Here is a 115,343-nt window from a genome sequence, read left to right as displayed (position 1 = left end):
AGGATCTATTAGGTGTATTGCATTTTAATCTAGGAGGAGCAGCGGATGCCAACGTATACGCGGGATATTAGACAGCTTTTGCAGATGGCTTACTCCTCCAAAGCTTCCGACTTACATATCTCTGTAGGCTCGCCTCCGGTGATACGTATGGATGGAACGCTTCACCCACTTGAGGGTGTACCAGTAACAGCTGATGAAGCTGCAGAAATGGCAGAAGCGCTGCTTGGCAGTGAACGAAACGAAGTGTTTCGGAATGCAGGTGAGGTGGATTTCTCTTATCCGCTGGATGGCGGCGTAAGATTTCGGTTGAATGTCTATCGTCAGCGGGGTGAGATTAGTATTGCTGCCCGAGCCATTCCTGCAGAGATTCCGAGTCTAGAACAACTGTCGATGCCTCCGATTTTGTCCATTTTGTCACTTAAACCACAAGGTTTGATATTAGTTACAGGGCCTACGGGCAGCGGTAAATCCTCTACGTTAGCAGCTATGCTGAATTACATTAACAAGACCGAAAGCAAGCATATTGTGACACTTGAAGATCCTATAGAATTTCTGCATAGTCATGGAACCTGTCTGGTAGATCAACGTGAAGTAGGCAGCGACACAGCTAGCTTTGCGAGCGGACTACGTTCTGCATTACGTCAGGATCCGGATGTTATTCTCGTTGGAGAGATGCGGGATTTGGAGACCATTACAGCAGCAGTTACTGCCGCGGAAACAGGTCATCTTGTGATGGCAACCTTACATACAACAGACGCACCACAGACAATTGATCGAATTATTGACGCTTTTCCGGGTCATCAGCAGGGGCAGATCCGTTCACAGCTAGCCTCAGTATTACTGGCAGTTGTCAGTCAGCGCTTGTTTCCAAGAGCTGGAGGACGGGGGCGGATATGTGCAACAGAGATCTTAGTGAATACACCTGCCGTAGCCAATCTCATTCGTACCGAAAAGACACATCAGATTAAAAATGTGATGCAAACCGGACGCTCGCAAGGCATGCATACGTTGGACATGAGTATCCGTGAGTATTTATCACAGGGATTCATTGAACCAGTAGCAGCTAAGGCGTTTATGACGGAGGTGAGTAGCTGATGCCTCTTTTTGAATATCAAGTAAAGACAACCGCAGGCAAGTCCATTAAAGGAAAGCTAACCGCAACAGATAAACCCACGGCAATGGAGGAGTTACGCAAACGGGGCCTTACGGTATTCTCGCTGATCGAACGCAAAACAACGATTCTATCGATGGATATTTATATCGGTAATCCGGTCAAACCGCTTCATTTCATTATTTATTGTAGGCAGTTTGCCACGCTTATGCGTGCTGGAGTGTCGATTGTAGATGCAACGCGTATTTTGGCGGAGCAGACTGAGAGTAAGCCTCTACGCAAAGCGCTAGTAGATGTTAACTCCAGCCTGATGCGTGGGATATCGTTCTCACAAGCCGTTCAGGATCATAAAAAAATCTTCCCGCAGCTATTCGTCAGCATGATCCGTGCCGGTGAGGAATCAGGTGATATTGAGGGGACGCTCGACAGACTGGCGATGTTTTTTGAGAAGCAGCATTCCACGACGGAGAAAATCAAATCTGCGCTCACTTACCCGATTACCGTCGGGGTGATGGCGATTGGAGCGGTTATATACCTCCTCTGGGCGATTGTTCCACAGTTTGTAACGATGTTCGAATCGATGAATGCAGAGCTTCCGGCGATTACAAAGATGGTATTGGCACTTAGTAAAAGTATTCAAGGTCAATGGTATTTCTGGATACTCGGCGTTCTCCTCCTAGTGATAGCTTTTCAGATTACAAAACGAACAGAAAAGGGTGCCTACGCACTTGATTATGCCAAGCTGAAGATTCCAGTGTTCGGTAAATTGAATCAAAAAGGCTCGATTGCTCAGTTTACGCGTACTTTTTCATCTCTATATGCCAGCTCAGTTCCGATCCTGCAATCCTTGGTGATTGTAGAAGAGGTAGCAGGAAATAAGGTCATTGGGGGATTTATCCGTAGTGCCGGAGATTCGTTGCGACAAGGAAACCCACTATCTGAACCGTTGAAAAAAGCCTGGGTCTTCCCGCCGCTAGTTACACAGATGATTGCGATTGGTGAAGAGACGGGGGCACTCGATACGATGTTATCTAAGGTTGCTGACTTCTATGAGATGGACGTAGAAAATACCGTTGATCGTCTGAAGTCACTGCTTGAACCATTACTGATTGCTTTTCTAGCAGGTGTTGTAGGTGTGATTGTGGCCGCCATTATGCTGCCGATGTTCAGTCTGTACGGCAATATGTGAACCTTGTGGTTCCTTGAAGATATTGAGAGGGGTGACGCCCAAGGAATCGGGGCAGGGTCGCTGATCTTTGCTAGCGCTAGACAAGGAAGGACGAGCATTGTAGCGGGATTCACGGAAATAAAAGATATAGGCTGTACCATCACATACCACTTAGAGGGGGAAATAAAATGTTAGCACAAGCCATTAAGAGAAGATTGAGCAAAGAGGAAAATCAAAAGGGGTTTACGCTGATCGAGTTGCTGGCGGTTATCGTTATTTTGGGGATTATTGCGGTTATTGCGATACCTTTGATTGGGAATGTAATTTCTAATGCTAAGGCTGACTCTGATGTTGCGACTGCTCGTCAAGTCTATGATGCGGCGAGATTATATGTTATTGGGGAAAAAGAGGGAGTTTTTGAGACTGCAGGAGGAGTGGATGTTGCGAAAATTATAAGTGAAGGCTATTTAGATAAAATTTATCTTCCTAGTACAAAAGTGGAGATAACTTCCGGGACTGTTAATTTTAATGGTAGTGGTCAATTAGCTGATACTGCTGCTGACGCTAATGATGCCGTTACTTTAAATGCAAGTAAATTTAGCGCTAAAAGTGTATTAACCTCCAAGAAATAGATTCTGAGTTTGCTGAATAGAAAGTTCAATGTTAAAACATATCAAGAGTGAAGCACCTCTCGAAAATTGTTCAAGGTAGAACTACTTGGATATTAAGCAATTATTCAAATTAGGAATCGGACTTCCCGATTCCTTTTTTAAAATCCAGAAGCTAACAGAGGAAATCCATGACGATATTCATCGCAAGTTACATCACATTACTGGGCCTGATTCTAGGCTCCTTCTATAATGTAGTGGCACTACGGGTGCCAGCTAAGGAATCCTTGCTTAATCCACCGTCACATTGCCCGAACTGCAATACGCGGCTAAAGGGGCGGGATTTGTTTCCGGTGATAAGCTACATGCTGTCAGGTGGCAAGTGTCGTTATTGCGGTACAAGGGTGTCGCCTTTATACCCGCTAGGAGAAGCGGCAACTGGTTTGCTTTTTCTATGGGTGTACTTACAATTTGGTCTGACGGGGAAGGGAATCCTCGGGTTCGTGTTTGTGAGTTTAGCGGTTATTGTGACGGTTGCGGATTTGAAGTACATGCTGATTCCGAACAAGGTATTGCTATTCTTTTTGCCGATCCTGCTCATTCTTGTATTGCTCTTTCCAGAGGGGCCGTTATGGCATCACTTGCTGGGAGCTTTACTTGGGGGAGGGGTTCTTATCCCCTTTGTTCTGTTAGGTGGAATGGGAGCTGGAGATGTGAAGTTATTTGCGCTGCTGGGCTTGGTGATTGGATTTCCGAATGTTATTTTGACTTTTCTGATGTCTTGTCTGCTTGGGAGCGTGGTCGGAGGACTGCTAATGCTGCTCGGAATCATCAAACGCAAACAACCGGTTCCCTTTGGTCCGTGGTTAGCAATAGGTGCTTTAATTAGTTACGGATATGGTTCACACATCATTAGCGCGTATCTCTCGCTCATCGGATAGGAGGACATCGACATATGCTTGGATTAGGCCCTAAAGTGGCCGGGCTTTCAATTGAAGCTACCGGAATCCGTTATATTAGTTTTAAGAATAAACAGTCATGGGAAGTCCGCAAAAAACGGTATCTCCCGCTCCTTCCAGGCATGATCATAGAGAATCAAGTTGCGGATAGCGAGGCGCTTTATGACCGGGTCAGGCAGTGGGTGAGGAAGGAAGGGTTAAGGGGCAGCAAGGTTTCCTTGTCGATTCCACCTTCGCAGATCATCATCCGCAAAATGAGTATCCCAAGTACCAACGATAAGCAGGTAGAGCAACTCGTAAAGCTGGAAGTGGAGACGGGACTGCATTTGCCTTTTGAAAATCCTGTTTACGACTATGTGACGCTCGAGGTAGATGAGGAGCATAGCCATTTGCTCGTATTTGCCGCTCCACGGAAATCGATACAGGATTATGTAGAGATTTTGGAGCGTGCGGGTCTGCGAATAAGCAGTGTTGAAATTTCGGCAACCGCCTTGGCGCGAAGTATAGCAACTGGACATGGGGAAAGCTTTGCGGAAACGATGTTGATTAATCTAGAGCCATCCGTCATGGACGTTTATATGTTTAGAGACGGGAATCCGGTATTCATTCGTACGATTAACTTGCTTGATCTGCATAAAGGTAGAAATGTTGCGGCATTGGAATTTATGGCAGACAGTGAAGTTTTGGCAGAAACAGCAGTTGCTGTGGAAGAGCAATTATCACCGGAACAAATGGTGGAGATCACTGCGGAAATTTCGCGGATGCTCAGCTTCTACCAATACAGCTTGCACGATGGCTCGACTCGTATCAAAAACTTAGTTATAACAGGTGTCCCATCCATTCGTAAACAGCTAGATCTAGAGCTTCAGCAGTCGCTGGCAGAACTCGACATTACACCGATAAGCCTAGACCAGATGGGTAAAGATGCTGTATCTGATCTTGAGCTAAATAATTACCGAGTAGCAGCAGGGACAGCTCTAAAAAGCATCATCAGCGTGGACACGATTGACCTACTGCCAAGAGAAGATCGGGAGACGTTATTATTCCCCTATGTGACCATGGGTCTTGTGGCGATCTGGCTAGTGGGAACGATTGGGACGGGGATTTATTTTTCGGCTAATAAGGGTCAAATCTCTAATGGTAAAGAGGAGCTGCAAGGCTTGCAGGATCGCAGTTTAATGCTACAGGTAGAGCTTGGGAAGCTTAAAAACAGTGGACCTGGGCAGTTAGATCGGAAGACGGCAATCGCAGAGATTCAGAACAATAAGGTAATTGCTGTTCCTATTCTAGATGAAGTAGTCGCAGGGCTGCCGCAGGGTGCTTTTATCCGTGACATTAACTACACCTACCGGACATCAATTGACCTGACTGTAAATGTACCTACTATGGTAGATGCCTCTAACTATTTAAGACAGCTGTGTCAGATGTCCTTCACGGTGGATGCTTCTATTTCGAAGCTGACCGAAGGGACTGTGGATCAGAGTGCGGGGCCAACGAATGCAGCCACTTCCTTAAATATGTATACAGCCATTTATAAAGTAAACTTATTAGCAAATAATCAACAGACAAATGGAACGGATGAAAGCCAAGAGGAGGTGAACAGCGATGGAACAGTTCAATAAGTATCGCTCTCCAATCGTACTGGGTGTATTGATTTTGTTCTTGATGCTGTTTGCCTTTTATATGCTGGGTGTTCAACCGACAAATAAAGAAATATCTGCACAGAACGCCGAGATCAGACAGCTGGAAAAAGAAGCAGAGATTCTTCAAACTAAAATTAATGAACTAAAAAGCAGCGCTACTTCTTTAGATTCCGAACAACAGGAACTTCTGGCAGCACTCCCGAAAGGCGATGACAGCGAAGGCTTGATTGATGATCTACGAGCGGTTGGGATGTCCTCACAGGCACGCTTAAAGGATGTCAGCTTTATTTTGGATGAGGCTAATCCGATTCAGCAAATGACTGGTTCGGCTGAAGTGCTGTTCCCGACGGTCAAACAAGTTAAAATGACTGCTGTAGTAGAGGGCACCTACACAAGCATACGGCAGTGGATGGATGAGCTACAAATACTGGCCCGTATTGTGAATGTAGACTCGTTTAATTTCCAGCAATCCTATGAAGAGCGATCTAAGGATAGTCCTGAAAGTATCTTGACGGCTAACGTAGCTTTCACAGCTTATTATGAGGTTGCTACTCCATCTTCGAATTAGATCTCTAACCGTTGTAATAAGACTATTTCACGACTCCACTTTTCCTGTAAATCAGGAGGGTGGATTTTTTTCGTTACTATAAAATATAAATGCGTTTTCATTCCTCTGTTTATTGGGTATTTTAGCTTGCGGGGTGCATAAGCTGGAACAGTGGCTATCGCCTGTATTTTTCAAAATATAAAAAGTATAAGTTTCACGCGTTACATTATCTTTATATTTCTCGCATAAACGCTTACCGTCCTTTAAGGACGCCGAAGGCGTTTTAGCTTGGATAACAAAGGAGGAATTCTGAATGAACAAAAAGTGGATGATTGGTTCGTTGGCCCTTTCCATAGGCCTTATCTCAGCAAGTGGGGGAGCTATGGCAGCTTCGCCGTCAGCAGGAAGTACGGCAATCAAGAAGGTGGCTGTGTCTGCGCCTGGGAAAGAGGGCCCTGCTACCATCAATAATTTGACGGTGAAAAGTATCATACCGCTGGTAGTCCATGCAAGAGCTCTTTATTTCTATAGTAATCGAGGCGGAAACATCTTCCCGATAGAAACCTTCACGTATAAAGCGCAGGAGTACCGTTATCTTTCCAGTGACATTGGCACAAAGACGAAGCTGATGAATTACATAAAAAAAGCCTACACTCACAATGCAGCGGCATATTATGTGCAGACTCAATTTTTGGAGTATAACGGAAGAATGTCGCAGGTTAATGCAGATGTGGGCAATTTATTGATGTATGAAAAAGCCACCGCCCGCATGCTCTCTAAAACTGCGACCACCGCTGAATTTGAACTGACCGTTCCTTATCCAGGTGCGCAGGAAAGCAGTGAGTCAGTGTATGTGAAGCTGAAGAAAGTGGAGGGATACTGGAGAATTGACACGTCACCGGATATTCTTTTCTGAGGAAAGGGGAAGGTATTAGAGGAAGATGATGGTAGGGGCTATGAACTAACTGCGCTTCAGGTCAGAGATATAAACAACACCTGCGAATTTGCCTTTACGGGTAATGATGACACAGTCATTCTTCATAGGATCTGGGCGGCTCATAGCAGTAGCTAATACGGATTCAAGTGGTGTGGAGATATCAAAAATGAGTGGCGTTTTGTTCATGAGCTTCATGGCAGGTTCTTTGTAGAACAGATCTACTCCTGATCTTCCTGTGGCTTTTAAAAAGAAACGGTCGCACATTAACAATCCAAGCGGTTCATTCGTGGCGTTACAGACGACGATGCATTTGGATTCTGGGTGCTGGAACATTACGCGAAGGGCTTCTCTGCAAGTACGTGAGGCAAAAATAGCAGGTGCACTGCGGACAATATTAGAGAGATCATTTACAAGAGCTGTTGACATGGTGTTCATCCTTTCTGATTATAGATCTATTTCTAATGTACCCTCGAATCGTAAATTTTAAAGGCGAGAAAGGTCATCTACAGGTAAAATAGATGAACAAGCAAAAACGGTCAGAACCTCACGAGGTCTGACCGTATTTTTGTAGGTAATCTATTCACTTCGAACGCCATCCTCTACCAACTGCTTTCTAGGTGCTTCTGGAATAACAGATTTGCTTACGCCTCCACGATTGATGGCGATTAACCGTTTTTGTGCGTAATACACGTCACGGGATAATTTCTTTACCTCAGTGGATTTACCGTCAACAATCCGGGTGCTGTAAGTCTCAACAACATATCCGGTTTTCCCATTTTGTATAACGCGTGAGCCTCCACGGGGGAGGGAAGGGTCGTTTACGTACTTGTCGACTGGAGGCAGCACCTCTACGATTTGTGAGTGGACCTTATATGTAACATTTTTCGGAAAAGTACCGAAGAGCTTGATCGATAGTGATCGACCTTGCACAGCAGCTTTAATGACTAGATATTTGCCAGTCGTATTGCGAAAACGGAAGTTGATATAGCCTTCAGCAAAGGTGGCATCCTGGCCTTTGGGTAGATAGTTGACCGGCAAGGAGTGATTGCGGCGCTCCACAATCTCCAGTCCGGTGCGCAAAGCGGCATTGTACAGCGTACTGGAAACTTGGCAGATTCCGCCGCCGACGCCGGCTTGTAGCTTACCGTTCACAATGACTGGTGCTTCGCGGAAGCCGTATTCTATTTTTGCTTTTTCAATAGCTTTGCCATAGTCAAAAACGGCTCCAGGTGGGAGCACGGTTCCGTTCACAGCTTTGGCTGCTGATTCGACGTTGTAGATTCGTCCAGGTCCGCTTGCTCCGAGAGAGGTGCTGAATTGCATGATTTTTCGCTCAATACCTTGCTCCTTTAAAGCGTTTAGAGTGATGTCCGGTTGTAATATGGTTAATGGAACTTCCAAAGTAATTCCCTTCTCTTGCAGCGAGAGTAGTCGACTAAAACGAGTGGGGGCAGCGGCCCATAGTGAGGTCACCATTCCTGTCCAGTCTACCTCAAGGGAAGTCTTCTCGGACGTATACACTACACGATCATCCCCGGTAATTCGCCGCGTAGCATCTACTGGATCACCGAAGGATTCTCTCTCCCAAGCGGGACTTAGGATGGTCTGTAATTGAGCAATATCCAGATGGGCTTCAAGACTCCAATTCTGGGGGAAGTTGTAGCGGGCTTTTACACGATCCCATAGCCTCCCTTCCGTAAGATCTTGTAGACCTTGCTCAAAAGCAGCGGCTTCATAGGTCATTCCAGCTTGTTTAAGCTTGAGGGTAAGCTCAGAATTCCCTTCGACCTGCAACACAAGGGGGATAGATTCAAGGGCCTGTAGCTTTTTCTCCAGTTCGGAACGTACCTCTGGGATATTCAACCCGCCCACCTCCCATCCGGCAAGGGTTGTACCTTTTGGGAGCGTGTTTTTATGGCCATATAGTTGAAGTCCCCCATAGATTAATGAGCCGATAAGAATGAGTGCAATGACTATTATGAGGGTAAGATGGATTTTTTTCATGAATAATCTCCTTCCTGGATGGCTTCTGCAAGCGGCACAGTAGGTGCTTTTTATATGTATATGTACAGACATTACAAAACTTTCGAATAGTGGGGCAGTTACGGGGTACTCAATCGGTTACAGATTTGTTACAATAGATACATTGCGGAAATATTGAAGTTTATGGAAACTTAAGCTGTACCCTGTCGATTAACACAAGTGGAAAATGTCATAATTGGGAAGTGAGAAAATGATTGAAATGCAAGATGTATGGAAGACGTACCCTAACGGAACTCACGCACTGCAAGGAGTTTCAGTAAAAATTGACCGCAATGAATTTGTGTATGTTGTCGGTCCATCCGGCGCGGGTAAATCTACTTTTATGAAATTGATTTATAGAGAAGAAGTGCCAACTAAAGGTCAAATTTCTGTGGGAGGCTTTAACATAGGGAAGCTTAAACAACGTAAAATCCCATATGTGCGCCGTAATATCGGCGTTGTGTTTCAAGACTTTCGGTTATTACCAAGGATGACAGCGTATGAGAATATTGCTTTTGCCATGGAAGTTATTGAAGCACCGAAGAAGGTCATCAAGAAACGTGTGAATGAAGTTCTCGATCTGGTTGGACTCAAAAATAAAGCAAATCGTGAGCCCTCACAGCTCTCAGGTGGAGAACAGCAGCGTATTGCAATTGCTCGGGCTATTGTTAATAACCCATCTGTTATTATTGCGGACGAGCCTACAGGTAACTTGGACCCTGAGACTTCATGGGGCATTATGCAGCTGCTGGATGAAATTAATTTTCGTGGAACAACAATTGTAATGGCTACCCATAATAGAGATATCGTGAATAAAATGCGCAAGCGGGTGCTTGCGATTGAGAACGGAAACATTGTGAGAGACCAGGCGAGAGGGGAATATGGCTATGAGTTTTAAGACCTTCTTGCGACACTTGCGGGAAGGCTTCAAAAGCGTATTCCGTAATGGCTGGATGTCGATTGCTTCGATCACTTCCATCGTCGTCTCTCTTTTTGTCCTAGGTGTATTTATTCTTCTTGTTCTTAATGTGAATGCTGTAGCGGATGAGGCAGACAGTCAGGTACAGATTAATGTTCATTTGGCACTAAATGTAGATCAGAAGTTGCGTGAGACTTTGCAGACTGAAATTGGCAATATGCCGGAGGTCAGCAAGATTACGTTCATCTCCAAGGATCAAGGACTTAAAGATCTCCGTGCAGATATGGGTGAGGACGCGGCTGAGCTTCTGGAAGGGTTCGATGAAGACAATAACCCTCTCCCAGATACGCTTAAGGTAGAAGTTGTCGAACCTACTACAGTATCATTTGTGGCTGAGAAGATTGAAGCACTCAACAAGACACATACTGATCAGCCCATTTACAAAGTGAAATATGGCAAGGGCTCAATAGAAACCTTGTTCAAAATAACACGCGCTGTACGAAACATTGGTTTTATTTTTGTAGCAGGTCTGGGGCTCATGTCTATGTTCCTCATCTCTAATACGATTCGGGTTACGATACTTGCTCGTCGTAAGGAGATTGGCATTATGAAGCTCGTAGGCGCGACAAATTATTTTATTCGCTGGCCTTTCTTTATAGAAGGGGCATTGATCGGTCTGATCGGATCGCTCATTACCTCCGTTGTCTTGTATTTGGGTTACAGCACTTTGGAATCGACCGTACAGGGAGATCCTATGCTCCAATTGCAGCTAATTCCGTTCGATAATATTTGGATGCTGGTCGTCGGTGTACTAGTTGGACTAGGCGTGCTGATCGGCGTCTGGGGAAGTACGGTTTCTATTCGTAGGTTCTTGAAAGTTTAATATTAAAAAGTGAAGGATGGGGAGTGCAAGTTGAAGAAGATTGCTGCCGGACTAGCCGTAATGTTACTAGCTGTCACTATATTCCAGCCCTCTGATGGATATGCCAAAAAAACAAGTGTTGCCGAAATCGATAAGCAGCTAAAGCAGCTGCAAAAAGAGGTGCAGGAAGCTAAGGCGCAGCAGGAGAAAGCGGCGTCCCAAACGCAGGAAGCACAGCATTATAAGAATAAGACGAATCTCAATCTGCAGTATGTCTTACAGCAAGTGGATCAAGTTAAGGGCAAAATGACCGAAATCTCTACCCAAATTTCCGATACAGAACAATCTCTGAATGTTACGGCAACGGAATTGGATAAAGCAGAAGCACGAGTCGCCTCTAGAGAGGAAGTCTTAGGATCCCGTGTTCGATTAATGTATACCGATGGAGCGGTTTCTTACTTGGATGTTTTGCTCTCCTCGACAAGCTTCGCTGATTTTCTAGATCGCGCGGATTCACTTAAGATGATTGTGGATCAGGACCAGGAGCTGTTAGTTCAACATAAGTTGGACAAGCAGACGGTGATAGAGAAGAAACAAGAGCTTGAAGGGCAATATGCCCAAGCCAAGCAGCTGTATACTTCTTTGGAACAACAGAGAAGTCTGCTGAAGGAGAAAGAAGCTGAGAAACAGGAGCTTATCGCATTCTATGATAAGCAAATTCAAGAAAGTGATGATTTAAGTGAAGAGCAGAATGAAAAGCTAGTCAAACTGGCAAGCGAACGCTCTGCGCTGGAAACGCAAAAGGATAAGATTAAGGCGGAGGAAGCTGCTCGCAGAGCAGCAGCGGCTAAGGCGGAAGCGGCTCGTAGAGCTGCGGCGGCTGCCAAGAAGGCTGCAGCTGCAGCTGCAGCTAGTAAGGGAAGCAGTAGTTCTAGCTCTAGCTCTAGTGATACGGGATATTCAGGTGGAGATGGGCCGTTTCTACTTCCTGTAGGATCCGCAAGAATCTCATCCCCTTATGGACCACGGACACATCCAATCACGGGTGAGAAGGGGAAAGTACACACCGGCGTCGATTTTGCGGTTCCACAAGGAACCAATATTCATGCGGCGGATTCCGGAACGGTTATCTTGGCTGAATGGTGGAGCGGTTACGGATATTGTGTAATTATTGATCATGGAGGCGGAGTTTGGACGCTCTACGGACATATACGTAAAGGCGGTCTTAGAGTTAGTGCCGGGGATAAAGTCAATCGCGGAGATGTGGTTGCTGAATCTGGTTCCACAGGTAATTCAACGGGTCCCCACCTTCACTTCGAAGTACGGATTGACGGTAAGATTGTAAATCCTATGCCTTATCTCTAATTTTTAACGAACTTATAACTCATATTATTTGATTGTACGGCATATACTGGAAGAGATACCGTACCTTTCAGGACGGACTTAGGATGTTGTTTACAAGATGGACAAGAAGGGACGGTGGGAACATCATGTTAAAAAAAAGCACCGCGGCGTTTATGATTATCGCCGCCCTGCTATGCGGTAGTTTAGTAACCTTGGGCGTGACGGGTTATACTCATGTCTTTGGACAAGCTGCAGGACAAGGATTAGCCTCTGCGTTGCAGGTTGCAGGTCTACAGCAGAAGGAATCCCAGAAGCTTGGGACTGCGCTCAGTTTGATTGAGAGCAATTACTACGAGACGGTAGATCGGGAGAAGCTGATAGATGGTGCTGTCAACGGTATGATGGAAGCGCTAGGCGATCCCTATTCCAACTATATGGGTAAAGAAACTGCTGAGAAATTTGAAGAGAGCATTGAGGGTTCCTTTTCAGGTATCGGTGCAGAAGTCTCTTCGGATAACGGTAAGGTAGTCGTGGTCTCCCCAATCAAGGGTTCACCTGCTGAAAAAGCAGGAATTCAGGCTAAGGATGTCATTTTGTCCGTTAACGGAGAATCGCTAGAAGGCATGGATCTAAATGCTGCTGTTGCGAAGATACGCGGTCCTAAAGGCAGTAAGGCTACTTTGAAAATACAACGTTCCGGTTCTGTAGAGCCTCTGGAGTTCGCTCTTACTCGGGATGATGTGAAGCTTGAGACGGTATACTCAACTATGGAAAAAGACGGTGTAGGCGTAATCGAGGTCACTCAGTTCTCCCTAAATACTGCAGAACGATTCAAGGAAGAACTTGGGAAGCTAGAGAAGCAAGGCATGAAGGGACTGGTCATTGACGTCCGTAATGATCCAGGTGGTGTCCTTCCGATTGTGATTGAAATGGCTGAAGAGTTCGTTCCAGCTGGCAAAAACATAGTTCAAATTGAGTACAAAGATAAAAAACGCGAAGTTAGTACCTCCAAGGGATCAAGTAAGGCTTATCCAGTGGTAGTGCTAATGAATAAAGGTAGTGCGAGCGCCTCGGAAATATTGGCGGGAGCCTTGCAGCAGTCCGCAGGAGCCAAGCTAATTGGTGATAATTCATTTGGTAAAGGCACGGTGCAGACGAGCTTTGATAAACAGCTTGGAGACGGCAGCTTGCTGAAGGTTACCATTGCGAAATGGCTTACACCGGATGGCACATGGATTCACGGCAAAGGAATTAAACCAGATATTGCGGTAGCGCAGCCGGATTACTTCTCAGTGGCTCCGATTAACAAAAGCGTGACGCTGCAATATAACATGAACAACAGTGATGTGAAGAGTGCACAGACGATGCTGGATGGCTTAGGTTACAAGCCTGGTCGCAAAGATGGCTATTTCGATACTGGCACCAAGAATGCAGTGAAGAAATTCCAGAGTGAAGCGAAACTTCAAGTCACAGGCATGATTGATGCCAAGACTGCGGAGGCGTTGGAGGTGGCACTGATCAAAGTGATCCAAGACCCTGCCAACGACAACCAACGGAATAGAGGGATTGCTGAGATTCAGAAGGAAATTAAGGCGGCAGCGTCGAAAAAGTAAGAAGGCTGAATTCAGCCTTCTTTTTTTCTAGATATATTTAATCTTTCAAGGGTATAGCGCACACGGTGTAGCTCAAAGCTGATGATGGTTGACTAATTAGTAAGGATAACCGCCGAATAAACCTGCAATAATACATTTTTTTTATAGTACGAGAATGGCCGAAACAATAATTCCTGCGAATCTGCAGCAATACTTGCTCAATGAGGAGCTTTTGAGCTATAAGTGAGGTTATTCCTGTACATTTGCAGTATTCGCGCTTAATGAAGAGGATATCTGTTCAAAATGCTGCACTTTTACAGGCTTTCTCTGATCTAGCCAAAGTGAAAGGTATGAATGAATAAGAGGGATGAACAATTTCATTCTGGTATGTGAACAGGGGTTCATGAAAGTTTTTTTGTAGAGTAGGAAGGAGTGTGACGAACAGTTTGAATGTGATTCAGGAATGGTTAGGAAGCTTGGGCACTGCGTTCTTACACTTATTGATCCAGCCATATTACTATATTGCTATTATATTTATTGCGTTGTATTACCGTCGGCAGGTGGCATTAGAGCGTAAGCTAATTCATGTGAAGTTACATAGCTGGGGTCAAGAAACGTGGCGAACGGTGTGGAGCGGGCTGGTAATGGGACTAGTGGTTTCTATTGCAGCCATATTGTTAGGGGTATCCTTATCAGGTACAGCTGTGGCCTGCATTTGGGTAGTTAGTATTCTGTTGTCGCTATTGCGTGTGCGGTATTTGTGCTTCGCTTATTCTATAGGTCTGCTAGGCGTGATTCAATTTGTACTGTCTTTCTTTCCGGATGCCTTACATAGCGGAACGGTCGGGAATATTACGACAGCCATACGGGAGATGGATATTCCCGCTTTGCTAGTTCTAGCTGCGCTATTGCACATGGCAGAGGCACTGCTGGCCCGCTGGCAAGGGGCGAAGCTTGCGACGCCCCTTTTCTTGAAGGGCAAGCGCGGCATGGTTGTCGGCGGCTATCAGCTGCAGGCTTTCTGGCCGCTGCCGTTGTTCCTGCTGATCCCTTCGGGCGCAGGAACGGATCTGCCATGGCAGCCGCTGCTGGGCGGCGGGCTTGGCATTGTCTCTCTGCCCGTCATCATCGGCTTCAGCGAGATGACGCAGGGCATGCTGCCCGGGCGCAAGGCGGCCCGCACTTCAGGACGGCTGCTGATGTACAGCATCGTCCTGCTCGGCTTAAGCCTGCTTGCCGCTTGGTGGAGCCCGCTGACCCTGCTCGCGGCGCTCGCAGCGATGGTGCTGCACGAAGGGTTAAGCTGGTACAGCGCTCTGGAAGAGCGCAGCATCAGCCCCATCTTCGTGCATCCACCGCGCGGCCGCAAGGTGCTGGCCGTGCTGCCGGGCAGTCCCGGACAGGAGCTGGGCATTCTGCCCGGCGAGATTTTACTGAAGGTCAACGGGGTCCTGTTGACCGATGCCGCGCAGCTACATGAGGCGCTGCGCATGAATCCAGCGTTCTGCAAGCTGGAGGTGCAGAACCGTGAAGGGGAGAGCAAATACCTTCAGAGCCCGATCTACGACGGGGACCATCATCAGCTCGGCATCATTCTGGTACCGGAGACAGATGGAGCGGTTACTGCGGAGGCGAAGCCTTCCAGCATCTTCAGCATCATCGCGATGAAGACAGGTACTCGCAGCCGGCATCTTCCGAACGGCCGACTCAAACGGAACAAAGCTACTGAAGCCAAGAAGGAATCAGCGGAAGGATAACTAAAGTCAAGCCCGGACTCTGGAAATAGAGTCCGGGCTTTTTTGTAGAACTTCTATCCACGCCCACCCTTCAAATAGAAAATAGCAATTTGCGTCCGATCTCGCAGCTCTAATTTACTTAGAATATCCGTTATGTAATTTTTGACCGTACCCTCGCTAAGAAACAGCTGTCCGGCGATTTCTTTGTTGGTATGTCCCTGAGCGATGGAGGCGACAACGGCCAATTCCATTTTGGTCAGTCCGAAAGATTCCAGTGGCTGTACCTGTGGAGATTCTGGACGGGCCGCGGGCTGTAGAAAGGTGGCTAGTTTGCGCGCGATATCAGGGTGAATCAGCATGTTGCCTTCATTAACTGTTTTGACACCTTGTATGATACGGTCAGGCGGTATGTTTTTGAGCAAATATCCACTGGCTCCGTTCCGCAGCGCCTCAATGATATACTCATCGTCATCGAAGGTAGTTAGCATCAGTATCGAAACCTGAGGAAAAGCCTGCTTAATTTTTTCTGTCCCTTCAACACCACCGCAGCCTGGCATCCGAATATCCATCAGAATCACATCCGCCATATTTCCCGCTTGGAGCAAATTCAAGGCCTCATTTCCGTCACTGGCAGCTCCGATCACTTCAATATCGGGGTCCATCCCTATCAGTACTTGTAGACTTTGACGAATAAAAGGATCGTCATCTACAATCATCACCTTAATCATTAGCGTAGCTCCTTCTTCATAATATAGATTTCTTTTTTGCTTCAAGTCCTACGTTGCCTATACAATCTCTCCCTGCTTATAAATGGGCAACCGCGTAACAATGGTGAATTGAGGCTCCTGCCGCCATTCCAAGGTTCCGCCGATCAGATGTGTTCGTTCGAACATTCCTTTCATCCCGACCCCTCCACTTTCCGGCAGTTTGGTTAGTTTATTGCCTTCGGGAAGCGTCCCGTTGTTGCTGACCTCCATCGTAACTCCAGTATCACTAAAGTCGACTTTAATCGAAATCGCAGTTGCATTTCCGTGACGTAGGGCATTGGTTATGGCTTCTCGGGCGTTCTTATACAAGATCACCTGAATACTAGGATATAGCGGGTAAGGTATCCCGTGCACTTGGTATGAGGTCTCGATTCCCGTATCGCGGCCGATCTCTTCTAGCAGACGGTCTAACGCATAAGCTCCCTCTAATTGTGGCGTATAGTTGATACGCTTCACTGCAGAGCGCATATCATCCATGCTGGCTGACAATTGATCTCGAATGAGCTCCATCATCTGCATTCCGCTTTCAGGGGAGGTGGGTAAGGTGAGTAGCGCGGCTTCCATCATCATTTTAATGCGGATGAGGCGGTGGCCGATATCATCATGGAGCTGGCGGGAGATACGAACCCGTTCTTTGGACTGGGCTGCATCTTCTATTTGGGCGTTAAACTCCAGCAGTCGGTTGCGGGCTTCATCCAGCTCGAAATGCTTTTTTCGCAGCTCATCGTAAAGATTGAGGGTGTTCTCACGGCCCCGACCCGCCCTCTGTAGCAATTCGTTGAGATAGGCGATGAGCAGAAAAGTAATATTGATGAATGTGATTATAAGCTTTGGAGAATCCCAGAGCGCTATGTTCAAGGTAATCAGATGCACAACCGTAAACACGAGAGGTACTGCTTGGGGCTGAAGTCTAGAATAATAAAGTAATGCTGAAATGGCCGGGAAAATCATTATGCTGCCGTACTGGTAACATAACCAGGCAGTGAACAGTATTTCCACAATGCTTATTAAGGCATGAAAGGAACGGGGTAGCTTTGGCACCATGACCACAAGGAATAGAAGCATCAGAATATGCAGCGTGAAGATTCCATAGTCGGCATATGGGTAGATGTAAATGCTAATACAAGCAGGAATTATGATGAGTAGGTATCGCAATAGGGTCAGTTCTCTAGTCACACCTAAGACATCCTTTATAGAGTTTCTTCTAATCTTAGCATATTCGCCTACTTCTTCAGGAGATGACTTAAGTCACCTTCAAAAGATGACCTTTCGTACCTCCGTGGTTAATCCCTTTAAGCTAAAATTGTAAATATAGAAGCGCAAAGACAGGAGCGATGAAAAGATGGCAATCGCCGTATTAACCGATGTGGTGAAACGATATGAAGGTAAATTAACAGTAGATCATGTGAACATGACGATAGAAGAAGGAGAAATCTTTGGCTTGCTAGGCCCGAACGGAGCGGGTAAAAGTACAACGATCAGTATGATCTGCGGCTTGCTTAAGATTGACGGGGGAGACATTGTTATCGACGGTCTGCCCGTTTCCTCGAAATCACTTGAGGTGAAGAAAAGAATTGGTTTGGTTCCACAGGAATTAGCCTTATACGACACGATGACAGCGGCGGATAACGTTACCTTTTTCGGAAGATTGTATGGTTTGCGTGGCAAGCTCTTGAAGGAACGGGTAGATGAGGCTCTTGCGTTCACAGGCCTTAGCGATCGTGCTAAAGAGAAACCCTCAACCTTTTCCGGAGGGATGAAAAGACGTCTGAATATTGCCTGTGCTATTATGCATCGTCCCAAGCTGATTATTATGGATGAACCTACGGTGGGGATTGATCCGCAATCTCGTAATCATATTCTTGAATCGGTTAAGGAGCTCAATCGACTCGGTTCAACGATTATTTATACCAGTCACTATATGGAGGAGGTTGCGGCCATTTGCGATCGAGTAGCCATTATGGATAAAGGGCATATCATTGCTTGCGGCACGGAAAAAGAACTGCGAGAACGCGTTGCCAAGGAAGAAAAAATCGTCATTAAAGCTGCTAATATCACACCGGAGCTTGTTCAGGAGCTGACGCTTCACCCTAGAATTAGACGCGTAGAAGCAAAGGATGAAGTAGTCGAGCTGTATCTGCCTTCTTCACAAGGGGAGCTACAGGACATCCTTTTTATTTTTGCCAAGCATAAGGGGATTATCGGCTCGCTAAATATTGAAGAACCTGATCTGGAGACGTTGTTTCTAAGCTTGACCGGAAGGACCTTAAGAGATTAAAGGGGGGATTATTCTGATGAATACTTGGACGATTATGATCTATGAGCTGCGAAGACTATTTAGCTCACGTTCTATGATATTAAATATGTTTTTGTTGCCCCTGTTATTGATCTTTCTCTTAGGTGCTTCGCTCTCCGGTGTCGTTGGTGACAAAGGCTCCACTACTATTGATGTTGTGCGAGTGGCTGTTGTTAATCTTTCTGGCGAGGGCTATGAGAGCTCGGCGATGATGGATAGCTTTTTGAAGTCAACAGAGCTTAAGGATATCATTACTCCGGTTATGGTGGATAGTCGAGAGGCGGCAGAAAGCGGTCTGCGAACAGGAAAATATGGTTATGCGGTTGTTGTTCCTCCAGGCTTTGATAGTAAGGTACAGAGCGGTGAAGCCGCACAGCTGGAATTTATACTGGGCCAAAAAAGTACAGATAACAGGGTGGCAGGGACGGTCTTCGATAATTTTCTGAGGAATCTTAATTATAAACAGTCTGTGGCGATGACACTGGGTCCAGAAGCTTTGAATGTTATGGCACCTAGTTCCACCAGTAATGAGCCTTCCGTAAAGCTTGGAGAACTGAGCGAGGGAGGATATTCATATACTTCTTCCCAGTTCTATGCGGTATCCATGATGCTGATGTTTTTGCTGTATAGCGGCTTGACGGTATGTACTTCTCTTTTTAATGAAAAAGAAAATCATACCCTTTTCCGGATAAATTCAATGCCAGTCAAAGGCTCAGAACTGTTTATTGGCAAAATGCTTGGTGTGGGTGTTGTAAGTATAGTACAGTGCGCAGCGATTATTATTCTGACGAATGTGCTGTTCGGTGTGAATTGGGGAAATCGCCCGGGCTTGTTACTCCTATTTTGCCTGCTGATGATAGTGGCTTCAATGACCTTATCTATCGTTATTTCTATGTTCAGCAAGACTGGAGCAAGCGCAAGAAGTGTGGTTACGGTACTCACTGTAAGCATGACCTTCATTAGCGGGGGAATGGCACCACTTCCAGAATCGTGGGTGAACTCTATAGGGGCGTTTACGATTAATCATTGGGCAATGCAGGCTATTCTGAAAATGATGTTACATGCCGATGTATCGCAAATCATGCCGAATTTGGGAGTGTTATCGCTGATCTGCCTAGTGTTGTTCAGTGCAGCGGCTATTTCGTACCGGAAGGTGGGTTATCATGGATAAAATCTTAACGATTGCCTGGAACATGGTGAAACGAACCATTGGTACTAGGAAGGGGGTGCTCATCTATATTCTGCTTCCTTGTATTGTACTTGCAGGTATTGTTTCCGTTACTGGAACGATGGGAGAGAACCCAGCTGTTGTGCTGTATTCGAATATGGATAACGGGGCAGCAGGTAAGCATTTGCTCACTGAACTAAAGAATTCCGGAGAATATAAATTTGTAGAAAAGACTGACGAGACTGCTTTAAGAGAAGGCGTAGTCGATCAGAATGGAGAAGCGGGGATTCTAATTCCAGCAGGCTTCACTTCGGCACTACTTGCTGGAGAAGAACCACAAATTAGTGTGTATGAGCTGAAGACGAATGAAACTTCCGTTATGATTAAATTAAAAGCGAGCACAATTGCTGATGAAATGAGGAGTACGGCCGCGATCATAGGGGCAGTTAATAACGGATCTAAGGACGTTGACGCACAGTTTACTACGGTTATGCAAAGAGCGGAACAGCACAGTATTGGCAGCATTCGAACTGATTATAATCTATATCCTCGGGAGGGATTGGGAGTCGTTACGGGCTTAACGCTAATGTTTCTCATGAGCCTGGTCACGAGCTCTGTGTCTCTGATTATGGATGATCGGAAAGGCCGGACGATGATGCGAATGTTCAGTGCTCCGGTTCGTTCTTACGAGATTGCTATTGGTAATTTTCTGGGTAGCTTCATGGTCGGACTGATTCAGATCGTCGTAGTGCTCGCCTTAGGTCGCTGGGTGCTGCACTATGATTATGAAGTTCCAATCTATCTCTATTTCCTTGTTCTTGCGGCATTTATGCTGGTGTCTATGGGGATCGCGAGTACAGTGGCAGGATTAATTCGTAATCCTAATAATGCTGGTATGCTGAATTCCCTTATTATCACACCGACTTGTATGCTTGGCGGCTGCTTTTGGCCTTTATCCATTATGCCGGACTATATGCAGAAGGCGGCTAACTTTGTTCCGCAAAAATGGGCCATCCAAGCGGTCGACATCGCTGCAACCGGTGGGGGCTGGAATGAGTTGTGGTTACCCTTTGCCATCTTAGGTCTTATGGCTGCTGTGCTACTGGCGATTGGTTCTGCCATTCTCCGCCCAAGTGAAGCTGGAATTAATGCTTAGAAAGCATAAGGCTAGATATTCATAGCTTGGGCTGTTACCTTCAGGTACAATAATAGGTATCAAATGTATTTGATTCTTATTATGTACAATAGAGGACATTTCTAGGAGGATGAACAGATGAGCAGCAATAAATTGGCTTGGACATGGCGGGTGAAGGAAGAATGTCTGGAAGAGTATGTAGCGATGCATTTAAATCCTTGGCCAGAAGTTTTGGAGGAGCACAGTAAGGCTGGTATTTCTAACTACTCCATCTTTCAGAATGGTAATCAATTTTTTTATTGCTTTGAATGTGAGGATACAGAAGCGGCTTTCGATTACATTGCTAAAAGTGACGCCTGCAACCGATGGAATGCCATTACTTCAAAGATGGTTGAAGGGTCATTTGATTTCAATGATGAGGTGCCAATGTTGCCTTTACGTGAAGTGTTCTATCTAAAATAGTGAAGCTGATTCTTTATTAACTAAAATTTGCATAAGGTAAAATATCGGCGTATCTTGTTTACAGTCTTTTATATTACGGTTATAATATATTTAATATTGTTTAATTGAATAATTTTTTGTTTTTTGGAGGAGCCTGTCAACAAGGGCTCCTCTTTGTCTTTTTTTGGCTTGGAGATGTCCCTGGTTGGCAGTTCTTATATACAACAAGGGAGTGGATGAAACATGGAGTTTGTTCTATATCTTATGCTGATTATACTATTCACCAAGCTAGCTGGTGATTTATCTGTACGACTGGGACAACCGTCGGTACTGGGTAAGTTAATTGTCGGTATTATACTAGGTCCTGCGGTACTGGGTTGGATTCAAAATGGAGAGTTTATTCATTATTTTTCGGAGATCGGTGTTCTATTGTTAATGTTTATAGCAGGGCTTGAGACTGATCTGGATCAACTGCGCAAGAACTGGAAGTCAGCTTTCGCAGTAGCCGTCGGAGGTATTATTTTACCTTTTCTAGGTGGATTCGCCATCGGAGAAATGTTTGGTTTTGCTTATCATAATGCTATGTTTATGGGTGTCATTCTTAGTGCAACTTCAGTCAGCATATCGGTTCAGGTACTGAAGGATATGAATAAGTTGAATACACGTGAAGGTTCTACCATTCTGGGAGCCGCTGTAGTCGATGATATTCTGGTTGTTATTTTGCTCGCTGTATTAATGAGCTTTTTCGGCACAGGAGAATCAGTGTCCATTGGTCTTTTAATTACGAAAAAAGTGTTGTTCTTCGCTGTAGCGCTTGTTGTGGGTTGGTTCGTTGTGCCGCGGGTTATGAAATGGATGGCTCCGTTAAAGGTGACAGAGGCTGTTATTGCAGCGGCGCTAATGATTTGCTTTGCGTTCGCGTATTTTGCTGAAATTATGGGGATGGCAGGCATCATCGGTGCTTTTGCAGCTGGGATTGCTATTTCACAAACCTCCTTTAAGCACACTGTGGAATCTAAGCTTGAGCCTATTGCCTATTCGATTTTTGTTCCGGTCTTCTTTGTCAGTATCGGACTTAATGTTTCCTTTGAAGGGGTTGGCAGTCAACTAGGATTCGTCCTGTTGTTGACGGTGATTGCCATTCTGACCAAGTTGTTCGGCGGTGGTCTGGGTGCGCGTCTTACAGGTTTTAATAACCATTCGTCGCTTATTATTGGTTCAGGGATGATTTCGCGGGGTGAGGTTGCATTGATCATCGCGGCAACAGGTCTGCAAAGCGGATTGTTGCAGCAGCAGTACTTTACTTCGGTCATTATTGTTGTCATTGTAACAACACTTGTAACACCACCACTCTTAAAATATATGTTCCGCGATCCAGTGCGCGCTAAACAAAAATAATAATCATAGCAAAAGGGTGTCTCGAAAGCCATTTTAAATGGCTTTTGGGGTGCTCTTTTTTTGTTTGCTCTAATTCCCTATCCTTCGGAAGGAGAAAGCCCCCCGTCTTAAGACTGAGTATAAAACCAGCCGTAGGGCTGTTTTGACTTCGACCAAAAATGTCTAAACTAAATCTCGGGATGGAAAATAATACATAATGGGGCAGTCATAAGAGGAGTACCAGAAATATACGGGGTGGAAGGGGAAACGATAATGAAATGGTTAACCAAATGGTCGTTCGGTAACAAGGCGGCGGTAGGGCTTTTAGTGGTAATGGCGCTTGTAGTGGGAGGGCTGAGCTACACTTCGCTACCGATGGAATTTATGCCAGAGGCAGATAATCCGCAAGTGACTGTAACGGTGCTCGGTCCGGGTCAGGATGCCCATGCGATGGAGACGAAGGTTACGAAGCCGATTGAGGCTGGGGCCGCATTTGTTAAGGGAAAGAAAGAAATACTGTCCACTTCCGGAGACGGATACGCACAGGTGAATATTTTTTATGACTCAAAAACAAATATGAAGGATGCTGCTGGGGAGGTGCAAAAGGTTGTAGATTCGTTGCAGTTCCCTGAAGGGGTGATGGCTCCTTTTGTACTTCAACTGAATACTTCCATGATTCCCGTGTCACAGGTCACCCTTTCGTTTGACGAAGGTCTGACTAAAGAAAACCTTAAGCTTGCGGAAGAAACGATCATTCCAGAGATGCAACAAGCAGAAGGTGTAGCCAACGTCGCCTTATATGGGAAAGTAACTCCGCAAGTGCGGGTGAAGCTAGATCCAAAATTAATGGCTGAGAAAGGAATTACGACACCTCAGGTACTAGGGTTACTTCAGGGACGTAATGTATCGGCATCCCTTGGGGAGCAGACGATTGGTGGTCAGACAGGTAACGTTAATGTGGTTTCTACAATTGATAGTATCGATACTCTAAAAAAGCTACCCGTATCCTCGGGTGTTAAGCTACAGGATATTGCTGTCATCGAATTGAAGGAAGATCAAGAGAGTGTTAGCCGCTCGAATGGGAAAGATGTTCTTTTCGCCATAGTAACCAAAGAAGCTAATGCGAATGCAGTAAGTGTCGGAGATCATATACAGGATACCGTAGCACATATTAACAAAACCATTCCAAATGCAGAGGCAGCGGTCGTATTCAGCACATCAGATATGGTGGTTACCTCGGTGAATAGTATGATGCGTGAAGTATTGCTCGGCGCGCTGTTCGCGACGATCGTAATTTTACTGTTTCTACGCAACCTGCGGGCAACACTGATTACGGCGGTTTCTATTCCGCTTTCACTAGCGGTTACCTTATATCTGCTTGATATATCCGGCATAAGTCTGAATATTATCACACTCGGAGGTGTGGCCGTTGCGGTCGGTCGCTTGGTTGATGATAGTATCGTAGTGATTGAGAACATTTACCGTAGGCTGCAAAAAGAACCCTTCTCCCGTGAAATGATTATAAGCGCAACTGGGGAAGTGGCTAGAGCGATTACTTCATCTACGATTGCAACGGTAGCGGTATTTCTGCCGATGGGTCTTCTGCGTGGTAGTTTACAGGCGTTCCTACTTCCGTTTGCCTTAACGGTCACGTATTCACTGTTAACTTCACTCGTTGTAGCTTTGACGGTGGTTCCGCTGTTAAGCTCATGGCTGCTGAGAAGAACTTCAATGAAAGAACACGAGCCGTCTAAATGGTTCACTCGATTCCTCGATTGGAATTTGCGCCGGAAATGGATTACTTTATCGCTAGGTCTTCTCCTTCTGATTGGCTCTATCGCTGCTTATGTGACTATGCCAAAAGGTGCGCTTGATGCTTCAGATGCCAGCTATGTCTCTGTTCAGTTGAATTATCCTAAGGATGTTCCTGTCAAAGAGATTTTAGAAAAAGGAAAGCAGTTAGAGCAAGATTTGATGAAACAGCCTGAAGCGGAAACGGTGATCATGCAATCAGGGAACAGTGCAGATGCGGCCCAGTGGGGGTCCGTCAGCTCGGAGACCTTAGTGGACTATACCGTTGTGATGAAAAAAGGTGCGGATGCGCAAGGCTTCATCGATCATGTCCGTGATGTGAAGGATTCCTACGCTGGGGCAACACTTGTTGCTAATCAAATGAGTATGATGGGTTCAAGCTCCACTAGCGAATATATTGATATCGTGGGTGATAATCTTACAGATATTACTGCTGTTGCAGCAGAAGTTACGAATAAGTTGAAGACTGTGGAGGGGATTCAGAAGGTCAGTAGTAATATGGAGGATACCAAACCTGTCTTTACATTTAAGGTAGATCCAGCACAGACCAATGCACAAGAAATTACCATGCAATTGTCGGCTATGCTGAATCCGATCCCTATGGGGCAAATCGAACTGGACGGTACACCTGCAGGAGTAGTGTTACATCCTATGGCTGAGCCTAAGACAGAGCAAGATTTAAAGGCAATGACGCTCATGACTGCTGAAGGTCCAAAGCCGTTGTCACAACTAGCAACCTATGAGGTTCGGAATGAACCAGCACTGTTGTTCCATAAAGATGGGAAGCCATATGCGAGAATTACAGCGGAAGTGGATCCGAAGAAGGTGTCTGAAATCGGAGCGGATATTAAAAAGCAAACCGATAGTCTTACCCTTCCAAAGGGTGTGACTCTATTTGCAGGCGGAGCCTCGGTTGATCAGTCAGAGGATTTCGCTGACCTTGGTATGACAGCGCTGATCTCCATCGGGTTGGTGTATCTGATCATGGTCCTCACCTTCAAAACCCTTCGTGCTCCGCTGGCAATCATGTTCTCCTTGCCTTTGGCTGCGATTGGGGCGATTGTTGGACTGATCGTATCCGGCGTAACACCTGATTTCACTGCCCTGTTCGGGGCTCTGATGCTAATTGGTATCGTCGTCACGAATGCGATTGTGCTTATCGACCGTATTAAGCAGAATGAAACGCATATGGGTATTCGCGAAGCCATTCTGGAAGCGGCCGGAACACGGATGCGCCCGATTCTGATGACGGCTATTGCTACCATTTGCGCCATGACTCCACTGCTGTTCGGCCATGCCGAGATGGGCAGCATCGTCTCGCAAAGCTTGGCGATTGTGGTCATCGGTGGCTTGACCGCGGCAACGCTGCTTACGCTAGTTGTGGTTCCAGCGATTTACGAGCTGTTCTACTTCCGTAAATCGGCTAAGGAGCGCAAAGGCGTGGGGACAGTAGAAACTCCGACGCATGGTGCGTAATATCAAAAACTTATAGTGATAAACAACTAAAAAAGGCCCTTCTCAGACATTTTTAATGATGCTGGGAAGGGCCTTATTTTTTAGAAAATGAGAATTTACTTGCGTATTTGGACAATGCGAGAGATCAAAGTTTTGATTTTATAAATAATGATTTTCACAACGATACCATAATTAATATGAAAGGGATGATAGAGAATATTCTATGGGACGAAGACAAGGCGGATAACATAAATAATGCGAGGAGCAAATAGGGAAGGGACAATAAATATTTTCTGTGGAATACATTATGGACAAATTCAAATTTCACAAGGAATACATTCCTTTCTAAGGGAAAACGCTACCCTCGAAATTAGGATATCATAACTCCAGATTTTTGCGAAGGAGCAGGCCGAGTAGATCATAGTGTTGATTTTTATTCGCATACAAAAAAGCTGGCCGACGATAACTGATATCGTGGCCTGCTTTTTTAATACTACTCATTAGCTGTTAACCGCAAGAACAATTCAATACCGGCTTACGTGCAGCCTGTGTCTCATCCAATCGGCTAATTTCTGTGGTATGAGGTGCGTTGATTACGATTTCTGGTGTCTCCTGCGCTTCTTTTACGATCTGGATCATCGTATTAATGAAGCCATCCAGTGTTTCTTTACTTTCGGTTTCCGTCGGTTCGATCATCATGCATTCCTCTACAGTCAGAGGGAAGTACACGGTTGGCGGATGGTAGCCGAAGTCGAGTAATCGTTTAGCAACGTCTAAGGTGCGTACACCATACTGCTTGAGGTTTTTGCCGGACATTACGAATTCATGTTTACATACGCCCGGATATGGGATTTCAAAATACGGCGCCAGACGGTGCATCATATAGTTCGCATTCAGCACGGCATTTTCGGATACCTCACGCAGTCCGTCTGGACCATAGGTGCGGATATAGGCGTAGGCACGAACGAGAATACCAAAGTTGCCGTAAAAAGCTTTCACGCGTCCAATCGATTCAGGTCCGCCGAAGTCGAGTGAGAAGCTGCTATCTTCGTTTTTCACCACAGTTGGTTGTGGTAGGAACGGAATCAAGATGGATTTTACGCCGACAGGTCCGGCTCCAGGGCCACCACCGCCGTGCGGGGTGCTCATTGTCTTATGCAAGTTCAGATGCACAACGTCAAAGCCCATGTCACCAGGGCGGGTAATGCCCATAATGGCATTGGAATTGGCTCCATCGTAATAGAGTAAGCCGCCTGCTTCGTGCACGATCTCAGCAATCTCGACGATTTGGGTCTCGAACAAGCCGAGTGTGCTTGGGTTAGTCAGCATCAGTGCGGCTGTGTCACTGCCAACAGCTGCTTTGAGTGCTTCAAGATCAACCATCCCTTTATCTGTGGAAGGGATCGTGATCGTTTCAAGTCCTGCTGCTGAAGCACTAGCAGGATTGGTGCCGTGTGAGGAATCCGGCACGATAACCTTCGTGCGGGTCTCGCCGCGGCTTTCATGGTAGGCGCGGATCATCATGAGACCAGTCCATTCACCATGAGCACCTGCGGCAGGCTGTAAAGATACAGCATCCATGCCGGTTAGTGCAGACAAGTCATTTTGCAGGGTATACATTAATTCCAGTGCGCCTTGAATGCTTTCTTCTGGCTGGTAAGGGTGGATCTTAGCTAGGCCTACGATGCGGGCAACATCTTCGTTAATCTTCGGATTGTATTTCATCGTGCATGAACCGAGTGGATAGAAGCCGTTATCTACCCCAAAGTTGCGACGTGACAAGGAAGTGTAGTGGCGAATGACATCCACTTCCGATACTTCTGGAAGCACGACGGGTTCGCTACGGAGTAATCCTGATGGAATCAGAGATTCTAAGCTTTCTTCCTGCGGCACATCGCACAGTGGCAAAGAATAGGCCGAACGGCCGGGACGGCTTAATTCAAAAATTAGACTTTGCTCCGGTTTCATAAACAGCCCTCCAGTGCGCTAGCGAATTGGTCGATTTCGTTTTTGCTTCTTTTTTCCGTAACGGCTACTAGCATATGTCCAGCAAGTTCAGGATAATCACGGCCCAGATCATAACCGCCTAAATAACCTTCCTTCAGCAGCTTCGAATTAATTGCACTTACGCTGCTTCCTTTCGGAAGCTTCACGACAAACTCGTTAAAGAATGGGGAGGAGAAGGTGAGTTCAGCACCTGTTAGTTCGCTTAGTTTATTAGCGGCGTAATGGCTTTTACGAATGTTCAGCTCGCCTACTTCACGCATCCCTTCTTTACCCATTACGGACAGGTAGACGGATGCGCAGAGTGCGAGCAGCGCCTGATTGGAGCAGATATTCGATGTCGCTTTTTCACGACGGATATGCTGTTCACGAGCTTGGAGTGTCAGAACGAAGCCGCGTTTACCGTTACGGTCAACAGTTTGACCAACGATACGACCTGGCATGCGGCGCATTAAATGCTCTGCTACAGCGAAGAATCCACAGGTTGGACCTCCGAGGGAAGCGGGAATACCGAGTGGCTGAGCGTCACCGACTACGATGTCGGCTCCGAGCTTACCTGGTGTTTCTAGTACGCCAAGAGCGATCGGATTTGCACTGACGACGAACAACCCTTTAACAGCATGGATCAGTGGCTCAACGGAGCTAAGATCTTCGATGCTGCCAAAGAAGTTAGGCGATTGCATCAGTACTGCAGCCGTATCAACATCAATGGCCTCAGCAAGCTTAGCCTGATCGGTAACACCGTCTCTATAGTCAATCTCCACTACCTCAAGACCCCAAGCATTAGCCGATGTGCGTAACACTTGGCGCGCTTCAGGATGAACGGTGCGGGAGACAATTAATTTTTTGCGTTTGGTGGCACCAGCTGCGAGGACTGCTGCTTCGGATAATGCGGTTGCGCCATCATACATACTGGCATTGGCAACTTTCATACCGGTTAGTTCGCAAATGTAGGATTGGAATTCGAAGATCGCTTGCAGTTCGCCTTGGCTGATCTCTGGTTGGTAAGGAGTATAAGCAGTGTAGAATTCCGAACGGGAAATGACATGGTTGATCACCACGGGGATGTGATGGTCGTATAATCCGGCGCCGAGGAAGCTGGCGTGCGAATCGAAGTCAGCATTTCGGTCAGCGAGACCTTTCATGTGACGTAGCAGGGCGTACTCATCGAGCGGTTCAGACATCGGCATAGTGCCTTGATAACGGACGGCTTCAGGGATATCGGAGAACAGCTCATCTATGGACTGAATCCCGACGGTTTCCATCATCTCTACGCGGTCCTGTGCTGTCATGGGCAGATAACGGTGCTTCATTAAGGTTTCACTCCTTGGCTTTTTTAAAATATAAGAAAGTACAATTTTCACGTTATACTTTATCCTTTTATTTCTCGCTTAAAAGTTCACCGTCCTAATATGGACGCTAAAGGCGTTTATACTTGTAAAAAGGGGCCTTAATCACGACAGCTTTAAGCTGCTTGCCACGTATCTCTACGAAAACCTCTGTGCCTATTTCACTGTAAGCTGTATCAAGCAAAGCTAATCCCAGGTTGCGTTTCAGCGTTGGAGATTGGGTTCCGGTTGTGACCTCTCCAATTTTGATGCCGTCCGCATAGACAGGGTAATGGGAGCGTGGAATGCCTCGATCAATCATTTCTAGACCGACAAGACGGCGGGGGAGACCCGCTTCTTTTTGCTGTATCAACGCATCGCGTCCGATGAAATCCGCTTTGTCCAGCTTCACGAAGAACTGTACTCCAGCTTCAAGAGGCGTGATGTCAGCCGACAGCTCCTGACCGTACAGTGGCAATTTTGCCTCGAAACGAAGTGTATCCCGTGCGCCCAGTCCAGCAGGTGTTAATCCGTGAGGAGAGCCTGCTGCGAGAAGGCCGTTCCATAACGTTGCTGCCCCATCCAGCGGAGCGTAAATTTCGAAGCCATCTTCACCGGTATAACCCGTACGGGAGATCAGTACTTCTACACCGCAGACGGTTGCGCGTTCGATGAAGTGGAAAGGCTTGAGCGTTGAGATTGGTGCATCAGTAACTTCTGCGAGTATGGTCTCTGCCAGCGGACCTTGCAATGCGAGCAAAAGCGTCTCGTCAGAGACATTAGTGAGTGTGACTTCACCGAATTCAGAGGTCAGATGTTCTTGCAGCCACTGGAAGTCCTTATCGATGTTGGAGGCATTTACGACGAGCATATAACGGCCTTCACTTAGTCGATACACGAGTAAATCGTCGACCACCCCGCCGTTTGGATAACAGAGCAGCGTATATTGTGCCGCACCATCGGTAAGGCGGCTGACATCGTTGGTCGTCATTTTTTGTAAAAAGGCTTCAGCGCCGCTTCCGATCACCATGAATTCACCCATATGCGATACATCGAACAGTCCAGCCTGCTGGCGAACAGCCTCATGCTCCTTCACGATACCTGTAAACTGTACTGGCAGCTCCCAGCCGCCAAAATCAATGCACCTGGACTCCGCATATGCGGAATAGAGATCATAAAAAGGCGTTCTTTTCAAAGCATCCATGTCGTCACTCCCCTAGTCTGATTACATACGAAAAAAAGGACAGGCAGAAGCAATCATGCATAAATGCACTAATCGCTTTCTGCTCTGTCCTTTGTACCTGAGAGTTACCCTGCGTAACTAACATGCAAGTTTCCCCGTTGGTGACCTGACGCACTCAGCCTCGCGTCTGATGCTCTCCAGAGGTACGTCCGACAAAGGTCCTTTTGCCTGAGAGATTCACCCCTGTTAGGGCTTACTCCTTCGGCGCCGTCTTCAAGTGAGACAGTCTCTCCCTATGCCATCATCCGCAACTGTATTTGTTTCAAATATAAGAAAGTATATGTTTCACATTATACATTATCCTTATATTTCTTCGAGAAACGGTTATCGTCTATAAAAAGACGACATCGTCGTTTCTTCTTGTATGTCTCCATTAAACGGGTATAGGAGGGCGCTGTCAACAAGAAAAAGTCAAAAAAACGACAAATTTATTTTACTTTTAGTAATATTGACATTATGCTCCGCGATCACTTAGGCTATAACTAAATTTAGAATTCCAATTTGGAAATGAGGCGGCTTGAAATGAGTGAAGTTTTAGATAACCTTCTTTACAGCGAAGAGCATGAGTGGGCACAGCAAGTGGAAGGACGCGTAGTACGTGTTGGGATTACGGATCATGCTCAGCATTTGTTAGGCGATATCGTATTTGTGGAATTTCCTGAAGTGGGTTCGGCCATTTCAGCTGGCGACAGCGTAGGCAGTATCGAATCCGTTAAGACCGTATCGGAACTCTATTCACCCGTCTCAGGGACGGTTACCAAGATTAATGACGGATTAGAAGCTAGTCCGGAGCTGATTAATGATAAGCCGTATGGTGAAGGTTGGATTTTTGAAATTGAAGTGGACGGAGAGTACGCTGATGCTGTAAAAGGTCTGCTAGATGCAGCTGGATATCGTGCATTGGTAGGGGAGTAATTCTAATTTTTTTCTGAATATTAATTTCACCGAATGTGATATTTATAGCAGCAAGTTTCCGTTTTTGGGGACTTGCTGTTTGGTGTTTTTATATAGATAGTGGTGGTGATTTTTGAGTTAAATCCTGGGACTCTTTAGAATTATGGGATTTTATTTAAAAGCGAATCTACTGATTGTGGAATTAGGGAAAACCTCCCTTATTTTAGACGAATATAGCGTGACACAAAGGGTTTTAGGGAATTCCTCCCTAAAATTTCGGTGAAAAGCGCTATTTCTGACTAAATAGGGTATTAATCAGGGAGGAATTCCCTAATTCTGCGCCTGGACAAGGGAATAGGCAGATAATCAGGGAGTATTTCCGTAATAAATAGTGGCGAGCCCATTTTGGTATGTTGATAAGCAGATTCGCTCCCGCACAGGCCTAGCTACTGTAACTAGCTCTGAGTAAAACATTTTTTAGGCACCCTCTTGAAGCTGCCGCATCACAATGATCTCTACACGGCGGTTCTTTTGCTGACCTTCTGCCGTTGTATTATCCGCGGTAGGCTGGGTATCAGCATAACCTGCATATTGAAAATTGTCGGGATTCAATCCTTCCCGATCTAAGAAAAAGCGCAGTACAGACAGCGCACGAGCACCAGACAGTTCCCAGTTGTCGTTATAGTGAGAAGCCGAAGATACTGGCGTATTATCGGTATGTCCTTCAATGCTGATCTTTGCGCCGATATCGCTGAATAAGCCAGATAACTGCTGAAGAGCAGGCAGGGCTGGAGACTTCAGGTCTGCCTTACCTATATCGAAGAGAAAACGATCACTGAGGGTGATTTCTATCCCCTGTGGTTTGTCGGCAACAAAAATTTGTTCTCCGAGATTATTTTCCTCTACATAGTTCGTGATCACACCCATTAATTCAGCAAGTTTAGCCTCTTGTTCTCGAAAAGCAAGTTCACGTGCCGAAGGTGTTTCGTTCTCCGTTTGTTCAGCAGATCCATCATTCGGTCTCGCAGTTGCAGCTGCATTCCCATTCCCGTCTGTACTTTCCGGTTTGTTCTCAGTTGATTTCCCAGCATCTAAAATGCCGTTCCCACCCTCAAGGACAGTGCTGCCAGATTTGAAGGTCTCGGATAACGAGCCTGTCACGATGTTATATTTGTCAGTATCCAGGCTGCTCATCGCATACAATATAACGAAAAAAATAAGTAAAAGTGTAATTAGATCAGCATAAGTAATCATCCAACGGTCGCGGCTTTCCCGAGTCTCTACACGCCGCTTGCGCCGGTCTCTTTGTCTCATAGAAGACCTCTAGTTTCCGCACGGTCATTCGTGTCCGTGTCTGAGATGAATGAGTTCAGTTTTTTACGCACCAGCAAGGGGTGATCCCCGTTCTGCAAAGAAAGAATGCCGACGAGCAGCATTTCCATACTATGTAGCTGGCTCTGACTGCGGGATTTGATTTTGGAAGCGATGGGTAAAAATATTAAATTAGCGATGGCAACACCGTACAATGTTGCGGTAAATGCCACTGCGATAGATGTGCCCAGATTTGACGGATCTGTAAGGTTGCCAAGTACACGGATGAGCCCCATCACCGTCCCGATAATTCCCATCGTTGGTGCATATCCACCTGCAGCTTCAAAAATCTTAGCATAATTCTCATGCTTCAATTCTTTAGCATCCATTTCTAATTCAAGGATCTGTCTTACCTGCTCAGGATCAGTGCCGTCGACAATAAGAAGTAGACCTTCACGTGTAAAAGGGTCCGGATGTTCTTCAGCTTGTTTTTCTAACATTAGAACGCCGCCGCGACGGGCCACGGTTGCCATTGCAATAAGTTCTTCTGCTTTTTCTACATCACGATCAGGGTTGCTACCGAAAGCCATGCGTAATGCTGTTGGAATGGAGCGCAGCTTAGATGCCGGGAAACTGATCATAACGGCGGCAAACGTACCCCCGAACACAATCAAAGCTGCATTAAGCTGCAGCAGTCCTGAGAGGCTTCCGCCTTCCCAGAGATAGCCGCCGATTAACGCAGCCAGTCCAGCCAATAGGCCGATTATTGAGGTAATATCCATGCTTCAAGCTCCTAACATTTCTATGTATTATGGTTTGCAACGATCTAGGCAACACTGTATAATGAACGGGAACACATATTCTTATCTTCCATATTTTTTAATTATAAGAAAGTATAAGTTTCACGTTATACTTTAATCCTTATAATTCTCGCACAACAGCTTAACGTCTTTTAGAGACGCCAAAGGCGTTTTAGCTTGCCATCGTATGGAGAGAGAACATTCAGACAACAATTATAATATATTAATCTAGTTTAGACGATAGAGGGGAGACGGGCAAATGAGTGATATTGTCGTCAGTACAAAGACTTTTGAATTGGAGTCCGAGTATACACCCCAGGGCGATCAGCCTCATGCCATAGAGGAATTACTACAAGGCATCCGGCAGGGCAAGAAGCACCAGACGCTGCTGGGCGCGACGGGTACGGGGAAGACGTTTACCGTTGCACAAGTTATTTCCAAATTAAACCGCCCGACGTTAGTTATTGCGCACAACAAGACTTTGGCTGCCCAACTGGCGAGTGAGTTTAAGGAGTTTTTTCCGCATAATTCGGTAGACTATTTCGTCAGCTACTACGACTATTACCAACCAGAGGCGTATATTCCCTCCTCCGATACTTATATCGAGAAAGACTCCAGTATTAATGAAGAGATTGATAAATTGCGCCACTCCGCAACGAGCTCCTTGTTCGAACGGCGTGACGTTATTATTGTGGCGAGTGTGTCTTGTATTTACGGCCTCGGTTCGCCGATGGAATACGGAAGCTTGCTTTTGTCATTGCGGGTAGGGATGGAGAAGCCTCGAAATGAGATTTTGAGCAGGCTAGTGGATATCCAGTACCAGCGTAATGATATCAATTTTGTACGCGGAACCTTCCGTGTACGTGGTGATGTGGTTGAGATTTTCCCGGCATCTCAGGGTGAGCATGCCATTCGGGTCGAATTGTTCGGTGACGAAATTGAACGAATCACTGAGATTGATGTACTGACGGGTGAACTGATCGGGGAGCGCGATCATGTCGCTATTTTTCCGGCGTCTCACTTTGTTACCAAGGAAGAAACGATGCGAGTGGCACTGGTTAACATTGAAAAAGAGCTGGAAGACCGCTTAACGGTTCTTCGTGACGCAGGTAAGCTTCTTGAAGCTCAGCGTCTGGAACAGCGGACACGTTATGATATTGAGATGATGAAAGAAGTGGGCTTCTGCTCTGGGATTGAGAACTATTCCGGTCCGCTCACCTTCCGTGAACCAGGGGCAACTCCGTATACATTAATGGATTATTTTCCAGATGATATGTTGATCATTATTGATGAGTCCCATGTAACACTTCCACAGATTCGGGCGATGTATAATGGTGACCGGGCGCGTAAGACGGTACTGGTAGAGCATGGTTTCCGTTTGCCGTCTGCGCTGGATAACCGTCCACTCCAGTTCGAGGAATTCGAAGAAAAAGTGAAGCAGATCGTATATGTTTCAGCGACACCAGGACCCTATGAAATGGAGCACTGCGACACCATGGTGCAGCAGATTATCCGGCCTACAGGTCTTTTGGATCCGATCATTGAGGTTCGTCCTACAGAGGGACAAATCGATGACTTGATTAGTGAAATTCGTGATCGGGTGGAACGAGACGAACGCGTACTCGTCACAACGTTGACGAAGAAGATGTCAGAGGATCTGACGGATTACTTTAAGGAAATTGGGATTAAGGTTCGTTATATGCACTCTGATATCAAAACGCTGGAGCGGATGGCGATCTTACGTGATCTTCGACTTGGTACATTCCATGTTTTGGTAGGGATTAACCTGCTAAGAGAAGGTCTCGACCTCCCGGAAGTATCGCTGGTCGCTATTCTCGATGCGGATAAAGAGGGCTTCCTTCGTTCCGAACGCTCCCTAATTCAGACGATTGGTCGTGCGGCCCGTAACTCCGAGGGTCGTGTAATCATGTACGGTGATCGAATCACTGATTCGATGGAGAAGGCGATGAGCGAAACGTCGCGTCGTCGCGCCATCCAGATCGCCCATAATGAGAAGCACGGCATTACCCCAACCACCATTAATAAAAAGGTGCGTGACATCATCGAGGCAACGAAGGTTGCCGAGTCCAAAGCGGATTACCTCACGGGTGTTGGTGGCAAGATGAATAAGAAAGAGAAACAAAGCCTGATCCAGCGTCTGGAAGCCGAGATGAAGGACGCTGCGAAGAACCTGCAATTCGAACGCGCGGCAGAGCTGCGTGACGCATTGTTGGAGCTCCGGGCCGAGTAATAAACCTTAAATGCATCACCGATATTTAAAATAAGTAATTGAACGGTGCTGTCCTGGCCGTTCTTTTTGAATAAATAGAAAACAGCTTTGATATTTGATTCATTAAGGAGAGGTTCCGTTGGCGAACGATAATATTGTAATTAAAGGCGCGAGGGCGCACAATCTCAAAAACATCGATGTGACGATTCCACGTGACCGTTTCGTCGTGCTGACGGGGCTGAGCGGCTCGGGTAAGTCTTCGCTTGCATTTGATACGATTTATGCTGAAGGACAGCGGCGTTATGTTGAATCCTTGTCAGCTTATGCTCGTCAGTTCTTGGGGCAAATGGAGAAGCCGGATGTGGATTCGATAGACGGATTATCTCCGGCAATCTCTATTGATCAAAAGACAACAAGTCGCAACCCGCGCTCCACAGTTGGTACGGTTACTGAGATCTATGACTATCTCCGGTTGCTTTTTGCTCGAATCGGTCACCCTCATTGTCCAGAGCATGGAATTGAGATTACTTCCCAGACCGTTGAACAAATGGTAGACCGGATTATGCAGTATCCAGAGAAGACTCGTTTGCAAATCCTAGCGCCTATTATTTCAGGACGTAAAGGTGAACACAAAGGACTCTTCACAGATATTTCTAAGCAAGGGTTCGTACGTGTGCGTGTGGACGGTGAGCTAAGAGATCTGTCTGAGGATATTGAACTTGAGAAGAATAAAAAACACACCATAGAAGTTGTTGTAGACCGGATCGTCGTTAAAGACGATGTGGAGACCCGGCTGACGGATTCACTGGAGACGGCACTTAAACTTTCGGGCGGTAAAATCCTTGTGGATATCATCGGTCAGGAAGAGCTTCTGTTCAGCTCTAATTTTGCTTGTCCGATTTGTGGTTTCAGTATTGAAGAGCTGGCACCACGTATGTTCTCCTTCAACAGTCCGTTTGGAGCCTGCACAGAGTGCGATGGACTTGGAATGAAGATGGTGGTCGATCCAGATCTGCTTATTCCTGATGCTGAGAAATCCATTGAAGAAGGTGCTTTTTTAGCTTGGACTGGAAGTACTTCTAATTACTATCCGCAATTTCTGAAGTCCGTGTGTGAGCATTTTAATATTCCGCAGAACGTTCCAGTGAGCAGTTTAACACCTGATCATATGAATAAACTACTGCATGGTACAGGTAGCGAGAAGGTTCGCTTCAAATATGAGAATGATTTTGGACAAAAGAAAGATGCGATGGTTGCTTTTGAAGGGATTATTCCGAATCTGGAGCGTCGTTACCGGGAGACCGCATCTGACGGTATTCGTGAATTTATCGAAGGATTTATGAGTGCTAAGCCTTGTCATGTCTGTAAGGGCAAACGTCTGAAGAAAGAAATTTTGGCGGTGACGATCAACGAGCAAAATATTTCGGATATTACCGATCTCTCGATTGGTGACTGTCAGCATTGGTTTGAAGAAATAAAGTTAAGTGAGAAAGAGACAGCTATCGCCAATCTCATTCTTAAGGAAATCTGCAATCGTCTGGGATTCCTAGTGAATGTCGGACTGGACTATTTGACACTTAGCCGCGCAGCAGGCTCGCTATCTGGTGGTGAAGCACAGCGTATCCGGTTGGCCACTCAGATCGGTTCCAGTTTGATGGGTGTACTGTACATTCTGGATGAGCCAAGTATTGGTCTGCATCAACGGGATAATGATCGCCTGATCTCTACGCTTGCTCATATGCGTGACCTAGGCAATACGTTGATTGTTGTAGAGCATGACGAAGATACGATGATGGCAGCGGACTATATTATTGATATCGGACCGGGTGCGGGTATTCATGGTGGACAAGTTATGGCGCAAGGAACACCGGAAGAGATTATGAAAGATCCGAATTCTTTAACCGGTGAATATTTAAGCGGTCGTAAGTTTATTCCAGTTACCGCTAAGCGTCGTGCTACCGATGATCGTTGGATAGAAATCCGTGGCGCTAAAGAGAATAACCTGAAAAATGTGAATGTGAAGATTCCATTGGGTGTATTTACGGCGGTGACTGGTGTGTCGGGCTCCGGTAAATCTTCACTTATTAACGAAATTCTATACAAGAGCTTGGCACGGCAGCTGAATAAGGCTGTGAAGGTTCGTCCGGGTCAGCACAAAGAAATTCGCGGCTTGGAAAATCTCGATAAGGTTATTGAAATCGATCAATCGCCAATTGGGCGTACACCACGCTCTAACCCAGCAACCTATACTGGCGTATTTGACGACATTCGTGATCTGTTCTCGAAGACGAATGAGGCAAAGGTACGGGGGTTCCAAAAGGGACGCTTTAGCTTTAACGTAAAAGGCGGACGCTGCGAAGCTTGCCGTGGGGACGGAATTATCAAGATTGAGATGCACTTCTTGCCTGACGTATACGTTCCTTGCGAGGTATGTAAAGGTAAACGTTATAACCGGGAAACACTAGAAGTGAAATATAAAGGGAAAAACATTTCCGACGTGCTGGAGATGACTGTAGAGGATGCTACAGAGTTCTTCGTGAATATTCCGCGTATTCATCGTAAAATGCAAACGCTGATGGATGTGGGTCTTGGCTATATTAAGATTGGGCAGCCAGGTACAACATTATCCGGTGGTGAGGCGCAGCGCGTGAAGTTGGCTTCTGAACTATACCGTCGTAGTACCGGTAAGACACTCTATATTTTGGATGAGCCTACAACAGGTCTGCATGTTGATGACATTGGTCGTTTACTAGAAGTATTGCACCGCTTGGTGGATTCCGGAGAATCGGTTCTTGTCATTGAGCATAATCTGGACGTTATTAAGACTGCGGATTATATCATCGATATGGGACCAGAAGGCGGCAGTGGCGGCGGAACTGTACTGGCAACAGGAACACCAGAGAAGATCATTACTGTTACGGAGTCTTACACAGGTAAGTATCTGAAGCCAGTTCTGATTCGTGATACGGAGCGTACTGAAGCGCTTATGCTTGAGACGGCGGAAACTACCTAAGTTATAAATAGCTGGATAGTATAACTACTAAATAATAAAGGTCGCGGCAATTTGCCGTGGCCTTTATTATTTATTGTCCAAAATTATTATTTTGGGAAAACAATTGATCGGTACAATTGCTGGTAGTCACCTGTAAATTATAGAAATTATCCGTTCTGATGTGAGTTTTCTAGTAAACGTTATATGACTCCTATAAAAAGAAAACTAAATAATAGACGGGATAGGCATATGTAGGGCATGTCCGTCGTAAGATTTAATGAGGAACATGCTGTTGCTGTAAGTATACTTAATGGGTAATAGAACAACTGTAGGCTCGATGGTTCCTTGAAAAATAAATAACTAATTGTAATATACATTTTGTTCTATTAAAAGCTTCAGCTACTAGATTGAGGAAGCAGCCTTAGAACTAAAATCAAACCGATAATCGGCTAATTTGAAGGGGCTTAATCCATAACTGATACTTCATTTCATCACCTTCAAAAAATAGAGCATTACTCGTTAGGTTTGTATCGCTTTCGCCGGAAAGCACCAAACGTCAATGAACAAAATCATTGATTTATCCGATTTTGCAGCAATAAAATATTTTTTTTGTGACAAATACATAATTTTTCTACAAAACCTATTGCATCGTCCAAATGGTAGCGATAACATAGAAGAGGATATGGGGAATACTGGATCTTGCTTGACAACATTTTTGAGGAGGTAAGGTAATGCTACTTGCAGAAGTTGCCGCGCAAGGACCGTCTAAATTTCATACCTTTGATGTTTTTATGATTTTATTCACCATCCTAATTTTGGTCGGAGTCATTCGGTTGCTGAGAGCTCCGCAGAAGAACAAGTTCGCCATTGGTTTCGGAGCGGTTAGTTTGCTGGTTTTTATAATCTCTGACTATGCCATGGTGATGCATTGGTTAAGTTAACGAAAGAACTAAACTGAAAAGCTTTGCACCAAAAGACTCCTTTAACGCCGTGGGCGCATTGAAGGCGTCTTTTTTCAAATTATATATTGTAAAATCTATCCATGTGCAGAGAGGGTCTGGTGAAGGTCGATGAGGATTGTGGAGAAACTGGTGAAGAAAGGATTGGGCCTGCTGCTGTGTGGTGTGTTGCTGTCAGGAGTATGGAGTGAATCGGTTTATGCGTTTGGTAGTGCGGCAAAGACGGTTAGCGCGGCGACCACAACCCAGAGAGACAAAATCAAAAATTCAACAGCAGCGGAAGACCTCGTACCAGGGATTATTAAAAGTATCACCCCCTCCGTAGTGGGCATTATCGGCAAAGACGATAGTGGGGGGACTAGCGGACCGGATGATCGATACAATCTGACGCATGGTTCTGGCATTATTGTGAAATCGAATGGATGGATTGTAACCAATGCACATGTCATCAAAGATCTGCAGAATGCCTTGGTAGTGACGTCGGACTCCAAAACCTACAGCATTAAAGAAACATATCTAGATGAAGTTAGTGATCTGGCCCTGATCAAAATCAATGCAACCTCCCTTAAACCTGCAAAGTTTATTCCATCGACCGGCAAAACCGTTGTTGGTGAGAAGGTAGTGGCCGTCGGAACACCGATTAGCTTTTCTCTAAGGAATTCAGCGACCGTAGGGGTTATAAGTGGCCTTAACCGTGAAGTAGCTGCGGCTTATCGTCTGATCCAAAGTGACACAGCGATTAATCCCGGGAATAGCGGGGGGCCGCTAGTGAATATGAAGGGCGAAGTGCTGGGAATAAACAGCCTGAAATACTCAGCGGTGGGCGTGGAGAATATGGGCTTCTCAATACCGTCGGATACCGTGCAGTATATTATGAACCAGCTTTTTAAGTACGGTGAAGTAAAACACCCGAGTCTTGGATTGGAGTTAGAGCCGAGTTGGTCCTCGATTGTGGGCTTGCCAACGCTTGATCCCCTGACTGTAACCAAAGTGATTTCTGCTGAAGCACGCAAGGCGGGTGTTGCCGAAGACGACGTCTTGTACAGCATTGACGGCCACCGTGTGGTCTCACTAGTTGAGATTAATGAATTGTTTAAAAGCTATTCTCCAGGTACAACGGTACGACTGGTTATGCAAAGTGATGGGGATATCGTCATCCGTAAGCTGGTGCTCACTCAGGGTGATCCCCTATTAAGTGAAGAGGGTGCAGGAGCAGATGGAGACGAGCATACGGAAGAGTGATCAGAAAACTCGAGAGGGGGACGGAAAATGGGCTTTAAAGTTTTAAAACAAGGATTGTGTGCGATGCTGGCCTTATTATTGCTATTTTCTATATTACCGATACCAACCGCACGGGCAGCAGAAACAGACAAGCTGCAGCTGAGTCTTAAAGTTGGCAGTACTTCTGCTACGGTGAATGGCAAGAAGGTGACTATCGAGCGGCCTTATATGGAGAACGGAACGGTTATGGTACCGCTCGGGGTTTTTAAAAAGACATTTGGCAGCACGGTTTCCTTAGAAGGAAATGATGTAGTGAAAGTAACGTACGGCTCTCATACAGGGTTAATGACGATTGGTAGTATTAGTGCCTGGAAGGATGCGACTAAAGTTAAACTCACCTCCGCGCCTCGGATGGTTTCAGGTGTGTTGATGGTGCCGCTGCGTTTTGTGGCGAGTGTACTGGGTGCAACCCTCTCCCAGGGTAACGGTGGTGAGCTGATCATTACCTTAGCTCCTGCTGACAATGAAGGCGATGTGCCAGTGGATACTGGTATTGATAGCGATGTGGGGAAGACGCAAATTGGGAACAGCTATTATCGATGGACACTAAATTATCCGTCTGGACTGATTGCTGGAAATAGCGGTGGTGATGAGAGTGTGGCTACCTTCTCCAGTGCGGACAATCTTTATTATTTGGAGATTCATGCAAGTGATCAGGCAGTTGCTGTTGATGCAGATGGGCTATTAGAACAACTAGTCCGGGAAGTCGAGTTAGGCAGTGAACTGATATTAGACCGGGAGTCGTTCCCGAAAGCCTCTGTACCCTATGCACGATTGGTCAGTAAAGATTCTAGCGGAGCACTCTGGGAAAACAGGCTGATCTATGCTGAAGGTAGACTTTACGAGATTTATTTGACGGATGAGAAAGCCACTAATTATAAGGATTTAGCCAAATATGCGGGGTTACTGAGCTCTTTTCGGCCCTCTTTTGACACTAAGGATAACAAAATCCGTGATCTCTCTACCGTAAAGAATGGCTTAAGTGAAGCCTATAATGAGGACTATGGTATCTCACTACAGGTTCCTGCCGCTTGGACTAAGGATGACCAGCATTTTTATTATGAAAGCAAACATGGAAGTCATTTGAGTGTGGCGATTACATCGGCACCTGCTGGTTCTACACTAGAGAGCTGGGCTGAAGAGTTGAAGACAAAAACGCAGGAGAACTTTGTAGCGGACGCTTATGTTTTTAAGGATAGCATGAAGTCTGAAATCTCCGGCGTACCTGCGCAAATAAGTGAGACACAGCTGAATTTCGGCAACGGTTGGGCGACAGAATATCAGGCAATCGTGCTCAAGAATGGGTACCGTTACTATTTTGAATATGTGACACCTCCTGGACAAGAAGACGATAAGACCAAATTCAATGCTATTATATCCTCCATTGATATTGATTTTGATCTGTTGAAGGAGAACTTCGGGCGACTCGCTAGCGATGACTATAAGACAATCAAGAATAAAACGATAACCAAAGTATCTAAAAGATACGGCTATGCCATCGACATTCCACGTTTATGGACACCCGATCAAGATGTATTCGAGACACAGTTGGTAGAGTATCGGTTCATCGGAGGACGTTTCCAGATTAACTCGAAACCTGAAAGCTCAGTCGATTATGCGGTGAATATGCTCAAAGATTCTTATCAGAATAAAAATAATGATCCTAAAGGTCCTCGCATTGAAAGTATAGTGGAGTCTACCTTTGCTGGTGTTCCTGCTACGATCCTTACTGTGCATCAAATCAAGAATGGTGTTCCTGTCCGCAGTAAGCACGTTGTTTTTGGTAAAAATGAGGTGGTCTATACGATTACTGTTACGCTGAATGATGCCAATGCTACTGCAGAACAGCAAGCTTTGTTGGATAAAACGCTGCAGTCGTTTCGGTTTACAGGGAATGAGTAGTTTAGAGGTGTTTGGAGTTCATGACTAACTAATAGTAGAGTGTAATTCAATTAGATGAGAACGTCCTTGTAGCCAAAATGGTGTGGGGCGTTCTTTTCTTTATATAAATGTTGGTAAACACATGGCGCTGAGATGTGATATTTGATACAATTATCAAGTTAATCAACTAGAAATGACCCGCCACATGGCGGTTTGGGAGGATATAAATGAAAGAGCAACAAATACGCAGAGAAGACGTGGAGCTATTGGCACCTGCAGGTGACTGGGACTGCATGCGTGCGGCGGTAGCAAACGGAGCGGATGCTATCTTTTTTGGCGTAGAGAAGTTTAATGCACGGGCGAGAGCGAATAACTTTCGCATGGACGAGCTGACGGAAATTATGGCGTTTTTGCATAGCTATGGTGTGAAGGGTTTCCTGACCTTTAATATACTGGTTTTTGAAAATGAATTGTCTGATGCGAAAGAACTGATTGATGCTTGTGTAGATGCTGGCGTGGACGCAGTGATTGTACAGGATTTAGGTTTGGTCAAAATGATTCGTGAAATCTCACCAGACTTCCCGATTCATGGATCGACACAGATGACGATTACTTCCCCGGAGGCGGTTGAGTTCACTAAGCCTTTCAGTTTGGAGCGTGTGGTACTCGGTCGTGAGAACAATCTGAAGCAAATTAAGACGATTGGGGAGCAAGCCCGTCTGCCGATGGAAGTATTCGTACACGGAGCCCTATGTGTCTCTTATTCGGGCCAATGTCTGACTTCGGAAATGTGGGGTGGACGTTCCGCCAACCGTGGAGAATGTGCCCAAGCATGCCGTCTGCCTTATGATCTGATGGTAGATGGAGAAGTTAAACCAATGGGTGATGTGACTTATTTGCTCTCCCCTAAGGATTTGGCAGCTATTGATCTTATGCCTGAGCTGATCGAGGCGGGTGTAACTTCTTTCAAAATCGAAGGGCGCCTCAAGAGCCCGGAATACGTTGCGAATGTAGTTAGTAAGTACCGTAAGGCAATTGATCGGTATTTTGATGGCGATATGTCCAAACCATCGAAGGAAGAAGTTCGTGAACTGCAACAAAGCTTCTCCCGCGGCTTCACGCATGGTTTCCTAGATGGAACGAACAATAAAAAGCTCGTAGACGGCACTTTCCCGAAAAGCCGTGGTGTATATCTCGGAACGGTTGAACAAATTCTTCGTGATGGAGTTGTCTGCCGTATTCATGCACCTCTTAAGCGGGGAGACGGAATCGTGTTTGATGCAGGGGATCCGACGAAAAAAGAAGAAGGCGGACGCGTTTACGACCTTCGTCGTAAAGGTGTGAAGCTCGAAGGTGAAGCCGGAGAAGGCTGGATCATCGACATCGTAGCCGGTCGTAATGATGTGGATCTGCGTCGTCTAAATGTCGGTGACCGCATTTGGAAGACAAATGACCCTGCGTTAGACAAGGCGCTGCGCCAGACTTATGAGACTGAGAAGCCGTACCGGGTATTCCCGGTACATGTGCGAGTGCAGGGCTGCGTCGGCGAGAAGCTGACCACCTGGTGGACGGACGTTCAGAAGAACGTTACCGTCCGTGTAGACTCGGAGCTCGCGCTGGAAACAGCGCAAAAGCGTCCGATGGATGCCGCGCTGCTGGAAGAACAATTCGGCCGCCTGGGCGGAACCGTGTTCCAGCTTGACGCGCTAGAGTCGCATCTGCAAGGCGACGTGATCGTCCCTATGCGCGAGCTGAACAGCATCCGCCGCCAAGCGGTGGAGCTGCTTGCGGGCGAGCGCCCGAAACCGCCCGTGTACGTGAAACGGGCGATCGAGGTCTATGGCGACGCTACCCGCAGGGACGTCGCTCCGCAGCGCGCTGGTGAAGCGGAGCTCACCGCGCTGTGCCGCAGCCTGCCGCAGGTGCAGGCTGCGCTCGAGGCCGGCGTGAGAAACATCTACGCCGACTTCGAGTTTATCAAGCAGTTCCCGGCAGCGGTAGATGCTGTACGGGCTGCAGGGGCCAGCATCGCGCTGGCCACGCCGCGCATTCATATGCCGGGCGAGAATGGCTACCACGCCAATATCCTGCGCTTGCAGCCTGATGCCGTGTTAGTTCGCAACACAGGCGCGCTGTATTATTACCTGCGCCGCCGCCAGGAACAACCGGATGCTGTGCATCCTCGCTTGATTGGCGATTTCTCACTGAATATCGCCAATCATAAGGCAGTGGATCTGTTCCTTGAGGCAGGCTGTGACTTGGTAACACCATCCTATGACTTGAACATTCAACAGATGGTCGATCTACTTGAGCACAGCGACACTTCTCGTATGGAGATTGTAATCCATCAGCATTTGCCGATGTTCCACACAGAGCACTGTGTATACTGTACCTTCATGAGTGAAGGCACAGACTTTACGAACTGTGGCCGTCCATGTGAAGAGCATCGCGCTTCCCTGCAAGACCGTATTGGAATGTCTCACCCAGTTCGTGTGGATGAAGGCTGCCGCAATACCGTCTATAATGCAGTTGAGCAGTCCGGTGCGGAGTATTTGAACAATTTCCGTGATCTAGGTGTATCCTCGTACCGTGTGGAGTTCCTGGAAGAGACACCAGAGCAAGTGGCTGAGGTAATTAGCCTCTATAGCCGCGCACTGCGTGGTGAGATCTCTGGTACGCAGGTATGGAAGAGCTTGAAGGCTACCAACCAGCTCGGGGTTACACGGGGGCAATTGGTTAACGCGAAGTAATAAAGGTTAAAGAAATAGGGCTAGGTGACTACCAGTAGATACTGGTGTTGCTTGGCCCTTTTTTGTAGATACCCTCTCGTCCTCTTTGTTACTTGCATATACTAGATAATATATAGGTGAGAGTTAGCAAAGGGGGGGATCTTGTAAAAGACTTATATAATTTCTCCCTCTCCGATTTGATTGGAATAGATATACAAATATAACAAACACTCTGACATTAATCTGTTATAACTGCTATAATTAAAGAAAATATGCCATTTTACTATACAGAGTATTTAAGATGGAAGAGTAACCGACAGAAGGAGTTAATGTGATGAAGATCCGTAAAGCCATTATCCCCGCTGCAGGTCTTGGTACCCGTTTTTTGCCTGCAACTAAAGCAATGCCTAAAGAAATGCTACCGATAGTAGATAAACCGACGATCCAATATATTGTCGAAGAAGCAGTTGCTTCGGGAATCGAGGATATTATTATCGTGACGGGGAAAGGGAAACGTGCGATTGAAGACCATTTCGACAACTCTTTTGAACTAGAGTTTAACTTAGCAGAAAAGCAGAAGTGGGAACTTCTTGAATCCGTTCGCAAATCCTCCGAAATGGCTGATATCCATTACATTCGCCAAAAAGAACCAAGAGGTCTTGGACATGCGATTTGGTGTGCACGTAAATTCATTGGAAATGAGCCGTTTGCTGTTCTGCTAGGTGATGATATCGTTGAAGCGGATAAACCGTGCCTCAAACAGATGATAGATGTTTATGATGAATATAAATCTTCAATTGTAGGCGTTCAACCCGTTCCATGGGAAGAAGTATCGCGTTATGGTGTTGTAGACGCTTCGCCTTTGGCAGAACGTGTCTATAAGGCAAATCGTCTAGTAGAGAAGCCTAAGAGAGAAGAAGCCCCCTCAAATCTAGCGATTTTGGGACGATATATCTTAACTCCACGTATCTTCGATATGCTTGGCGAGCAGCAGGTAGGTGTAGGTGGAGAGATTCAGCTTACGGATGCCATCTCCCGATTAAGTGAAGTGGAGCGGATTATTGCTTATGACTTTGAAGGTAAACGTCATGACGTTGGTGAGAAGATGGGCTTCATTCAGACCACCATTCATTATGCACTTCAGCATGAAGAGCTTAAAGATGATTTACTTCGTTATATGAAAGAGCTTATAGATAGCGAAGTTGCTAAGGCAGGGATTTAAATAGAACTCATATCATTGAAAAAAGCGTGCCGCTGTAATTACAGCGGCACGCTTTTTTGATTTCTTTCTGTTTTAGAATTGTGAATTTGCGATGGCCTCGATTTGTGCTGCTTCCGCAGGATCAGCTGCGATCAGCGAATCGTATATCTGCTGATCCTCGCCACCAGTTTTCGTCAGTGTAGCGAGGTACCAACGAGCAACCTCACGATTGGTTGCATCTGCGAACTCTTGGCTTAAGGCCGGTTTCAAGATGGAGATTGCTTTTTGCATCTGTCCAGACATATAGTGCATTTTTGCTATCTTCAGTGTCACATCCGGAGTAAATGTTTTCGAAGGATCATTATCCGCAAGTACCTGATTATAGGCCAAAAGCCCAACGACAAAGCCCGCTTTCATGTTTTCTATTCTATCTGGATTATCTTGTTGTGCATAAGCTGCCTGCCCCAAATCAAATGAACGGCTGATTAGTGAATTGTACCAATTTATATCCCACGGAGTTTCACCGTTCATTATATCCGTGTAATTAGGATCGGAATTAAGCTTCAGAGTTGTCTTGGCTGCATCCTCTTGTCCGGATAAAAGTTGCATTTTGCCAACGTTTAAAGCGATAGTTGGCGTTACTGAGAAAGGACGTCCTTGCAGTTGTTCTGGTGGAAGAGTCTTCAGATGTTCTATTCCAGAAAGAACGTGATTGTATGCTTCTTGAGCTTCATTGAAATACGCTTGTTTCTTTGTCTCATCCTTTTGGTTAAGGGCTTGCTGACCTAATGCAAAGGAACGGCTGATGAGAGTATCATACCAGTTGATATCCCAGTTGAACTTATCAGCATTGTCACGGTAAACACCGTAAGCAAGATCACTTTGGCCTTTTAGGTCATAATAGCTTACTAATTGAGCTAGAATATTTTTATTGTATGGCTCATCTTTTAGTGCGCGAGTCAGTACGTTATAAGCCTCATTTAGAAATTGCTCATCTTGGTTCTGACTAAAAACCTGTTGATCTAAAGAGGATAGGTACAAGACTGATTCTGGATGACCTGGACGTGTTTTTAAAGCCTCAGTTAATGGTTTTTTAATTTCTTCGTAAGAAGTACTAACCCCGAGTAGATTTTTACCCTTTATGGCAGCATTACTAGAACCGATATAGCTAATCGAGAGGAATAACAAGAATACAGTGCCTACCGTAAGTACAGTGGAATATCCAAGCCGCAAACCAGGTTTATTCCAACTTTTACGTAGCTGTTTGCTATCCATGACAACTGCCATGCCAGCCAGTCCAAGGAAGACGAGAATTCCCATAAAGGCATAACTCATATTGAAATCTAGTAGACTGTGAACAAGAATGGATAGAGCAATAATTAGATAAAAGAAACCATTCTCAAAATCATTTTTATCCCGTTTCACATACCCACGAATGTATTTATAGAAAATATACAAAATGAATCCCATAAATACGATGAAACCAAGGATCCCAACCTCAATCAAGTATTGTAAAAAGAAGTTATGCACTTGGCGGCTGGTGTAAGGGTTGTTTTGATAATGCTCATATAGTGAGGACCAGCCACCACCACCAGCACCAAGGATCGGATAGTCTTTAACTACCTTCAAGGCATCTTTATAAAAAGTAATCCGCTCAAGTACACTATGTTGCTGGAAGTTGATGTTCTCAAGACGAGTTGCCATATTGCTAGGTAAGATATTTTTTGCGCTTGTACCTATTAGTAGGAAAGCTACAATTCCGACGAGTGCAACAAAACCAAGCGGAATCCATAGACCTGTCAGTTTACGCGAAGACCAATTGCTGAGCTTCTTCTCTAGCCAAGGAGCGACAAACCTTTGAATGACCCAAGATACTACAGCTACAGCCAGTGAAGCTCCAAGCAGATAACTCCAGCCTTTCAAGGCGCCGGAAGAAGTGAACTCCTTGTTTAACTCTAATCCTAGGTTAGTTACTGGAGTCGTAATGAGCAACGAAGCAATGCCGGCGATCCCAAGGTGCAGAATCCAGAGGATTTGCTGTGCAGGTTTTAGGAATAACAGCAGTAGTATAAATACTACAGGTAGCAGGACTAAGCCCCCACGGGATAATGTTAATAGGATCGATACAATGATAGGAACTAGCATAAAGCTATGCGTCAACGTTCCATACCATTTTTTAGAGCGAATAAGCACGAATATTGCTACAAAGAGAAAAGCCATTAAGAATGCAGCGTATGTATTCGCATACTGAAAGATCGAAGTGAGACGAAGTCCATTAGAGTCAGTCATAACTGCATCTAAATAAATATCGTTACGTACAGTGTTTGAGAACCAGCCCACAAGAGCGCCGGCTAATTTACTGCTGCCTAGCCAATTTAAGAGTCCAAAACCCACTATGAAATATGCAATTGCCAATATAGCATTTTGAATGACAACATTTACTTGCTTTTGCTTCATGAGATAAAAGGCTATAATGAAGACTGCAACATACATGCTCTGAATAAACAGCATATTCATCGCCGTATAATGCGAAACTGCAACAAACAATGATAAAGCGTAGGTCAGAGGAAGTAATATAGAAGCTGAAGCTATTAAGTCTCTCTGTTCATCTAATTTGAATTTTTTGTAGTATAAGCCAAGGCAGACTAGCAGCAAAAGGCTACTAAGTAGTGCTGATACATAGATTGGCTTCTCGAAGTCTAATTGTTGTCCGTTAAATAATCCCACTTGAAATGGGGCCCAACACAAAAATAAAATAAAAGCAACAACCAAGGCCCATATCGGACTTGCTATCTTTTCAACATTTCTCGACTGAGCGGCGTTTTTACCGTATACTGGTTTCGACACGTTATAATCTCCTTTTCCTGTAGGTACGACAATATTTTAGCATAAATGAAAGAGGACTAAAAATAAAATAATGAGTTTTTGATTTGAGTACAAATAATATTGATGCTCAATTTAGAGTTTTAAATATTGTATTGATCATTTTGGGAGGTTAGATGTTAATGAAAATTGCTGTTACTGGTGGAGCTGGATTTATAGGCTCTAATATTGTGGATGAATTGATCCTATTGGGACATCAAGTTTTAATTGTAGATAATTTGTATACCGGGAAAATGGATAATATTAACGAGTCGGCTGAGTTTGCTATGTTAGACATAAACTCGCCAAAGTTAGTCGATGTATTTGTTGAATTCCAACCAGAGATTGTTATTCATCATGCTGCACAGGTAAGCGTGAGTAAATCCTTAGTTGATCCTTTATTAGACCAGGAGCTAAACATCAGAGGCACTTTAAATCTACTACAAAGTTGTTTGAGTTCCAAAGTTAGAAAAATTATATATGCTTCTTCAGCCGCTGTATACGGTACTCCGAAGTATTTACCAATAAACGAAGATCATAGTACAATACCTACATCATTCTATGGCATTTCTAAATATGTCCCAGAGTCATACATTAAGATATTCTCGGACTTATACGGTCTTGATTATACTATTCTAAGGTATGCCAACGTATATGGCCCAAGACAAGATCATTTAGGAGAAGGCGGAGTTATTTCGATTTTCATGAATAATGTTTTGGATAATAAAATATTGAATATTTTTGGAGATGGGCTTCAAACTAGGGATTTCGTATTTGTAAAGGATGTAGTGTCTGCGAACATAGCTGCCCTTAATAATGGGAGTGAAAAGGTAGTGAATATTGGAACTAATAATAGAGTGTCCCTAAAAGATTTGGTGAAGATTATTTCAAAAGTTACACAGAAGGGTGTCGAATACAAGAGTTTAGATCCCAAACCCGGTGATATTAAAGATAGTTGTCTAGATAATATTAAGGCGTTTGAAGAGCTTCGATGGTTACCGGAATATTCACTTGAAAGAGGATTGAAATTGACTTTTGACTTCTATGAATCGTCAAAAAGAAATAATGAACTTGAGGAGGCTCGCTAGGTGAAGGTATTTAGCACTCCTATTCAAAATTTCATGAAATATAGATATTTACTTATTCAATTAGTTAGCAGAGATTTTAAAGTTAAGTATAAACGGTCCTTACTTGGTGTGGTTTGGTCATTGTTGAACCCACTTATGACAATGTTAATATTAACAATGGTATTCTCTACGCTATTCAAATCAAACATTCCTAATTTTCCGGTATATTTCTTATGCGGTTCTGTTATGTTTAATTTTTTTTCCGAGTCTACTAATTTAGCACTTGGTTCAGTATATTCTAATGCTTCTCTTATCAAAAAAGTGTATTTTCCGAAATACATGTTTCCATTCTCTAAGAATATTTTCAGCCTTATAAATCTTTTTACATCTTTCCTAGCAGTAGTTATTGTTATGATCGCTACGCAGGCAGGTTTTCATATCACAATGCTGTTATCTTTTATTCCAATAATCTATTTATTTATTTTTAGTTTAGGTATCAGTCTGATATTATCATGTGCAGCGGTGTTTTTTAGAGATTTAGCACATCTATATGGAATTTTTATTACCGCATTGAATTTTTTGACGCCTGTATTTTATCCTATTGATATTTTACCAGAACGTATTCGTCCTTTGGTTGAATTAAATCCACTTACTCAAGCAATACAAATGTTTCGCCAGTTGATTTTATATAGTGAAGTGCCGAGCATGCACCAACATATGGTTCTTATAGCGACTTCTGTAGTTACCTTTCTTATTGGTGTGTACATTTTTTATAAAAAACAAGATAAATTTATTATGTATATATAGAGGGAGACGAATATGGAGAATATAGCCGTCTCAATAGAGGACGTATCAATTCGTTTTAACATGCAAGTTGAGAAGATAGATAATTTAAAAGAGTATTTTGTGAAAATGCTAAAAGGCAAAGTGAATTATAAAGAATTTTGGGCGCTGAATGATATCTCTTTTCAAATTAAGAAAGGAGAGGTTTTTGGTTTAGTCGGTCTTAACGGGGCTGGTAAAAGTACACTGCTCAAAGTGATAGCAGGAGTATTAAAGCCTACAAAAGGTAAAGTTTCTGTTAATGGTTCGATTGTACCATTAATTGAGCTGGGTGCAGGATTTGATATGGAGCTGAGTGCCAGAGAAAATATTTACTTGAATGGCGCTATATTGGGCTATAACAAAAAATTTATAGCAGAAAAGTTTGAGGAAATCGTAGACTTTGCTGAAACCAGAGAGTTTTTAGATGTACCACTTAAGAACTACTCATCAGGGATGCTAGCTAGAATCGCTTTTGCTATTTCAACAGTAGTTGAACCGGAAATTCTAATTGTTGATGAAATTCTTGCAGTAGGAGACTATAAGTTTCAAGAAAAGTGCATGACAAGAATTCAGCAAATGCTAACGAACGGGGTTACGGTTATTTTTGTTTCTCACAGTACATTTCAAGTTGAGCAATTATGCAGTCGAATTGCTTATCTTGAAAAAGGAAGAATTGTTGAAGTTGGTCCTACTGCAGAGGTGTTAGAAAAGTATCTGAAATAAGAGGGTGGATCATGTGAAATTTATAGAAAGACTTGAATTTGGAGAGAAAACTGAATATAGCGCCTTGGAGTCTTCAATACATCTGGGAAGGTACTTAATTGCGAAACAGTACTGTCAAGGCAAACGGGTTTTAGATATAGCTTGCGGCGAGGGCTATGGCTCATTTGCCATGGCTGAAAAATGGGGCGCTAAAGAGGTTCATGGAGTTGATATCTCGCAAGAAGCGATAAATAATGCTAAAGAAAATTTTAGTCATAAGAACATACATTTCAATACAATAAATGCTGAAGAAGATAATGATTTTTTTGAAGAAGGCTATTTTGACCTCATTGTCTCCTTTGAAACGATTGAACACTTAGCAAATCCTATTTTATATCTTGAGAATCTGAAAAGATGGCTTAAAAAGGATGGTATCATCCTGATTTCTTGTCCGAATGATAATTGGTATTACAGCGAACCAGGGAAATCCAATCCTTTTCATGAAAAGAAGTACTCCTTTTCTGAGTTTTGTGAACTGTGTGAAGGCGTACTAGGAGCTTCCCGAAATTATATGTTTGGTATGCCTGTTAGTGGATTTGCAAATATTAGCTTTAAAGATTCGCTAATTGAAAATAACAGAGAACATAGTATGGATACAATGCTCTCTTATAAGGATGCTGAAACGATTAATCTACCATCCTTTCATAAAATTGATCAAACTAACGTTAGCTATTTTATAGGGATATGGGGACCGCCCGAAATTGGGGTTGTAAACACTTCTGCATACTACGGTACCTCAATGGACGAAGCGAGAGTGGTATCTTATTCGGATTATTTACACTCTGATGAAAAAATAACAACTTACCGGGCAGAAGTTCATGAACTATCCTCTCAGATTAGTAAATTAAATGCAGAACTTGAACAGTTGAAAAAAAATGAGATAAAGAATCTTGAAGATGAGTTAACCAACTACAGACGTCAAAATAAAAAGCTTTCTATTGCTGTTAAAGGTACAAACAGAGAAAATGAATTTCTTAGAAAAAATTTGACTGAAGCTCAAAAGTGGAATCAAAATAATGAGAATAGCCAAAAAGTTCGGGAATTGGAAGCGGAGTTACAGTCCTTATTTAACTCCAAAAGTTGGAAAATAACAGCTCCCTTACGTAGTTTTTTTAATAGGATGAGGTAGTGGGGGGATTAAATGTCGTACTTAAACTACGGTGTGCAGAAAACTTCTTATTATTATACAGAACACGGTGACTTATTAGAAAGTGATAATTATGTTTTGTACGGAAGTAATATTGGTTTTAATGGAGAAAATCTTACTATAACATTTCTTTCTCTTAACCGCTCAGAACTTTCAATCCGTTTGCTGGAATCTATTGAGAGTCACCTTGTTGGTTTCAAAGGAGAGGTCTTAATAATTGATAACGGATCCCAAGAATCTGAATTAATTAAAATAGAAGCATTTTGTGCGAAATGTTCGTTTAAATCAAAAATTGTGAGATTGGGAGATAATTACGGGGTAGCAGGTGGCAGAAATCAAACAATGAATCATGTCAATACTGAATGGGTTCTTTGTTTGGATAATGATATATATTTTCTGAACAATCCGCTTACTCAAATATGTAAAGAAATCTCCCTTTTGGGTTGCCACTTCATGAATATACCTTTACTTGATCCCGATCAAAAACGTGTTTTTGCTTTGGGTGGTCATTTGTATGTGGATTCAACCAATGGAGAGATAAATGTAGGCGGAGGCTCTTGTTATAAACAAGACAACTATGAAGAGTTTGAACATAACTTACAAGAACCTTTTTTATCTAACTTCCTATTCGGAGGAGCCTCCCTTTTAAAGAAGGAAACCTTCTTAAAATTGGGTGGTTACGATGATAAAATGTTTATTGGATTTGAAGATACTGATTTATCGATAAGGATTTTCAGAGAAGGATATAAAATAGGAAACACCTGTGTGTTATCTTTGGTTCATGATCATCCTAAGCCTGTTGAACAAACAGATATCGAATATGAAAAAAGAAGGTTCTCAGTCAATATTATTCAACAATCAGCTAGGCATTTGGAAGAAAAGTATGGTTATAAAATATGGGATACGAATTTGGTCAAATGGCTGGAAGAAAAGAATAAGGGTTTAGGACAGAAGATTCCACTGTCTACAAGTACTGAAAGTGTAATAAACCCCTTACCAAAAATCGCTTTAATTACTGATGTTGATTACTGGGCTTTTGGTAACATAGCCAGACAGATTGAAAAGAATCTAGGAGACCGATATGAGATAAAATTGATTAGTTTTGAGGATTGTAACTGGGATCCTGTTAAGCTTCTGTTCCGTGCTGCTGATTGTGACATCCTTCACTTCTTCTGGAGAGAAATGATTTCTATTATCTCTGATGAAAATAGGTTCGTTGAATATCTAAATCCATTGAATATTTCAGCTGCGCAGTTTTTGGATCAATATTTATACAAAAAAATATTATCTACCAGTGTATATGATCATCTTTTTTTAGCATCAGAGGAGATTGAGGAAAGAGAAAAATTGTTTAATACTTTCAATTACTATGTATCATCAGAAAAACTAGATAAAATCTATCGAAAAATTTCTATTTATCAAAATCCCATCTCTATCATAGAAGATGGAATTGATGAAAAATTCTTTTATCCGAAAAATCTTAATCGTTTTAATATGAAGAAGCGCCCTCTTATTATTGGTTGGGTAGGCAATAGCAAATGGGCAGCAGTAGAAATGGATTTTAAAGGGTTTGTTACAATTGTGAAACCTGTAGTAGAAGAGTTGAAAAATGAGGGTTACTTAATTGAATCGCTTTATTGTGACAGAGTAGATGGTTTTGTTCCTCATGAGCAAATGGTTCACTACTATGAGAAGATAGATGTGTTAGTTTGTATGTCTCTAATTGAAGGTACTCCTAATCCTGTTTTAGAGGCTATGGCTTGTGGGGTTCCTGTAATTTCAACTGACGTTGGCATAGTACCACAGGTTTTTGGAGCTAAACAACAGCAGTATATTATTAAACGCACAAAAGAGGCTCTAAAAGAAACGATAATTTTATTGGAACAAAACCGAAAAAAACTTCTTGAGTTATCGGGCGAAAATCTTAATTCTATTGAACAGTGGTATTGGTCAAAGCAATGCATGAAATTTGATGCTTACTTCAGTGAACTACTTTCAAAAAAATAAATAATATGGGTGAAAAGTGTGAATATATGGATTCTTACGAGTGAATATCCTCCTGATTACGGCGGGGGAATAGGGATGTATGTTAATCAAGCAGCAGTTATGATGGCGAGAGGTGGCCATGAGGTTACCATATTAGTAAGAGACCCTCACAAAAGTACGGTTACTTATGAAGAGCCTAACCTAAGGATTGTACGTTTCCAACATATGCAAGGAGAATATTATAACCACCTTGGATATTGGACAGCACTTTCATATCAATATGCAGACGAGGTAGCATCTCTGCTAAGGTCTGATGGGAAGAAACCAGATGTGATAGAGGTTCAAGATTACAATGGTATTGGATATTACTTACTGATGAGAAAGTGGCAGTTCGATTCAGACATATCTGGGATTCCTGTTACTCTCCACTTGCATACGCCCACGTTTGAATTGGATAAAGTAAATCAAGCTCCTAGATATAAATTTCCTAATTATTGGATTGGGCACATGGAGAAGTTTTGCATGAAGGCTGCAGATGCATTATTGAGTCCAAGCCAGTTCTTAGCAGATCAAATTCAGAGTGTCGCTCCGGAAAATCCTATTCAAGTTATAAACTTACCATACTATTTAGAGGAATATGACAACAAGGAATATGTTAGGAACTATGAATCGGACACACTGTTATATTTCGGAAGAGCTGAATATAGAAAAGGTATCCAACAGATGATTAGTGGTGCTGAAAAGCTCTGGCTGAAAGGACACTTATTTAAGCTTAAAATTATTGGTGGTGATACTTATTTTCATCCACGAGGAATGAAACTAGGCGAATTCTTGAAGGATAAATATAGTCGTTGGATAAATGAAGGAAGGCTGATTTTCAAAGATGCTGTTCCGCCGGCTGATTTAAATCCTGAAATCTTAGATGCTAAAGCTGTAATTATTCCTTCTCTATATGAAAATTTCCCATATACATGTTTAACATCAATGTGGTTAGGCGCTCCTATGTTAGTTTCTAAATCAGGGGGCCAAGCAGAGATGGTTGGGGATGATGGGATTGCCGGACTAATATTTGATTGGGGCATAGAAGGTGATTTTGAAAATAAGCTATTGCAAATGATCAGTTCAACCAAAGAAGAATTGAAAACAATGAGTATCGGAGCGCATGAGAGAATCCGTAATTTATGTAATATTGATAAGAATCTGAATTTACGTGTTGATTTTTTTCGTAATATTATTGAAAAAACGGAGAAGGCTTCTAAAACTATGTTTCCTTCGCTTCTAGATATAAGTCCTAAAACTGCAAATAGATCGTTATCAATACCTTATGAAAAAGGTAAACTTTCTATAATAATACCCTATTATAACTTGGGATTGCATATTGAAGAGACAATGCAAAGTGCATTGGAAACAGATTACGATAATTTTGAAATAATTATTATTAACGATGGTTCTAATGATCCTCTTAGTATTAATGCTTTAGAAAAATATAGGGATAATGGATCGAAAATAAGAGTTTTAGATATAAATAATAAGGGATTAGCAAATGCAAGAAATGTTGGAGCAGAGAATGCAAATGGTGAATATATTGCTTTTCTTGATGCAGATGATCTTATAGAACCTAGTTTTTATCCTAAGGCAATTAAGATTTTAAATGAATATACAAATGTATCATTTGTATATTCATGGCTGCAATATTTCGGGAATTCCAGCAATATATGGCCTACATTCAATACTGAATTCCCGTACTTATTGGCATCAAATATGCTATCGGCTTTTGTTGTGGTTCGTAAGCAAGATTTCATAGAATATGGACTTAACAAAAGTGAAATGGAATATGGTATGGAAGATTATGAAGGCTGGATTTCTATGTGTGCGAATGGTTGTTTGGGCGTAAGTATTCCTGAACCACTCGTGAAGTATAGAGTTAGAACCAATTCCATGTCTCGTCAATTCAATCGTGATATGATTATTTATCTCCGTGAACGAATGGCTAGTATGAATAGTCTTGTATATGAAAAATATGGTGCGGAGTTATTTAAACTAGTTGATGCAAATGGACCTGGATATTTGTGGGACAATCCAACTATGACTTATCCAACGATAGGTTATGGAGCTAATAATAGTGATGATTTTAGTGATCTCAACGCTCAGAAGTACGAACTAATGAGACTTGCTAGTTCTAAATGGGGCTCTCGACTTATTAAGTTAGCATTTAAGTTGAAACTAAATAAGTTTTTTAAATAATACACTCTAGGGGACTAATAAATGAATATTGCGATTTTAATTCCTTGTTACAACGAGGAACTAACGATTAGTAAAGTGATTACAGATTTCAGACGGGAATTACCTGAGGCAAAAATATATGTATATGATAATAATTCTAAAGATAAAACTATCGAAATCGCTAAGTTACATGATGTAACTATAGTAAAAGAATCTCGGCAAGGCAAAGGAAATGTTGTTAGGTCGATGTTTTTGGATATAGATGCTGATTATTATATTATGGTTGATGGAGATGACACATATCCAGCTGAGTTTGTTCATGCGCTTCTGAAGCCTCTTGTAAATAGAGAAGCAGATATGGTAATAGGTGATAGACTGTCTAATGGTACTTATTCAGAGGAGAATAAAAGACTTCTTCATGGATTCGGTAATAACCTTGTTAAAAGGATAATAAACACTTTATATAAAAGTAAAATAAGTGATATTATGACAGGTTACAGAGCTTTTAATAAGTTTTTTGTTAAGTCTTTTCCAGTAATGAGTCCCGGCTTTGAAATTGAAACGGAATTAAGCATTCATTCATTAGATAAGCGTTTTTTAATAAAAGAAGTGCCTATTGAGTATAGAGATAGACCGCCAGGAAGTGTGTCAAAATTAAATACTCTTTCGGATGGATTTAAAGTAGTGAAAACCATTTTTACCCTTTTTAAAGATTATAAACCATTGATTTTTTTCAATATGTGGGCTTTGATTTTCTTGGTATTTGGTCTAGTAGTAGGTGTACCAGTAGTTATTGAATTTTTTTACACAAACTATGTTACAAAAGTGCCTTCTGCAGTCCTTGCTGTAGGTTTTATTCTCTTATCTATTATGAGTCTCTCATGTGGTCTAATATTAGATACTGTTGTTTCAAATTCAAGAAAACAGTATGAACTTCAGCTACACCAGATTAAAAGATATATTGGGAGTCATGAATCTCATGAAATCTAAAACGAACAGGTATATAATTATTTTTGCTATATCGTTGATATCTGGGGTAGGATTTATATCTTATCTGTCACCCAATAATTCAATATACAAGACAGGTCTTATTACTATTTTAATGGGCATGATTTTTTTGTCATATTGTTCTATTTTTAATGGGTTTTCTTTTAAACCTTATGCACACTTATCTAGAAAAGGGAAAACAATGGCTTTTGTTTTCAATATTTTTTTTAGTTCAGTTCTTTTTTTTAGTCTTCAAGGTTCCAGGTTGACCTTGCACAATGGTTCAATTATAGGAAAAGGCTTAGTTAGTCTGGCAGCATTTTTATCCTTAAATGCAGTTACTCTATTCCTGATTGCCTGTATCATTAATTTGAAATCAGATTCAGTAAATGAAAAAGTTGCAAAAATCAAGATTCTTATCTATGCTCTTCCGCCATGTCTTGTGTTTTCTTTGTATTTTATTGCCTATTATCCTGCAGCAATGACTCCTGATTCTTTAGACCAGTGGTCTCAGACCATTACACATAATTTTAATGATTGGCATCCTGTAGCCCATACTTGGTTTATAATGTTAACCACATCTCTTTGGAATTCTCCAGCAGCCTTTGTTATTACACAAATTTCTATTCTCTCACTTATTATTGGGTATATGTGTTATTCATTTGAAAAGGCTGGAGTTAATAAACTGGCTATTTATGTAATTTTAGCTTTTATGTCCTTAATACCTGTCAATGGAATATATTCCATTACCATATGGAAGGACGTATTATATAGTTCGCTTTTATGCTTGTTTACGATAATACTGTTTAATATAATAAACACTGGGGGGGAATGGTTCTATAACAAAATAAATATAGCATTATTCGTAATTTCTTCACTGGGTTTGAGCTTGTTCAGACATAATGGAGTTCTGGTTTTTTCTATTACCATTATATTATTTTTGATGATTTTCAGAAAACGTTTATTCAGATTATATATATATTCCGGGGTAGTTATTGTTTTTTACATAATAATTACGGGACCTATCTACAATCATTATAATGTAACCGCCTCTGATCCAAACGAAGCTTTGGCCATACCAACACAGCAAGTAGCAAGTGTTATTGCGTTGGAAGGTGAAATGAATGAGAAGCAAATAGCCTTTTTTAATTCGATTTTTCCTATTGATTTATGGAAATCTAATTATAACCCATATTCAGTTGATCCTCTTAAGTTTAATCAAGAATTTGATAAAGAATTCCTGAATAATAATAAAAAAGAGTTTTTTAGTAATTGGTTTTCTTTGGTTGTTAATAATCCTAAAATTGTTATCAAAAGTTATTTGAAGCAAACATCTGTTATTTGGCAAGTTAATCAATTTGATGACGGGGTTGTCACTTTATTTGCTACAAGCATCTATCCTAAAGAGTCTGGAGAGCAAATGGGATTATCCAATAGAGTTATCAATAAAGCAGTTACCTCCAATATTACAAAGGTGTTAGATCAAACTTGGAGAAAGCCTACTCTCGTTATGTGGAGGCCTGCTATCTATATTTTCTTAACAATACTACTAGGTTTCACCCTTATATTAAGAGGTGAATGGCGTAAATCATTAATAACGATACCTATTTTTCTAAATACTGCGATGTTACTTGTTGCTTTACCAGCACAGGACTTTAGGTATTTATATGCGAATTTACTAGTAATGTGCGTTGTAATTCTATGTTCGCTAACTAAAGAAAATAAGATTGCTTGGAGGATATAGTTTCATAAAATGAAAAAAAAGACAACTAAAACCGGAATCATATTAATGATTTTATCTGCATTAATTACTTCAGTTGGTCAAGCAAGTTGGAAGTATTCTGATGGAGAAAACTTTATCTTTTTAGTCATGGGTCTTGGACTTTATGTAATTGGGGCGGTATTAATGATCCTAGCTTTAAGGTATGGTGAACTGTCTATCTTACATCCTTTGTTGAGTTTTGGGTATGTATTTTCTGTATTCATCGGGGTATTTGTATTAAATGAAACTCTTAGCATCACCCATACTATAGGAATAATAATTATTGCTGTGGGTGCGGTTTTAGTAGGTGGTGGTAAGAGTGACTGATTTTTTTATGATTCTAGGTATGACCCTCCTAGGAGCAATGGGTGGACTTTTTTTTAAGCGCTCTTCGAGATATTCAATTGGAATAAACAAATTATTTATAACCAATCTTTTTATAGGAGGATGTTTCTATCTATTAGGAGCATTATTAAATATAATAATTCTAAAGAAACTACCCTATATGATCGTCTACCCATTAACATCTGTAACATATATTTGGACGATGATGATTTCCAAGTTTTTTTTAAACGAACAAATATCCCGTGAAAGAATTATGGGGGTAATTCTTATAATTTTGGGGGCTATACTTCTTGTTATATAGCGGATTAATCAAACTAAACAATAACAGTTGTTTAAACGAATAGGAGGAAAAAGTTGAAAGGCATAATCCTAGCCGGAGGCACAGGCTCACGCCTTTACCCTCTAACTAAAGTGACCAACAAACATCTCCTCCCTGTAGGCAAGTATCCAATGATATTTCACGCAATCTATAAGCTCAAACAGGCCGGTATTCGGGATATTTTAATTGTTACTGGTAAAGAACATATGGGTGATGTGGTTAACTTGCTGGGAAGTGGAAGTACGATGCATGTTTCATTTACCTATAAGGTCCAAGATGAGGCTGGTGGCATCGCTCAGGCACTGGGGCTGGCAGAACAGTTTGTGGGCTCCGATCAATGTGTAGTTATTCTTGGTGATAATGTATTTGATGAGGACATTTCGCAATACGTGGAGAACTTTGAAACACAGATTGTGGGTGCGAAAATTTTGATTCAAAAAGTTTCTGATCCGCAGAGATTTGGTGTGCCAGAACTGCAAGACGATAGGATTATTTCCATTGAAGAGAAACCTCAAATTCCTAAGAGCAGTTTTGCGGTGACCGGCATATACATGTTCGATAGTAAAGTCTTCGAGATTATTAAGAAGCTTACTCCTTCAAATCGAGGAGAACTTGAAATAACAGATGTAAATAATGCATATATTAAAAGAAATGAACTGACGTATGATGTTCTAGGCGGTTGGTGGACTGATGCGGGTACGCATTCGTCACTAGCCAGAGCCAATGAATTGGCCAGGAATATTATGTTTGATGAAGAATTTGGAAAATTAAAACTATAGAAACGAGGAGGAGATCCAAAATGAATGTCACTCCTTTGAAGTTACAAGGCGCAAGCCTACTAGAACCGGTTGTCCATGGCGACAACCGGGGTTTTTTTATGGAAAGCTATAACGAAGAAATCATGCATAAACTCGGCGTTAACTATCAGTTTATCCAAGATAACCAATCCCTCTCCGCAGAGGTTGGGGTATTACGTGGCTTGCATTACCAACTGAATCCCAAAGCTCAAACGAAATTGATCCGTGTTCTAACTGGAGCTATTTACGATGTTATCGTCGATATCCGTCGTAATTCACCAACATTTGGTCAGTGGGTTGGCGTAATTCTTAGCGAATATAACAAACGCCAACTGCTTGTACCTAAAGGTTTCGCGCATGGCTTCTGCACGTTGGTCCCTAATACCCAAGTGTTATACAAGGTGGACGAATATTATTCCCCTGAGAATGATCGCGGCATATTATGGAATGATCCAGCGTTAGGTATTGATTGGCCGACTTCTAGTCCGATATTATCGGATAAAGATCAACGTCATCCTGTACTGATGGACGCGGAACTTAACTTCGAATTATAAACATAACATTTCATTGAACAAAAGGTGGTCTATAAATGAAACTCCTAATCACCGGCGGAGCCGGCTTTATCGGCAGCAACTTTGTATTATACATGCTGCAACAACATCCTGATTATCAAATCGTTAACGTAGACGCGTTGACGTATGCAGGTAATTTGGAGAATTTGAAATCAATTGAAAATCATCCGAACCACAAGTTCGTAAAAGCAGACATTACAGATGTACAGGCAATGGGTGCTTTGCTTAGCCAAGGTGTTGATGTAGTAGTAAATTTCGCGGCTGAATCGCATGTGGATCGGAGTATTTTGGAGCCGGAAGTGTTTGTGAAGACGAACGTGCTTGGAACACAAGTACTTTTGGATGCGGCGAAAAAATATAGCGTTACTAAATTCGTTCAGGTTTCTACGGATGAGGTATACGGATCACTTGGAGCAACCGGTTTGTTTACTGAAGAAACTCCTTTGACTCCGAACAGTCCATATTCGGCAAGTAAAGCTGGTGGCGACTTGCTTGTACGTGCATACCATGAGACATTCGGACTGCCAGTGAACATTACCCGCTGCTCGAACAATTATGGCCCGTACCAATTCCCTGAGAAGCTTATTCCGCTTATGATCTCCCGCGCACTTGCGGATCAAGCGTTGCCTGTATATGGCGATGGGATGAATATCCGTGACTGGTTGTATGTTGAGGATCACTGCAGCGCGATTGATTTGGTTATCCACAAAGGCGTGAACGGTGAAGTATACAACATTGGTGGCAATAACGAACGTACAAATGTTCATATCGTGAACACAGTATTGCAGGAACTTGGCAAACCTGATTCACTGATTACTTATGTTCAAGACCGTCCGGGTCATGATCGACGCTATGGAATTGATCCTACCAAGATTATGAACGAACTGGGTTGGAAGCCGAAACATACGTTTGAAACAGGTATTAAAGAAACCATCCAATGGTATCTCAATAACCGCGAATGGTGGACTCGCATTCAATCTGGGGAATACCGGAAGTACACTGAATTACAATATGGCGATCGTTTGGGAGAATCTCTATAATGGCTCAACTGAAGGTACTTGTTACAGGTGCGGCCGGACAATTGGGTCAGGATGTTGTTTTACTACTCCAGCATCATGGTCACCAAGTGATGGGCTGCGACCGTCAAGAGATGGATATCACCGATCTGGATCAGTGTATCCGGGTTATTGGTGAGTATGGACCGGATGCTGTCATTCATTGTGCTGCGCATACAGCAGTAGATGCGGCAGAAAGTGACATCGATGCAGCTTATTTAATTAATGCAATGGGCAGTCGAAATGTAGCGCTAGCTTCTGAAAAAGCTGGAGCTAAGCTGGTGTACATTAGTACGGATTACGTATTTGATGGTTTGGGAGTACAGCCTTACCATGAGTATGATAATACAGACCCTAAGAGTATATATGGTAAATCGAAACGTGCGGGTGAAGTGTTAGTTCAATCCCTTTCCTCTAAGTATTTCATCGTACGCACATCATGGGTATATGGTAAATACGGGAATAACTTTGTCAAAACAATGCTAAATCTTGGTCAAGAAAAGCCAATGCTTCAAGTAGTCGATGACCAAAAGGGTTCGCCTACCTATACAGTTGATTTAGCTCATTTCTTGCTTGAGCTTATCCAAACTGAGAAGTATGGTGTATACCATGCGTCAAATAGCGACTCATGTACTTGGTTTGAATTTACACAGGCGATCTTTGCAGAGGCTGAGGATATTTTGGGTTTGAAATTCACCGCAAAGCTTGAACCTTGTGCTACGGAACAGTTCCCAAGACCTGCACCGCGTCCTCGGAATTCGGTGATGGAGCATTTGTCGATACGTACGAATGGATTTGAGGATATTCGACCTTGGCGTGAGGGCCTGAGAGATTTCCTCTTAGAGCTAAAAGAATAAGATAGTAGCAATTGAAACTCCCAAATCGTTTATAACGATACGGGAGTTTTTTGTATTCTTTCGTTATAATAAGAAGGGAGTGTGTAGTTAACAAGAAATTACAAAGTCGAGGATACTCATGAATAACAAAACAGTAAGTGTACATATCGTCACCTACAACAGTGCTGACGACATCATAGATTGTATAGAGGCAGTAATGGCACAGGATTATTTGGTCAAAAAAATTGTCGTAGTGGACAACGCTTCAACTGATGGTTCGGCGGATAAGGTCAGAACGTTCTATCACCAGTTTAACTCGGACTCACCCGCTGCATTCTTGGTGGGGCATGAAGCTATGTACTCCGCAAGGGAGATAAAGCAATATCCAACAATTGACCTTCTGGAGAATGAGCTTAACACAGGCTTCGCCCCAGCCCACAACCAGGCCATTTCGGCCACGAATACAGATTACGTGCTCGTCCTTAACCCTGACCTTACGCTGGCTCCAGACTATATCTCCAGACTAATCACACAGATGGAGAATAATCCACAGATCGGCAGCGCCACAGGCAAGCTTTTGCTGAAGGCGGATCATGGGCTGGTAGACAGCACAGGTCTCCGAATGAACAGAGCACGCCGTGCATTTGATCGCGGTGCGGGTGAGCCAGCTGACCAATGGACGCAATCGGGTCCTGTATTCGGTGTATCTGGAGCGGCTGCGATGTATTCTCGACGGATGATCAACGACATAAGTGTTGATGGCGAGTTTTTTGATGCAGACTTTTTTGCCTATAAGGAAGATGTGGATGTGGCTTGGAGGGCGGAGATATTCGGCTGGCAGGGATATTATGATGCTGAGGCGATCGGGTATCACGAACGTGGCTGGAAAACGTCTGGTCGTAACACTAAGCCGTTGTTCATCCGACGAATATCTTACATTAACCGCTACAAAATGATCTACAAGAATGAACCGACTCGAACTATGCTGAAGACAATCTTCATTTCTCTCCCCTATGAAATTGCAGCTCATGGTTATATGCTTCTGAGAGAGCCACAGTTAATTACAGCGTGGAAGTCCTTTTTTACTCAGCTCCCTGCGTTAAAAAAGAAGCGGGAGTATATACAAGCCGCGATAAAAGAGAGAAAGAAACACGAAAGCTAAACCGCATCTGGAAAAACCTCCCTGAAACGTCACCTCCTCTCAGGGAGGTTTTATGTTATAATTATTGTCGGTAGATTACTATATTTGTCAGGAGCGTTACGCAGTGAATGTAGATGTAAGTATACTTATTGTTAATTACAACACGTGTCGCCTGACGATGGATTGTCTCAGGTCGGTGTATGACTCTGCAACGAACTATTCCTATGAGATTATTTTAATAGACAACAATTCCAATGATGATTCGGTAGAGAAGATTAGTAGAGAGTTTCCAGGTGTAATGTTGATCGCAAATAACGACAATGTCGGTTTTGCCTGTGCTAATAATCAGGGGATGGAAGCTTCATCCGGACGGTATGTGCTGCTGCTAAATTCAGATACGGTGGTACGTAAGGATACGCTAGAGACGATGATCTCCTTTATGGATAGTCGGCCTGATGTAGGAGCGTCAGGTTGCAAGATTATTTTACCGGATGGCTCGCTAGATAAAGCTTGCAAGCGGGGGTTTCCTACACCGTCTGCTTCGTTCTATTATGCTTTTGGATTTAGTAAGCTATTTCCGGATCGTCCGAGGTTTAACGGTTACCAGTTAGGTTATCTGGACCCTGATCTTGATTACCCGATAGATTGTCTGGTTGGTGCGTTTATGCTGCTGCGGCGGGAGACGATTAACCAGGTGGGTGGATTGGATGAAGAGTTTTTCATGTACGGTGAGGATTTAGATTGGTGTTATCGTATTAAAGAGGCTGGTTGGGAGATTTATTATTATCCGAAGACTTCTATCGTGCATCTTAAAGGCGGCAGCGCCAGACGCAGACCGTTTAAGATCGTCTATGAATTCCACCGGGCAATGATTTTATTTCATCGTAAGCATTATAGTAAGAAGTACAACAGTATGATAAATGGAACAGTATATGCCGGCGTAGGTGTGAAGTTCGCGCTTTCGCTTTTGCGGAATGCCTTAACTTCTCCTAGGACAGTCCCATCACCTGCTCAGAGTCTTAAATCCGTTAATGAAACAGATGCACGTAACGAAAAGAATACTGAGGTGAATTTATGATTCGGCGTAATCAAAAATTTTTGACACAGCTCTATATGGTGGCTGACTTTCTTGTCATCCAGCTGTCCTTCCTTATAGCCTGGTGGCTAAAGTTTAGAAGTGGTTGGATGGAGTATGAAAACCCGTTGCCTGTAGAGTCGTACGCTTACTGGAGTATGATTTATGGCGGAATTGCAGTGCTAATCGGTATACTGCTGTCGCTGTATTTGCCGAAGCGTAAGAAACGGTTTGTCGATGAGTTCATTAAGATTTTCCAAGTTCATATTATGGGCATTTTCATCCTGCTCGGTCTGATGTTTTTCGTGAAAGAAATAAATATCTCCCGAACATATCTAGCTCTTTACATGGGATTGAACATTCTTTCCATTATGCTGTACCGTTATGTGTTGAAGAAAATGCTTAAATCTTTACGTGAAAAAGGTCTCAACCGCCAGTTCGTACTCATTATAGGCGCAGGTACACTAGGCAAAAGATTCTATAACAATCTGGAGCAATACCCCGAGCTCGGGTACGAAGCGATTGGTTTCCTGGATGACTATCATACATGGGATGGAATTGAGGAACAACGATATAAACCGATTCTTGGAACAGTTGACCAGTTGTCTGGAATGCTAGAGATGCTGCCTGTGGATGAGGTTATACTTGCGCTGCCACTTGATGCGCATTCGAAGTATCCTTCAATTATTGCGGCCTGTGAAAAAGCAGGTGTACGCACATTGATTATCCCTGACTTTTTCGACTACTTACCAGCCCGCCCTTACTTTGATAACTTTGCAGGCATGCCAATGATTAATGTTCGTGATATTCCACTAGATATGACGGGTAATAAGATGGCAAAACGATTGTTTGATATTGTGTTCTCCTTGTTCGCAATTATTATGATCTCTCCTGTAATGCTCATCGTAGCCCTTGGTGTCCGACTGACCTCTCCGGGACCAATTATATTCCGGCAGGAACGTGTAGGTCTGAACCGTCGTAATTTTATGATGTATAAGTTCCGCTCCATGAAGATGCAGCAGGATGGTGAAGAGGATACAGGCTGGAGTACGCGGGAAGATCCTCGTAGAACCAGATTTGGGACCTTTATCCGTAAGACAAGTCTAGATGAGCTTCCGCAATTTTTTAATGTGTTACTGGGTCATATGAGTGTGGTTGGACCTAGACCAGAACGACCATTTTATGTGGAACAGTTTCGTGATGAAATTCCAAAGTATATGGTTAAGCACCATGTACGACCTGGAATTACAGGTTGGGCTCAGAGTAACGGACTCCGCGGTGACACTTCCATTGAGGAGCGGATCAATCACGATATTTTCTACATCGAGAACTGGTCTTTACTGTTTGACATTCGAATTATTTTCAAAACGATTCGCAACGGCTTCGTCAACAAAAATGCTTATTGATTCCTGCACCTATTTTGGATTTATTAAACTTTTATACGATCCCCGTTTCTACCTATGGTAGAGCGGGGTATTGTTTATCTATTGTTTTATAATCTAAACTTCGCAAAGGAAACTATCAACTATGGATAAGAAAAAGATTGTTGCTACTGTAATTGTAATTGGAGCTCTTATCATGTTACTTGTAATCGCTTTTAGTAATGAAGATGAACAGCCTGCAAGCGGCTTTGAAGCTCACAAGGTCATAGCACATGCCATGGGTGGCATTAACGGTCATACGTACACCAATGCTTTTGAAGCATTTGTTGCTAATTATGCACAGGGAACTCGCGTATTTGAAGTAGACTTGTTATTATCGGCTGATGATCAGCTAGTAGGTAGGCATGAGTGGTCAGGCAACATGAGTAAGCTTTTAGGTCAGTTGGATGTTCTTCCTGCTAATAAACAAGGGGTAGTACTAGATTATAAGGAATTCATGGACAGCCCAATCCTGAATATATACTCCCCGATCGATGTCGAGAAGTTGCTTGATCTGATGCAGCATTATCCAGATGCTTATATCGTGACCGATACGAAAGAAATCAAACCCGAACTTATAAATAAACAATTTACATTGTTGGTAGAAGCGGCGCAGCGCCGGGATCCAGCCATATTAGATCGGATTGTTCCACAAATATATAATCAGTCGATGCTTGATGAGATCAATAAGGTGTATTCTTTTCCAGAATTGCTTTACACTCTGTACCAATCCAAGGATACGGATGAACAAGTTATTGAGTTTGTTAATAAAACAGGTGTGGATATTACCATGCCAGTTGGCCGAGCCACCAAGAGCTTTGTTAAAAAGCTGAAGAAGGCTGGCGCTCGTGTATATGTTCATACAGTAAATGAAGAAGCTGAAATTAGGGAACTGGCCCGTATGGGCGTGGATGGTTTTTACACTGATTTTGTACCCGAAGAGGATTTGATTAACATCTCAGGTGTACGTTGAAATCTTAGACTACTTTTTACCATTAAAAAATACGAAAAAATGTTCGCATTTTTGTTCGCTTTAAATTGACACACCTGCTGTGCTGGCATAGACTAGATCTATATCTTTTGCGGCGGCAGGAGTGTATTTGTCTTGCCCAAATGACAATTAAGGATGATTCTCATGAAATCAGTGCAGCAAATGATCAAACCTTGGCGGCATGTATTTAAGCTAGACCCTGACCGGATGATTTCGGATGAGGATTTGGAGGCCGTTTGCTTATCTGGCACGGATGCCATACTGATAGGGGGCTCAACAGGAGTAACCTATGAGAATACAGTGGATCTCCTAGCAAGAGTAAAACAGTTTGAGTTACCTTGTGCACTTGAGGTATCCGAACTTGAAGCTGCTGTTCCCGGATTTGATCTTTATATGATCCCTATGGTGCTTAATACGCCCGATCCAGCTTGGATTGTAGGCCATCATCGCCGAGCTATTGAACGCTATGGATTTATGATTCCATGGGATTCGCTTCTAACGGAAGGTTATATTGTGCTGAATAGTGACTCTTCAGTTGCACGGATTACAGGGGCTGAGACGGCCATTGATGCTGAAGAAGCGGCTGCTTATGCTCAGGTTGCGGACAGGCTGATGTCACTGCCGATTGTTTATCTTGAATACAGCGGTAGGTTCGGGGATATGGAGACTGTGCGGACAGTACGCGAAATGGTGGATCACGCCCAACTTTTTTATGGTGGGGGCATTACTTGTGAGGCGGAAGCCGAGCAGGCAGCAGCTCTATGTGATACAGTAGTGGTCGGCAATATTATTTATAGTGATGTACAGCAGGCACTGCTAACAGTTGCGGCTGTGAAGAAGACTCAACAAGAACAGTTCAATTAGTGGTTAGTTTTAGGACTACTTATGATTTTTCAATCAAAAATTAGAGATAGACTTGACGTGCGGACAAAGCGGAGGGTCGGAGGGATTCTGGAGAAACGCCAGTGTTCGCCTTTAAAGATCTATTTCAACCGATAATCTTTTTATTGGAATCAAGAAATTGGGCTTTAACAGCGATCGTAAGAACCCTCCGAACCCGTAGTGGCTTGTTCTCGAACGGTTAATCGCTAATTTTGGATTTTAGCTCTTAATGATTTGTAATTTCATTTTTAGAAAGGAGCATGTTACACATGCAACTTATTAGCATACAAGACGCAGTAAGTCGACTGAATCCTCCACAAAGACAGGCTGTCGAAACTACTGAAGGACCACTTTTGATTATGGCTGGTGCGGGCAGTGGGAAGACGAGAGTGTTGACTCATAGAATTGCCTGGCTGATTGCCAATCGAAAGGCGCCGCCTTGGGCGATTTTGGCGATTACGTTTACGAATAAAGCCGCGCGGGAAATGCAGGAACGTGTATCTAAGCTTGTCGGACCTGAGGGAAGAGATATCTGGGTATCCACCTTTCACTCTATGTGTGTTCGGATTTTGCGGAAGGATATCGAGCGGATTGGTTTTACCTCCAACTTTTCCATTCTGGACTCTACAGATCAGTTATCCGTAATACGTAACTGTATGAAGGAACTGAATATTGATACGAAGAAATTCGAACCAAAAGCTGTGCAGGCTATCATTAGCGCATCCAAGAATGAGCTGATCACTCCGGCGCAGTATGAGCAGAAGGTTGGCGATTATTTTGAAGGCTTAGTTGCAAAGGTATATAAGATGTATCAAAGACGTCTAAGAAGCAATAACTCGCTTGATTTTGATGATTTGATTATGAAGACCATCGAACTGTTTAAGGAAGTTCCCGAGGTCCTTGATTTCTACCAAAAGAAATTCAAATACATCCACGTGGATGAGTATCAGGATACGAACAGAGCGCAGTATATGTTGTGCCGTATGCTCGCTGATAGCCACCACCGGATTTGCGTGGTAGGGGATAGTGACCAGTCCATTTATCGCTGGCGCGGAGCGGATATTACGAACATTCTTAATTTTGAAGAGGACTATCCAGAAGCGAAGACCATTCTTCTAGAGCAGAACTACCGTTCAACTGCTAATATCCTGAATGCAGCCAATGGTGTGATCGCACTCAATAGTGGACGTAAGCCGAAGAAACTGTGGACCGATTCCGAGGAAGGCGCCAAAATTAAGGTGTACCGGGCGGACTCCGAGCATGATGAAGGTTACTTTGTAACCGGAGAAATCAGCAAAAATGTGAAACAGGGTCAAGCCTACCAGAATCATGCGATACTGTATCGTACGAATGCCCAGTCACGGGTAATCGAGGAAATTCTAATTAAATCTGATATTCCGTATCAAATCGTAGGTGGGATTAAGTTCTATGATCGTAAAGAAATCAAAGATCTGCTCGCTTATTTACGCCTGTTGTCTAACCCTGATGATGATATCAGCCTGACGCGTATTATTAATGTACCTAAGCGGGGATTAGGGGATACAACGGTTGGTAAGCTGGCAGCTGCGGCTGGTGAGCGTGGTGTTTCTATTTTCCGCGTACTGCAAACTGTAGATGATTTGGGCTTTGCCGGACGGACGCGGAATATGCTAGTAGAGTTCTACGATATGATTGAAGCTCTGCACCGTATGGTGGAGTTCTTGTCCGTAACAGAACTGACGGAAAAAATACTGGAGATGTCGCAGTACCGTTTGGAGCTGCAAAATGAAAACACTCTCGAATCTCGCTCGCGACTAGAGAATATCGATGAGTTCTTGTCCGTGACGATGGAGTTTGAAAAGAATAACGAGGACAAGTCGCTTGTCTCCTTCCTCACGGATCTTGCACTTATCGCAGATATTGATAGTGTGAATGATGATGAAGAGGACCGTAGTGACGCTGTAGTTCTGATGACGATGCACAGTGCCAAAGGTCTGGAGTTCCCAACGGTATTTATCGTAGGGATGGAAGAAGGCGTGTTCCCGCACAGCCGAGCCTTCCAAGACAACGATGAGCTCGAAGAGGAACGCCGGCTTGCTTATGTAGGGATCACCCGCGCCGAGAAACAATTGTTTCTCTCTTGCGCGCGGATGCGTACGCTCTTTGGGCGGACGACGGCGAATCAGCCGTCCCGCTTCATTGAAGAGATTCCGGAGGAGTTGAAAGAAGATACCGCGAAGACGCAGGACCGCTTTCAACGCGGAGGCTCAGAGGTAGGCGGTGCTTACGGCGGACGCGGCTTCAGTGGCGGCAGTCGTGGGAACTTCGGCGGCCGAAGTGGAGTTGCTGGTGCGGCGCCGATTGGCAGCGGAAGCACAGCGTCCGCAGCGACAAGCAAGAGCAGCGTGACCGTAACCTCCGGAGGCGCACAGCGCGCTACTGGAGCAGGGGCTGCGGCTGCTGGCGATTACAAAGCGGGTGATAAAGTTTCGCACGGCAAATGGGGCACTGGCACCGTTGTAGCTGTAAAGGGCACCGGGAATGATACGGAGCTGCAGATTGCTTTTCCGGCACCAGTAGGTGTAAAACGACTGCTTGCAGGGTTTGCGCCGATTACCAGGGTGGAATAATAGTAGGAAACGATTAACGAACGGATATTTAGAACACGCTAACCATTAGGAAACTTATTGACGGAGGGATGTACCTGCATGGATGCTATGCATGTGATGGAAGAGCTTGTTGCGGAGTTAAATAATTATAATTACCACTATTATACGCTGGATGCTCCGCTAGTCAGCGATAAGGAATACGATGTTTTATACGACAAGCTTGTAGCACTGGAGGCTGAGAGTGGCTTCGTACTACCGGATTCACCTACACAACGTGTAGGTGGAGAGCTGCTTAAGGGCTTCACGCCGCATCGGCATCTGGCTCCGCTTTGGAGTCTCGATAAAGCGCAGAATATTGAACAGCTGCGGAGCTGGAATACGCGGGTACTTCGCTTAGTGAATGAGTACAATCTTAAGAACCCAGGCAACCCTCTACCTGATCCTTGTTATGCAGTAGAACTGAAGTTTGATGGCTTGACGCTGAATCTAACCTATCGGAATGGTGTTCTCGAACAGGCATCGACGCGTGGTAATGGTGTCATTGGGGAAGGAATACTTGCACAGGTGAAGACCATCAAGTCTGTTCCATTAACGATTCCTTTTAAAGAAGGTGTTATTGAGGTTCAGGGTGAAGGGATTATGAATCTGTCTGTGCTCGCTGATTATAATACCCGGGCTGCAGAGCCGCTTAAGAATGCACGTAATGCGGCGGCAGGTGCACTGCGCAATCTAAACCCGAAGACTACTGCAGAACGTCGTTTGAATGCATATTTCTATAATGTAGGTTTTGGAGAAGGTGTAGAGTTCGCCGATCATCAGGAGATGATGGATTTTCTACGGAATAACAAATTCAAAGTAAATCCTTATCTGACTTACTGTAATGATTTCGATGATGTGACTGAGCAGCTTGCTGGAATCGAGGAGAGTCGTTCAAGTCTTGATTACCTCATTGATGGAGCGGTGATCAAGTTGACGGATTTCCGTATTCGTGAAGTTCTTGGTTACACTGACAAGTTCCCTCGCTGGGCAGTGGCTTATAAATTTGAAGCTGAAGAAACAACGACCGTGCTTGAGTCTGTTAGCTGGAATGTAGGACGTACAGGTAAAGTGACTCCTTTAGCTCGTGTTGAAGCCGTAGAGCTTGCTGGAGTTACCGTACAGAATTGCACATTAAATAATGTGGGCGATATTGAGCGCAAAAACTTGAAATTCGCCTTAGGCTCACGAGTGTTTATTCGGCGTTCTAATGATGTTATCCCGGAAATTCTCGGCAAGGTAACGGAAGAGAATGACGGAGGAGAAATTATTTTCCCTGAGGATTGCCCGGCTTGTGGATTTCCGCTAGAAATGCGCGGTGCGCATCTTTTCTGTAATAATAAGCTGAACTGTAGACCGCAAATTATTAGTCGGATCACCCATTTCGCTTCACGAGATGCGATGGATATTGAGACGTTTAGTGAGAAGACGGCAGGTCAGCTCTACGACGAGCTTAATGTTCATGATTCTGCGGATCTGTATGAATTGTCCTTTGAGCAGCTTGTACAGCTGAACCGTTTCGGGGAGAAAAAAGCACAGAATTTGCTGCAAGCGTTAGAGGATAGCAAAGGTCGCGATCTCGCCTCATTCCTCTTTGCGTTAGGAATCCCTAACACAGGTAAAGCAACAACTAAGATGCTGGCTGATCATTTCCGCGATCTGGATGCTGTGATGCAGGCTAAAGCGGAAGAACTTGCCGAGTTGCCAGACATTGGCGGGATTGTCGCCGAGAGTATTGTTAACTTCTTCGCAGATCCTATAGTTGTGGCGAATGTTGCTCGGTTGCGCGCGCTTGGGGTTGAAGCAAAAGCTCCTGAGGCCGCACGCCCTGTTAGCACGGATTCCTTCTTTAGCGGAAAAACGGTAGTGTTGACCGGTTCATTACAAAAGCTTACACGTGACGAAGCCGCCGAACGTCTGGAAGCACTCGGAGCGAAGGTGTCTGGAAGTGTATCTAAGAAGACGGATTTGGTTATTGCCGGCGAGAAGGCAGGTAGTAAACTGGCCAAAGCACAGCAGCTGGGCATTCAGGTCATCGAGGATGAGGATGAGCTGATTCGACTGCTGGAGATGTAAGCATATTTTTACTAAATTCTAAAAGGGTACCAGTTCCATTTCGTTTAAGTACGAGTGGAGCGGGTACCCTTTTTTTGCGTAACCTACTTATTGTCGTTCGATTTTAAGTACATGTTTCTATTTTCGAGGAAAAACGTTCAATGGATCTGCTAATATAGAAGCTAAAGATAATTATTACTATATTTGAAAGGAACCCCCTCCTGTGAAGAGAGAAACGATATTGTTAGTAGATGATGAGAAGGAAATTGTAGAGCTGTTATCGATATACCTCTGTAATGAGGGCTATCGCCTGCTTAAAGCTTATGATGGGATGGAGGCACTGGCGTGTCTGCAGAAGGAAGAAGTAGATCTGATTATTCTTGATGTCATGATGCCTAAGATGGATGGATTAGCTGCATGTATGAAGATCCGTGAAGAGCGGAAGATGCCAATTATCATCCTTTCAGCCAAAAATACGGATATGGACAAAATCTCAGGACTTAGCATAGGAGCGGACGACTACGTTGGCAAGCCGTTTAATCCTTTGGAGATTGTGGCACGAGTTAAGTCACAGCTGCGTCGTTATCACGCTTTCAATAAAGATAGTAATAGCCTAGGGAATGACAGCAAACTGAGCTTTGAAGATTTAACTATAGATACGTCTAAGCATGAGGTACATATAGACCAGCAGAAGATTAAGCTGACCCCCCGGGAATTTTCTATTTTAGAACTTTTGGCAAGGCACCAAGGTCAAGTGCTCAGCTTAGAGCAGATATACGATAAGGTGTGGAACGAACCATTTTTAGATGGGGGTAATACTGTTATGGTACATATTCGTAACCTCCGCGATAAAATCGAAGTGGATTCGAAGCGCCCCCGTTATATACAAACCGTCTGGGGAGTTGGCTATAAATTAGATGGACCTTCCTGAAAGGATTAGGTGAGGCTTCTTGAATTCAAAATATATAACTACGATTCGTTGGAAGTTTATATACGCCTTTTTGCTTAGTGTGCTTTCCGGTGGATTACTGCTGTTTGCAGGTTACCAGCTCGTTAATTTCATGATCTATCTGAATCCAGTGTCAGAGTCGGCTCCCTATTCACGTATCTTACGCTGGATCATTAATCATATTGGCTCTATGCCACTGCTGACCGCAGCTGGTATTATCAGCTTTTTGCTGTTCTTTTTTATCTATACTCGTAAAATAGTACTGTATCTGGAGGAGATTACCAAAGGAATTCGGGAAATCACAAGCTCCGGGATGTCGCACCGAATTGAAGTCAGAACCACGGACGAGCTGGGAGTGCTGGCTGAGAATATTAATGAAATGGCTGAACGTTTGCAGCACTCTGTGGAAGAGGAACGTAAAGCTGTGAATGCAAAAAATGACTTGATCACGGGTGTCTCCCACGATTTACGAACCCCCCTTACCTCTGTCTTCGGTTTTCTGGAATATATCGAGCAAGATCGATGCCAGGAAGAAGTAGAAATACGATATTACGTGAGCATAGCCTACAACAAATCCCTTGTGCTGCGTAAACTGATCGACGATCTTTTTGAATATACACGCGTAAATAGTGGGGAATACCCTCTGGTTATGGAGCGATTAGATTTAAAAGCATTTATACGGCAGCTAGCGGAGGAGTCAGTTCCCGAACTAACAAAGGCTGAAATGACCTATGAGATCGATGACCAAGCTGGTGAGTTGTGGATAGAGGCTTCCCCTAAAGAATTAGTTCGTGCTTATGAAAATTTGATTACGAACGCGATCCGTTACGGTAGAAGCGGCGGGAAAGTGGAGATTGGTTTCAGTAAAAGGGGAAATGAAGCGGTTGTCCGCATTAGCAATTTTGGAGAGATGATTGCAGAGAGCGATATCCCGTTTATTTTTGAACGATTCTATCGAGCAGAGAAGTCTCGTTCACAGCATACAGGCGGTTCAGGCCTAGGTCTTGCCATTTCCAAAAGTATCGTCGAACGCCACGATGGCGTTATTTATGTAGAAAGCTCCCCGCTTCGGACGGATTTTATCACCTATTTCCCATTCTTCATAGAATCTTAAGAAAACTCTTGGCGGGTTCTTAAGATTTGGAAGATATCCTTGTGAGCACAAGGAGGGAATGACTATGCACAAACTTCGGACGGTTCGCATCCATTATCTTTATATTTTTATAGGGAGTGCTCTTTTGAGTGCTGCCTTTCTTTTTGCTGTCCAGCGGGCTGTTGCTTTGCTGTATTCTCATTATTCGGGGAAGTCAGGCGTCTTTTTTGTTCGTCTTATCCATTGGACCATTAATCATATTGGAACAATCCCTAGCGTCATAATTCTATTTGTTCTATTCTTCAGTGGGTTGTTTATTCTCCGTTCACAGAAAATTGCCGATGATTTGCACACGGTACTGATTGGAAGCTCAGAGTTAGCAGACAAGGGAGTAACAAAAGAAATCAAGGTTCTCTCTGGAGGAGAATTAGGCCAAATCGCCGCTAACCTGAATCGCATGCAAAGAATTGAAGTTCCGAATAGAGGCGTAGCAACAGAAACGATGCAGGACACACCAGCTGTAGCTTTATTGATAAGAACTCGGGCAATTCTCCGTGCTCTCCGTGAGGTAGAGGAGGCTGACAACACGGATGATGGGATGGAAGCCCAAGCACTTCTTGAAGCAGCGAGTGTTGAAGCCCGTAGTATGGAGCGGTTCTTAGAGAACCTGATTATAGAATCATGAATGCCGTTACCGAAAAAAAACAAAGTGTAGCCCATTCAGGCAAGGATGGCAGATGGATCGTGCGTACCCGGATACTCCGTCTGGGATATTTATTATTTGATGGGAGTATCATTGGAATAATAATAGCGCTCGTGGGTTTGCTTTACGTATTTCAATACGGCGGGCAAGTGGTTAAACAGCAAGAGGATAAACTTCAGCTGCCGGAATCGAGCATCATTAAGACCTCGGACGGGACGACATTACGAATGATCCCTTTACCGGGCTCGGGGTATAGACATTCAGCGGAGCTGGAGGAAATGCCTGCATTATTGATAAATACGTTTTTAGCGGTGGAGGACCGACGCTTTTATAGCCACCAGGGATTAGATTATAAAGGGATTTCTCGCGCTTTTCTAAATAATATTGTGGATATGGATCTCTCTGAGGGCGGGAGTAGTATTACTCAGCAGCTAGCTCGCAATCTTTATTTGAACAGGAACAAGAATGTCATACGTAAGCTAAACGAAGCATCCATTGCTCTTGCATTGGAGAGGCAGTTATCAAAACGAGAGATTTTAGGGCTTTACCTCAATCAGATTTACATGGGGCGTGGACAATATGGAGTAAAGGCAGCTGCGGAGCGTTACTTCGGCGTATCCAATTTGAAAAAACTAGAAATATGGCAAATCGCCACCTTGGCGGGAATCCCTAAAGGACCGTCTATTTATAATCCGGTAGACAATAGTACATTATCCAAAACAAGAAGGAATCTCGTTCTACAGATTATGTTAGATCAAGGACTGATTACTAAAGAACAAATGCTTGAGGCCAGAGATAAAAAGTATCAACCTCCCGCTGCGAACAAAGTAGAAGTCATTGGTGTGCATTATGTGGACGCTACGCTTAAGGAAGCGGCTCAGATCACTGGGAAGTCTGTGGAGGAGCTTCGAACGGGTGGCTATACTATCGTTACAGGGTTGAACATTAAAGCACAGCAGGCGCTAGAGCAGGCTTTTCTAAAGGGTTCTTCTTTCCCGCCTGACGGAAAAGATCAGCAGGTAGAAGCAGCTATGACCATAATGGATCATCGTACAGGTGAAGTGGTGGCACTAATTGGTGGGCGTGAACAAAATGAGGGGAGCTTGAACAGAGCTACAATTGATGCGCGGCAGCCAGGCTCCAGCTTCAAGCCGATCATTGATTATGGACCCGCGCTAGAGAGCGGGAAGTTTAGCCCGAATAGCATACTTTCTGATCGCAAATACGCTTATGGAAACTATGTACCTGAGAATTTGAACGGTGTGTATCAAGGTCAAATCACAATGAGTAGAGCGCTGCAAAAATCCGTGAATGCGCCAGCTGTTTGGCTTTTGAAGCAGGTTGGAATCTCTTCTGCACAGCAATTTGCAGCCAAATTAGGAATTGTACTGACAGAGGAGGATAACCATTTATCAATAGCTTTAGGAGGGCTTCATAATGGGGTATCTCCACTTAAAATGACACAAGCCTATGGTGTCTTTGCTAATGGAGGTAAATTCAATGAGGCTCATATGGTACGAACGATAATGGATTCAAAAGGGGAGGTTGTGTATTCACATCTCTCCGAATCACGGCAGGTAATATCGCAACGAACCGCAGAGGCAATGACGATGATGCTACGTAATGTTGTCAATGAAGGAACGGGCAAAAAAGCGCAAATGAACAGGCCTGTAGCGGGGAAAACCGGAACAACCCAATTGGATCTGCCAGGCGTAAGCAAGAAAGCTAACCGGGATTTGTGGTTTGTTGGTTATACTTCGGAATGGACAGCTGCAGTGTGGATGGGGTTTGATCGTACAAATAAGGATAATTATATGACAGAGGGCAGCGGGAAGGCTGCCGCTCTATTTTCTACAGTCATGAGTAAGGCGTTAAGTGGTTACTGATGTTACTGATGTTTATTGAGCGGCCCATTCTTCTAGTTTCTCGTCTCTAGGAAGCAGGAGAGCAAGGAAACCCAAAAGAGGTAGGAATCCACAAGCTATAAACACTTTTGAAATTCCAATGCTGTCAATCAGATTGCCGAGTACCAAGGAGCCAATTCCTCCGAGCCCAAAAGCAAGACCAGTGATTAACCCTGAAACTGTTCCGATATTGCCTGGATAAAGCATCTGAGCATAGATTACAGTAACAGAGAAGCTGGACAAAAGGATGAAGCCGCCAATCAGCAGGAGTATAGCTGCCCACATTTGGTTCAAGAAGGGTAGAGCCAGTGCGAAGGGCACTGTTCCGACCATAGAGAGAAGAATGAGATTACGCCGTCCGAAGCGGTCTGCCAGTGGGCCTCCAAAGAATGTACCGACAGCTCCAGCTGCCAGATACATAAAAATATAGATTTGGGCCTTATCAAGCGTCATTTGATATTTGTCCATTAAATAGAAAGCGTAGTAACTACCGATAGAAGCGCCGTACCAAGATCTAACAAAGACTAGGAAAACGAGGATGATTGTTGCCGTTCGAATACTTTTGCGTCGGGCAGGATCGATTGCACGAGCTGTTGATTTTTTATGAAACGTATATCCCGCATCCAGCATCTCTCGATACCAGCGAGCGACATAGGTCTGTACGGCAATTCCGGCAGCCGCAACGATAGTGAAGCCAAGAGCGCCGATCTGCCCAAAGGGAATGAATATCCATTTCGTGAGCATTGGTCCTAAAGATTGTCCGGCATTGCCGCCGACTTGAAAAATAGATTGCGAAAGACCTTTCCGCTGACCGGCAGCCATATGAGCAACACGCATGCCTTCGGGATGAAAGGTAGCAGATCCGAAACCGATCAGCATGACGGAAAACAATACAAGAATATAGTTGCTGGCATAAGCCAATAAAAGTACGCCTAGAAATGTGCTGCACATACCCAGTGGTAACAATATAGGACGAGGCTTACGATCAGCCGCATACCCAATGACTGGTTGGATAACGGAGGACGTCATGTTTAAGGCAAAGGAGATCCACCCAATCTGAGCGAAGGAGAGCATCAAGTTATCTTTGAGAATAGGAAAGATTGCAGGGATGACTGCCTGAATAGAATCGTTAAATAAATGAACAAAGCTGACAGCCAGCAAAATCTTATAGATTGTTGCTTGCTGCAGATTACGCTGCTCCTTGTCCTTGGTGTTTGTTTGGGTCGCAGCACTAGATGGATTTTTTTTCATTTAGACTCCTCTCATACGTATTATTAGAAGTTAATATATGGGATTACGATAAATTCTATTTAGCCATAAATTAAGGATTATTGGAAACAATTTGTGTTGGTTTGTGCTAGTTTGAAAGTATTTATTCGTAGATTATTTTTATTTCAAAAAAAGCTTGCAAACATAAGAACAGCATGGTATATTATCTCTTGTGCTTATGACGCATCGAACAAATGAAACACAAACGATGAAAAAATAAGTTGACAAGAAATATGACAACATGATATACTCTAATTCCTGTGCAAGAGACAGTCGATGTCGAAATGCTGGGAGCAAGTTCTTTGAAAACTGAACAAATGGAACGCGTTAATTTTTAAAAGATTCATTTAATGAATCGTCAGTTTCAAAATGAGCATATCGCTCTTTTCAATACTAATTGGAGAGTTTGATCCTGGCTCAGGACGAACGCTGGCGGCGTGCCTAATACATGCAAGTCGAGCGGAGTTATTTTGAAAGCTTGCTTTCAAAATAACTTAGCGGCGGACGGGTGAGTAACACGTAGGCAACCTGCCCCTTAGACTGGGATAACTACCGGAAACGGTAGCTAATACCGGATAATTTCTTTTTTCTCCTGAAGGAAGAATGAAAGACGGAGCAATCTGTCACTGAGGGATGGGCCTGCGGCGCATTAGCTAGTTGGTGGGGTAACGGCCCACCAAGGCGACGATGCGTAGCCGACCTGAGAGGGTGAACGGCCACACTGGGACTGAGACACGGCCCAGACTCCTACGGGAGGCAGCAGTAGGGAATCTTCCGCAATGGACGAAAGTCTGACGGAGCAACGCCGCGTGAGTGATGAAGGTTTTCGGATCGTAAAGCTCTGTTGCCAGGGAAGAACGTCCGGTAGAGTAACTGCTATCGGAGTGACGGTACCTGAGAAGAAAGCCCCGGCTAACTACGTGCCAGCAGCCGCGGTAATACGTAGGGGGCAAGCGTTGTCCGGAATTATTGGGCGTAAAGCGCGCGCAGGCGGTCATTTAAGTCTGGTGTTTAAACCTTGGGCTCAACCTGAGGTCGCACTGGAAACTGGGTGACTTGAGTACAGAAGAGGAAAGTGGAATTCCACGTGTAGCGGTGAAATGCGTAGATATGTGGAGGAACACCAGTGGCGAAGGCGACTTTCTGGGCTGTAACTGACGCTGAGGCGCGAAAGCGTGGGGAGCAAACAGGATTAGATACCCTGGTAGTCCACGCCGTAAACGATGAGTGCTAGGTGTTAGGGGTTTCGATACCCTTGGTGCCGAAGTTAACACAGTAAGCACTCCGCCTGGGGAGTACGGTCGCAAGACTGAAACTCAAAGGAATTGACGGGGACCCGCACAAGCAGTGGAGTATGTGGTTTAATTCGAAGCAACGCGAAGAACCTTACCAGGTCTTGACATCCCTCTGAATCCACTAGAGATAGTGGCGGCCTTCGGGACAGAGGAGACAGGTGGTGCATGGTTGTCGTCAGCTCGTGTCGTGAGATGTTGGGTTAAGTCCCGCAACGAGCGCAACCCTTAACTTTAGTTGCCAGCAGGTTAAGCTGGGCACTCTAGAGTGACTGCCGGTGACAAACCGGAGGAAGGTGGGGATGACGTCAAATCATCATGCCCCTTATGACCTGGGCTACACACGTACTACAATGGCCGGTACAACGGGAAGCGAAACCGCGAGGTGAAGCCAATCCCATCAAAGCCGGTCTCAGTTCGGATTGCAGGCTGCAACTCGCCTGCATGAAGTCGGAATTGCTAGTAATCGCGGATCAGCATGCCGCGGTGAATACGTTCCCGGGTCTTGTACACACCGCCCGTCACACCACGAGAGTTTACAACACCCGAAGTCGGTGGGGTAACCCGCAAGGGAGCCAGCCGCCGAAGGTGGGGTAGATGATTGGGGTGAAGTCGTAACAAGGTAGCCGTATCGGAAGGTGCGGCTGGATCACCTCCTTTCTATGGAGAATCGTCTTCTGCAATGAAGACATTCAAATCGGAAGTTAAACTTCCAAATCTCAGGTTTAGGCCTGTTACTCACTCGTTGCTCAGTTTTGAGAGTTTAAGCTCTCAGTAAGACTTGATCCTTGAAAACTGGATACCGAAACGAATTTGCGTTTTAGAACATCTTTTAGCAACTTGTGCAAACAAGTAAATGTTATTAGTGAGATGATTCCAAAGAGAATGTCATTGTATGATATTTTCCTGCGGAAAAATCAAGGTTAAGCTAATAAGAGCACACGGAGGATGCCTAGGCGCCAGGAGCCGACGAAGGACGTGGCGAACAACGAAACTGCCTCGGGGAGCTGTAAGCAAGCTTTGATCCGGGGGTGTCCGAATGGGGAAACCCAGCTGTGGTAATTCGCAGTTACTCATCTCTGAACACATAGGAGATGTAGAGGCAGACCAGGGGAACTGAAACATCTAAGTACCCTGAGGAAGAGAAAACAATAGTGATTCCGTCAGTAGCGGCGAGCGAACGCGGAACAGCCTAAACCTAAGAGCTTGCTCTTAGGGGTTGTGGGACGTCTCACATGGAGTTACAAAGGAATATGGTAGGCGAAGAGGTCTGGAAAGGCCCGCGATAGAGGTAAAAGCCCTGTAACCTAAACTGTGTTCTCTCCGAGACGGATCCCGAGTAGTGCGGGGCACGTGAAACCCCGTATGAATCCAGCAGGACCATCTGCTAAGGCTAAATACTACCTGGCGACCGATAGTGAAACAGTACCGTGAGGGAAAGGTGAAAAGCACCCCGGAAGGGGAGTGAAATAGAACCTGAAACCGTGTGCTTACAAAAAGTCAGAGCCCTATTAATGGGTGATGGCGTGCCTTTTGTAGAATGAACCGGCGAGTTACGTTTAACATGCAAGGTTAAGTCGAGAAGACGGAGCCGCAGCGAAAGCGAGTCTGAATAGGGCGAATGAGTATGTGGACGTAGACCCGAAACCGTGTGATCTACCCCTGTCCAGGGTGAAGGTGCGGTAACACGCACTGGAGGCCCGAACCCACGCATGTTGAAAAATGCGGGGATGAGGTGGGGGTAGCGGAGAAATTCCAATCGAACTCGGAGATAGCTGGTTCTCCCCGAAATAGCTTTAGGGCTAGCCTCGGTATAAGAGTAGTGGAGGTAGAGCACTGATTGGGTGCGGGGTCCGCAAGGATTACCAAGCTCAGTCAAACTCCGAATGCCATATACTTATTGCCGGGAGTCAGACAGTGAGTGCTAAGATCCATTGTCAAAAGGGAAACAGCCCAGACCATCAGCTAAGGTCCCCAAGTGTGTGTTAAGTGGGAAAGGATGTGGAGTTGCACAGACAACCAGGATGTTGGCTTAGAAGCAGCCACCATTGAAAGAGTGCGTAATAGCTCACTGGTCGAGTGACTCTGCGCCGAAAATGTAACGGGGCTAAACACACCACCGAAGCTATGGCTAGATACGTATGTATCTGGGGTAGGGGAGCGTTGTATGTGGGTTGAAGGTGTACCGTAAGGAGCGCTGGACAGCATACAAGTGAGAATGCCGGTATGAGTAACGAAAAGATCAGTGAGAATCTGATCCGCCGAAAGCCCAAGGTTTCCTGAGGAAGGCTCGTCCGCTCAGGGTAAGTCGGGACCTAAGGCGAGGCCGAAAGGCGTAGTCGAAGGACAACAGTTTGAAATTACTGTACCACCGTAATCCGCTATGAGCGATGGGGTGACGCAGGAGGGTAGTGACGCGGACTGATGGATATGTCCGTCTAAGCAGTGAGGCTGATGTGTAGGCAAATCCGCACATCATTAAGGCTGGGCTGTGATGGGGAGCGAAAATTACAGTAGCGAAGGTCATGATCTCACACTGCCAAGAAAAGCCTCTAGCCAGGAGAAGGTGCCCGTACCGCAAACCGACACAGGTAGGCGAGAAGAGAATTCTAAGGCGCGCGGAAGAACTCTCGTTAAGGAACTCGGCAAAATGACCCCGTAACTTCGGGAGAAGGGGTGCCCCGGTAGTGTGAATAGCACGAGGGGGCCGCAGTGAAAAGGCCCAAGCGACTGTTTAGCAAAAACACAGGTCTGTGCGAAGCCGCAAGGCGAAGTATACGGGCTGACGCCTGCCCGGTGCTGGAAGGTTAAGGGGAGTGGTTAGGGGTAACCCGAAGCTATGAACCGAAGCCCCAGTAAACGGCGGCCGTAACTATAACGGTCCTAAGGTAGCGAAATTCCTTGTCAGGTAAATTCTGACCCGCACGAATGGCGTAACGACTTGGGCGCTGTCTCAACGAGAGATCCGGTGAAATTTTAATACCTGTGAAGATGCAGGTTACCCGCGACAAGACGGAAAGACCCCATGGAGCTTTACTGCAGCTTGATATTGAATTTGGGTACGATCTGTACAGGATAGGTGGGAGCCGTAGAAATCGGAGCGCAAGCTTCGGTGGAGGCGCCGTTGGGATACCACCCTGATCGTATCTAGGTTCTAACCTAGTACCCTAATCGGGTACGGGGACCGTGTCAGGCGGGCAGTTTGACTGGGGCGGTCGCCTCCTAAAGAGTAACGGAGGCGTTCCAAGGTTCCCTCAGAATGGTTGGAAATCATTCGAAGAGTGCAAAGGCATAAGGGAGCTTGACTGCGAGACCTACAAGTCGAGCAGGGACGAAAGTCGGACTTAGTGATCCGGTGGTACCGCATGGAAGGGCCATCGCTCAACGGATAAAAGCTACCCTGGGGATAACAGGCTTATCTCCCCCAAGAGTCCACATCGACGGGGAGGTTTGGCACCTCGATGTCGGCTCATCGCATCCTGGGGCTGAAGTAGGTCCCAAGGGTTGGGCTGTTCGCCCATTAAAGCGGTACGCGAGCTGGGTTCAGAACGTCGTGAGACAGTTCGGTCCCTATCTGTCGTGGGCGCAGGAAATTTGAGAGGAGCTGTCCTTAGTACGAGAGGACCGGGATGGACGTACCGCTGGTGCACCAGTTGTTTCGCCAGAAGCATGGCTGGGTAGCTACGTACGGACGGGATAAGCGCTGAAAGCATCTAAGCGTGAAGCCCCCCTCAAGATGAGATTTCCCAATTAGTAAGACCCCTTGAAGACGACGAGGTAGATAGGTTGGAGGTGGAAGTGCAGTAATGCATGGAGCTGACCAATACTAATCGGTCGAGGGCTTATCCTATACTTAGAACGCAAATTCAATTCGGATTCAGTTTTCAGGCATCAAGCCTGTAACACGCTAAGAAATTCATTCTCACTTCTGGTGATGAACGAAATTTCACGCGGCAGCGTCTGTTTCACAGACGCATGTTTGGTGGCGATAGCGGAGGGGTTCCACGCGTACCCATCCCGAACACGACCGTTAAGCCCTCCAGCGCCGATGGTACTTGGACCGAAGGGTCCTGGGAGAGTAGGACGTTGCCAAGCACAATTAGACCACTGTTGAGTAATCGACAGTGGCTTTTTTGCGTTTATTATATACTGTGGAAAACTTGTGGATAAACTTTTGGATTTGCAGAAAAGTTACGCACATGTGGATAGATGATTGAAAGAGAAATAATCCCTAAATAGTGTGGATTAAATACATATTTATATGGATCTGTCAACAGAAAACCTAAGTAGTACACGGGTTGCTGTGGATATAACCGGGATTATGTGGATAGAGCTATTGATAAGTGGATAACTATTTTAACTTGGATGTGACAAGATTTCAAGACTATTTTTAAAACTGCATAGAGCTGTGGATAACTAAAAATAAAGTTATAAATAATGCAATAGATTAGCGCACAATTGACGCTCTTGTTATACTTATCCTAAAAGTAATTTTATAAAGGATGAGGTGAGTTTGTGGTAATAAGACAGTTACGTTCAGAAGAATTCGATGCAAGCATGAACTTGTCAGAATATGCTTTTCAGTACAAGCTTCCTAGTGAAAAAAGGGCAAGTGCTAAAGAAAGATTTAAGGCTGAACAGGTATGGGGTGCTTTTGAGGACGGAACATTGGAAGCTAAATTGACGATTATACCTTTCCAAGTCTACATACAGGGCAGAGTGGTACCTATGGGTGGTATAGCAGGAGTGGCTACATGGCCAGAGAACCGCAGACAAGGACATGTGGCAAATCTATTGTCTCATGCGCTGCATACGATGAATGAGGCAGGTCAAACGCTCTCTTTTCTACACCCGTTCTTGATTCCGTTTTATCGTAAATTTGGCTGGGAGGTTTATTGTGAATATAAGAAATACTCTATTCCAGTAGCGAAGTTTCCCAAAAAGGTCGAAGTTGAGGGCAAGGTTAAACGGGATATAAAAGATATCGAAGTATTAGATAGCCTATACAATCGATTCGCTGTCAGATATAACGGGACACTTAAGCGCGATTTGGACTGGTGGGAGAACTCTGTTCTAGATGATGAAGGAAAGAGTGCAGTATTTTACTCCAAGAGTGGTGAACCAGAGGGATATGTGCTGTATAAGGTAGAGAACAGAGAACTGGTTATTGATGAATTTGTTTTTTTGAATGAACAAGCTCGGCAGGGGCTGTGGACATTTCTTGCGAACCATGATTCGATGGTGACCGGTGCATCCTTAAAGCTAGTGCCTTCGGATGACATGTTACCTTTCTTGCTGCCAGATCCACGTATAGGACAAGAGAATTATCCTTATTTTATGGGGCGGATTGTTAATGCCAAGTCATTCATTGAAACTTACGCCTTCAGAGGAAATAGTAGTCAAAAGAAGCAGCTAATATATATCGAAGATAAGTATGCACCTTGGAATGATGGGTTATGGGCATGGAATATCTCTAATGAGGGCTCGGCTACTTTGATACGAGTGGAAGGGGAACGGGCGGAAGCAGACTTGAGCTGTGATATAGGCATTTTGACGGCCTTGATGCTTGGATACAAACGACCAACAGAGATGGCTCGTTATGGAAGTGTCTCTGGCCACGCAGCAGCACTGGAATGGTTTGAAGAAATTATTCCACAAGCACAGACAGCTTTATTTGATCATTTTTAAAAATATAAGAAAGTATAAGTTTCACGCTATACATTATCCTTATATTTCTCGCATAAACGCTTATCGTCCTAATAAGGACAACGAAGACGTTTATACTTGACAAAAATTAGGCTCTCCCCTTCGAAAGAAGTTGGGAGAGTTCTTTATTTCCGAATACATTCGCTGAAAAAAGTGAAAAATAAGAGAATCCACTTGGAATTAGCACAGAATATGTTATAATATTAAAAAGTCAAAGAAAGTCAAAGTCAACGAAGCATAATGACAGCGATCCGATCCTCTGAACACGTGGGATTATCCACAAATGTTTAAGTTCAATTAAAGACCATTGTCATTATGAATGCAAGTTGCAATCGGTATTATAAAGATTTAAGCACTGGAGGATGAGTGATGCGCAATATCTCTGATATTATCGAACAATATCTGAAGAATATTTTGCATGAAAGTCCCGAAGGTACGGTGGAAATCCAGCGAAATGACCTGGCGGACCAGTTCTCATGCGTACCGTCACAGATCAATTATGTCATCAGTACACGCTTTACTCTGGAAAAAGGTTATGTGGTGGAAAGTAAGCGTGGTGGCGGGGGATATATTCGTATTCAACGTTTTGAATTACCACCAACCGTGGCACTGCATGCCCATTTAAACCATACTATAGGTGGCGGGATTGATCAGAACGCTGCTGAAGGGCTGATTTATCAGCTGGAGGAAGCTGGTTTTCTAAGTAAGCGTGAAGCGTGCCTTATGCGCGCTGCTGTTTCTCGGGAATGCCTAACGGTTAAGATTCCATACCGGGATGAGATTCGTGCCAAGATTATGAAGGCGATGTTAATCTCTTTGTTAGGCAAATAATTGTCAACCATAAGGGAGGGGCTTTCGCTTATGCAATGCCAGGAATGTGGCGTCAAGCCGGCAACACTCCACTTCACTAAGATCGTGAATGGAGAGAAGACGGAGTTTCATATCTGCGAGAGCTGTGCACGGGAGAAGGGTGAACTCATTCCCGGAACGGCTGGAGGATTCTCCATCCACAGTCTGCTCTCAGGTCTGCTTGATCTTGAAGGTGCCGGCAAGGAGAAGTCGGCTGCAACGAAGACAACGCAGAGTCTGCAATGTGAGAATTGTGGGATGACGTACTCCCAGTTTAGTAAATTAGGCCGTTTTGGCTGTAGCTCCTGTTATGAATATTTTAACAGCGCACTGGACCCGCTTTTTAAGCGAGTGCACGGCAGTACTTCACATGTAGGTAAGATTCCGAAACGTGCAGGAGCTCAGATTGTGTTTAGACGCCAAATTGATGAACTCAAGCAGGAATTACAGCAAAGTATTACACAAGAAGAATTCGAGAAAGCAGCGGAGCTGCGAGATCAGATTCGTAAACTTGAAAAAGAAATAGCACAAGAGTAAAGTCTTTGATATATAGGGGGGATATGACATGTCAAGTCTCCGATTTACTGAACAAGCGCTTAGTGATTGGATGCGTTCTGGAGGTAGTCATTCTGAGATTGTAATTAGCAGTCGTATGCGTATTGCCCGTAATCTAGAGCATCTTCCGTTCCCAATGCTGGCTTCCTTAGAGCAATCGGAAGAAGTATTAGAGCTACTGGCTCCTGTGTTTCATGAGGAAGCAGCTGCAGATTTCGGATCTTTTCAACTCCTAAAGCTTGATGAAGTGAATGAACTGGACAAAAAGGTACTGGTTGAGAAGCATCTAATCAGTCCTAACTTGGCTAATGATTCGCGCAGTGCGGCTGTCTTATTAAATGAAGATGAGTCGGTCAGCATCATGATTAACGAAGAGGACCATCTGCGAATCCAGTGTCTGTTTCCTGGTCTTCAGGTTAGAGAAGCATGGGATCGTGCGACGGCGATCGATGATATATTCGAGGCAGCTGTCAATTACGCTTTTGATGATAAAAGAGGATATTTGACTAGTTGTCCCACCAATGTTGGTACTGGGCTTCGTGCCTCGGTAATGCTGCATCTACCAGCGCTTGTAATGACTCATCAGATCAATCGCATATTGTCTGCAGTGAACCAAGTGGGATTGACTGTAAGAGGAATTTACGGTGAGGGTAGCGAAGCAGTAGGGAACATCTTTCAAATTTCTAATCAGATCACTCTCGGTCAAACGGAAAGTGAAATTATAGAGAACCTTCACAGTGTAGTTACCCAGATTATTGAGCATGAGCGAAATGCACGTGAACGGTTGCTTGTTGATTCCGCCTTGAGAATAACAGACCGAGTGAAGCGTTCTTACGGAATTTTATGTTATGCAGCTCTTATGGAGCTTAAAGAATCTGCTCAACGCCTATCTGATGTGAGACTTGGGGTTGACCTTGGTATTCTGGAAGGTCTTTCGATTTCAGTGCTTAATGAACTTAACGTTAAGACACAGCCAGGATTTCTGCAAAAGATGTTCGGCGATGAGCTGAACGCTACTGAACGAGATATGTATCGGGCAAAACTGCTCCGAGAAACACTGGGAACACAACATTAATATAGATATTTATTATTCATGGAGGTGCAGGAGATATGATGTTTGGAAGATTTACGGAACGCGCACAAAAAGTGCTAGCGCTGGCGCAGGAAGAAGCTGTTCGTTTAGGACACAACAATATTGGTACAGAACATATTTTGCTCGGACTTATTCGTGAAGGAGACGGCATTGCTGCTAAGGCATTAATAGCTTTAGGGCTAGGTCTTGAAAAAATCCAGGACGAAGTGGAGACACTGATTGGCAGAGGTCAAGAACAGCCTACGAACATTGCTTATACTCCTCGCGCTAAAAAAGTGATTGAGCTGTCGATGGACGAAGCCCGCAAATTGGGTCATACGTATGTTGGCACTGAGCATATTTTGCTTGGACTTATCCGTGAAGGGGAAGGTGTCGCGGCTCGTGTGCTTAATAACCTCGGCATCAGCTTGAACAAAGCTCGTCAACAAGTTCTTCAGCTCCTAGGAAGCAGCGAGGCTGCCTCTAGTCATAGCGGGACTCCGGCTAACGTCAGCACACCGACCCTAGATGGTCTTGCGCGCGATTTGACCGCCTATGCTAAGGAGGGCAATCTAGATCCAGTTATCGGCCGTAGTAAAGAAATTGAACGTGTTATTCAGGTACTGAGTCGCCGGACTAAGAATAACCCGGTACTGATCGGTGAACCTGGTGTTGGTAAAACAGCTATCGCTGAAGGACTTGCACAAAAGATTATCAATAATGAAATCCCAGAAACACTTCGCGACAAACGCGTCATGACGCTCGACATGGGCTCAGTAGTGGCTGGAACAAAATATCGCGGTGAGTTTGAAGACCGCCTCAAGAAAATTATGGATGAGATTCGCCAAGCAGGTAATATCGTGCTCTTTATCGATGAGCTTCATACGCTGATCGGTGCTGGTGGCGCGGAAGGTGCGATTGACGCATCTAACATTCTGAAGCCGGCTTTAGCCCGTGGAGAACTTCAGTGCATTGGTGCGACTACGCTTGACGAATATCGTAAATATATTGAAAAAGATGCTGCGTTGGAGCGTCGTTTCCAACCGATTACGGTGGATCAGCCATCTCCAGAAGAAGCGGTCCAAATTCTGTTCGGACTTCGCGATCGTTATGAAGCGCATCACCGTGTGAAGATTACGGATGAAGCTATAGTGGAAGCAGTGAAGTTGTCCGATCGTTACATCCCGGATCGTTTCCTGCCAGATAAAGCGATTGACCTTATCGATGAAGCAGGATCTAAAGTAAGGCTTCACTCTTACACCATCCCGCCAAATCTGAAGGAACTTGAAATGCGCTTGGATGATATCCGTAAGGAGAAGGATTCCGCAGTACAGAGTCAAGAGTTTGAAAAAGCGGCGGCCTTGCGTGATACAGAGCAAAAAATCCGTGAAGAGCTTGATACGACTAAGAATCAATGGAAAGAAAAACAGGGTCGCACGGATTCAGAGGTTACACCTGAAGACATCGCACAGGTTGTAGCTAGCTGGACGGGTATACCTGTAAGCAAGCTGAAGGAAGAGGAGACCGACCGTCTACTTAACATGGAGGCTTTACTGCATGAACGAGTGATCGGTCAGGACGAAGCTGTTAAGGCAGTTAGCCGGGCACTACGCCGTGCGCGTGCGGGTCTTAAAGATCCGAAACGTCCAATGGGTTCCTTTATCTTCCTCGGTCCTACTGGTGTAGGTAAAACTGAGTTGGCTCGTGCATTGGCTGAAGCCATGTTCGGCGATGAGAATGCGGTCATTCGTATTGATATGTCGGAATACATGGAGAAGCACTCCACGTCCCGCTTAGTCGGAGCCCCTCCTGGATATGTTGGCTATGAAGAAGGTGGCCAATTAACCGAGAAGGTACGCCGGAAACCTTATTCTGTAGTGCTGCTTGATGAAATTGAAAAAGCGCACCCAGAAGTATTCAACATTCTGCTGCAAGTTCTTGAAGATGGTCGTTTAACTGACTCTAAAGGACGGGTAGTCGATTTCCGTAATACATTAATTATTCTGACTTCTAACGTAGGCGCACAAGCGATCAAGAAGAATTCGACACTTGGATTCACAGCTGTGCAAGATGCTGGAGCAGAATACGGTAATATGAAGGGCAAGGTTATGGAAGAGCTTAAGAAGAGCTTCCGTCCTGAGTTCTTGAACCGGATTGACGAAATCATCGTCTTCCATTCCCTCGATGAGAAGCATATTGCTGAAATCGTTACGTTGATGTCTGATGAGCTGCGCAAGCGGCTGCGTGAATATGATGTTGATTTCGTACTCACGGATGCGGCGAAGGCTTTCCTGGCTAAGGAAGGTTACGACCCAGCCTTTGGTGCACGTCCATTGCGTCGTGCGATTCAGAAGCATATTGAAGACCGTCTTTCCGAGGAATTGTTGAGAGGAAATATCCAAAAGGGTGATTCGCTCAACATTGATGAAGTTGGCGGAGAACTTGTAGTGAATAAAGTGGATGCTCCTGTAGCTCCATTGCTTGAAAAAGAAGTAGAATCCGAATAAAAAAAACGGAATAAAAAAAGCTTCCGCTCCTCAGTTTATAGAGGGGCGGAAGCTTTTTTAATATAAATTTATCACTTTAAAATATACATTTAGTACAAATTCCGAATGACCTTTCGTTAAAGGGGCAGAAATGGTAAACTTTCATTAGAAGAAAATATCCGCAATTTAAAAGTTCGGACCGTAAGGAGAACAAATGGCTAAACCAAAAACTAAATTTTTTTGCACCGATTGTGGATACGAATCGCCAAAATGGTTCGGAAAATGTCCCGGGTGCCAAGCTTGGAACTCCATGGTGGAGGAAACGGAAAGCGTAGTCAAAACACAGGGAATGAATGCCCCTATTTTTCATAGTAAAGAAAAGGCACAATCGATCATAAGTATAGAAAGTGACAAGGAACCGCGCATACTGACAGGTATAGGTGAGCTTAACCGTGTTCTCGGTGGGGGGATCGTGCCAGGATCGCTGGTACTAGTAGGGGGAGACCCAGGAATCGGTAAATCTACGCTCTTATTACAGACGTCGCATGCTCTGACAACTCAGGGATTGCGAGTGCTGTATATTTCGGGCGAAGAATCGGTAAGGCAAACTAAACTACGTGCGGATCGCCTCGGTGCGTTGTCAGCTGAGCTATATGTACTATGTGAGACGAATATGGAAAGCATAGAAGAAGCGATTGAACAAATTCAGCCGCAATTTCTTGTTATCGATTCGATTCAGACTGTATTTATGCCAGAAGTAACTAGTGCGCCAGGCAGTGTGACCCAGGTTCGGGAATGTACGACAAGATTTATGCGTATCGCTAAGATTCGGGGAATTGCTACAGTTCTCGTTGGGCATGTCACCAAGGAAGGCGCTATTGCAGGCCCACGGATGCTTGAACATATGGTGGATTGTGTGCTGTATTTTGAGGGAGAGCGGCATCATACGTATAGACTCCTGCGGGCTGTAAAGAACCGCTTCGGTTCAACGAATGAAATCGGCATTTTCGAAATGGGTGAAGTGGGTCTAACAGAAGTAGAAAATCCATCGGAGCTCTTCTTATCGGAGCGTCCACTCGGCGTAGCCGGATCTACAGTCGTGGCTAGTATGGAAGGGACTAGACCGGTGCTTGTTGAGCTTCAGGCTCTTATCGCTGCCACTCATTTCCCCTCCCCACGCCGGGTGTGCACAGGTATGGATCACCAGCGGATGGCACTCATTATCGCTGTACTTGAGAAGCGGATGGGCATGTTCCTGCAAAATCAGGATGCATACCTTAATGTTGCTGGAGGAGTGAAGCTGGATGAACCGGCGATTGATTTAGCAGTAGCTGTTAGTATCGCTTCCAGCTTTCGTGATATTTCAACAAAACCTTACGATGTTTTCTTCGGTGAAGTAGGACTTACAGGTGAAGTAAGAGGTGTTTCACGCGCGGAAATGCGTGTGAAGGAGGCCGCGAAGCTAGGCTTCCGGCGGGTGATCATGCCAGAGAAAAGTTTGAAAGGCTGGAAGCACCCGCAAGATATCCAGATTATTGGCGTCAGTACCGTAGCAGATGCACTATCGGTCGCGTTAGATTAGGGGGCACAGGGATTATGAAAGAATATAACCAATTAGAGAATATGAATGATCTGCTCAGACTGGCGGCACCGGGGACACCCTTTCGGGAAGGTCTTGAGAATGTGCTGCGCGCTAAGACGGGAGCACTAATCGTCGTTGGGTATAGTCCTGAGGTGATGGAGGTAGTGGATGGAGGATTCTCCATTAACTGCGATTTTTCGCCCAATTATTTATATGAGCTCGCCAAAATGGACGGTGCCATTATTCTTAGTGAGGATTTGAAACGAATTTTGTATGCAAATACACAGCTAATTCCGGATTCGTCCATCTCTTCAATCGAGACAGGCATTCGTCACCGGACCGCCGAGCGCGTAGCGAAGCAAACAGGTAAACTGGTTGTTTCTATTTCACAGCGCCGCAATATTATTACCCTGTATCAAGGTTCCATTCGGTATGCGTTAAAAGAAATCGGAGCTATTTTGGCTAAAGCTAATCAAGCGATTCAGACCCTCGAAAAGTACAAAGCGGTTCTTACACAAGGACTGACGAATTTGTCTGCTTCGGAGTATGAGGGAATCGTCACCGTAGCTGAAGTGGTCGGAGTGATTCAGCGGGTAGAGATGGTTCTACGCATAAAAATGGAGATCAAACGATATATAAATGAACTAGGCAATGAAGGACGCTTAATCAGCATGCAGATGGAAGAACTGGTTGGAAATACAGAGGAAGAAGCATGGCTCCTATACAGAGACTATGCTAAGGAAGAGCAAGAAGATAAAATTCGTGAAATTATTGCCGGTCTCAAACGTATTAGTGATGATGACCTAATGGATGACAACCATATTGCTCGATTGCTGGGCTACTCTTCTACGGCAATTTCTTCCGAAGAGGTGGTTACTCCGCGTGGATATCGTCTGCTCAACAAGATTCCGCGGCTTCCAAATGTGATCATTCATAATCTGGTGGAGCGGTTTGAAATGCTGCCTAATTTGATGTCTGCAAGCATAGCTGAACTGGATGAAGTGGACGGAATTGGTGAGGTGCGGGCTCGTAATATTCAGGATGGGCTCAAACGTTTACAGAAGCAAGTTCTTATTGACAGGCAAATGTAAATAACATACAATCACGTAATATTGGAGCTGTTTAAGGCCAATGTGAGAAAATTGAGGTGAAGAAATGATACAAAAATCAATTCCGAGTCTTTTTACCATAGGTAACTTGATGCTCGGAATGTTTGGTATCATGATGGCGTTTGACGGTAAAGTTAGCATGGCCGCTATCATGGTTATTATTGCTATGCTGTTAGACGGATTAGATGGCCGGGTTGCTCGCGCACTTAAATGTGAGAGTGAATTTGGTAAGGAATTGGACTCTTTGTCTGATGTAGTTTCTTTTGGAGTAGCACCGGCTGTTATTATGTACGTCTCAAGCCTGCATGATTTAAATTCTGCATTAGCCTGGACAGTAACTGCAATTTTCCCGGTGTTTGGTGCATTGCGCCTAGCTCGCTTTAATGTTCATCCAGGGGTTCCTGGTTATTTCATCGGATTGCCAATTCCTGCTGCTGGTGGTGTACTTGCCACATTAGCTCTTTTTAATAAAGATGTTTCTGCTCCATTTATGATCGTGGCTACATTGCTCTTATCATATTTGATGGTCAGCACTGTTAAATATCCTAATTTTAAGAAGGTTGGATTACCTAAAAAAGTGGTTGTCGGAGCGCCAGTAGTCATTGTTGTTGCCGTGGCTGTTGCTGTTGTGTTCCCTGAACAAATTGCTAAGCTAATCTTCGTCTTACTTGGGATTTACGCGTTATATGGTTTTAAACAAAACATCGATCGATTGACAGCCAGACGCCGTCACCGTCGTAGAAGACGTTCTGAAGATAAAGTGTATCACTCGAAGAACGGTTAAAGCAGTCTTGTAGTAAGGTTGAACTAATATAATTATAGCTAGAGGCTTTGTCGTCCTTAGGGGATGGCAAAGCCTTTTTGCAATTCCAGCGCTACCCCAAGTTTATCGTCTTGAAAATTGGAACATACTGGTGAGGTATAGATCATTCAAGGATGAATAAAAAGGAGGTGCGTTAGGTTATGTGGAAAAAAGTGATATTGTCTTTTGCTTTAATATGTGGTGCTTGGTCTGGTTTTTCGCTATACCATGCGCTTGAAAGAGGATTCCCCAAGGGGATGGAAAAGCTGAGTGAAAGTTTACCTGTAGAGGGAAGCATTTTATTTACGGTGCTGGGTGCCATTATTTTTTTGTTTGCGGGGTCTTTATGCGCGGAATGGGGAGGTTCAAAACTGCGGGAGGCGGTTCTGTACTGTTCGCGTATACCAATGAATGAATTGGCTGCAGGTGCAGCTGGGCTTACAGGAGGGCTTTTGCTATCTCTTCTGTTATATCCTGCTATGATTTGGCTTGGAAAAGCTGGGCAGTTGCTGCAGGTACCCGTTACGTTAGCTTTTGGATATATGGGGCTGCGGATCGGTCTGGAGAAAAAAGAGGAACTAGCTGCACTTTGGACAACTGGACGCTGGGGGCAAGCGGCTGAACCGGAAGGTCGTGGCCTGGAGGAGCATAAAATCCTCGATACGAGCGTTATTATTGATGGGCGGATCGCCGACATTTGCAAAACTGGATTTATTGAGGGAACGATTGTCATACCGGAATTCGTACTTGAGGAGCTCCAGCATATCGCAGATTCTTCCGATCTACTGAAACGTAATCGCGGACGGCGGGGACTTGATATTCTCAATAAAATCCAAAAAGAGCTCGATGTGAAGGTATTAATCTACGAGGGAGATTTTGAAGAAATCTCTGAGGTGGATAGTAAGCTGGTGAAGTTAGCGAAGGTACTGCGAGGTAAAGTAGTTACCAATGACTTTAACTTGAATAAGGTTTGCGAATTACAAGGAGTCTCAGTCCTGAATATTAATGATCTTGCGAATGCCGTGAAGCCCGTAGTGTTGCCTGGTGAGGAAATCGTAGTTCAGGTCATTAAGGATGGCAAAGAGCATGGACAAGGCGTAGCCTATTTAGACGATGGAACAATGATCGTTGTGGAAGGCGGACGGGAATATATCGGAACTACGATGGAGGTTCTCGTCACGAGTGTGCTTCAAACTTCAGCTGGACGGATGATATTTGCGAAGCCAAAGCTCTTGGAAAAAGCACAATAAGCGTAGATAAAGTACACGGCAAATGTCCTATGGGTTGGAAATGCCCGCCAAACACGTTATGATGGGAATATACGTGAAAGACAGGAGCCAGAGTAATGTCAAACAGTGTGGGCGTCGTCATTGTGGCGGCAGGCAGAGGAACGCGAATGGGGACTGTAGAGAGCAAACAATATCTGTTACTGCAGGGGAAACCAATCATCGTTCATACGCTGGAAGTATTTCAGCAGCACGAATTGATTTCTGAAATCGTGCTCGTAACCGGTAAGGAAGATATTGAGCGCTGCCGGGAATGGATACAGCTCTATAAGCTGGACAAGGTTAAGGCTATAGTACCTGGTGGATCTGAGCGTCAGCATTCCGTACATAAAGGATTGTTGAAACTTACGACACAGTGGGTAATGGTACATGATGGTGTTCGTCCGTTTGTGCAGCCGAAAGAAATTGAGGCATGTTATGAGCGAGCGAAGCAGATCGGTGCTTCAGTTCTTGCTGTACCAGTCAAAGATACGATCAAACAGGTAGATAACGAAGGCAAAGTACTGTCTACGCCGGATCGGCGAAGTCTGTGGGCGATTCAAACCCCGCAGACTTTTCGTCTTTCTGAATTGCTGGATGCCTATGCGACCGCGGAGCGGGATGCATTTCTAGGTACTGATGATTCCAGCTTGGCAGAGCGTGCTGGTATTCCGGTTTCTGTGGTAGAGGGAAGCTACAGAAATATTAAGATTACGACGCCAGATGATTTGGATTTTGCAGAATTCACAGAAAGAAACAGGGGAGAGGGACAATCATGATCGCTGTAGGACAAGGGTTTGATGTACATCAACTGGTTGAGGGAAGGCCTTGTATTATTGGAGGCGTTACGATTCCTTATGAAAAAGGATTAGTAGGACATTCCGATGCCGATGTGCTGCTGCACGCAGTAAGTGACGCGATTCTAGGCGCACTAGGACTTGGTGATATTGGCAGACATTTTCCGGACACAGATCCAGCGTTTAAGGACGCGGATAGCTTGAAATTATTAGAACAAGTGTGGGCACTTGCTAGCGAGCGAGGTTATAAGCTTGGAAATATCGATTCAACGATTATTGCCCAAAAACCAAAGATGGCGCCATACATTCCACAAATGACGGAGATTATCGCTCGTGCGCTTCACGCGGACCCGTCCAAAGTGAACGTTAAAGCTACGACTACTGAACAGCTTGGTTTTGCCGGTCGTGGTGAAGGAATTGCCGCACAATCTATTGTCTGTCTACTCCAAGATGTGATATCATCTTGAGATGGTCTAAGTAGCAAATCTAAGTTTTAACCATATGAAGCGGAGGGAATATAATGACGGATCAAGTCCGGGTGCGTTACGCACCGAGCCCTACGGGACATTTACATATAGGTAACGCCAGAACGGCGCTGTTTAACTATCTGTTCGCCCGTAATAAAGGCGGTAAATTCATTATCAGAATTGAAGATACAGACGTGAAGCGCAATGTCGCAGGTGGCGAAGAGAGCCAGCTTAAGTATTTGAAATGGCTAGGCATGGATTGGGATGAGAGTGTTGATGTTGGTGGAGAGTACGGACCTTACCGCCAGACTGAACGTCTTGACCTATATCGTGTATATTGGCAGGATTTGCTGGATAAAGGTTTGGCTTACCGCTGCTACTGCACAGAGGAAGAACTGGAAGCAGAACGTGAAGAACAGACTGCACGTGGAGAAACCCCTCGTTATTCCGGCAAACACCGTGATTTGACGGAAGAACAACGCCTTGCCTTTGAAGCTGAGGGACGAGTAGCTAGCATTCGCTTCCGTGTACCAGAAGATCGTACGTACACGTTCGATGATATCGTAAAAGGTACTATTTCTTTTGATACGAAAGAAATGGGTGATTTTGTTATCGTGAAGAAGGACGGAATTCCGACCTATAACTTTGCGGTAGCTGTTGATGATTATTTGATGGCTATCACCCATGTACTACGTGGGGAAGATCATATTTCCAACACACCACGGCAGCTTATGATCTATGAGGCTCTTGGTTGGAAACCCCCAATATTTGGTCATATGACACTGATTGTCGGTGACAACCATAAGAAGCTTAGCAAGCGGGATCAATCTGTAATTACATTTATTGAGCAATATGATGAATTGGGTTACTTGCCTGAGGCTTTGGTTAACTTCATTTCTCTACTGGGCTGGTCACCAGAGGGAGAAGAGGAGATCTTCAGTAAAGAAGAACTTATTTCTATTTTTGATGCGGACCGTTTGTCCAAAAGTCCGGCTGTATTCGATAAGCACAAGCTGGCGCATCTAAATAATCACTATATTAAGCATGCTGATCCTAAACGGATCTCGGCATTAGCGATTCCACATCTGCAAAAAGCGGGGAAAATACCGGCTGAGCTGAATGATGAGCAGCAGGCATGGGCAGAAAGCCTTGTAGCACTGTATCAAGAGCAGATGACCTCTGCCTCTGATATCGTAGAGCTATCTGAACTATTCTTCCGCAGCCATCTCGAGTTAGAAACAGAAGCGGCGCAGGTTCTGGCGGAAAGCCAAGTGCCTGAAGTCTTGTCTGCTTTCCTAGCTAAGGTTGAAGCTTGTCAGGATTTCAGTGCTAGTAATATGGCTGTACTGATCAAGGAAGTGCAGAAAGAAACAGGGCACAAAGGCAAAGCGCTCTTTATGCCGATACGTGTGGCTTTGACTGGACAAACGCACGGACGTGATCTTAATATAACGATTGCTTTGCTCGGCCAAAACCGTGTCATCGAACGTTTGAAATCACAAATTAAAGGAGCTTAAGGTAGTATTACTTATCATTAAGCCTCTTGTCAGTCCCTTATCTTTTACGCTAAGATAGAACCATATGATAATAGCTGTGATCAGGAGAAGTACGTCCATAAAGGCAATTGCCAGAGAGAATAACCGAGAAAGGGATACCCTTTCGGGCTGGGAGTTATTCATTTGTCCGGGGCAGAACATGCGCCTGTGAGCTGCACGGTTGAACGATCCTAAAGGCTCGTTAGATCGCGCCGGGTACATCGCCGTTAATGATGCCAAGTGGAACGAAGGAACTCTGCCGATGGTAACAACAGCAGTCTGTTTGATTCGTTCAAGCAGAGTGGAACCGCGGTTAAACGTCTCTGCAGCTTTATGCTGCAGGGGCTTTTTTTGTTTCAGGGTATCTTTTCTAATATAACAAACCAAGCAAACACCCACAGCATATGTATGATAAGAATGATGGATTGGAGACAATACCTTCCTTGTGTACCTGTAAACAGGAGATGGGGGAGTCAAGAAGAGAGGAACCGTGATGTTTAAGCATATTAAGTCGGACATTCGGGCGGTATTTGATAACGATCCCGCTGCCCGCAGCTGGTTCGAGGTTGTCTTCACATATGCAGGGTTGCACGCCATTTGGGGTCACCGGATTGCCCATTCTTTTTTCAAACGCCGCTGGTATACAATGGCCCGTATGGTCTCACAGTTTAGTAGATTTATGACCGGTGTTGAAATCCATCCCGGAGCTGTCATCGGAGATAGGCTGTTTATCGACCATGGTATGGGGATTGTTATTGGGGAAACCTGTGAAATCGGTGATGATGTTATTATCTATCAAGGTGTTACACTCGGGGGGACAGGGAAAGAAAAAGGTAAGCGCCATCCCACAGTTGGCAACAATGTAGTTATTGGTTCTGGTGCGAAGGTATTAGGATCGTTTCGTATCGGCGACAATTCAAATATAGGTTCGAATGCGGTTGTGCTGCGTGAAGTTCCAAATAACAGTACAGTAGTAGGAAATCCGGGCCGTGTAGTAAAACGTAACGGTGAACGTGTATCCGATCGCTTGGATCATACCAAGATGCCAGACCCGCTTGTAGATTCACTTCGCTTTCTGCAAAAAGAGATCGAAGAGATCAGAGAGAAGCTTGGCGAAGAAGATAAGCAAAAGACCGCGCAGCGACTAGTCGAAACTCAGCAGTACATTGGTGATTACGAAATTTAAGCATATCCGGTACTTAAGGAATCGGGACAACAGAAAGGGTTGGAATAGGATGGCTTTACAAATTTACAACACAATGACACGCAGCAAGGAGCAGTTTGTGCCCCAAGAGTCGGGCAAAGTGAAAATGTATGTATGTGGTCCAACCGTTTATGGATATATGCATATCGGAAATGCTAGACCTATTATTGTCTTTGATATGGTCCGGAATTATTTGGAGCAACTCGGCAATGAGGTACGGTATGTTACGAACTTCACAGATGTAGATGATAAACTGATACGCAAAGCAGAAGAAATGAACACTTCAGTAGCAGAGGTTGCTGAGATTTTTATTAATGCTTATCGTGAGGATCTTGAAGGGCTTGGAGTAAAACCGGCAACATTGAATCCGCGGGTAACAGAAAGCATGGAGCTGATCATCGAATTCATTAAAGAGCTCGAGGAAAAAGGGTATGCCTACGAGAGTGGTGGCGATGTATACTACCGTACTTCCAAATTTGAAGACTATGGTAAGCTGTCCCGTCAGAATCTAGATGAATTACAGTTTGGTATTCGCGTGGAGGTAGACTCACGGAAAGAGAAACCTGAGGACTTTGTGCTGTGGAAAGCAGCAAAACCAGGTGAAGTGTACTGGCAGAGCCCATGGGGAAATGGACGCCCAGGCTGGCATATTGAATGCTCGGCCATGGCAAGAGAGTTCTTGGGGGATACGATGGACATCCACGGGGGTGGACAAGATTTGCAGTTCCCGCACCATGAATGCGAATGCGCTCAGACAGAAGCTCTGACGGGTAAGCCACTCTCTAATTACTGGATGCATAATGGATTTATTAACATCGGTGATGAAAAAATGTCGAAATCATTGGGTAACGGTTGGCTTGTGAAAGATATCCGTGGGCAATTTAAAGCTGGAACTATTCGTTATTTCATGCTATCGACCCATTATCGTAATCCGTTGAACTTCTCGGTGGATTCGATGACTTCAGCTGAAAAGAGCGTAGAACGTATCTCACTTGCAGAAAGTAACGTTAAGCATCGTCTTGAACTTGCTGCTGAAGGTGCTCAGGGTGAGGTCAGCTTAGAGATTAATGATAAGTTATCTGCTATTGTGGCCAATTTTCATGCTAGAATGCAGGATGACTTTAATACCCCTGATGCGATTACCGCTATGTTTGATTGGGTGAGTCTTGCAAACCATACCCTTGCGAATAGTGAAGCAGCCCCTGCTGATTTTGCTGCGTTGCTACAAGCTTTTGGGGAAATGAATGCTGTGCTGCGTTTGACACCTGAGCATGAGGAAGAAGAGATCGCGAGTGAAGAAGTTGAACGATTAATCGCGGAGCGGGTTGAAGCGCGTAAGAATAAGAATTGGAGCCGGTCCGATGAGATTCGTGATGAATTAGGTCGCTTGGGCATATTGCTTGAGGATACTCCGCAAGGAATGCGGTGGCGGCGAAAATGAGTGAGGAACGCAAGTTTCAGAACGGGTGGTTTCCTTACGAGCCTTCCAAACCTGCGCGACTCCTCTCGCCAATTGTGCTTGCCTATGTAGGAGATGCCATTTACGAAGTGTCAGTTCGCCAGTATTTAGTATCTCTTCCGAATTTGCGTCCAAACCATTTGCATCGCTCTGCTACAGGTCTTGTATCCGCTAAGGCGCAGAGTGCAATTCTTGGATTTTTGGAGCCAAGTCTCACAGAAGAGGAAAAAGATGTCGCCCGTCAGGGGAGAAATGCTAAATCGGGAAGTATTCCTAAGAATGCAGATGTGCTTGAATACCGTCATGCTACTGCTTTTGAGTGTCTGATAGGTTACTTATACTACACAGGTCAACAGGAGAGAATACAAGAAATTGTGAACAGTGGCATACAGTTTATGTTGAAACAGCCGTGATAAGGCTTTTGCGAAATAGAGAATAGGAGAAGTGAACATGGAAGAAGATTTGAAGACAGAAGAGGAAATATTGGCTGGGAAGCATTCAGTGCTTGAGGCGCTTCGCGCGGGTCGTACATTAAATAAAATATGGATTGCAGAAACGGCTCAGAAGCATCTGACCGCACCAATCGTCGCTGAAGCACGTAAAGCGGGGATTGTCATTCAGCATGTGGACAAGCGTAAGCTGGATCAACTTGCTCCTGGAGTTCAACATCAGGGGGTAGTTGCTCAAGCCGCACCTTTTGCTTATGTCGAGGTAGATGATCTGCTGGCTGCAGCTGAAGCCAAAGGAGAGCCTGCATTCTTGATTTTGCTGGATGAGATTGAAGATCCTCATAACCTGGGGTCCATTCTGCGGACAGCAGATTGTACTGGAGTGCATGGAGTAATCGTACCTAAACGTCGTTCGGCTCAGATTACTGCTACCGTCTCCAAAACATCGGCGGGTGCCGTGGAATATGTTCCGGTTGCGCGGGTCACTAACCTAGGTCAGACCATTGATCGTCTGAAAGAGCAGGGAGTCTGGGTAGTAGGTACGGATGTGGATACAGATCAGAATCTGTTTGGATCCAATATTTTCACAGGACCGGTAGCTGTTGTAATCGGTAATGAGAATAAAGGAATGGGACGCCTGATTCGTGAAAAATGTGATGTATTACTTAAGCTGCCGATGGCCGGAAAGATCAATTCATTAAATGCCTCTGTCGCCGCAGGAGTCATTATGTATGAAGTGGTACGCCTTCGGCAACAGCAGGGATAACTATGGCCGACTGGCGCGATGTGCTGCTTGTGGACGGGTACAATATGATCGGTGGCTGGCCGGAACTAGCGGCACTGTCCCAGATTGGTATGCAGGAAGCACGCGACCGCTTGATGGATTTGCTGGCTGATTACCAGGCTTACTCAGGACGACGAGTTATTGCTGTGTTTGATGCATATCGTGTTCCAGGATTGGGTCGGTCATTTGTCCAGGGCAAAGTCCAGGTGTTTTTCACCAAGGAAAAAGAAACCGCAGATGAATGCATTGAGCGATTGGTTGGAGAATTTAGCAACCGACGTCGACAGATCTATGTTGCAACAAGTGACTTTGTGGAGCAACATATTATTTTCGCCCAAGGTGCACTGCGGATTTCTGCAAGAGAATTGCACCTAGAAATTGAAGAGAACCAGAAACAAGTGAAAAAAGCTATCGAACCGGGAAGTATCAGTTCTACACGTCATTCTTTGGAAGACAAACTGCCTCCTGATGTGCGGAGTAAACTGGAAAATTGGCGTAGGCAGTGACAATAGGAAAGATTTAGGTGATATTTTTATTCCATTTTATGCTATTCCAGATTGTTTTTGGACAAATCCGGTTGACGGTGTAAGGTAACATAATATATACTGATCCTATATTTCGCGAAGTAACGATGTGTCTTGCGTTGCAGCCGGGGGGATTCTTGGTGAGTGTCGACCTCAAGGAAATAATGCTATCCGAGTATGATTTCATAAGTGATGAAGATATTGTCGAGGCTTTCCGTGGTGGCGACAGTGGCGCATTGGAACACTTAATTAATAAATACCGTAATTTTGTACGTGCTAAAGCCCGCTCTTATTTCTTGATCGGGGCAGATCGTGAAGATATTGTTCAAGAAGGAATGATTGGTCTATATAAGGCTATTCGTGACTTTAAAGGTGACAAGCTCTCTTCATTCAAGGCTTTTGCTGAGCTCTGCATAACACGTCAGATTATAACTGCTATTAAGACGGCCACGCGTCAGAAGCATATTCCGCTCAATTCTTATGTTTCTTTGGATAAGCCCATTTATGATGAAGATTCCGACCGGACGCTTATGGATGTCATTTGTGGAACTCAGGTACTAGATCCAGAAGAGCTAATTATCAATCAAGAAGAATTCATTGGACTTGAAGATAAGATGGCGGAGATTTTAAGTGACCTAGAGCGTAAGGTTCTGATGTTGTATTTAGACGGACGATCTTATCAGGAAATTGCTGAAGATCTGAAGCGGCATGTGAAATCTATTGACAACGCTTTACAACGAGTAAAGCGAAAATTAGAAAGATATCTAGAAGTGCGTGACAATTAATGATATAATGAACACAAGAGGGCTCGTACATCGAGTTCTTTTTTTTAGTCTCATGAAATTGCTTAGATAGAATTAGGAGCTAACACCATAAATTTCTATTTGAGTCGATTTTAGTTGTTGCCGTTGAGGGTAGGTTTATACACAGTCGGAATGCCCCATAATGATAAGGAAGACAGCGAAGTGTGAGGAAGAGATAGACCCAAGGACAGGGTACGGCCATATGACTATAACACCCGAAATTACCCAGTGCAGAACGGAATTCTTTCGTTGACACAGACCTTGACATTATGCTAAAGTGTTTTAGGTAGGCCTAAATTCGCGGCTTTTTTTAGGATCAATATTTACGTCTTCTAATTGTATTGTTAGAAGGACGTCTCGGGAGGTGCACATCATGCGGGTAATTATCACTTTGGCTTGTACAAGTTGCAAACAAAGAAACTATGCGACTACCAAAAACAAGCGAAATCACCCCGACCGCATGGAGATGAAGAAATTTTGCAAGTATTGTAACTCGCAAACTCCTCATCGCGAAACCAGATAGTCTGTGGAGGTGTAGTCGGCATGAAACGTAGTTTCAAGTCTATGTTTTCCTTTTTCACTGAGAGCTGGAGTGAACTCAAAAAAGTTCGCTGGCCAAGTCGTAAAGAATTGACCAACTATACATTGATCGTTCTCGGTACAATTGTAGTTGTCGCTATTTACTTCTGGGTTCTGGACATCGGTATTTCCGCTGTGATTGAAGCGATTATTTAGAGAGGTCCCAGGTGGCTTGATATGGAAAAAAGATGGTATGTCGTTCATACCTATTCTGGGTATGAGAATAAGGTCAAAGCCAATTTGGAAAAGCGCGTTGAGTCCATGGGCATGGAAGACAAAATATTCCGCGTTCTTGTTCCTATGGAAGAAGAAATCGTAAACAAAGACGGTAAGAAAAAAACCGTTATGCGTAAAGTTTACCCGGGTTATGTTTTGGTGGAAATGGTTCAGACTGATGATTCCTGGTATGTTGTCCGCAATACTCCGGGCGTTACTGGATTTGTTGGTTCGACAGGCTCAGGGTCTAAACCAACAGCTTTGCTTCCGGAAGAGGTAGAACAAATTCTGAAGCATATGGGCATGGTTGAACCTAAAGCGAAGATTGATTTCGAAATCAAGGAATCCGTACGTATTATGGTTGGTCCGTTTGCGAATTTTGTGGGATCCGTGGAAGAAATTTTGGCTGACAAGAGCAAGATCAAAGTGCATGTGAACATGTTTGGACGGGAAACCCCGCTAGAGTTGGATTTCACTCAAGTGGAGAAAATATAACATAAGCTAAGGGTTTCTTGTGGGAGAGCGCCAATGGCGTTCGAAGACCACTATTTTTGCAAGGAGGTGTCACTCATGGCTAAAAAAGTTATTAAAATGGTGAAACTGCAGATTCCTGCAGGGAAAGCGAATCCAGCGCCTCCAGTAGGTCCGGCGTTAGGTCAAGCAGGTGTCAACATCATGGCATTCTGTAAGGAATTTAATGCTCGTACTGCCGACCAGGCTGGCTTGATCATTCCGGTTGAAATTACAGTATTTGAAGACCGTTCCTTTACGTTCATCACTAAAACTCCTCCGGCTGCTGTTCTGCTTCGCATCGCTGCTAAAGTAGAAAAAGGATCCGGCGAACCAAACAAGAAAAAAGTAGCAAAAATCGGCCGCGCTGCGGTTCGTGAAATTGCTGAAACAAAAATGCCAGACCTTAACGCTGCATCTGTAGAAGCTGCAATGCGTATGGTTGAAGGTACTGCTCGCAGTATGGGTATCACAATCGAAGACTAGTAGTTTTCGAAGAATCGGTCATTCGTGACCCGCAAGTATGTGGGAGGAATTTCCGCTAACACCACAAAGGAGGAACATTTTCATGGCTAAACATGGTAAGAAATACCAAGAAGCTGCTAAGCTGATCAACAGCGAAGCAACTTACGAGCCTTCAGAAGCTGTAGAGCTTGTGAAAAAGGCAGCGACTGCAAAATTCGACGAAACCGTTGAAGCAGCAGTTCGTCTGGGTGTAGACCCGCGTAAACAAGACCAAGCAGTTCGTGGTGTTGTTGTCCTGCCTCACGGCACTGGTAAAACACAACGCGTGCTTGTATTTGCAAAAGGTGAAAAAGCGAAAGAGGCAGAAGCTGCTGGCGCGGATTTTGTTGGTGATCAAGACATGATCAACAAAATTCAACAAGGCTGGTTTGAATTTGATGTCTGCGTAGCTACACCTGATATGATGAGTGAAGTCGGTAAACTGGGTCGTCTGCTTGGTGGTAAAGGTCTTATGCCTAACCCTAAAGCTGGCACAGTTACATTCGATGTTTCCAAGGCTGTGCAAGAAATCAAAGCCGGTAAAATCGAATATCGTCTTGACAAAGCAGGTCAAATTCACGCGCCAATCGGCAAAGTGTCCTTTGATGCTGCACAATTGAACGATAACCTTAAAGCTCTTATCGACGCTTTGAACCGTGCGAAACCAGCTGCTGCTAAAGGTGTATACCTTAAAGGCATCTCGATTTCTTCCACAATGGGTCCTAGCGCTCGTGTGAACACAACCGTCTTCAGATAAATAAGGGTTGACTCTTTGGGTCAATTTTGATAATCTATAACAGTTGTGAAACTTAAGGTATCAATCTTAACCTTGAATATGCTTACCGTAGACAGTAGGTGCCTTAGTGCTTAATTCCCTACCGAGGTGTTGTGATAGAAACAAGAAGTAACGAGCTCGCTCGTATAACTTTCGTTTTATCAAGCCTTCGTGATTCTGCGGAGGCTTTTCTAATGCCTGCGTAGGAGCGGTGATGCTTTCCTTGGAAAGGACGCCGACACATAAATTTTCAGGAGGTGTATACATTGGCAAATGCAAAAGTAATTCAAGCAAAACAGGATGCGGTTGACGTTGTTACTGCGAAACTGCAAAACAGTCTTTCGACTGTTGTAGCGGACTATCGTGGATTGAACGTTTCCCAAGTGACTGAACTGCGTAAGCAACTTCGTGAAGCTGGCGTTGAGTTTCAAGTCCTGAAGAACACATTGCTACGTCGCGCAACTGCTGCGGCTGAGTTGACTGAGTTGGATGAAGTTTTGACTGGTCCAACAGCTATCGCATTCAGCACAACTGATGCAGTAGCTCCAGCTAAAATTTTGAACGATTTCGCCAAGAAAAACGACGCTTTGAAATTGAAAGGCGGCGTAGTAGAAGGACGTGTCATCGACGCGGACCAATTGAAAGCACTGGCTGAGCTTCCATCCCGCGATGGTTTGCTGTCCATGCTGCTTAGCGTACTTCAAGCTCCAATGCGCAACTTCGCGCTTGCAGTTAAAGCTGTTGCTGAAAAAGAAGAACAAAGCGCGTAAGCCTTTGGCTCTTGCAGCATAAATCAATACCACAAACAAATTTAAATTATAAATGGAGGTTCAATCATGAGTAAAGAAGCAATCTTGGAAGCAATTAAAGGCATGAGCGTATTGGAACTGAACGACCTGGTTAAAGCAATTGAAGAAGAATTCGGCGTAACAGCAGCAGCTCCAGTAGCAGCTGGCGGTGCGGTAGCAGCAGTAGCTGAAGAGCAATCCGAATTTGACGTAATTTTGACAGGCGCTGGCGCTTCCAAAATCAACGTTATTAAAATCGTTCGCGAAATCACAGGCCTTGGCTTGAAAGAAGCTAAAGACCTTGTAGACAACGCACCAAAAGCAATCAAAGAAAAAGTAAGCAAAGACGAAGCCGAAGCTACTAAAGCAAAATTGGAAGAAGCAGGCGCAGCTGTAGAAGTGAAGTAATTCCTTCTATACTGAAAACCCCTTGAACTTGTTCAAGGGGTTTATTTTATAAAAATATAAGAAAGTATAAGTTTCACATTATACTTTATCTTTATATTTCTCGCTTGAACGCTTACCGTCCTTATAAGGACATCAGAGGCGTTTATGCTTGATAGAGTTAGTAGGGTTGTGTGAATACAAACTATTAACATAAAGGAAAGGGAGGATGGAGATGTCGCAACATTATTATTCGCAGCAACCGGAAGTGCGTCATGACAGACGTACCATCGACACCGTTCTAAGAGGCAAAAGCTTTCGCTTCACAAGTGATGCGGGTGTGTTCTCTAAAGGAGACATCGATTACGGTAGTCGAGTTCTCATTGAAGCTATGGATATTCCGGACGGTTCGGCAGTGCTTGATGTGGGCTGCGGATATGGACCGATAGGTATAAGTGCAGCATACCTAGCCCCCAAAGGGCAAGTTACGATGATTGATATTAATAGTCGTGCGGTAGAACTTGCGCGTGAAAATGCCCAGCACAATGGAATCCGGAATGTTACGGTAATGGAAAGCGATGTGCTCGGCGCATTGAATGAACAACAAAAGTTCGATGTGATTCTTACCAATCCTCCGATACGTGCAGGAAAAGCTGTAGTGCATCAGATTTTTGAAGAAGCTTATGAGCATTTAAATGAGGGTGGATTTCTGTGGATTGTTATTCAGAAGAAGCAGGGCGCTCCATCAGCGGTAGCTAAACTTGAAAGCTTGTTCTCAAATGTAGAAGAAGTGGGCAAAGATAAAGGTTATCGTATTATTAAAGCTCAAAAATAAAAATCAATAGGTTATTGACATGTGATAGTGATAATGGTATTATTATAAAATGTCAGTATTAAGATAGGCTCCATGTCTTTAGTTTGCTGAAAATGTCAAGCGATATATTGTCGCCGGCTAGCGCAAGCCGTACGGCAAGTTTTTTGCGAATTGGTTCTCTATGCTCTGGCGTAGCGAGTGTTACGCGGTAATAGATAATAGCGCATAAACTGTTGCTTGGTGACGTATAATATGTACGTTTTGGGCAAATCTACTGGATAAGGAGTATTTTGGTCATGGATAAGTGCGCTCTTTTTTCGAAGATTTCGATAAGGGCTTTTCTTTTATTTATGACTGAATCCTTGTAGTATGGTTCCATTATACGGTTCCAAACAAGGGTTCGCAATCAATTTTTAAGTGAGTAGACATGAGGGGTGAGTAAAGTTGGCAGGACATCTTGTTCAGTATGGTCGACGCACTCGGCGGAGCTATGCGAGAATTAACGAGGTACTCGAGGTCCCGAACCTGATCGAGATCCAACAAAAATCTTATGATTGGTTTTTGGAGGAAGGATTGCGGGAAATGTTTCAGGACATCTCGCCGATCCAGGATTTCACAGGTAATTTGGTACTAGAGTTCATTGATTACAGCCTGGGTGAACCAAAATATACGGTTGACGACGCTAAAGAGCGGGACGTGACGTATGCGGCTCCTCTGCGTGTAAAGGTGCGGCTCATTAATAAGGAGACCGGTGAGGTCAAAGAGCAGGAAGTGTTCATGGGAGATTTCCCGCTGATGACGGAGACCGGCACTTTTATTATTAACGGTGCGGAACGGGTTATTGTCAGCCAGTTGGTTCGCTCTCCAAGCGTCTATTTCAGCACAAAAGTGGATAAGAACGGCAAAAAAACCTACACCGCCACAGTAATCCCGAACCGCGGAGCCTGGTTGGAACTTGAGACCGACGCTAAGGATATTATGTATGTTCGTATCGATCGGACTCGTAAAATTCCTGTTACCGTACTTTTGCGTGCTCTCGGTTTCGGTAGTGATGCCGAAATTCTGGAATTGCTTGGCAATGATGAATATATTCGCAATACGCTGGATAAAGACAACACGGACTCCACGGAGAAGGCGCTTATTGAAATTTATGAGCGTTTGCGTCCGGGCGAACCGCCGACACTAGACAATGCCAAAAGTTTGCTGGTCGCGCGTTTCTTTGATCCAAAACGCTACGACCTAGCTAATGTAGGCCGTTACAAAATCAATAAAAAGCTACACATTAAGAATCGTCTTTTCAATCAACGTCTTGCTCAGCCTTTGGTTGACGAAGCTACAGGAGAAATCCTGGCTGAGTCCGGTCAAATGGTCGATCGCAGACTGCTTGATGAATTGATTCCTTACTTCGAAAAGAATGTTGCTTTTAAGAACTACCGTGTTACTGGTGGGGTTATGGACAGCGAAGATATTCCTCTTCAAACGATTGACGTATTCTCGCCAATTGAAGAAGGTCGGGTTATTAAGCTGATCGCTAACGGCAACATCGACAAGTCTGTTAAGCACATTACTCAAGCTGATATTATATCCTCGATCAGCTACTTTATTAATTTGCTTCACGGAATTGGTAATACCGATGATATTGACCATCTGGGTAACCGTCGTCTGCGTTCTGTGGGTGAACTTCTGCAGAATCAGTTCCGTATCGGTTTGTCCCGTATGGAGCGCGTTGTGCGTGAAAGAATGTCGATTCAGGATGCTAATGCAATTACGCCTCAAGCTCTGATCAATATTCGTCCGGTTATCGCGTCCATTAAAGAGTTCTTCGGTAGCTCCCAGCTGTCTCAGTTTATGGACCAGACGAACCCACTTGCGGAACTTACGCATAAACGTCGTCTGTCTGCACTCGGACCCGGTGGTTTGACACGTGAACGCGCGGGCTTTGAAGTTCGTGACGTCCATCACAGTCACTACGGCCGGATGTGTCCAATTGAAACACCGGAAGGTCCGAACATTGGATTGATCAACTCCTTGTCTACCTTTGCTCGTATCAACGAATACGGCTTTATCGAAGCTCCGTATCGTTGGGTAGATCCAAAGACAGGTAAGGTAACTGAACAAATCGATTATCTGACTGCTGATGAGGAAGATAATTATGTAGTTGCTCAGGCTAACGTATTGATCGATGAAGATGGCTCCTTTAAGGAAGACATGGTAATCGTTCGTTACAATAAAGACTCTGACAACATTACAACAATGCCAAGTAATCGTGTAGATTACATGGACGTTTCGCCTAAACAGGTCGTATCCGTCGCTACGGCGCTCATTCCGTTCCTTGAGAACGATGACTCCAACCGCGCTCTGATGGGATCTAACATGCAGCGTCAAGCCGTTCCACTTCTAATTCCTAAAGCTCCGCTCGTCGGAACAGGGATGGAACATAAATCCGCTAAGGATTCTGGCGTATGTGTTGTTTCTAAATATGACGGTATTATCGAACGCTCTTCAGCTAATGAAATTTGGCTGCGCCGGGTTGAAACTGTCGAAGGCAAAGAAGTTAAAGGCGATATCGTTAAATATAAATTACACAAATTTATGCGTTCTAACCAAGGTACCTGTATTAACCAACGTCCTCTAGCTAAAAGAGGGGATATTGTTAAGAAGGGTGACATCATGGCGGACGGTCCTTCTACAGAAATGGGCGAACTTGCTCTTGGTCGTAACGTAGTCGTTGCATTCATGACTTGGGAAGGTTACAACTACGAGGATGCGATCCTGTTAAGTGAAAAGCTAGTTAAGGAAGATGTATACACTTCGATTCATATCGAGGAGTACGAATCCGAAGCTCGTGACACTAAACTGGGACCTGAAGAAATCACACGTGATATTCCAAACGTGGGCGAAGAAGCTCTGCGCAATCTTGATGAGCGTGGAATTATCCGCATCGGTGCGGAAATCAGTGCTGGTGACATTCTAGTTGGTAAGGTTACTCCTAAGGGTGTAACTGAATTGACTGCAGAAGAGCGTCTCCTACACGCTATCTTTGGTGAGAAGGCTCGTGAAGTACGGGATACCTCTTTACGCGTTCCTCACGGTAGTGATGGTATTATCGTTGACGTTAAAGTATTTACACGTGAGAACGGCGATGAGCTGCCTCCTGGCGTAAATCAATTGGTTCGTGTGTACATCGCTCAGAAACGTAAGATTTCTGAAGGTGACAAAATGGCCGGACGTCACGGTAACAAGGGTGTCGTTGCCCGTATCCTGCCAGAAGAAGATATGCCGTTCCTTCCGGACGGTACGCCAGTACAGGTTGTTCTTAACCCTCTAGGCGTTCCTTCTCGTATGAACATCGGACAGGTGCTTGAGGTCCATATTGGTATGGCTGCATTGCGTCTGGGAATTCACATTGCAACGCCAGTATTCGACGGAGCGCGTGAGTACGACGTATTTGATACGATGGAAGAAGCTGGCATGCAGCGTAATGGTAAGACTGTATTGTACGATGGTCGTACAGGTGAACGCTTCGAACGTGAAGTTACTGTCGGCGTCATGCATATGATCAAACTGGCGCACATGGTTGATGATAAGATTCACGCCCGTTCAACAGGACCTTACTCACTAGTTACGCAACAGCCACTGGGTGGTAAAGCTCAGTTTGGTGGACAGCGTTTCGGGGAGATGGAAGTGTGGGCGCTTGAAGCTTACGGTGCTGCATATACATTGCAAGAAATTTTGACTGTAAAATCCGATGACGTGGTTGGTCGCGTGAAGACGTACGAATCCATTGTCAAAGGTGAAAATGTACCGGAACCAGGTGTTCCTGAGTCGTTCAAGGTATTGATCAAAGAACTGCAGTCCCTGGGTATGGATGTTAAGATTCTTAGCGGTGACGAGCAGGAAATTGAAATGAGAGAATTGGACGATGAGGACGAGACGTCAGGCGACAAGCTGAGCCTCAATTTAGAAGGCGCAGAGGTCGGAGTAGAATAATCACGTTGGAGCTTTTGAGTTCCATTTTATAAAGGACCGCGCCCTCTTTTGATGTAACAGTCAGAGGAGGGCAAAGCGGTACTAAATCAGGATTAGGTTAAGGAGGGTTGCTCCTTGTTGGACGTTAACAATTTTGAATTTATGAAAATCGGACTCGCTTCTCCGGAGAAGATTCGTTCATGGTCCCGCGGAGAAGTTAAGAAACCGGAAACCATTAACTATCGTACATTGAAACCGGAAAAAGAGGGTCTTTTCTGTGAGCGTATCTTTGGACCGCAAAAAGACTGGGAATGTCATTGCGGTAAATACAAACGTGTCCGTTATAAGGGCGTAGTCTGCGACCGTTGTGGCGTTGAAGTTACTCGTGCTAAAGTTCGTCGTGAACGTATGGGTCACATTGAATTGGCTGCTCCGGTATCTCATATCTGGTACTTCAAAGGTATCCCAAGCCGTATGGGTTTGGCACTAGATATGTCTCCAAGATCACTTGAAGAGATTATCTACTTCGCTTCGTATGTTGTAACTGACCCAGGTGAAACACCACTGGAAAAGAAACAACTTCTATCCGAGAAAGAATATCGTAGCTACCGTGAAAAATACGGTTACGGATTCCAAGCGGGCATGGGTGCTGAAGCTGTTAAGAAGCTTCTTCAAGACATCGACATCGAAAAAGAGCTGGAATTCCTCAAAGAAGAACTGCGTACGGCCCAAGGCCAACGTCGTAACCGGGCGATCAAACGTCTGGAAGTCATTGAAGCATTCCGTAACTCAGGCAACAAACCTGATTGGATGATCATGGATGTTCTTCCGGTTATTCCTCCGGAGCTTCGTCCGATGGTTCAATTGGATGGTGGCCGTTTTGCTACGTCTGATTTGAACGATCTTTATCGTCGTGTTATTAACCGGAACAACCGTCTGAAAAGACTGTTGGATCTTGGTGCACCTGACATTATCGTGCAGAACGAGAAACGGATGCTACAGGAAGCTGTCGATGCTCTCATCGATAACGGCCGTAGAGGACGTCCGGTAACGGGTCCTGGTAACCGTCCATTGAAATCTCTCAGCCACATGCTGAAAGGTAAACAAGGACGTTTCCGTCAGAACTTGCTCGGTAAACGGGTTGACTACTCTGGTCGTTCCGTTATCGTTGTAGGACCGTACCTCAAGATGTATCAGTGCGGACTTCCTAAGAAAATGGCGCTAGAATTGTTCAAGCCTTTTGTCATGAAGGAATTGGTTAATAAGGGCCTAGCCCACAACATAAAGAGCGCAAAACGTAAAGTTGAGCGTGTAAGTCCTGAAGTATGGGATGTACTTGAAGAAGTAATCAGAGAGCACCCAGTACTTCTAAACCGCGCACCAACACTTCACCGTCTCGGTATCCAAGCTTTTGAACCGATTTTGGTGGAAGGTCATGCTATTCGTCTTCACCCACTCGTATGTACGGCTTATAACGCCGACTTTGACGGTGACCAAATGGCGGTGCACGTTCCTCTGTCAGCAGAAGCTCAAGCGGAAGCACGTATTCTCATGCTTGCATCCGGTAATATCTTGAACCCTAAAGACGGAAAACCGGTTGTAACACCTTCCCAGGATATGGTCCTTGGTACTTTCTACCTGACCATGGACAACAAGGAAG

General features: G+C 44.4%; 91 protein-coding genes, 3 rRNA genes, 1 riboswitch and 1 other annotated feature (2 of these 96 running past the window's edge). Of the genes, 83 read left to right on the top strand and 11 right to left on the bottom strand.

Annotated features, from left to right (window positions below):
* From NYE25_RS18700 to NYE25_RS18665, 8 genes are all read left to right on the top strand, one after another.
* Positions 1–2, top strand: partial view of a GspE/PulE family protein gene (locus NYE25_RS18700; protein ID WP_341146562.1) — a 2-nt sliver only. The gene continues 1,663 nt to the left of window position 1, outside the view; a 2-nt sliver of its 1,665-nt coding sequence is all that appears in the window; its start codon lies off the left edge, out of view; only part of the stop codon is in view: it crosses the left edge, with 2 bases visible at positions 1–2.
* A 43-nt stretch (positions 3–45) separates the two neighbouring features.
* Positions 46–1,095, top strand: coding sequence for a type IV pilus twitching motility protein PilT (locus tag NYE25_RS18695; RefSeq protein WP_341146561.1), 1,050 nt, complete (start codon positions 46–48; stop codon positions 1,093–1,095).
* Positions 1,095–2,300, top strand: coding sequence for a type II secretion system F family protein (locus NYE25_RS18690; RefSeq protein WP_076119116.1), 1,206 nt, complete (start codon positions 1,095–1,097; stop codon positions 2,298–2,300). Before NYE25_RS18695 ends, NYE25_RS18690 begins: the two co-directional genes overlap by 1 nt.
* Before the next feature lie 167 nt (positions 2,301–2,467).
* On the top strand, positions 2,468–2,911 hold the full coding sequence (locus NYE25_RS18685) for a type II secretion system protein (protein ID WP_341146560.1): 444 nt from the start codon (positions 2,468–2,470) through the stop codon (positions 2,909–2,911).
* Positions 2,912–3,078: 167 nt separating this feature from the next.
* A complete protein-coding gene (locus tag NYE25_RS18680) occupies positions 3,079–3,828 on the top strand; it encodes a prepilin peptidase (protein WP_341146559.1) in 750 nt (249 codons plus the stop codon).
* Positions 3,829–3,842: 14 nt separating this feature from the next.
* Entirely contained in the window at positions 3,843–5,468 is a 1,626-nt protein-coding gene (gene pilM, locus NYE25_RS18675) for a pilus assembly protein PilM (protein ID WP_341146558.1), read from the top strand.
* Positions 5,452–6,057 carry a type 4a pilus biogenesis protein PilO gene (gene pilO, locus NYE25_RS18670; RefSeq protein ID WP_341146557.1) on the top strand — a complete coding sequence of 202 codons (606 nt, stop codon included), beginning with the start codon at positions 5,452–5,454 and terminating at the stop codon, positions 6,055–6,057. The genes pilM and pilO overlap by 17 nt, the downstream gene beginning before the upstream one ends.
* A 292-nt stretch (positions 6,058–6,349) precedes the next feature.
* Positions 6,350–6,952 (top strand): DL-endopeptidase inhibitor IseA family protein, encoded by a 603-nt coding sequence (locus NYE25_RS18665; RefSeq protein ID WP_076297876.1) that lies wholly within the window; start codon positions 6,350–6,352, stop codon positions 6,950–6,952.
* 45 nt (positions 6,953–6,997) lie between these two features.
* On the opposite strand, the gene NYE25_RS18660 is transcribed toward NYE25_RS18665, so the two are convergent.
* Both NYE25_RS18660 and NYE25_RS18655 read right to left on the bottom strand, forming a co-directional pair.
* Complete coding sequence (locus tag NYE25_RS18660; RefSeq protein WP_076297875.1) at positions 6,998–7,399, bottom strand: CBS domain-containing protein; 402 nt, start codon at positions 7,397–7,399, stop codon at positions 6,998–7,000.
* Between the two features lie 150 nt (positions 7,400–7,549).
* Positions 7,550–8,977: a VanW family protein gene (locus tag NYE25_RS18655; RefSeq protein WP_341146556.1), complete on the bottom strand. Its 1,428-nt coding sequence runs from the start codon at positions 8,975–8,977 to the stop codon at positions 7,550–7,552.
* 229 nt (positions 8,978–9,206) lie between these two features.
* Here NYE25_RS18655 and ftsE point away from each other — a divergent pair, with 229 nt between their 5' ends.
* The 5 genes from ftsE (at position 9,207) to NYE25_RS18630 (ending at position 15,469) form a co-directional block, all read left to right on the top strand.
* Positions 9,207–9,893 (top strand): cell division ATP-binding protein FtsE, encoded by a 687-nt coding sequence (ftsE, locus tag NYE25_RS18650; RefSeq protein WP_042192319.1) that lies wholly within the window; start codon positions 9,207–9,209, stop codon positions 9,891–9,893.
* Complete coding sequence (gene ftsX / locus NYE25_RS18645) at positions 9,883–10,797, top strand: permease-like cell division protein FtsX (protein WP_042192317.1); 915 nt, start codon at positions 9,883–9,885, stop codon at positions 10,795–10,797. The genes ftsE and ftsX overlap by 11 nt, the downstream gene beginning before the upstream one ends.
* 30 nt (positions 10,798–10,827) lie before the next feature.
* The gene (locus NYE25_RS18640; protein ID WP_339243708.1) at positions 10,828–12,141 is read left to right on the top strand and encodes a murein hydrolase activator EnvC family protein; all 1,314 of its coding nucleotides are present in this window, start codon (positions 10,828–10,830) and stop codon (positions 12,139–12,141) included.
* A gap of 125 nt (positions 12,142–12,266) precedes the next feature.
* Positions 12,267–13,733, top strand: a complete 1,467-nt coding sequence (locus NYE25_RS18635; RefSeq protein ID WP_341146555.1) for a S41 family peptidase — start codon at positions 12,267–12,269, stop codon at positions 13,731–13,733.
* 425 nt (positions 13,734–14,158) lie between these two features.
* Positions 14,159–15,469 carry a PDZ domain-containing protein gene (locus NYE25_RS18630; RefSeq protein WP_341146554.1) on the top strand — a complete coding sequence of 437 codons (1,311 nt, stop codon included), beginning with the start codon at positions 14,159–14,161 and terminating at the stop codon, positions 15,467–15,469.
* A gap of 53 nt (positions 15,470–15,522) precedes the next feature.
* Here NYE25_RS18630 and NYE25_RS18625 read toward each other — a convergent pair whose 3' ends face one another.
* Positions 15,523–16,176 carry a response regulator transcription factor gene (locus NYE25_RS18625; RefSeq protein WP_341059335.1) on the bottom strand — a complete coding sequence of 218 codons (654 nt, stop codon included), beginning with the start codon at positions 16,174–16,176 and terminating at the stop codon, positions 15,523–15,525.
* Positions 16,177–16,233: 57 nt separating this feature from the next.
* The gene (locus NYE25_RS18620) at positions 16,234–17,391 is read right to left on the bottom strand and encodes a sensor histidine kinase (protein WP_042192307.1); all 1,158 of its coding nucleotides are present in this window, start codon (positions 17,389–17,391) and stop codon (positions 16,234–16,236) included.
* A gap of 166 nt (positions 17,392–17,557) precedes the next feature.
* On the opposite strand from NYE25_RS18620, the gene NYE25_RS18615 reads away from it, so the two are divergent.
* The 6 genes from NYE25_RS18615 to NYE25_RS18590 all read left to right on the top strand — a co-directional run bounded on the left by NYE25_RS18615 (position 17,558) and on the right by NYE25_RS18590 (position 25,920).
* Positions 17,558–18,493, top strand: coding sequence for an ABC transporter ATP-binding protein (locus NYE25_RS18615; protein WP_042192304.1), 936 nt, complete (start codon positions 17,558–17,560; stop codon positions 18,491–18,493).
* Between the two features lie 16 nt (positions 18,494–18,509).
* On the top strand, positions 18,510–19,682 hold the full coding sequence (locus NYE25_RS18610; RefSeq protein ID WP_042192302.1) for an ABC transporter permease: 1,173 nt from the start codon (positions 18,510–18,512) through the stop codon (positions 19,680–19,682).
* Positions 19,675–20,835 carry an ABC transporter permease gene (locus NYE25_RS18605; RefSeq protein WP_076285708.1) on the top strand — a complete coding sequence of 387 codons (1,161 nt, stop codon included), beginning with the start codon at positions 19,675–19,677 and terminating at the stop codon, positions 20,833–20,835. Before NYE25_RS18610 ends, NYE25_RS18605 begins: the two co-directional genes overlap by 8 nt.
* A 117-nt stretch (positions 20,836–20,952) precedes the next feature.
* The gene (locus tag NYE25_RS18600) at positions 20,953–21,276 is read left to right on the top strand and encodes an L-rhamnose mutarotase (RefSeq protein WP_042192298.1); all 324 of its coding nucleotides are present in this window, start codon (positions 20,953–20,955) and stop codon (positions 21,274–21,276) included.
* 222 nt (positions 21,277–21,498) lie between these two features.
* Positions 21,499–22,653 (top strand): cation:proton antiporter, encoded by a 1,155-nt coding sequence (locus NYE25_RS18595; RefSeq protein WP_042192295.1) that lies wholly within the window; start codon positions 21,499–21,501, stop codon positions 22,651–22,653.
* Between the two features lie 252 nt (positions 22,654–22,905).
* Positions 22,906–25,920, top strand: a complete 3,015-nt coding sequence (locus tag NYE25_RS18590; RefSeq protein ID WP_341146553.1) for an efflux RND transporter permease subunit — start codon at positions 22,906–22,908, stop codon at positions 25,918–25,920.
* Between the two features lie 486 nt (positions 25,921–26,406).
* On the opposite strand, the gene gcvPB is transcribed toward NYE25_RS18590, so the two are convergent.
* The 3 genes from gcvPB to gcvT all read right to left on the bottom strand — a co-directional run bounded on the left by gcvPB (position 26,407) and on the right by gcvT (position 30,435).
* Positions 26,407–27,867 (bottom strand): aminomethyl-transferring glycine dehydrogenase subunit GcvPB, encoded by a 1,461-nt coding sequence (gene gcvPB, locus NYE25_RS18585; protein WP_076286983.1) that lies wholly within the window; start codon positions 27,865–27,867, stop codon positions 26,407–26,409.
* Positions 27,864–29,216, bottom strand: a complete 1,353-nt coding sequence (gene gcvPA, locus NYE25_RS18580; RefSeq protein ID WP_341146552.1) for an aminomethyl-transferring glycine dehydrogenase subunit GcvPA — start codon at positions 29,214–29,216, stop codon at positions 27,864–27,866. Before gcvPA ends, gcvPB begins: the two co-directional genes overlap by 4 nt.
* Before the next feature lie 106 nt (positions 29,217–29,322).
* Positions 29,323–30,435, bottom strand: coding sequence for a glycine cleavage system aminomethyltransferase GcvT (gene gcvT, locus NYE25_RS18575; protein WP_042192287.1), 1,113 nt, complete (start codon positions 30,433–30,435; stop codon positions 29,323–29,325).
* A 185-nt stretch (positions 30,436–30,620) separates the two neighbouring features.
* Positions 30,621–30,719: riboswitch (glycine riboswitch) on the bottom strand.
* A 277-nt stretch (positions 30,720–30,996) separates the two neighbouring features.
* Between gcvT and gcvH the strand changes: the two genes are divergently transcribed.
* Complete coding sequence (gene gcvH, locus NYE25_RS18570; protein WP_042131286.1) at positions 30,997–31,389, top strand: glycine cleavage system protein GcvH; 393 nt, start codon at positions 30,997–30,999, stop codon at positions 31,387–31,389.
* A gap of 456 nt (positions 31,390–31,845) precedes the next feature.
* Here the strand turns inward: gcvH and NYE25_RS18565 are convergent, their stop codons facing one another.
* Both NYE25_RS18565 and NYE25_RS18560 read right to left on the bottom strand, forming a co-directional pair.
* Positions 31,846–32,682 carry a flagellar motor protein MotB gene (locus NYE25_RS18565; protein WP_341146551.1) on the bottom strand — a complete coding sequence of 279 codons (837 nt, stop codon included), beginning with the start codon at positions 32,680–32,682 and terminating at the stop codon, positions 31,846–31,848.
* A complete protein-coding gene (locus NYE25_RS18560; RefSeq protein WP_076286986.1) occupies positions 32,679–33,461 on the bottom strand; it encodes a flagellar motor protein in 783 nt (260 codons plus the stop codon). The genes NYE25_RS18565 and NYE25_RS18560 overlap by 4 nt, the downstream gene beginning before the upstream one ends.
* A gap of 277 nt (positions 33,462–33,738) precedes the next feature.
* On the opposite strand from NYE25_RS18560, the gene uvrB reads away from it, so the two are divergent.
* The 7 genes from uvrB (at position 33,739) to galU (ending at position 46,773) form a co-directional block, all read left to right on the top strand.
* Positions 33,739–35,730, top strand: a complete 1,992-nt coding sequence (uvrB, locus tag NYE25_RS18555) for an excinuclease ABC subunit UvrB (protein WP_042192280.1) — start codon at positions 33,739–33,741, stop codon at positions 35,728–35,730.
* Between the two features lie 118 nt (positions 35,731–35,848).
* Positions 35,849–38,722 (top strand): excinuclease ABC subunit UvrA, encoded by a 2,874-nt coding sequence (gene uvrA, locus NYE25_RS18550; RefSeq protein WP_042192277.1) that lies wholly within the window; start codon positions 35,849–35,851, stop codon positions 38,720–38,722.
* A gap of 710 nt (positions 38,723–39,432) precedes the next feature.
* Positions 39,433–39,642 carry a DUF2759 family protein gene (locus tag NYE25_RS18545; RefSeq protein WP_042131279.1) on the top strand — a complete coding sequence of 70 codons (210 nt, stop codon included), beginning with the start codon at positions 39,433–39,435 and terminating at the stop codon, positions 39,640–39,642.
* 150 nt (positions 39,643–39,792) lie between these two features.
* Positions 39,793–40,902: a S1C family serine protease gene (locus NYE25_RS18540; RefSeq protein WP_341146550.1), complete on the top strand. Its 1,110-nt coding sequence runs from the start codon at positions 39,793–39,795 to the stop codon at positions 40,900–40,902.
* A 27-nt stretch (positions 40,903–40,929) separates the two neighbouring features.
* Positions 40,930–42,843, top strand: coding sequence for a stalk domain-containing protein (locus NYE25_RS18535; RefSeq protein WP_341146549.1), 1,914 nt, complete (start codon positions 40,930–40,932; stop codon positions 42,841–42,843).
* Positions 42,844–43,049: 206 nt separating this feature from the next.
* Positions 43,050–45,572 carry a U32 family peptidase gene (locus tag NYE25_RS18530; protein WP_341146548.1) on the top strand — a complete coding sequence of 841 codons (2,523 nt, stop codon included), beginning with the start codon at positions 43,050–43,052 and terminating at the stop codon, positions 45,570–45,572.
* Positions 45,573–45,885: 313 nt separating this feature from the next.
* Positions 45,886–46,773 (top strand): UTP--glucose-1-phosphate uridylyltransferase GalU, encoded by an 888-nt coding sequence (gene galU, locus NYE25_RS18525; protein WP_341146547.1) that lies wholly within the window; start codon positions 45,886–45,888, stop codon positions 46,771–46,773.
* A gap of 72 nt (positions 46,774–46,845) precedes the next feature.
* Here the strand turns inward: galU and NYE25_RS18520 are convergent, their stop codons facing one another.
* Positions 46,846–49,599, bottom strand: a complete 2,754-nt coding sequence (locus NYE25_RS18520; protein WP_341146546.1) for an O-antigen ligase family protein — start codon at positions 49,597–49,599, stop codon at positions 46,846–46,848.
* A 158-nt stretch (positions 49,600–49,757) separates the two neighbouring features.
* Here NYE25_RS18520 and NYE25_RS18515 point away from each other — a divergent pair, with 158 nt between their 5' ends.
* From NYE25_RS18515 to NYE25_RS18395, 25 genes are all read left to right on the top strand, one after another.
* Positions 49,758–50,702, top strand: coding sequence for an NAD-dependent epimerase/dehydratase family protein (locus NYE25_RS18515; RefSeq protein ID WP_341146545.1), 945 nt, complete (start codon positions 49,758–49,760; stop codon positions 50,700–50,702).
* A complete protein-coding gene (locus NYE25_RS18510) occupies positions 50,703–51,488 on the top strand; it encodes an ABC transporter permease (protein ID WP_341146544.1) in 786 nt (261 codons plus the stop codon).
* Between the two features lie 12 nt (positions 51,489–51,500).
* A complete protein-coding gene (locus tag NYE25_RS18505; RefSeq protein ID WP_341146543.1) occupies positions 51,501–52,229 on the top strand; it encodes an ABC transporter ATP-binding protein in 729 nt (242 codons plus the stop codon).
* Positions 52,230–52,242: 13 nt separating this feature from the next.
* Entirely contained in the window at positions 52,243–53,397 is a 1,155-nt protein-coding gene (locus NYE25_RS18500) for a methyltransferase domain-containing protein (protein ID WP_341146542.1), read from the top strand.
* A 12-nt stretch (positions 53,398–53,409) separates the two neighbouring features.
* Positions 53,410–55,422 (top strand): glycosyltransferase, encoded by a 2,013-nt coding sequence (locus NYE25_RS18495; protein ID WP_341146541.1) that lies wholly within the window; start codon positions 53,410–53,412, stop codon positions 55,420–55,422.
* Positions 55,423–55,497: 75 nt separating this feature from the next.
* Positions 55,498–57,645 carry a glycosyltransferase gene (locus tag NYE25_RS18490; RefSeq protein WP_341146540.1) on the top strand — a complete coding sequence of 716 codons (2,148 nt, stop codon included), beginning with the start codon at positions 55,498–55,500 and terminating at the stop codon, positions 57,643–57,645.
* Between the two features lie 21 nt (positions 57,646–57,666).
* Positions 57,667–58,614, top strand: a complete 948-nt coding sequence (locus tag NYE25_RS18485) for a glycosyltransferase family 2 protein (protein WP_341146539.1) — start codon at positions 57,667–57,669, stop codon at positions 58,612–58,614.
* Positions 58,604–60,355 (top strand): DUF6020 family protein, encoded by a 1,752-nt coding sequence (locus tag NYE25_RS18480; protein ID WP_341146538.1) that lies wholly within the window; start codon positions 58,604–58,606, stop codon positions 60,353–60,355. The genes NYE25_RS18485 and NYE25_RS18480 overlap by 11 nt, the downstream gene beginning before the upstream one ends.
* A gap of 9 nt (positions 60,356–60,364) precedes the next feature.
* A complete protein-coding gene (locus NYE25_RS18475) occupies positions 60,365–60,700 on the top strand; it encodes an EamA family transporter (RefSeq protein ID WP_341146537.1) in 336 nt (111 codons plus the stop codon).
* Between the two features lie 7 nt (positions 60,701–60,707).
* Complete coding sequence (locus NYE25_RS18470) at positions 60,708–61,019, top strand: EamA family transporter (RefSeq protein WP_341147749.1); 312 nt, start codon at positions 60,708–60,710, stop codon at positions 61,017–61,019.
* A 53-nt stretch (positions 61,020–61,072) separates the two neighbouring features.
* The gene (locus tag NYE25_RS18465) at positions 61,073–61,816 is read left to right on the top strand and encodes a sugar phosphate nucleotidyltransferase (protein ID WP_341146536.1); all 744 of its coding nucleotides are present in this window, start codon (positions 61,073–61,075) and stop codon (positions 61,814–61,816) included.
* 20 nt (positions 61,817–61,836) lie between these two features.
* Entirely contained in the window at positions 61,837–62,388 is a 552-nt protein-coding gene (gene rfbC / locus NYE25_RS18460) for a dTDP-4-dehydrorhamnose 3,5-epimerase (RefSeq protein WP_341146535.1), read from the top strand.
* A 35-nt stretch (positions 62,389–62,423) separates the two neighbouring features.
* On the top strand, positions 62,424–63,446 hold the full coding sequence (gene rfbB, locus NYE25_RS18455) for a dTDP-glucose 4,6-dehydratase (RefSeq protein WP_341146534.1): 1,023 nt from the start codon (positions 62,424–62,426) through the stop codon (positions 63,444–63,446).
* Positions 63,447–63,454: 8 nt separating this feature from the next.
* Positions 63,455–64,318: a dTDP-4-dehydrorhamnose reductase gene (gene rfbD, locus NYE25_RS18450; protein ID WP_341147748.1), complete on the top strand. Its 864-nt coding sequence runs from the start codon at positions 63,455–63,457 to the stop codon at positions 64,316–64,318.
* Between the two features lie 118 nt (positions 64,319–64,436).
* Positions 64,437–65,459 (top strand): glycosyltransferase family 2 protein, encoded by a 1,023-nt coding sequence (locus NYE25_RS18445; protein WP_341146533.1) that lies wholly within the window; start codon positions 64,437–64,439, stop codon positions 65,457–65,459.
* Between the two features lie 157 nt (positions 65,460–65,616).
* On the top strand, positions 65,617–66,516 hold the full coding sequence (locus NYE25_RS18440) for a glycosyltransferase family 2 protein (protein WP_445667180.1): 900 nt from the start codon (positions 65,617–65,619) through the stop codon (positions 66,514–66,516).
* A complete protein-coding gene (locus tag NYE25_RS18435; protein WP_341146531.1) occupies positions 66,513–67,919 on the top strand; it encodes an undecaprenyl-phosphate glucose phosphotransferase in 1,407 nt (468 codons plus the stop codon). Before NYE25_RS18440 ends, NYE25_RS18435 begins: the two co-directional genes overlap by 4 nt.
* A gap of 121 nt (positions 67,920–68,040) precedes the next feature.
* Positions 68,041–68,907 (top strand): phosphatidylinositol-specific phospholipase C/glycerophosphodiester phosphodiesterase family protein, encoded by an 867-nt coding sequence (locus tag NYE25_RS18430; RefSeq protein ID WP_341059370.1) that lies wholly within the window; start codon positions 68,041–68,043, stop codon positions 68,905–68,907.
* Between the two features lie 162 nt (positions 68,908–69,069).
* Complete coding sequence (locus tag NYE25_RS18425) at positions 69,070–69,789, top strand: heptaprenylglyceryl phosphate synthase (RefSeq protein WP_445667137.1); 720 nt, start codon at positions 69,070–69,072, stop codon at positions 69,787–69,789.
* A gap of 287 nt (positions 69,790–70,076) precedes the next feature.
* Positions 70,077–72,416 carry a DNA helicase PcrA gene (gene pcrA, locus NYE25_RS18420; RefSeq protein ID WP_341146530.1) on the top strand — a complete coding sequence of 780 codons (2,340 nt, stop codon included), beginning with the start codon at positions 70,077–70,079 and terminating at the stop codon, positions 72,414–72,416.
* A gap of 78 nt (positions 72,417–72,494) precedes the next feature.
* Positions 72,495–74,507: an NAD-dependent DNA ligase LigA gene (ligA, locus tag NYE25_RS18415; protein ID WP_341146529.1), complete on the top strand. Its 2,013-nt coding sequence runs from the start codon at positions 72,495–72,497 to the stop codon at positions 74,505–74,507.
* A gap of 202 nt (positions 74,508–74,709) precedes the next feature.
* On the top strand, positions 74,710–75,417 hold the full coding sequence (locus tag NYE25_RS18410; RefSeq protein ID WP_076297845.1) for a response regulator transcription factor: 708 nt from the start codon (positions 74,710–74,712) through the stop codon (positions 75,415–75,417).
* 19 nt (positions 75,418–75,436) lie between these two features.
* Positions 75,437–76,549, top strand: a complete 1,113-nt coding sequence (locus tag NYE25_RS18405; RefSeq protein ID WP_341146528.1) for a sensor histidine kinase — start codon at positions 75,437–75,439, stop codon at positions 76,547–76,549.
* Positions 76,550–76,613: 64 nt separating this feature from the next.
* Entirely contained in the window at positions 76,614–77,213 is a 600-nt protein-coding gene (locus tag NYE25_RS18400; protein ID WP_341146527.1) for a hypothetical protein, read from the top strand.
* Positions 77,210–79,117, top strand: coding sequence for a transglycosylase domain-containing protein (locus NYE25_RS18395; RefSeq protein WP_341146526.1), 1,908 nt, complete (start codon positions 77,210–77,212; stop codon positions 79,115–79,117). The genes NYE25_RS18400 and NYE25_RS18395 overlap by 4 nt, the downstream gene beginning before the upstream one ends.
* A gap of 12 nt (positions 79,118–79,129) precedes the next feature.
* On the opposite strand, the gene NYE25_RS18390 is transcribed toward NYE25_RS18395, so the two are convergent.
* Positions 79,130–80,386 carry an MFS transporter gene (locus NYE25_RS18390; protein ID WP_341146525.1) on the bottom strand — a complete coding sequence of 419 codons (1,257 nt, stop codon included), beginning with the start codon at positions 80,384–80,386 and terminating at the stop codon, positions 79,130–79,132.
* A gap of 412 nt (positions 80,387–80,798) precedes the next feature.
* On the opposite strand from NYE25_RS18390, the gene NYE25_RS18385 reads away from it, so the two are divergent.
* From NYE25_RS18385 to rpoC, 31 genes are all read left to right on the top strand, one after another.
* Positions 80,799–82,356: ribosomal RNA gene (locus tag NYE25_RS18385) — 16S ribosomal RNA — on the top strand.
* 261 nt (positions 82,357–82,617) lie between these two features.
* Positions 82,618–85,546: ribosomal RNA gene (locus tag NYE25_RS18380) — 23S ribosomal RNA — on the top strand.
* A gap of 128 nt (positions 85,547–85,674) precedes the next feature.
* A 5S ribosomal RNA gene (rrf, locus tag NYE25_RS18375) occupies positions 85,675–85,791 on the top strand.
* The 16S, 23S and 5S rRNA genes sit together here, the layout of an rRNA operon.
* 420 nt (positions 85,792–86,211) lie before the next feature.
* Positions 86,212–87,384, top strand: a complete 1,173-nt coding sequence (locus NYE25_RS18370) for a GNAT family N-acetyltransferase (protein ID WP_341146524.1) — start codon at positions 86,212–86,214, stop codon at positions 87,382–87,384.
* A gap of 387 nt (positions 87,385–87,771) precedes the next feature.
* Positions 87,772–88,233, top strand: a complete 462-nt coding sequence (locus NYE25_RS18365; protein WP_341146523.1) for a CtsR family transcriptional regulator — start codon at positions 87,772–87,774, stop codon at positions 88,231–88,233.
* 30 nt (positions 88,234–88,263) lie between these two features.
* Entirely contained in the window at positions 88,264–88,788 is a 525-nt protein-coding gene (locus tag NYE25_RS18360) for a UvrB/UvrC motif-containing protein (protein ID WP_042192214.1), read from the top strand.
* 28 nt (positions 88,789–88,816) lie between these two features.
* Positions 88,817–89,881, top strand: a complete 1,065-nt coding sequence (locus NYE25_RS18355) for a protein arginine kinase (protein WP_042192210.1) — start codon at positions 88,817–88,819, stop codon at positions 89,879–89,881.
* A gap of 35 nt (positions 89,882–89,916) precedes the next feature.
* Positions 89,917–92,385, top strand: coding sequence for an ATP-dependent protease ATP-binding subunit ClpC (gene clpC / locus NYE25_RS18350; protein ID WP_042131248.1), 2,469 nt, complete (start codon positions 89,917–89,919; stop codon positions 92,383–92,385).
* Between the two features lie 193 nt (positions 92,386–92,578).
* Entirely contained in the window at positions 92,579–93,946 is a 1,368-nt protein-coding gene (radA, locus tag NYE25_RS18345; RefSeq protein ID WP_042131247.1) for a DNA repair protein RadA, read from the top strand.
* A 14-nt stretch (positions 93,947–93,960) separates the two neighbouring features.
* On the top strand, positions 93,961–95,037 hold the full coding sequence (disA, locus tag NYE25_RS18340; protein ID WP_042131246.1) for a DNA integrity scanning diadenylate cyclase DisA: 1,077 nt from the start codon (positions 93,961–93,963) through the stop codon (positions 95,035–95,037).
* A 64-nt stretch (positions 95,038–95,101) separates the two neighbouring features.
* A complete protein-coding gene (gene pssA, locus NYE25_RS18335) occupies positions 95,102–95,839 on the top strand; it encodes a CDP-diacylglycerol--serine O-phosphatidyltransferase (protein ID WP_042192208.1) in 738 nt (245 codons plus the stop codon).
* 179 nt (positions 95,840–96,018) lie between these two features.
* Positions 96,019–97,107: a PIN/TRAM domain-containing protein gene (locus NYE25_RS18330; protein WP_042131244.1), complete on the top strand. Its 1,089-nt coding sequence runs from the start codon at positions 96,019–96,021 to the stop codon at positions 97,105–97,107.
* 95 nt (positions 97,108–97,202) lie between these two features.
* Entirely contained in the window at positions 97,203–97,901 is a 699-nt protein-coding gene (gene ispD / locus NYE25_RS18325; protein WP_341146522.1) for a 2-C-methyl-D-erythritol 4-phosphate cytidylyltransferase, read from the top strand.
* Positions 97,898–98,386, top strand: coding sequence for a 2-C-methyl-D-erythritol 2,4-cyclodiphosphate synthase (ispF, locus tag NYE25_RS18320; RefSeq protein ID WP_042192203.1), 489 nt, complete (start codon positions 97,898–97,900; stop codon positions 98,384–98,386). Before ispD ends, ispF begins: the two co-directional genes overlap by 4 nt.
* Before the next feature lie 53 nt (positions 98,387–98,439).
* Complete coding sequence (gene gltX, locus NYE25_RS18315) at positions 98,440–99,903, top strand: glutamate--tRNA ligase (protein ID WP_341146521.1); 1,464 nt, start codon at positions 98,440–98,442, stop codon at positions 99,901–99,903.
* A gap of 511 nt (positions 99,904–100,414) precedes the next feature.
* A complete protein-coding gene (gene cysE / locus NYE25_RS18310; RefSeq protein ID WP_341146520.1) occupies positions 100,415–101,107 on the top strand; it encodes a serine O-acetyltransferase in 693 nt (230 codons plus the stop codon).
* Positions 101,108–101,156: 49 nt separating this feature from the next.
* Positions 101,157–102,566, top strand: coding sequence for a cysteine--tRNA ligase (gene cysS, locus NYE25_RS18305; RefSeq protein ID WP_076286855.1), 1,410 nt, complete (start codon positions 101,157–101,159; stop codon positions 102,564–102,566).
* Positions 102,563–102,997 (top strand): Mini-ribonuclease 3, encoded by a 435-nt coding sequence (locus NYE25_RS18300; RefSeq protein ID WP_042192194.1) that lies wholly within the window; start codon positions 102,563–102,565, stop codon positions 102,995–102,997. The genes cysS and NYE25_RS18300 overlap by 4 nt, the downstream gene beginning before the upstream one ends.
* 37 nt (positions 102,998–103,034) lie before the next feature.
* Positions 103,035–103,799 carry a 23S rRNA (guanosine(2251)-2'-O)-methyltransferase RlmB gene (gene rlmB / locus NYE25_RS18295; protein ID WP_042131237.1) on the top strand — a complete coding sequence of 255 codons (765 nt, stop codon included), beginning with the start codon at positions 103,035–103,037 and terminating at the stop codon, positions 103,797–103,799.
* A 2-nt stretch (positions 103,800–103,801) separates the two neighbouring features.
* Positions 103,802–104,323, top strand: a complete 522-nt coding sequence (locus NYE25_RS18290; RefSeq protein WP_076286854.1) for an NYN domain-containing protein — start codon at positions 103,802–103,804, stop codon at positions 104,321–104,323.
* 158 nt (positions 104,324–104,481) lie between these two features.
* Entirely contained in the window at positions 104,482–105,126 is a 645-nt protein-coding gene (gene sigH, locus NYE25_RS18285) for an RNA polymerase sporulation sigma factor SigH (protein WP_036680496.1), read from the top strand.
* Positions 105,127–105,517: 391 nt separating this feature from the next.
* The gene (rpmG, locus tag NYE25_RS18280; protein WP_076099620.1) at positions 105,518–105,667 is read left to right on the top strand and encodes a 50S ribosomal protein L33; all 150 of its coding nucleotides are present in this window, start codon (positions 105,518–105,520) and stop codon (positions 105,665–105,667) included.
* Between the two features lie 20 nt (positions 105,668–105,687).
* Positions 105,688–105,879 (top strand): preprotein translocase subunit SecE, encoded by a 192-nt coding sequence (secE, locus tag NYE25_RS18275; RefSeq protein WP_036680497.1) that lies wholly within the window; start codon positions 105,688–105,690, stop codon positions 105,877–105,879.
* Between the two features lie 21 nt (positions 105,880–105,900).
* Positions 105,901–106,434, top strand: a complete 534-nt coding sequence (gene nusG, locus NYE25_RS18270) for a transcription termination/antitermination protein NusG (protein ID WP_036680499.1) — start codon at positions 105,901–105,903, stop codon at positions 106,432–106,434.
* Positions 106,435–106,509: 75 nt separating this feature from the next.
* On the top strand, positions 106,510–106,935 hold the full coding sequence (rplK, locus tag NYE25_RS18265; protein WP_042131235.1) for a 50S ribosomal protein L11: 426 nt from the start codon (positions 106,510–106,512) through the stop codon (positions 106,933–106,935).
* An 82-nt stretch (positions 106,936–107,017) separates the two neighbouring features.
* Positions 107,018–107,710 (top strand): 50S ribosomal protein L1, encoded by a 693-nt coding sequence (rplA, locus tag NYE25_RS18260; protein ID WP_036680504.1) that lies wholly within the window; start codon positions 107,018–107,020, stop codon positions 107,708–107,710.
* A 67-nt stretch (positions 107,711–107,777) separates the two neighbouring features.
* Positions 107,778–107,930 (top strand) — a sequence feature (ribosomal protein L10 leader region).
* Positions 107,931–107,994: 64 nt separating this feature from the next.
* Positions 107,995–108,498 (top strand): 50S ribosomal protein L10, encoded by a 504-nt coding sequence (gene rplJ, locus NYE25_RS18255; protein WP_042192187.1) that lies wholly within the window; start codon positions 107,995–107,997, stop codon positions 108,496–108,498.
* Positions 108,499–108,564: 66 nt separating this feature from the next.
* Complete coding sequence (gene rplL, locus NYE25_RS18250) at positions 108,565–108,924, top strand: 50S ribosomal protein L7/L12 (RefSeq protein ID WP_036680508.1); 360 nt, start codon at positions 108,565–108,567, stop codon at positions 108,922–108,924.
* Between the two features lie 211 nt (positions 108,925–109,135).
* On the top strand, positions 109,136–109,735 hold the full coding sequence (locus NYE25_RS18245) for a class I SAM-dependent methyltransferase (protein ID WP_042192184.1): 600 nt from the start codon (positions 109,136–109,138) through the stop codon (positions 109,733–109,735).
* A 423-nt stretch (positions 109,736–110,158) separates the two neighbouring features.
* Positions 110,159–113,704 carry a DNA-directed RNA polymerase subunit beta gene (rpoB, locus tag NYE25_RS18240; RefSeq protein ID WP_341146519.1) on the top strand — a complete coding sequence of 1,182 codons (3,546 nt, stop codon included), beginning with the start codon at positions 110,159–110,161 and terminating at the stop codon, positions 113,702–113,704.
* Positions 113,705–113,818: 114 nt separating this feature from the next.
* Positions 113,819–115,343: the start of a DNA-directed RNA polymerase subunit beta' gene (rpoC, locus tag NYE25_RS18235; protein WP_042192182.1), read on the top strand. The gene runs 2,087 nt beyond the window's last position; 1,525 of the gene's 3,612 nt are visible here — the first part of the coding sequence; it begins with the start codon at positions 113,819–113,821; its stop codon lies beyond the right edge, outside the window.

Origin of the sequence: Paenibacillus sp. FSL E2-8871, assembly GCF_038000345.1 — a bacterium.
GTDB lineage: Bacteria > Bacillota > Bacilli > Paenibacillales > Paenibacillaceae > Paenibacillus_AQ.
The sequence above is the reverse complement of the archived record's forward strand: the minus strand, read 5'-3'. Positions and strand labels throughout refer to the sequence as shown.

Coding starts and splice junctions, on each gene's coding strand:
- NYE25_RS18695 (WP_341146561.1), top strand. CDS start 46: ATGCCAACGTATACGCGGGATATTAGACAGCTTTTGCAGATGGCTTAC.
- NYE25_RS18690 (WP_076119116.1), top strand. CDS start 1,095: ATGCCTCTTTTTGAATATCAAGTAAAGACAACCGCAGGCAAGTCCATT.
- NYE25_RS18685 (WP_341146560.1), top strand. CDS start 2,468: ATGTTAGCACAAGCCATTAAGAGAAGATTGAGCAAAGAGGAAAATCAA.
- NYE25_RS18680 (WP_341146559.1), top strand. CDS start 3,079: ATGACGATATTCATCGCAAGTTACATCACATTACTGGGCCTGATTCTA.
- pilM (WP_341146558.1), top strand. CDS start 3,843: ATGCTTGGATTAGGCCCTAAAGTGGCCGGGCTTTCAATTGAAGCTACC.
- pilO (WP_341146557.1), top strand. CDS start 5,452: ATGGAACAGTTCAATAAGTATCGCTCTCCAATCGTACTGGGTGTATTG.
- NYE25_RS18665 (WP_076297876.1), top strand. CDS start 6,350: ATGAACAAAAAGTGGATGATTGGTTCGTTGGCCCTTTCCATAGGCCTT.
- NYE25_RS18660 (WP_076297875.1), bottom strand. CDS start 7,399: ATGTCAACAGCTCTTGTAAATGATCTCTCTAATATTGTCCGCAGTGCA.
- NYE25_RS18655 (WP_341146556.1), bottom strand. CDS start 8,977: ATGAAAAAAATCCATCTTACCCTCATAATAGTCATTGCACTCATTCTT.
- ftsE (WP_042192319.1), top strand. CDS start 9,207: ATGATTGAAATGCAAGATGTATGGAAGACGTACCCTAACGGAACTCAC.
- ftsX (WP_042192317.1), top strand. CDS start 9,883: ATGAGTTTTAAGACCTTCTTGCGACACTTGCGGGAAGGCTTCAAAAGC.
- NYE25_RS18635 (WP_341146555.1), top strand. CDS start 12,267: ATGTTAAAAAAAAGCACCGCGGCGTTTATGATTATCGCCGCCCTGCTA.
- NYE25_RS18625 (WP_341059335.1), bottom strand. CDS start 16,176: ATGATTAAGGTGATGATTGTAGATGACGATCCTTTTATTCGTCAAAGT.
- NYE25_RS18615 (WP_042192304.1), top strand. CDS start 17,558: ATGGCAATCGCCGTATTAACCGATGTGGTGAAACGATATGAAGGTAAA.
- NYE25_RS18610 (WP_042192302.1), top strand. CDS start 18,510: ATGAATACTTGGACGATTATGATCTATGAGCTGCGAAGACTATTTAGC.
- NYE25_RS18605 (WP_076285708.1), top strand. CDS start 19,675: ATGGATAAAATCTTAACGATTGCCTGGAACATGGTGAAACGAACCATT.
- NYE25_RS18600 (WP_042192298.1), top strand. CDS start 20,953: ATGAGCAGCAATAAATTGGCTTGGACATGGCGGGTGAAGGAAGAATGT.
- NYE25_RS18595 (WP_042192295.1), top strand. CDS start 21,499: ATGGAGTTTGTTCTATATCTTATGCTGATTATACTATTCACCAAGCTA.
- NYE25_RS18590 (WP_341146553.1), top strand. CDS start 22,906: ATGAAATGGTTAACCAAATGGTCGTTCGGTAACAAGGCGGCGGTAGGG.
- gcvPB (WP_076286983.1), bottom strand. CDS start 27,867: ATGAAACCGGAGCAAAGTCTAATTTTTGAATTAAGCCGTCCCGGCCGT.
- gcvPA (WP_341146552.1), bottom strand. CDS start 29,216: ATGAAGCACCGTTATCTGCCCATGACAGCACAGGACCGCGTAGAGATG.
- gcvT (WP_042192287.1), bottom strand. CDS start 30,435: ATGGATGCTTTGAAAAGAACGCCTTTTTATGATCTCTATTCCGCATAT.
- gcvH (WP_042131286.1), top strand. CDS start 30,997: ATGAGTGAAGTTTTAGATAACCTTCTTTACAGCGAAGAGCATGAGTGG.
- NYE25_RS18565 (WP_341146551.1), bottom strand. CDS start 32,682: ATGAGACAAAGAGACCGGCGCAAGCGGCGTGTAGAGACTCGGGAAAGC.
- NYE25_RS18560 (WP_076286986.1), bottom strand. CDS start 33,461: ATGGATATTACCTCAATAATCGGCCTATTGGCTGGACTGGCTGCGTTA.
- uvrB (WP_042192280.1), top strand. CDS start 33,739: ATGAGTGATATTGTCGTCAGTACAAAGACTTTTGAATTGGAGTCCGAG.
- NYE25_RS18545 (WP_042131279.1), top strand. CDS start 39,433: ATGCTACTTGCAGAAGTTGCCGCGCAAGGACCGTCTAAATTTCATACC.
- NYE25_RS18535 (WP_341146549.1), top strand. CDS start 40,930: ATGGGCTTTAAAGTTTTAAAACAAGGATTGTGTGCGATGCTGGCCTTA.
- NYE25_RS18530 (WP_341146548.1), top strand. CDS start 43,050: ATGAAAGAGCAACAAATACGCAGAGAAGACGTGGAGCTATTGGCACCT.
- galU (WP_341146547.1), top strand. CDS start 45,886: ATGAAGATCCGTAAAGCCATTATCCCCGCTGCAGGTCTTGGTACCCGT.
- NYE25_RS18515 (WP_341146545.1), top strand. CDS start 49,758: ATGAAAATTGCTGTTACTGGTGGAGCTGGATTTATAGGCTCTAATATT.
- NYE25_RS18505 (WP_341146543.1), top strand. CDS start 51,501: ATGGAGAATATAGCCGTCTCAATAGAGGACGTATCAATTCGTTTTAAC.
- NYE25_RS18495 (WP_341146541.1), top strand. CDS start 53,410: ATGTCGTACTTAAACTACGGTGTGCAGAAAACTTCTTATTATTATACA.
- NYE25_RS18490 (WP_341146540.1), top strand. CDS start 55,498: ATGTATGTTAATCAAGCAGCAGTTATGATGGCGAGAGGTGGCCATGAG.
- NYE25_RS18485 (WP_341146539.1), top strand. CDS start 57,667: ATGAATATTGCGATTTTAATTCCTTGTTACAACGAGGAACTAACGATT.
- NYE25_RS18480 (WP_341146538.1), top strand. CDS start 58,604: ATGAAATCTAAAACGAACAGGTATATAATTATTTTTGCTATATCGTTG.
- NYE25_RS18475 (WP_341146537.1), top strand. CDS start 60,365: ATGAAAAAAAAGACAACTAAAACCGGAATCATATTAATGATTTTATCT.
- NYE25_RS18470 (WP_341147749.1), top strand. CDS start 60,708: ATGATTCTAGGTATGACCCTCCTAGGAGCAATGGGTGGACTTTTTTTT.
- rfbC (WP_341146535.1), top strand. CDS start 61,837: ATGAATGTCACTCCTTTGAAGTTACAAGGCGCAAGCCTACTAGAACCG.
- rfbB (WP_341146534.1), top strand. CDS start 62,424: ATGAAACTCCTAATCACCGGCGGAGCCGGCTTTATCGGCAGCAACTTT.
- NYE25_RS18445 (WP_341146533.1), top strand. CDS start 64,437: ATGAATAACAAAACAGTAAGTGTACATATCGTCACCTACAACAGTGCT.
- NYE25_RS18440 (WP_445667180.1), top strand. CDS start 65,617: ATGGATTGTCTCAGGTCGGTGTATGACTCTGCAACGAACTATTCCTAT.
- NYE25_RS18435 (WP_341146531.1), top strand. CDS start 66,513: ATGATTCGGCGTAATCAAAAATTTTTGACACAGCTCTATATGGTGGCT.
- NYE25_RS18430 (WP_341059370.1), top strand. CDS start 68,041: ATGGATAAGAAAAAGATTGTTGCTACTGTAATTGTAATTGGAGCTCTT.
- NYE25_RS18425 (WP_445667137.1), top strand. CDS start 69,070: ATGAAATCAGTGCAGCAAATGATCAAACCTTGGCGGCATGTATTTAAG.
- pcrA (WP_341146530.1), top strand. CDS start 70,077: ATGCAACTTATTAGCATACAAGACGCAGTAAGTCGACTGAATCCTCCA.
- ligA (WP_341146529.1), top strand. CDS start 72,495: ATGGATGCTATGCATGTGATGGAAGAGCTTGTTGCGGAGTTAAATAAT.
- NYE25_RS18400 (WP_341146527.1), top strand. CDS start 76,614: ATGCACAAACTTCGGACGGTTCGCATCCATTATCTTTATATTTTTATA.
- NYE25_RS18395 (WP_341146526.1), top strand. CDS start 77,210: ATGAATGCCGTTACCGAAAAAAAACAAAGTGTAGCCCATTCAGGCAAG.
- NYE25_RS18390 (WP_341146525.1), bottom strand. CDS start 80,386: ATGAAAAAAAATCCATCTAGTGCTGCGACCCAAACAAACACCAAGGAC.
- NYE25_RS18365 (WP_341146523.1), top strand. CDS start 87,772: ATGCGCAATATCTCTGATATTATCGAACAATATCTGAAGAATATTTTG.
- NYE25_RS18360 (WP_042192214.1), top strand. CDS start 88,264: ATGCAATGCCAGGAATGTGGCGTCAAGCCGGCAACACTCCACTTCACT.
- NYE25_RS18355 (WP_042192210.1), top strand. CDS start 88,817: ATGTCAAGTCTCCGATTTACTGAACAAGCGCTTAGTGATTGGATGCGT.
- clpC (WP_042131248.1), top strand. CDS start 89,917: ATGATGTTTGGAAGATTTACGGAACGCGCACAAAAAGTGCTAGCGCTG.
- radA (WP_042131247.1), top strand. CDS start 92,579: ATGGCTAAACCAAAAACTAAATTTTTTTGCACCGATTGTGGATACGAA.
- disA (WP_042131246.1), top strand. CDS start 93,961: ATGAAAGAATATAACCAATTAGAGAATATGAATGATCTGCTCAGACTG.
- pssA (WP_042192208.1), top strand. CDS start 95,102: ATGATACAAAAATCAATTCCGAGTCTTTTTACCATAGGTAACTTGATG.
- NYE25_RS18330 (WP_042131244.1), top strand. CDS start 96,019: ATGTGGAAAAAAGTGATATTGTCTTTTGCTTTAATATGTGGTGCTTGG.
- ispD (WP_341146522.1), top strand. CDS start 97,203: ATGTCAAACAGTGTGGGCGTCGTCATTGTGGCGGCAGGCAGAGGAACG.
- ispF (WP_042192203.1), top strand. CDS start 97,898: ATGATCGCTGTAGGACAAGGGTTTGATGTACATCAACTGGTTGAGGGA.
- gltX (WP_341146521.1), top strand. CDS start 98,440: ATGACGGATCAAGTCCGGGTGCGTTACGCACCGAGCCCTACGGGACAT.
- cysE (WP_341146520.1), top strand. CDS start 100,415: ATGTTTAAGCATATTAAGTCGGACATTCGGGCGGTATTTGATAACGAT.
- cysS (WP_076286855.1), top strand. CDS start 101,157: ATGGCTTTACAAATTTACAACACAATGACACGCAGCAAGGAGCAGTTT.
- NYE25_RS18300 (WP_042192194.1), top strand. CDS start 102,563: ATGAGTGAGGAACGCAAGTTTCAGAACGGGTGGTTTCCTTACGAGCCT.
- rlmB (WP_042131237.1), top strand. CDS start 103,035: ATGGAAGAAGATTTGAAGACAGAAGAGGAAATATTGGCTGGGAAGCAT.
- NYE25_RS18290 (WP_076286854.1), top strand. CDS start 103,802: ATGGCCGACTGGCGCGATGTGCTGCTTGTGGACGGGTACAATATGATC.
- rpmG (WP_076099620.1), top strand. CDS start 105,518: ATGCGGGTAATTATCACTTTGGCTTGTACAAGTTGCAAACAAAGAAAC.
- secE (WP_036680497.1), top strand. CDS start 105,688: ATGAAACGTAGTTTCAAGTCTATGTTTTCCTTTTTCACTGAGAGCTGG.
- nusG (WP_036680499.1), top strand. CDS start 105,901: ATGGAAAAAAGATGGTATGTCGTTCATACCTATTCTGGGTATGAGAAT.
- rplK (WP_042131235.1), top strand. CDS start 106,510: ATGGCTAAAAAAGTTATTAAAATGGTGAAACTGCAGATTCCTGCAGGG.
- rplA (WP_036680504.1), top strand. CDS start 107,018: ATGGCTAAACATGGTAAGAAATACCAAGAAGCTGCTAAGCTGATCAAC.
- rplL (WP_036680508.1), top strand. CDS start 108,565: ATGAGTAAAGAAGCAATCTTGGAAGCAATTAAAGGCATGAGCGTATTG.
- NYE25_RS18245 (WP_042192184.1), top strand. CDS start 109,136: ATGTCGCAACATTATTATTCGCAGCAACCGGAAGTGCGTCATGACAGA.